Genomic DNA, 115343 nt, shown 5'->3' on the forward strand with positions numbered 1-115343 from the left:
GGGCGGCTTGGCACGCCACCGACGTTGCGCAGAACCAGCGTATCGATCTGCAAGGCGCGAAACAACGCCTCCTCCGCCGCCTGAGTGAAGGGCGGCTGGCCATAGACGGCTTCGGCAAAGGGGGGCAGCTTGGTTCGGGCCTGCGCGTTGGTCTGCCGCAGATAAAGCCGCGCGCCTGCGAAGGGGGCGTAATCCTCCACCGTCCCGCGCCCCGTCGCGGCAAAGACCCGTGCTTGGGGTCGTATCATCCGTGCCGCTGCCGCGACCGACGCGGCCCGTTCAACCGGTGCCGAGATGTCCCACATGGGCCGCAGGACACGCAGATAAGGCAGCCCCAACCGCGCGGTGGCGTCAAAAGCGATCTGCGAAATATCCGCGTCAAACCCGTGTCCTGCGTCCAGCACCGCGGTAAACTCATGGGCGCGCAGGTAAGCTGCCATCTCATCCATGTTGCGCGGCGACCAGATCTCGGATGGTACGGCCAGCGGGCCAAAGCTCCGCTCCGCCCGCCTTAACACCGCCCGTGCACAGACGTCAGACCCCGCCATCGCAGCAGCGATCTCATGCGCTTCGGCGCTGCCAGCGATCAGCAGAATATGGGGGCCCCGGTTCATGGCGCGACCATCGTTGACCCCGCCGCCGGACGCAAGGGCCTTGCAGCCCCCCAAAGCCCGGTCTACGCATTCACCATGACAGTGATTGATGACACCCGCGCCAAGCGCAACGTCGCCGTGCTGGTGACCGCGCAGGCCTTTCTTGGCAGCCAGATGCCGATGTATTTTGTGGTCGGCGGATTGGCAGGGCAACAACTGTCGCCCAACGTCTGCCTCGCGACGCTGCCGATCTCTATGATCGTCTTCGGGTCGATGACCACGGCCCCGTGGCTGTCGACGGTGATGCAACGCTTTGGCCGTCGCGCGGGCTTTGTGGCGGGCGCATTTGGCGGGATGACGGGGGCCGCGCTTTGCGCCTATGCCCTGACGATCCAGAGTTTCATGACCTTCCTGCTGGGCAGCTATCTGATCGGCATCTACATGTGCTCGCAAGGGTTTTTCCGCTTTGCAGCGACGGACACCGCATCTGACGCGTTCCGGCCCAAGGCGATTTCCTATGTCATGGCGGGCGGGCTGATCTCGGCCATCATCGGGCCGCAGCTGGTGGGGTTTCTGACCGGTGCCAACGGTGATGCGACGATGATGCGGTTTTTCCCGGTCTACCTCGCCGCGATTGCGCTGAACGCTGTGGGCATGGTGCTTTTCGCCTTCCTCAACATTCCCAAGCCGCCCGTGCCGGCCGTGGATGCCCCCAAGGGCCGCACCCGGATGGAGCTTTTGAAGACCCCGCGCATCGCCGTCGCTGTGATCTGCGGCATGGTATCCTATGCGCTGATGAACCTTGTCATGACCTCGACGCCGCTGGCGGTTGTGGGCTGCGGCTACGACATCGTCGATGCGTCCCATGTGGTCACAGGCCACGTTCTGGCGATGTATGCGCCATCGTTTTTCACCGGCCACCTGATCGCGAAATTCGGGGTCGAAAAGATCCTCGGCCTTGGCATCGCGATCCTTGCGGGGGCCGGTGTGGTCGCGCTGCAGGGGGTGGAGCTGAACAACTTCTACATCGCATTGATCCTGCTGGGGATCGGCTGGAACTTCGGCTTTATCGGCGCGACATCCATGCTGGCCGGTGCCCATGAACCGCATGAGCGTGGCCGCATGCAAGGTCTGAACGATCTGTTGGTCTTTGGCGGGGTGACCTTTGCGTCCCTGTCAAGCGGCGGGCTGATGAACTGCTCGGGCGGCAACCCTGTCGAAGGCTGGGCCGCCGTCAATATCGCGATGATCCCGTTTCTGGTGCTGGCAGGCGGGTCGCTGATCTGGCTGATGCTGCGGCAACGTAGCGCGCGGGTCTAGCGCTACCAACGTCCCGACAAAGCCCGCCACGACAGGGCGAAATCATTCATCGGCGGCAGTTCTGCGGCGCTGACACGCCCGGGGGCGGCGATGGCCGCGCTCAGCACCTTGTCTGCCGCGCCGACGCTATACATCGCCGGTCGCGCCGCTTTCGAGATTTTGCCACGGTTGGCCCGCGCCTGTCGTAACCGCGCCCGTGCCTTTTGGGCCAGCGCCACAACGCCAGCGTCGGTGCCGTCCAACAAAGGGACGCGCCCCTGCTCTACCAGCTGCGGGATCGCGTGCAGCCAAGCCGCCACCCCCGCCCCATAGGCCGCATCGCGCACCGTGGCCTCTTCCGCTGGTCCCAAAGACCGCGCGGCCACCCACATCAGATGGCCCCCGGTCTGGTCGATATAGGCGTCGAAATGGGCGGCATCTTCAAAGGCGTCGCGGTAGATATCCCACCGCCGCGCGGCGGCCAGCGTGTCCAGCAACACCGCGTCTTCGGGCGAAATTGCCAGTGCAAGGGGCGTCGCAACCTCGTGCCGCCGCACAACGCCACGGTTCGCGATCTCGTCACAGACATCGCGCCACCACTGCAAACGCATCTCCGCGATCATGGTTTCCTGCGTCACCCAGGGCGCGCGCGCCACCTCGATATTAAAGGCATATAGCGGGAACAACACACGGCGTGCGGCCACGGGGGCCGCCATGCTGGCGCGAAAGCGCAGCGGATCGGCACGCTCAATAATTGCCGCGCAGGCGCTTAGATCGGCATCAAATTCCATGGGTTCCTATCCCTTGCGGTCGCGGATCAGCTTCCAGCGGATCGCGTCCAACAGCGCTTCGAAAGACGCATCGACGATGTTGGCCGACACACCTACAGTAGACCAGCGCCGCCCCTGCCCGTCTTCGCTGTCGATGATCACCCGCGTCACCGCCTCTGTGCCACCTTGCGTGATCCGCACCTTGAAATCCACCAGATGCATATCCTCCAGCAGCGCCGAGTACTGCCCCAGATCCTTGACCAGCGCCTTGCTGAGCGCGTTTACCGGCCCGCGGTCGCAGCCTTCGGCATCCATGCTCTCGCTTACCGACAGACGTTTCTCGCCATCCACTTTCACGACGACAACCGCTTCTGACAGGCTGACCATCTGGTCGTATTTGTTTTTGCGCCGCTCGACGGTCACACGATAGCGTTTTACCTCGAAGAGGTCCGGCATCTGCCCCAGAGCTTTACGCGCCAGCAGCTCAAAGCTGGCCTGAGCGGTGTCATAGCTATAGCCTTCGGCCTCGCGCGCCTTCACCTCGTCAAGGATCCGCCCCAAGGCCGGATCCCCCTTGGCGATGGTCAAGCCCGCACTTTCCAGACGCCGGCGCAGGTTTGACTGGCCCGCCTGGTTCGACATGGGGATGATGCGCGTGTTGCCGACCAGCGCGGGGTCGATATGTTCATAGGTGGACGGGTCTTTCAGGATCGCGCTGGCATGCAGCCCCGCCTTATGCGCAAAGGCCGACGACCCGACAAAGGCCGCCTGTTTGGTCGGTACGCGGTTCAAGATCTCGTCCAGCGCACGGCTGATCTGGGTGAGGTTCGCCAGACCATCTAGCGGGATTCCCGTGTCGAACCGGCTGGCATAGGGCTCTTTCAGCAGCAAAATCGGGATCAGCGTGGTCAGGTTGGCATTGCCGCAGCGTTCGCCCAAGCCGTTCAACGTGCCCTGTATCTGCCGCGCGCCCGCATCAATGGCGGCCAGCGAACAGGCGACCGCGTTTTCGGTGTCGTTATGGGTATGGATGCCCAGATGATCGCCGGGGATGCCTGCGGCGATAACCTCGGCCGTGATGCGCCCGACCTCGGCGGGCATGGTGCCGCCATTGGTATCACAAAGCACGATCCACCGCGCGCCCGCCTCATAGGCCGCCTTGATCGCGGTCAGCGCATAATCGGGATTGGCGCGGTAGCCGTCAAAGAAATGCTCCGCATCGAACAGCGCCTCGCGGCCCTGCGCCACCAGATGCGCGATGGATTTCGCGATGTTATCCGTGTTCTCGTCCAACGTAATCCCGAGCGCTGCCGAGACGTGAAAATCATGGGTCTTTCCCACCAAGCAGACCGTCTGCGTGCCCGCATTCATCACCGCCGCCAGCACATCATCGTTCTGCGCCGACATGCCGTTGCGCTTGGTCATACCAAAGGCCGTCATCTTCGCCCGCGTGGTAGGTGCCGCGTCGAAAAAGGCACTATCCGTCGGGTTCGCCCCGGGCCAGCCGCCCTCGATGTAATCCACCCCCAGCGTATCAAGCGCGGTCGCAATCGTGATCTTTTCGGCGGTCGAGAATTGCACCCCTTGGGTCTGCTGCCCGTCGCGCAAAGTCGTGTCATACAGATAAAGGCGTTCGCGGGTCATCGCAGCGATCCCTCCTTCATTTTGCCAGATAAACTCCGGGGAGCGTGAGGGGCTGGCCCCTCACTCCCGCAGGTCACACAAACACCAGCGCTGGACGCGGCGCAGATCACTTTAACACATCCAGTTTGGCAGGGTCGAAGGTGGGACCCGCTATAACTTCGGTTCCCAGCTTGCTTATCCTCACTTCGCACCCCGCTGCCAGCAATGCAGACTTGAGGGCGTCGACATCAGAAAAATCCTTGGTTTTCATAGCCATCTGCCGCAGCTCGTCCAAGCGATTGGCCAGCTCGGTCTCGACCCCAGAGCTACCGCTCCCGAAACTTGTCGTGTAGGCGGCACGTGCTTTCGCATCATCCTCCCGCGATTTATCGCTAAGAAACCCTAGCCATCGCGCATGATCGAGCAGTTTTTGCGGCTGCGCGGTCAGAGCGTTCAAATAGGTCAGCGCGAGATGCGTATTCAGGTCGTCGGCAAGCGCGTCGATCAGTTTCTGATCGGGCTTAAAGGCGGCAGGGTCGCAAGGCTCTAAGTCTCGCGTAAGGTCCATCCACTTCCTCAACGTCTTAGTCGCCTCGTCCCGCTTTTTCTCGGTCCAGTCCATCGGCTTGCGGTAATGCGTGCTGAGCATGACGAAACGGATCACCTCTCCCGGAACGCCTTGATCCAGCAGATCGCGTACGGTGAAGAAGTTACCAAGCGACTTGGACATCTTCTTGCCCTCGACCTGCAGCATCTCGTTATGCAGCCAGTAGCGCGCCATCTCGTCGGTGCCATTGGCGCAGCAGCTTTGGGCGATCTCGTCCTCGTGGTGGGGGAACTGCAGGTCCAGTCCGCCGCCGTGGATGTCAAAGACGTGAGGTGCGCTCTTTGCCTCATCCGACAGACGGTCCTGACGCAGGGGCTCTTTCCACAGCAGCTCGTCCGCCATGGCGGAACATTCGATGTGCCAGCCAGGGCGGCCACGGCCCCAGGGGCTGTCCCAGCCCGGCGTCGCGTCGTCCGACGGCTTCCACAACACGAAGTCCATCGGGTTACGCTTGTAGGGCGCAACCTCGACCCGCGCGCCGGCAATCATATCTTCGATCGACCGGCCCGATAGCGCGCCATAGGCTTTGTAGCTTTCGACAGAGAACAGCACATGCCCCTCGGCGGCATAGGCGTGGCCCTTTGCAATCAGGTCTTCGATCATCGCGACCATCTGCGGAATATAAGCGGTGGCGCGTGGCATGTGGTCGGGCTCAAGCGCGCCGACGGCGGCCATATCGTCCAGAAACCACTGGGTTGTCTCGGCGGTGATCTCGCCAATCGACCGCCCGCTTTGTGCTGCGCGCGCGTTGATCTTGTCATCCACATCCGTGAAGTTGCGCACATAGGTCACATGGGCGTCGCCATAGACATGGCGCAGCAACCGGTTGAGCACGTCAAACACGATCACGGGGCGTGCATTGCCAAGATGGGCGCGGTCGTACACCGTCGGCCCACAGACATACATCCGCACGTTTTTATCATCAATCGGGGTGAAATCCTCGCGTTTGCGGGTTTTCGTGTTGTGCAGCTTGATCGTGGTCATGGCGCGTCCTTACGCAAGGATTGCGCGGGCATGGCACAGAAATCTCGGGAAGAAAACGATGTGAGCAAGCCCGCCGGAAGGTCTTAGCAGGTAATACAGCAAATAATGAGTGGCATCATCTTCATGCCGTCTGCGTAGCCCGACCCGCCACTAGCGGTCAAGCCTGATTGACAAATCAACCATGCTCTGCGCCCCTGCGTCTTCAAGTTACGAGGGAGAAGACGGCATGCAACTATCATCGCGCATCACAGGGCTGCTTGGCGGCGGATCAGACGGCTGGGGCGTTTTCCTGCGCGCCCGCCAGATGATTGAACAGGGTACGCAGGTGACAGAGCTGACGATTGGCGAACATGACATCCGCACCGCCGCACCGATCCTGCAAGATATGCACCGCGCCGCTTTGGCCGGTCACACCGGATATGCGGCCATCCCCGGCACCACGGGTCTGCGCGATGCCGTGGCCGCGCGGTTGCAGGAACGTACCGGCGTGCCGACAACACGCGACAATGTGCTGATCACGCCGGGCGGACAAAGCGCGCTGTTTGCCGCGCATATGGCGACCTGTAACCCCGGCGATACAGCGCTTTATATCGATCCCTATTACGCCACCTACCCCGGCACGATCCGCGGTGTCAGCGCCCTGCCCCATGCGATCGCCGCCCGTGCGGAAGATGCGTTCCAGCCCCGTGCGGACGTGATTGCCGCCGCTGCGAAACAGACCAACGCGGCGTCGCTGTTGGTGAATTCGCCCAACAACCCCACCGGCGTTGTCTATTCCCGCAAGACGCTTGAAGGCATCGCGCAGGTCTGCCGCGATCACGACATGTGGCTGATCTCGGACGAGGTTTACGACACACAAGTCTGGGAGGGCGAGCACCTCTCGCCGCGCGCGTTGGACGGGATGGCGGAGCACACGTTGGTCGTGGGGTCGATGTCGAAAAGCCACGCGATGACCGGGTCGCGCTGCGGCTGGATCGTCGGGCCCGTGGATGCGATCGAGCATCTGACCAATCTGGCGACCCATACGACCTATGGTGTGCCCGGATATATCCAGGACGCGGCGCTGTTCGCGCTGAACCAAGGTACCGGTTTCGAGACAGAGATCGCTGCCCCCTTCCAGCGCCGCCGTCTGCTGGCGCAGGATATTCTTGCGCGACAGAACGCCGTCAGCCTCGTGCCCGCCCAAGGCGCGATGTATCTGATGCTGGATGTGCGCAGCACCGGCATGAGCGGCGAGGATTTCGCCTATGCGCTGCTGGAAAAACACCACATCGCGGTGATGCCCGGCGAAAGCTTCGGGACGGCAGCGGCAGGCCATATCCGCGTCGCGATGACCATCCAGGACACGCGCTTTGCCCAAGCGCTGGCGACAGTATGCGACTTCGCGGAGGGCCTCGCCGCCTGACGAAAGCGTCGCGCGACCACAGCTACCAACAGACGAAAAAGGCCGGAGGATGATCCTCCGGCCTTTTTGACTGGCACATTATTATTTCCTGCCGAGAGCACCGTTATGCGACGCCCTCGGCAGATACACCGCCAGTTTTCAGCGTGTCAGCTTAGAAGCGGTAGGAACCACGGATGTTGAATGTGATTACGTCCGCGTCGTCACCGGAAACACCGTTTACGTCGTCAAACTTGTGCTCAAGCAGTTCTGCGCCAACGCTGTATTGCTCGGTGATTTTGTAATCCATGCCGATACCATAGAAGGCACCGTCTTCGTCACCCAAGGATGTGTCGGCACGAGCGTAACCGCCGGTTGCATAGATCAGAGTGTTGCCCAGATCGTAACCACCTTTGATTTTCGCACGAGCAACGGAGTCGATGGAAGCGTCTGCGCCCAGCCCGTCTTCCAGGTCGATGTCTGTTTTGTCGTAGTCTAGCTCACCGCCCAATACGAAGCGACCGAAGTCGTAGTTGTAACCAGCGTGGAAACCGTAGGACCCGTTGTCACCTTCCAGACCGTTGTCGACCTCAGCGTCGGAATAACCCAGTTGCAGACCGGTGTAGAAGCCTGTCCAGTCGCCACCCAGGTCGGGTGCAGGAACAGGTGCGGTCATCACGGGCTCAACCACTGGCTCTGCCAGGCTGCCGGCGTATGTTGCGCCAGCGAATGCTGTGGATGCCAGAACGGCTGCGGATGCAAGTTTCATAGTGCGTTTCATAATCGTAACTCCTCGATCAGTTTGTACCGGAGCGGGCGCTTCCCGCTTCATCGACACAACACGGCAGCTAAGATCTGGTTTCGGGATTTCCCAATCACGGGTTGGTGATCGGAAAATTGTTGCTCAAATGCACGGCGTCTCGGCGGCCCGTCGCCGCTATTAACCCTTTTTACCAAGGCCAAAACGCAGTTCCGCGGAGATGCGCCAAAATCACCCGAAATTAAATTTTCAAGAAGATGGAACAATCTGCCCGCAGGCTGCAGCAGGAATCCCGCGAAAATGGTGCAAAAAGTGGCGTTTACCCCCCTATGTGCTAGGTAGCGATGCGGCGCGGATGACAGCATGTCCGGCATAATCGAGGCGAAACGAGTATGATCGAATTCTTCATTACCCATATAGAGGTCGTTGGCGTCATCCTTTTGACCCTCGGCGTGGCCTTCATCCTGCTTCAGCAGCGCCGCAGCCCACAATCAACTGCCGCCTGGATCCTGTTTCTGGTGGTGATGCCCTATGTCGCCGCGCCCTTGTTCCTGGCGCTCGGCTTTCGCAAACAGGGTAAACGCTACGAGCCAATCATCTTTACCCAGAAAGAAGACCCGCAAACGCCCGTGCATGCGCTGGACGAGATGTTCCAGAGCTTCAACCTGCCCCCCGCGCTGGAAGCACAGCGACTGAACCTGCATGACACACCCCAAACCGCCTATGCCGCCGCGATGGAGGTGATCGAGAGCGCGACACAGACGATTGATGTGCTGTTCTATATCGTCTCGGACGATGACACCGGCAATCACGTGGTTGACGCCCTGACCGAAAAAGCCCGTAGCGGCGTCAAGGTGCGCCTGCTGATGGACCGGCTTGGCACTCTGCGCGGGCCCTCCAAGGCGGTCAAGGCGCTGCGCAAGGCCGGCGGCGAGGTGCTGTTCTTTTCGCCGATCCTGCAACTGCCCAGCAGTGGCCACCTGAACCTGCGCAACCATCGCAAGATGATCATCGCCGATCATGCCCGTGTCTTTTCAGGCGGGATGAACATTGGCGAACACTATATGTCAGACCACCCGCACAGCGATCATTGGGTTGATCTGGCCTTCACCCTTGAAGGGCAATCGGTACAGACCTTCTGCGATGTCTTCCGCTCGGACTGGGAAGTCGCCTGTGGTGAGGACGTGGACCATATCACAACGCCTGCCCCCACCACCGCGGGCAATGCGACGGTGCAGCTGATCCCCTCGGGCCCTGATATTATCGAAGACCCGCTGCACGACGGGATTATCCGCGCGCTGCATCTGGCGAAAACCCGTATCTGGATCGCCACCCCCTATTTCGTCCCGACCGAGCCGCTGGCCAATGCGTTGCGCATCGCGGCGCTGCGCGGGGTGGATGTGCGTATTCTGGTGCCGCAGAAGTCGAACCAGCATATCGCGGACTTCGCGCGTGGCGGCTATCTGCGCGATGCGCATACCGCGGGGGCCAAGGTCAAATACTTTGAACCTGCGATGATCCACGCGAAAGCCGCGCTGATTGATGATGTGGGGCTTGTGGGCACGGCAAATTTCGACGTGCGCAGTATGCTTTTGAACTTTGAGGCGATGTTGTTCGTTTATGATGCACGCAGCGTGTCAACCCTGTCGGACTGGTTCACGGCCCGCGAGGCCGACTGCCACGAGGATATGCCAAGCCCGCATTTGCCCCGCCGTCTGGCCGAGGGCGTCTTTCGCATAGGAGCACCGATCTTGTGACCCAAGCCCCCCTTCGCATCGCCAGCTATAACATGCGCAAGGCCATGGGCACTGACCGCAAACGCGATCCCGCCCGCATCCTGCGCGTGATCCAGACGCTCGCGGCGGATATCGTCGTGCTGCAAGAGGCCGACATGCGCCTTGGCCCCCGCCCCTCGGCGCTGCCCATAGATCAGGTGACGGCGCAGACCGGTTTGATCGCCGTGCCTGTCCCCAGTGAGGTCAGCATCGGCTGGCATGGCAACGCCGTGTTGCTGCGCCCCGAGGCAGAGCTGATCGAGGTCAAACACCTGAACCTGCCGGGGATGGAGCCGCGCGGTGCGATGGTGGTGGATTTCGACCTGTGCGATGTCCCGCTGCGCATCATCGCCACCCATCTGGGGCTGATGCGCCGGTCGCGGCGCGCTCAACTTTCCGCGCTCATTGCCCATCTGGATGCGCAGTCCAAACGGCCGACGTTGATCGCGGGCGATATGAATGAATGGTCGCTGAACGTCGGGCTTGGGCGTCTGGCGCATCACTTTGACATCTATGCACCGGGTAAAAGCTATCACGCGCGCCTGCCTTTGGCCGCACTGGATCGCATCGCGGTGGATGACGCGCTGCATGTGATTGACGGTGGCGTCTGCGAGACTGACGATGCGCGCCGCGCCTCGGACCACCTGCCCATCTGGCTGGATTTCGCGCGTTCTACCGATCAGTAAAGCGCGCGACGTCAGTTAAATTATCAGATGAGACTGCCAACATAACCCACTGATAATTGTAATACAAACGCCACACTTAAACCAGTTTCTGAAGTGCCGTCAGAGCAATTTCCGCAGCCGCGCCTCCTCTGCGCGCGCCTGTTCGATAGCGGCGTGTTTCACCGGCCCATAGCCCCGAATATCCATCGGCAGCGCCAGCAGATTCTGCACCGTCTCGACCGTTGCCTCGCCGGTCTTGGCGGGCAGCTCTGCCAGCAAGGCTTCGTACCAGCGGATCAAAGCCACTTCTTCGCGACGTTCCTGAGTGTAGGAAAACACATCCAGCGTCGTGCCCCGTAGCGGACGCAGCCTCGACAGTGCGGTCAATACCGGCGTGAACCATGCACCGAACGCGCGCTTGACGGGCCGCCCCCGCGCGTCCTTGCGCAAAGACACGATCGGCGGAGCCATGTGGTAGTTGATCTTGAACCCCGGCTCGAACTCCTGCGCCAACATTTCGGCAAAGGCAGGATCGCGGTGCAGCCGCGCGACCTCGTATTCATCCTTGAACGCCATCAGTTTGAACAGGGCCTTGGCCGCAACCTCCGTCAGCGCGTCGGCATGGGCGGCGGGTAAGGTGGCGCTGAACTGTTCAAGCCGGTCGCGGTAGCGCTGCGCGTAGCTGTCGTTTTGATAGGCCCGCAACCGGTCGGCCCGGTCCGCGATCAACGCGGCGCTGTCCAAGACTGGCTGTTCGCTCGACGGCAGGGCCAGCGCGTCAGGCGTTTCGGCCATCACGCGGCCCAGATCAAAGGCGCGATGATTCTTGTCTATGGCCACGCCATTCAGCACGACCGCCTGCCGCAGCGCGCCGTGGGACACGGGCACCAGCCCTTTCTGCCACGCGAAGCCCAGCATGATCATATTGGCAAAAACCGTATCGCCCAGAAACCGTTCTGCCATCGCATTGGCATCGAAACCGGCAAGGTTTTCACCCCCCACGGTATCACGGATCACACTCTCGCGCTGGTCAGTGTGCAGCTGCGCGTCACGGTGCAATACCAGATCGCCCGTGGGCATTTCGGCGAGGTTCAGCACCACCTTGGTCGCGGGCCCATAGTAGACCGACGCCTGCGCGGCAGAGGAAACAACGATATCGCAGCCAATCACCGCATCAGCCGCCCCGTGATCAATGCGCACCTGATGGATCGCATCAGGACGCGCCCCGATCCGGATAAAGCTAAGCACCGTGCCGAACTTCTGCGCGAAGCCGGTGAAATCCAGCACGCTGGCCCCCTTGCCCTCCAGATGCGCGGCCATGGTGATCAGCGCGCCGACCGTGATCACGCCGGTGCCGCCCACGCCTGTGACCAACAGATCAAAGGGCGCATCAAGGCTGGGCAGTTCGGGACGCGAGATTCCCGCCAGCAGCGCGTCCACGTCGACCTCTGCCCCGGTTTTCTTGCGCCGCACCGCCCCTTCAAGGGTGACGAAGCTGGGGCAGAACCCGTTCAGACACGAGAAATCCTTATTGCAGCTAGACAGGTTGATCTTGCGCTTGCGGCCCAGATCCGTCTCTAGCGGTTCGATGCTCAGACAGTTGCTTTCAAGCGAGCAATCGCCGCAGCCCTCGCATACAGCGGGGTTGATGAAGGCAAAGCGTTTGGGGTCCTCCATCTGCCCGCGCTTGCGGCGGCGGCGTTTCTCGGTGGCGCAGGTCTGTTCGTAGATCAGCACCGACACGCCTTTGACCTCGCGCAGTTCGCGCTGCACGGTGTCCATCTCTTCACGCGGGTGAAAGCTGGTGCCTTGGGGAAAATCGCCGCGGTCGAATTTGTCGATCACATCCGACACCAAGGCGATGCGCTGGACCCCTTCGGCACGACAGGCCTGCGCGATTCCGGTCACGCTGATCGGCCCGTCCACCGGTTGCCCCCCGGTCATCGCCACCGCGTCGTTATAGAGGATCTTATAGGTGATATTCGTCCCCGCCGCGACAGCCTGCCGAATGGCGAGCGACCCTGAATGGTACCACGTGCCCTCGCCCAAATTCTGGAACAGGTGTTTGCCGCCGTTGAACTTGGAAGCCACCACATGCGGCACACCCTCGCCGCCCATCTGCGCATAGCCACCGGTTTCGCGGTCCATCCACCCCGCCATGACGTGGCAACCGATGCCCGATGCGGCTTGCGACCCCTCGGGCAGCTTGGTCGAGGTGTTATGCGGGCAGCCCGAACAGAAATATGGCGTGCGTTTTGCCCCCGGCACATTCAGCAGGACAGGAGGCTTTTCCGTCAGCGCGCGCGCTTTTTGCGGCAGGTTTTCATCAGGGAAGAACGCGTCCAACCGCTCGGCCACCACGGGCACCAGCGCCAGCGGGCTTAACTCGCCGGTCCAGGGCAGCAGCGGATCACCTGCCGCGCGGTGTTTGCCGACCATGCGACCGGGTTTGTGCCCCGGCCAGTCGTAGAAATATTCCTTCAGCTGGCTTTCGATGATGCCGCGCTTTTCCTCGATCACCAGCACTTCTTCCGTGTCGGCAACAAAGGCCAGCGCATCACGCCGCGCCAGGGGCCAGACCATACCGACTTTGTAGATATCGATGCCAAGACGGCGGCAGGCGGCTTCGTCCAGACCCAGCAGACGCAGCGCCTCCATCAGATCCAGATGGCCCTTGCCGGTGGTGACGATGCCAAAGGTGGCATTGTCCAGATTATAGATACGCCTGTCGATCGGGTTGGCCTCGACAAAGGCTTCGACGGCGCTGAGCTTATGCTGCAACCGGGTCTCGATCTCGGGGCTTGGCATGTCCGAGCGGCGCACATGCAGCCCGCCGGGCGGTGGCGTGATCTGGGGCAGCGTAAACGCGCGGTCAGGCTGCAACGCCACCGATTGCCCGCTTTCCACCGTCTCGGAAATCGCTTTGAACCCGACCCATGTGCCGGAAAAGCGGCTTAGCGCGAGCCCATAGGCCCCGAATTCAAGAAACTCTCCGACATTCGCGGGATTCAGCGTCGGCATCATCCAGGTCATAAAGGCGACATCCGATTGATGCGGCATGGACGACGACACACAGCCGTGATCATCCCCCGCCACAACCAGCACGCCCCCCTTGGGCGAAGAGCCATAGGCGTTGCCGTGGCGTAGCGCGTCCCCCGACCGGTCCACCCCCGGCCCCTTACCATACCACATGGAGAATACGCCCTCGACCTCGCAATGGGGATCGAGCACAGCCTGCTGCGCCCCCAGAACCGCTGTGGCCCCAAGGTCTTCGTTCACCGCGGGCATAAAGGTGATGTTGTTGTCCTTGGTCACATCCCGTGCGCGCCACAGCTCAAGATCCACCGCGCCCAAGGGCGACCCGCGATACCCCGAGATAAACCCCGCGGTGTTCAGCCCCTGCTGCTTATCGCGCCGCGCCTGATCCAACATGATCCGCACCAGCGCTTGGGTGCCGGTCAGAAACACCGTTCCTTCTGTGCGCGCGTAGCGGTCGGATAAGGCATAGGGGTAAAAATCGTGGGTTTCTTTGGTCATGATGGCAATCCTTGGCTGTCTTGACCATCAAACCACGTTTCCGTGAAATATCTGCCCCGTCTTGCGCGTACACGCGGAATAAACGAATATTTTATTCAGCAGATAGGGGATCGATGAAATGTCTGACCAAATGCGCTTTGACGACCGCGACCGCAAGATACTGGAGCTGTTGCAGCGTGACTGCCGCATCTCGAACGCCGATCTGGCAGAGCGGGCCGGCATGTCCGCCTCCGCCTGCTGGCGACGGGTGAAAGCGTTCGAGGACGCCGGCGTGATCGAACGCTACCGCGCGGATGTGTCCCCGACCAAGGCGGGCAACAGCTTTCAGGCGCTGGTGCAGGTGCAGCTTGCGCGTCACAATCAGGAAAAGCTGGCCGAGTTCATCAAAGCCATCGCGCACCGCGCCGAGGTGCTGGAATGCTATGCCACCACCGGACAGGCCGACTACCAAATGCGCGTCCTCTGCCGCGACATCGCCGCCTATAATCGCTTTCTCGAAGACTTCCTGTTCCGCCTCCCCGCCGTCGAAAGCGCGCAAACCAACGTGGTCCTGCGCGAGATCAAACGGAATACGAGCATTCCGATGTAGCCCCCAAACGAAGAAAGGGTGCCCGATGGGGCACCCTGAGTTTCGCCTGACCTTGCTCATCGTTCACCGCTCGTTTGTTTTATGCCTGCGGCAAGGCCAGCGTCAGGGGCAAGCGCACCTGCCCCATGTAGAAAGCCCCGACCGCAAGTGAAACGCCAACCAATTGAAGCCCATAGCAAGAAGTTAAGGCCTTATTTTTAATGAATCTTTTTCGACCCACAACCAAAAACGGCGGTTTAAGTGTACTTTTGCAAACCAATTATCGCCCACTGAAAACTGTGTTGAACAAAAAAAACCGCCCCAGAGGGCGGCTAAATCGTTTAAAGTTCGAGGTTTAGATATCTGCGATCCTGTAGAATTCCGCGTTTGCATCCGCAGGATTCCAAACTGGAAAAACCCCTCTCGCTTGTAAGTTGGTTCGTAGTCGATTTGGATCCCCACCCCAGTAGCCTTCAATCGAAGATAACTTTCGATAGCGCTCTTTGAAACGTGTCACACTATCTCGGTCGATAAGATTACGCATGACCCCCATGTGACGGACGCGACCACTGACATTTAATGGCGTCTGGCCTTTACCCTCTTCAGCAATTAACAAAAATTCGACCGTTTCAGCGCTCACACCGAGAGCCTTAGATGTCGCTGAAACGGTCATACCGCCCTCGCCCGTTCTCGCGCCGAGCTTGTAGGCAACTTCCTGAACGCTGACTAATACGGAGTTGAACTTCAGTTTTTCAGAAAGCAACTCGACATGTTCAAGCTGGCCTTGCAGCACCAGCGAAAGCACTTCCATCGATGAAACATTGAGTGCCTTTGCAACGTGGCCGATATCATTCATGCCTTTGCTTGGCACTCGAATTTCGTCCCCAAACCGCCGCATTTCAACAATGAGCTGGTCAAGGTCGTCGACATCGACACCTTTATAGCGCGCTGTACGGTTTTCACCGTCTTCAACGACAGTTCTTAAGAAGCCTTTTTCCAGTAGCAAAGCGACCTGAGGCCGCGTGCAGCCGATGCGCTCTGGAATCTTGGCGACTGGAATTGCGCGCTTCAACTTGGCAATAAGTTCTTCTGCTGGCTCCGCCTCAACAGTTCTCCGACTATCTGCTTGATATACATCTTTGGGCAACATACCCGACTGTGACAAAATATTGGCTACGGTTTTCGGGTGTACCCCCATTGATGTGGCTAGGGAGGCAACGGTATGCCGCCTTCGTTTTTCAACAACCCGTCCAAATAGTACAGCTCCGGGTTTGATCGGATAATGATCTAGGATAAATTCGCTTAGAGTATCCAAAATTGGGCCAACCGGCTTATCCGACTTTCTGAACTGCACCCATTGATAAAGCCTCCCAAATGTCCCTTGTGGTCCACATTTAACCGCGCCCTTTTGAGGCTTCGTGTATAGATACTCTAAGGCTTGCCGAATGCCCGCGTCACCATTTGAAGTAAACTCAAATCCGACCTGACCGGCTCGGTCCCAGTCGTCATCAGTCAGTTCTGGGAGTGACGCATGGGGACCATATTCAACACATACTCCCAACATTTCAGTCGCTTTACACGCAAGGTCGATCTGTTGGGCGTCCAACCATGACGGCCCAGTGGCACCAGCAAAACGCGCAGTGACGTATTCTTGGAGAGCGGATGGTTTACGCTTTATTGAGTTACGCCAAAGCTCTTCCAAAGCTTTATGATCAGGTGTGTGTGCCCATACATTCAGTTCAAGGCCGACCCCACTTTGGCGAGGCTTCCTATATAATGCCACACCGTGGTGTTCGCACGTTCTGATCGCGCTAAAGGCCCATTTGCTACGCCCAATACCAATGGGCATACCTCCCGGGCGTCCTGAAATATCAGACAACAGACACGCTGGGCAGAAGGTAACTTGGCTTCGCAGCAAAAATTCCTTGAAAAAGACCTCACCATTATATCGATAGAGGCGATCCGAAACATGCTGAAAACTTTTGGATGCCAGCTCATCCGCAGGCATACCACAGATAGGCGATAGCCGGTCACAAATCTCGCGGCGACCCAAATTCAAATCTTGCTGCCTTAACCCGATAAATCTGAGGAAGTTGTCGAGTGATAACCCGAAATGTAAATGTCCAAAACGGTGCAACCAGGAAATCAAGCTCTCACCTGGCTCGGGAAGTAAGCATGGCTTCAACAAGTCCATTCAGCGTCTCCCGACCTGACGGGTTTGCCGCTTGGTCCGCTCTGCTTCGAAATTTTCTGCATCCGTATCAAGCTCAATCGCGGCCCAATCAGTAGCGGCAAAGACGTTTTGCTCCCAGTCACATCCCTCCTGCATCCCCCAAGCTGTTGCGAAATGCTCCCATGTCAGAACTCGAGTTCCCTCCTCCAACGCGCTTTCGATAGCATTGATAACCGTTTCAATTGCTCGACCAAAACGGTGTCGGCTTGCGTGGATCAAGCGAAGTGCCAATGTGTCATCGACCTCAGGTTTTAGCCCGACCTCCGCACAATACTCTTCGATCATACTATAGAGCGGCCCCTCATCCACTCCCTGACATAAGGGCTTTGGTACGACCTTGGTTAGCCGCCGGTTCACTTGTTCATCAAAACGCGTGATTTCCGCCAGGCGTTGAGTGCCACTGAGAATGGGGATTACGGCGGAGTCATTCTGCATCAACGATTTCAACATTTTCAGCATATCGTCGATTTCACGCGCAGAACCGGAGAGAAACATGTCGTGTGCTTCATCAAACCAGAGAACAACGATACCTAAAAGAGCGAGCCTGTGTCGGACGACCCCCCAGATTTCCCAGGCAGATGCTCTCGGTGATACGTCTACTAAACCTGTAGCTTTTAGGACCTCCCGACCGAGACTCTTCAGAGTAGCCGGGCTAGGAACTTGGATTCGCAGGAACTTCGGCGGGTCGCCTGCCGAAGTCGGTTTTAATACAGGGTGTGTTGATAGCACTCGATCCACAGCAGTCGTTTTGCCCGAACCCGAGCCTTCGATAAGGGCAATGCCGCGAGTTTCAAGGTTGCCTGTAAACCGCATCGGTTCAGCAATAAGGCTCCCTTCGTCGTCATGTTTTAAGAGCCGGTTTAGCTGCCGCAGAATTTCTTCGTCGCGCTCAGTAGAAATGTGATGACCCCGGAGTGTGGCGAGAGATTTTCTCCAGCTATGTTTTGCTACGCGGCCCATTATTGATCTCCCTTTTCGATTTTCCAGCTTTTCTTCATGGTCGTTTCTGGTTTCGCCGGAGCAGGACGTGTTGATTTCGTAGGTGTAGCCTCAAGCCGGGCTTCTGAAGGTTGCAATGTTCGGCCGAACTGGCTCGAAGCACTTGTGGTAGGAGCTTCTGTTCCAGCAATATTGAAACCGCAGAAAAGAGCTTCTTCAGCAGACGCAATGCGCTCTGAATTCCAAGGCTGTGTAATTAAACCGAACTCCAGAGTGCGTTCGCCATTCATATTTTGAATGGCACTAATAGCGTTGCACACGACATCGTCGCGCCATTTAAGCTTCGCGGGGTCGCTTGTCTTCAAGCTGCGCCGCGCTGTGAGCCATTGCTGCGCATGCACCCCATCGAAAATACCAAGCACAGCCTGTACCTGATGCCACTCATCACCCAAGCGAACTTCGACGGCACCGATATCATTGGCCAGCCATCGTACATTCAAATCCTGCTTACCAAATTTGTTGTACCAATTCGAAAGCATCTCCGAGTGGTATTTGACACCGAGAACTGTCACACCGTATTTATCCAGCTGCCGTTCAACTGTTGTACCAAAAGCGAGCCGGTCATTGCGTACGGATGGGCTTGCTTTCAACGGATAGTTGCCAACTTTCATGTCATCTTCCCATTGTTCGAGCGGTGTTTTACCTCCCAAGCCCGAGTGTGGCGTATTATGGTAAATATCTACAATCCACCGGACAAGGGCGAAACAAAGGTCCTCAGGCTTCAGACAGGCTCGTGCCTCTGCAGGATGACTTCCTTTTTCCAGTACGGACGAGAACGTTCGGCCGTTCAACCGAGGCAAAAGGCCCATCGACGCTGTTCGGAAAAGGCGTTCTACGGTTCCCCTCATACTTGGCAATCCAGCAATTGAACGTTCATGAGTGATGCCCAAGTCGCTACACGCGGCCAAGAAATTCAATGCTTTGAAGGCTGATCCATTATCGGTCACCAGCGTCTCTGGTGTAGCAGCCATATGCCATCCCGAAACAGCGCCGACGGCATCCGCCCAATCGCCTTTGTCGGAGGTCGTCATGCGGAGACAGTCAAGAGCTGCGCAGGAAGTCGGATTAAGGGTCAATTTCATACCCAAAACGCAGCGTGTCCGACAATCGATAGATGCCGTGATCCACCAGCGTCCCGATTTATCGTCGAGACCTAAACGTTGAAGCTCTTCCATCGTAAAGAGCGACTTGAGCCCTGAACCGGCCAGAATGGTGATCAAATCGATATTCCACTCATCCATCTCTACTCGTTCATATGGACGATAGACCTGCAACCCAGAGCTAACCGGTTTAAACATCTTTACTGCCTCTTCGTGCCCTTTCCTCTTCAAAACCACTTGGAACTTATCAATACTGCCGATTGCGTTGCGAACAGCTTGGCGAGAAGGAACTCGATGCGGTGTCAAGCCTTGAGCTTTGCGTTTCAGGTTCTCGTTGTGGAATGCTACTTTGACGTCGTCTGCCGTAGTCTTTTGGGATGGCCGGTTCAGCGATAGATAGCTTTCGTAAACAGTGCGCATCAGTAGCTCCTTCTCCTCGGCACTGAAGTAGCTTGTCCGGTTCCCTCGATTTGCAACGGAGTCGGCCAAACCTGTCATTCCGAAATCGTTGAACAAAGCGAGCCATTTTCGAAGCGTTCGCGGATGCACAGGCGCTACCGACGGTGTGACGCACCCGCCACGAGGTTTTCGACGCAAACCATCGCGAATTTCGTTTTCGCGCAAAATTGTTTCAGGGCTTGGAGCCTCCTCTAACAAGAACGCTTGTGCGCGCCGACAAATTTCGGGCATATTCTCTTCAATCGAAGCATCATTCACTGACACAAGCGCTTCATCCCGCATTTCCACCAAAGCTGAAACCAAAGCGTGCCTTACATGAAGCCGCTTACGTTGTTTGACGGAAAGATGCGACATTTGAGTGCTAACGCCTGTAGGACGATGCGCCGCCACATCAGAGTTATAGAAATCAGGCTCATGCAAAATCTGTTTGCTAGCGTTCAAGCGAGAAAGAAGGCCAAAATCAAATGTTTCTGAGATGCCTGATCCGTCTGCATCCATCAAGACATAGCCATTTCGTGTTTGATGCGCCAAGCGCAAAGCACGCCCTCGGATCGTGATCTTGTCGTGAGGCTTGATGTGAAAACGGCCAAAGTAGGTTTCAGAGTAGCTGGTCATTGTACGACCTCCATTTTGTTTACGAGAGTTTTGGGGTTGATAATTTCATGGTTCACAGGACGGAGATGATGATCCCGAACTAAACGGAGCAGAGCACGGTAGCCCTTCTCGTTTAGACCGGTCCTGACGGTTAGATCCCGAAGCGAAAGAGCTCCCGAAAGTTCAGATACGGTCTTCAAGGCAATGCGATCTGCTTCGGAATCAAGTTCGCGAACAGCCGCTAACTGCCTAGCGTTATTTTCGCTGATTGGATCGATGTCCCTCTCAGTGACCAACCTGACCTCGTCACAGAATCCGGCATCAAGCGCATGACGTGTAACGTCCTGCATTTCTGCAAGAAATTTGCCGGAGAGAAGACGGACCTCAGGTTTGACGGTAAAGGCAATCTTGCGGCCATCGACGAAAACCGCGATAATGTCGAAGTAGTGTTTTTTGTGACTTGCACCCTCGCACCATTCGAAGAGCACCTGCTCTTTGATTTGCGCGACACCTGGCAAGTCATTCACCACAAACAAGGTACGCAGTTCGAGATGGGACTCCGCCTGAAATCGACGGCCGTTGTCACTTCCTAAAATGACATGAGCCGTACAGTGGCCTTTGGAGGCCTTCGCAATAGATCGATCTGCCTGCGAAGCGGCAGGTAGTCGAATACCGGCTGTATTGGTATACATTTTTCTTCCCCACACTTGACCAGGTGACAGCCCAAATCAGGGCAAATACACCAAGTCGATTTCGAATATGACGTGTGAAAGGCGGCTTAACCGCCGTATCAGACGACTATTCGCGTGAGGGAATTGCTACGACGATAACTTTGGGTAATTGAAATTCCAACAAAGCTACAGTGCGCTTCGCTAACTCCAATAAAATAAGGATAGGATTTCATGATGAAGATTCCGATACCAATTGAACACTAAGTTAGGGATTCAAGGTAACGCTCAATCAAGGTAGCAATCGTTAGCCAAACAGATGATCGAGAGCCCTTTAAAGGCCCCATATCTGGGTAAGTGCAATATGATCAGCTACATTCTTCATACGTATATTTAAAAACAACTTTTTTGGAAGCGCAAGACCAAAAATGGAAAAAATTGATTTTGCTAAGATATCATCAAATTTTGGTGGTCGGCAGAGGTGTAGAACCAACCTATTCATTCTTGCAGTCAAGTTGACTCAAAAAATTGATTTTGAAGAAAAATTCCCAAAAATGGTCATAACTCACATCAAACTTAGCGAGAGAATCAGCTGAGAAACCGACATCGATATGAGGTGATTCGGTGGAAATGAAGCAGATATTGGATACGAAATTACCAATTTAGGGCACTAACGGTTTAAGGATAGCGAAATCAGAAAAGGTTTCGCTATCGTTTAATTTCCCCGCATCCAATTCTTTTACAATTCATTGCATGATCCGGACAGAGGATTAGGCGTAGCCTAATCCTCTGAAATTATAATTCTGAATTTCAGCCTATCCATGGATAAGCTATCCTTATCAGATACTTATTGACTCAACCTCTTCCAAATCCCACAATTTACCCATCAGCGGATTGTCAGTTTTGATAGTCTGGAATTTGGGATTGGAAGTGGAGGATACAATGACGTTTGCGAACGAGATGAACGAAAGCTCAGATCAGCGCGTTCTAGAGTGCGGCCCAGGTTACACAAGGAACCCGTGCACTGGTCCGAGAGCCAACTGGGTAATGCCTGCTGAAATCTATCGCGATGGCGTTCTGCGAAATTGGACTTATGCCAGCATCGCATTTTTGTACTTTCTGATGAAGAAATATCTTCAATCCATAAGATAAAATCCGCTATTGAAATAGTTGATAGATGCAAACAATCGAATACATCCAGTTTATAATTGGCTGGAGAAAAACAGCCCCACCATTTTAAATGAATGAAACTATCTTGAACAAATTTTCCAAACGCATTGCGCGATTTCCCTCAGCGAGCTTTTACGCCTAACGTGAAAACACAGCCCAAGAATTCAGTTAGTACGCCCGAAGGAGCCCCCCCATAAACTATTGCTTGTAAATTTCGCTCAATTCCATGTCAGACTATTGGCACTATGTAGTTCGAAAGCCCCCCACTACTCGGGCTCGCCTACCAATACGCCCTCTACCACCTCGTCGAGCACCTCTTGTCTACATTGATCCTGATTATGGCATAGTCGACGGGGAGATCAGGCCTGGATCGTGAAACTGGGATCACCTTAATCTTGGCCACCGAATTTTGCGTGATTACGTTACAAATCAACGAAGTATAAATGATCTCATGCTCACTAGGTACCAGTTGACGGAACAGCTCAACTCACAATTGTCGCGGTAGAAGCTTGACGGCGCAGATTATCTCGATCTATCAGTGAAGGATGACCTATAGATTCCACATAACTCTGAGCGCTCGAATACCGTTTTGATTTTCAAACGGATTTTCGGGAGTGCCATGGTGGGACGCGGGATTTATACACCCTTCAGCAGTAGATGACTGTGTAGTCGACGGTTCAAATCCGTCCATTCCTACCAACCGTTTGGTTGGTAGGGTAACCGAACGAACAAAATTTCGGCCCCATTTAAAACTGATGCGACTGTTCTCGCCCTTATTACAGATCTCATGTCACTGATGACCGCTTCCGGTCACCTGAGACCTTGAGTAAAGTATGTCTGCTACGATAAAGCTGCGTATGGTGTCGAATTCTGATCAGCGTTGACCACGCAATTTGTAGCTCCATCAGCTAGGCTATGGTTACTTCAGCGTTATTTGCACCCATCCACAGTTCTCAGCATTGCACTCAAGGGTGTAATTTCCAGCGGCTTGCGAGCAGATAGAGCACATCGCACGACCTCTTACGGTCGCTTCCAATGCCTTCTACGCCCTACCACTTACCGGACTGTCCGGCAACAAGAGCACGAACAGCGACGCTGGCGAATTGCCCTTGGTCAATCATACCAGTCTCTCGAAACACCGTTTACACACATGCCGCCTCAAGAGCACCGATATCGGGGACAGAACTTCGGACATCACGAATGCTCGCCATGCCCCACCTCCCTTTCCGTAGCTTTGAAATTTCATCATCTAGTCCGGGCTCTAACGGTTAACCAATGTGGGATCGGTTAGGGATTGGCGTTTTTGTGAGCGGGGGTTTCTTAAATCTGATCGCAATTGCGTATGTTAGGTCCATACTGCGACAGCAACTTACGCACATAATGAACTTATCGGCGGATACGGATCCCCGGCAAAAGAGAGTAACTGGCCAAAATGTGAACTCCCCCCATATTATCGTAACGAATGTGCGCTGACAGCATCACCACTAATTTCTTGCGGACTACCACGCAAGGTAGCCGGTTTTTTACCCTATTCTAGTTATTGAAATAGGGTAAAAATTTTTGCTGAATGAGAGGTTCCAGACTTGCTCGTTTAGGACTGAAACTCAGCCTCTAAGTCATCGCAGAAAACTCCAACCATAAAGTAAATCAATCTACGTTCGCGCGAAAGTTTGAGATCCGGAAACCCTACGGCTCAAAGTGATACCTCTGCGTGCCTAACGGCATCAAAGTCACCCCATGTACAGGTAAAATCCAATATTGTGTTCGCGCTCCTCGTCAAGAAGGGCCGGAAGCTGACCTTCGTAGCGCTCTGCATTGCGACCCGTAGGGCGGATTTTGCTGCCTTATGCTGCGGGCGCACATCCTCCATTGCAGTTGAGAAGACCTCTTGGAGGAAGGGCGGAAAGCGGTCGTTCGCTACATCTAGAGCCAAGGTCACCAAAGTGCAGAAACCAGACTTTCCCAAGTTTTGAGCTTGGCCTGACCTGAAACCCCAACCAAGTTGTAAGTTGCCCCGGTCAAACCCCGTACAGATCCTCGGTATCGTAGTAGCGTAAAGGCTGACAACCAGAAATCTGTGCAAGAGGCTTTGGCACACCCATTAAAGGTGATAGAAATTCCCAAACGTAAATGAGTAAAAGAGACTGAAGTGAAATTTTGCAAAAACTTTTTATGTAACTTACTAGGCTTTTTCGATGAAAAAAGAGAGACAAGACCGCAAAGCCGTCGGTTCGTTGACCTCGCGCCAACCAATCAGGCGGACGAAAATGGAATATATGCAGAAGCGCTCAACTTCGCAATAAACAATGCAGATGTATTTAATATCGCCCTGACCGGTCCTTACGGCTCAGGCAAAAGCAGTGTGATCAAGTCTTTCCTCAAACGGTACAACAAGAAACGCAATCGGGCCGCCTTGGAGATATCACTTGCATCATTCGTATCAGACCTTGAAGCGGACAGGGAGGACCCGTCCGCCAAACCAAAAGGTCAGAAAGTCGAGATTAGTAAACAAGAAATCGAAAGAAGCATTCTTCAGCAGATGCTCTATGGTGCCGACGCAAACAGATTACCGCTATCCCGATTTAAACGCATTCAAACGCCAAGTCGGTGGGCATGGGCGTTTTCCTTACTGATCATGTTTGGCGGCGCGTCGATATGGTATCTGCTCCAGCACACGTCCGAGATTGTGCAAGGAGATTTTTTCAAACCTTTTGGAAAGTCGAACTGGCTCAATCTCAGCGCGTTTATTATTGGGACCTTATTCATCTGGCTGATTATTTATCGGCTTTATATTCAAAGCTTCGGGCTGACGTTGAAAGGAATCAGCTTAAAAGACGCCGAAATCGCCCCAAAAGCGGCAGACGAAGAGTCGATCTTGAATCGCCATCTGGACGAAATCATCTATTTTTTTCAATCAACTTCCTACGACATGGTCGTCATTGAAGACTTAGATCGTTTCGAAAATCCAGAAATTTTTGTGACACTTCGCGAAATCAACAGATTGATCAATTCAAACGCGGGTGTAGAGCGGCAAGTCCGATTTTTGTATGCCTTGCGCGACGACATTTTCGGGAACACGGACCGCACAAAGTTCTTTGAATTCATCGTACCCATTGTACCAATCATCAACCATTCAAACTCAATCGATATGGTTCTTGAGCAAGGGCAGCGCTTGTCGATTGTCGAACGCCTCAATCAGCAGTTTTTGCGAGAGGTTTCACGCTACCTGACCGATCTCCGGCTCATCCGCAATATATTCAACGAATATGCCATCTACATTCAAAACCTTGAACGGGAAGGTGAAAACGATCTTGATCCAAACAAGCTTCTTGCGGTCCTGATTTACAAAAACGTGATGCCTAAAGACTTTGAAGCACTTCATCGGCAGAAGGGAGCTTTAGCAAGCTTGCTGGGTCGGTATGATGAACTGGTTGAGCGCTGTGAATCCGACTTGAACGACCAGATCTCCGGAATTGAAGATGAAATTTCTCTGGCCAAAAAACAGCTACCTAAAGACATCCTCGAATTGGAAAGAATTTACGCTATGGCGCTGGTTGAGAATCTACCCACAAACCACTCACAACTTCGCTTTAACAACAAAAGTATCCCCATTAATCAACTTTCAAAGCGCGAAGATCTGGGGCAGATTATCACGGCGGCTAGCCTCGCCACAGCTCCACACCAAAATAGCGGATGGACCCACTTCAATGTTGGCGACATTGAGAAGCTAGTTGACGAACGATTGACTTATGCGGAACGTCGAGAAGAAATCGCGAAGAAATCGACCAAGTTCGTCGGTCAATCGGTCAAGAGAACTCAGGAACTTAAGTCGAAAATTTCAACTTTGCGGGTCCGACCGTTTTCGGAGGCCGTCCGAGCAAACCCCGAGCTTGCGGATGATTGTTTTGTCGACCTCGGCGACAACAAGGAACTTATGAAGTTCTTGGTTTTCGAAGGATATCTTGATGACACATACTACCAGTACATTTCGCTCTTTCACGAAGGCCGCCTGTCTCCCCAAGACAACAAATTCCTCAGAAAAATTCGCAGTTTTAATACGCCTGAACCGGATTTTCAGATCGACACCCCCGCAGAAGTCATCGCCGCAATGCGGTCGGAGGACTTTGGCCAAAGCTATGTGTTAAACCGCCACCTTTTCGATTTTCTGTTTGACGCACCATCGCCTTACCGAATGCAGATCAACGCTGCCTTGCGGTATATCGCAGAAAATTTCGATGATTGCGGTCCTTTCTTCAATAGCTACTATGAAAGAGGCCAAAAAGTACCCCAATTGGTGGAGTCGCTCATGGCACTGTGGAAAGGGTTTCCGGCCATTGCCGCCGAAAGCGACCAGAGCGTCTTACATGTTGCTAGGCTAGCCGCCTATGCGCCAGAAGCAACGCTAAGCGAGACACCGTTTGCAGATGGTCCCGTTGCCGCCTGCCTTTCCATGGAAACCGCTCATGTACTCGGACAGGGAGTCGAATTTGATCCATCAAGATTGGAAATTTTACGTGTTGAAGTCGCCGACTTATCAAGCTTAACCGACTTCCCAGAGGTGCAGAAATTCTTGATGGACGGGGGATTATACGCAATCAACATTTCAAACGTTCGGTTCGCGTTGGAACAATCCAAGAATTCAGCCGAGTTGAAATCACTGGATACACAACACTACACCACGGTCTTGGAATCCAACAACAAGAGCTTGCTACATCGCGTAGAGGCCGATTTCATAAGGTACATGCGTCATGTGTTACTAAAGCTTGAGGACAACACTAAAGAGGGCGGCTCTGCCATCTTGGCGGCGATACGCCATGATGAAGTTGCCGTCGAATTTCGAGAAGACTTCTGGAGTAGACAATCGACAATCTTGCCGCTGCTATCTGAAGTGCCTCATCACTTTCACGCCTTTGGACTCGAGCACAAACGTGTCGCAGCGACGTGGGAAAACTGTCTCACGTTTTTGTCTAGCGAGAGTTTCAATGCAGAGCGCCTCACAGCTTATTTGACAGATCCAAACGTGATGAAGGTCCTCTTGAAAGAAGCCATCCCAGACCACAAAGATGCGCTACCGCTCTCTCGCTTCCTGCTCAACAATGCCAGTTTCAAAAATGGGACATATCGATCTTATACTGCCATTCTCCCTTGGAAATTTAATAACTTCCCCGCAGCTTTTAGCGCGGAAAAACTGAAGATACTCATTGAAGAGAAACGAATTTCGTTCTCGACTGAGAGCTTTGAAAGCTTGAGTGAACAGCCCGAACTACAGGTGTCATTTTCCGCGACGAATATCGACGCCTTCCTAAGCAATTCGAGCAACTACGAGGTTGATGATGGCTTTCGGATGGGACTGCTACGGTCGAAGATCTCTGACGACAAAAAGAAAATAGTCATCCGAGATATTGACCCAGAGTCTATTACAGCAGACCCATCATGCGCGTCAGTAGTTGGACCTATTTTGGAAAGGACGGGTTTTGAACCCATAGAGCTTGGCTTTGATGTAATTCGTTCGTTGGTAGTCAACTCCAAGCCGATTGCGGTGCAGACGTCATTGCTAAACAAAAGCAGGGACTTTCTGTCTGATGACCAAGTTCGAGGTATTCTAGCTGAGTTCGAAGAACCCTACCGCGACATCGTTGCATTCGGGAAATCGCCCAGCATTCCAAATACCTCCGAAAACAGGTCATTGATTGAGTGGCTGGAGCAGCGGCAGATTATTTCATCTTGGAAACTAACGGTCACTGAAAAAGAACTGCGAATCCACACGTTCAGGTCCAAGCCGCAGGAGGGTGCGTCTGAATAGCCCCTAGATTTGTAGACGCTTTCTTCCTTAACTTTGAGGCAAGGAGGCCGTTGTGGGGAAGCCAAATTAAACAGGGCAAGGTCGCGATGGTTCTCCGCCAGTTCGAGCCGTACGCGGATTGCCCAGACGTGCTTAGGCTTCAGCGGGAGTTTTTGACCGACGATGCGCCCTTTGTTCCAAGCGGGCCGAAGCGCGCGAATGGCCGGTAAGTTTGGTGTTTGCATGATGAATTCTCCGATCCACCATTCCCTCTCACAGCGGCAACCAAACGTTGACAGCCCTGTATATCACAAGATGTGCGAAAACAGCGAAAGTCCGGAAAGAGCCCTGAGCCGTCATTGAAGATTGCCAAATTAGATAAGAGCGGCCTTTATCAGGAACTTGATTCAGTTAATAAGTTGAGGTGCGAAGTCAATATGACCAGAGCTATGCAATTTAACTCAGTAGCCAAGATCAACTCGCTTTTCTGGATAACCTCGCTTGGGGGAAATGAGATTGGAGTGACTAATCGCATCCTTGAGGATCTCGAGCCAAGCTGCGCATCGCGCGGCTTAACGTTCGAGAAACTTGCCCCTACGACCGCATCCGAGTTGCTGATCGCGCTCGATGAGATTGCGGCACGTGCCACCTCTGGCATGCTGCCTATTATCCATTTCGATACCCATGGATCAGTCGATGGTGGAATCCACATTGTGCAATCAGGAGAGAATATCAGCTGGCCGGATATCGCGGATAAGTTGCGCATCATCAACGAGATCACTGGCAACAATCTGTGTGTAGTCTCTTGCGCCTGCTTCAGCTTTCACGTTGTTAGTGAAATCGATATCAATAGAAGCGCACCATTCTACATCCTCATCGCTCCCGAGCAGGAAATACCAGCCGGTGACATTGAATCGAATATTGTCAAGTTTTACCAAGACATGCTTGATGAGGAAGATATCATCACTGCACATAAGCGCCGGTTTGACGGGACCTTGCGGGTTTTCCACTGCGAGAAAATGCTGGCTATCGTGTTGGCCAAGTATGTCAATAACGCAGGCCTCGGCAAGCAGCGAGCAAGACGTAAGGAAGATTTGGTGTCAATGGCCATCAATCTCGGACTCCCTAGAAATCGAAAGAACCTTCGGGCGCTGCGCAAACAGGCTAACAAACTCATCTCTGTGAGAGAAGATCTAATCAAACGCTTTTTGCCTACCTTTCTTTGCGGAAAACGCCCGGGCTTCAGTATTGCACAAATCAAGGATTTGGTTATCGAAGCCCGCGCCAATGGGCTAGAGCCTCAGGGTCCTTACGCTAGGCAAATTGGCATAAATCCAGCCAGCCTGTCAGAATTTCCAAAATAGCACACACAAGGAGACGTAGATAAGATCACGTACTTTGTAGATGGCATGCTGCCACTGCTAAAGCCATTTTCGCTTGCCACGTGGCGGCGTCTGTAGGCACGAACCAATTTGTGATACACTGTGAACGGCAGTCTTGTCCGCGATGCAGCCAGCGGACCACCCATTTATTTCGCAGAAGCGGCGAACGTCGGCTATGCGGGTAGCAACCGCAGCATCTTGACCGAGAGGAGAAGGTCCGGTTTGGGCCGTTCGTGTCGACTAACATCTTGGACGGAAAGCAGGCCTTAGCTGCGGGGGCGCAGATTTACTCTCAGTTGCAGCAAATACAAACCTTCATCGCGACTGCGGCATTAGCGCAGCAACGAGGTTCCCAGTCTAGGAGTACTTTTGTCGGATCAGTCCTCCCAGCCCCTGTTTTCGCTTAGCTTGTTTTGCCTCAAGATGAGCACGCAGACAGGAGATCGCACGCTTAACACGCCGGGCAAGAATATTGGCCTCGACCTCAATCAGTTTGGCGTTGTTTGTATGGTGGACTTTGATTTCACCACCAAACTTGCTATCCAACAAAGCTACCACCTTATCTTTTTCCATTTCACGCGCGGAACCTACTTCCTCCAGCTGTTCGGAATATTCGCCATAATATTTCCAATGAGCTTGGCGAAGAAAAAAGTTCGCACCTCCGTCTGTATGTGTATAGAAAATATCGCGCTCAATATCCCCACCATCGTCACGTCTTCGAGAAGAAATGTGCATTCGGGAGAAGAATTTTGACAGAACTCCAGAGGGGTTAGATTCCGGGTCAATTGAAGCAAGTTTTTGATCCAGTTTCATCACATTGGGGAGTAGGAACTCATCCTCAAAGTAGGTCCGGTCCATATCCGCAATCATATCAACCGTATCTTCGGAGCGAAAACTATCGGTCAGCCAGCCAATTTTCTGTTCCAGAGTAAGCCTGCGATCAGCGACAACAAATTTGGCATAGAAATACTCTTGGAAAGACCTGTGGGCAAACTCGTAAAATAGCCCGACCCGCTCCATAATTGAAATAGACTCCCTGAAATCCCTAATCACTTCCATGGTGTTGGCCTCGACTCCACATGCGTCAATGGCCTCATTGACAAAGCGCTCCATCTGCTCGTCATTAAACGAGAAAATGCGTTCAACATAAGAGACGGCACAAAAGAACATGAAAGCACGCTCGATTTGCTCCATTGCTAAGTTAGAAAACAACTCGCGTTTATATCGCCCCTTTGATGCGTCATGCTCTCGAGCAAGTACATCAAAGCACTTTGCATAGAAAATATGGCGTTTCTCGGGAATTTCACCAAATGAATCGTACGTTAGCAGCATCATTGCCGACAGGAGTGGGTTCGAGAGAAAGTCTTTGTTTTTCTCAAATTCTCCTCCTTCTAGGTCAGCAAGGAAATCTTGTTTTTTGTCTTCGTCGAAGCGTAGTTTTGAGATGTATTCAACAGCTTTTTCAAGGTCGAATGGAAGCAGCTTTGCCTCTGTGAAACCTTCCCATGCCACAAACTCGTCGGAAGGGCGGCTAGTTACCAAGAGTGCGCATTTGTTATGATTTCGCGCCAACGCTGTGATCTCATCGGAGACCTGCTCGCGAATTTCTTGGTTTAACTCGTCAAAGCCATCAAGGAGGAAGTAGAAAGCTCCACTTTTTAAGCCATAGTTGAACTGAGCGCGAGTAAAGGACTCGCAGCATTCATGGATCGACTCAAAAATCTCCGCCAGCAACATCCCCTTATTTTTGGAGGCCCTGTTCAAAGACCTAAGTTCAAAGAATATTGGGTAGTAGGAATATCCCTTTTCAATAACACTCCTGAAAGAATACTTAAGAAATACGGATTTTCCGCTTCCAGCCAAGCCGGTGATGACTACTTTTCCGCCGGATTTATTCATCTGCTCAAGGAACTCATCGGATGAGCTGCTCTCGCCTCCAGTTTCGAAATCAGGGGCAACGAAGCAATCCTCAAGTGCAATCGGGTCATTTCGATTCAAAAGTGTTTTAAGCGTTTCGCATTTGGCATAATTAGCTTCGAGATATGAGGGTAACCCCTTGTCCAGAACCAACCTAAGGGCATCGTATTTGTCTTTGGCGAACTTAATAGAGATTCGATCTACAAGACTGGCAGTGGATTTCTCAATGGCTTTTGTAGTGCCAGCGCCGATAGCCACAGCAGTGGCAGTTGAAATGGGTTCAACCAAATTTCACACCCCTTTAGGTTGCATTTTTGTTTGATCATGCATTCAAAGGCTTTCAACAACAAGGTGATTTAAAGCGTTTCGGGCGACTGGGAACTACCTTTGAAGCAAGAGAGCTCTTCGCTTTCTTGTCGACGCCAACGCCAGCTTTGGCGAAGCTGCAGCGCGGCGTCTGATTGACCGATGAATGTCACCTTTGGGCCGTGATCGTTTTAAGACCATCAATGACCAAAGGCAGCCCAATCACTAAGACACGTTCTATAGCTAATGAACTAAACTAAAATCCCTTCACCTCGCGCAGATACCGACCAAAGATTTATCAAGAAAAGAGCTCAGTGTGCGAATATAACTAACTCTTTTTAAACATGCATCGAAAAAAGGGTGCCCGGAAGGCACCCTAAGTTTCGCATAGCCAAGCTCATCGTTTACCGCTCGTTTGTTTTATGCCTGCGGCTTGGCCGTCGTTAGGGGCTAGCGCACCGGCCCCCTGTTCGATGGAATGAGAAAAGAAACTATCTCCTTTCTCATTCCGAAACTGCTAGCAATTTGACACCGGAATGAGATGTAACGTCATGCCTTTTGGTAGCTCACGTCCGATAGTTGCCTCGTTTCCCTCCGTTATTGCCGAACTAGACCATCAAACTCCATAAAGGATCTGCCCCCAGCTCGCGTCAATAAAATCAACAACTTACGCGAACTGGGCGTTAATCACCCTGTAAATGGCCGCCGAAACACTCGAAATGGGCTTCATATGCTTGGCTTTTCAGCAAGGCCGGGGCGTTTGTCTTAGCTGCAGCCCGACGTGCCGCCGCAGGTGTTGCACTTCATGCAGGTGCCGTTGCGGACCAGCGTGTAGTTGCCGCATTCTCCGCAGGCTTCGCCCTCGTAGCCCTGCATCTTTGCCTTGGTACGGGCGTCCATGCTGACCGCGCCGCTGGACACCGCTGTGGTCGACCCCATGCTGGCCGCGACCGAGGCTTGGCCTGCCTGCGGCATCACACGGTCAAGCGTCTGCGTGTCGCCGTGCCCCTGCCCGCCTTGCAGCAGCACCAGGTCCTGCGGCAGACGGTTGCGCAGATACCCGGTCGAGCTGATCTGCTTGAGCACCTCAAGCGAGCGGTTGGCGGCGGTTTCGGAGATTTCCGCCACATTGGCGACGCTTTCCTGATCGCCGCGGCCGAGGCTGTCAAAGCTGGCCCCTTCGGGTTGCACATGCGCCAGATCGGTACGGTCCAGATAGGACACGGCGAGCTCGCGGAACACATAGTCAAGGATCGAGGTCGCGTTCTTGATGCTGTCGTTGCCCTGTACCATGCCAGCGGGTTCGAACTTGGTGAAGGTGAAGGCGTCGACGAATTCCTCAAGCGGGACGCCGTATTGCAGCCCCACGGACACGGCGATGGCAAAATTGTTCATCATCGCACGGAAGCCCGCGCCTTCCTTGTGCATGTCGATAAAGATCTCGCCCAAGGAGCCGTCTTCGTATTCACCAGTGCGCAAATAGACCTTATGCCCGCCTACGTTGGCCTTTTGGGTATAGCCCTTGCGGCGCTGAGGCATCTTTTCGCGGTGCGATTTGATGATTTCTTTGACGATGACCTTCTCGACGATCTTTTCAGCCAGCACGGTGGCTTTCTCGTGGGTGGTGCCGCTTTCCAGCGTTTCGGCGGCCTCGTCATCATCCTCGACCAGCGCGGAAGCCAGAGGCTGCGACAGTTTTGATCCGTCGCGGTACAGCGCGTTGGCTTTGATGCCAAGCGACCACGACAGCTCGTATGCGTTTTGGCAATCCTCGATGGTGGCGTCATTTGGCATGTTGATCGTCTTCGAGATCGCGCCGGAGATGAAGCTTTGCGCCGCCGCCATCATGTAGATGTGGCTGTTGACGGACAGGTAGCGTTTGCCCTTCTTGCCGCAGGGGTTGGCGCAGTCGAAGATGCCGTAGTGTTCGGGCTTGAGGTGCGGCGCGCCTTCCAGCGTCATCGTACCGCAAACATGGTCGTTGGCCGCCTCGATGTCTTTCTTGGAAAAGCCCAGGGATTTCAGCAGGTCAAACGTCGGGTCGTTCAGCTTTTCGGCAGGGATGCCAAGGACTTGAGTGCAGAACTCCTCGCCCAATGTCCATTGATTGAAGACAAAGCGGATGTCGAAAGCCTGCGCCAGCGCCGCGTCGATCTTGGCCAGCTCATTAGGGCCAAAACCGTGGCCGACCAGCGTGGTGTGGTTGATCGCAGGCGCGTTCCCGATAGTGCCGTGACCGACGGCATAGCCGACGATCTCTTCGATCTGGGCGGAGCCGTAGCCAAGCTTTTCAAGCGCTGCGGGTACCGACTGGTTGATGATCTTGAAATAGCCACCGCCCGCGAGCTTCTTGAATTTCACCAGCGCAAAGTCAGGCTCGATCCCGGTGGTGTCGCAATCCATCACCAGACCGATGGTGCCCGTCGGCGCAATCACAGAGGTTTGCGCGTTGCGGTACCCGTGCTTTTCGCCAAGACGCAGGGCTTCGTCCCAGGTCGCGGTGGCGATGTCGATCAGGTTGGCTTGCGGGCAGTTTGCGTGATCCAGTGGCACGGGCTTGACCGATAGCGCCTCGTAGCCGTCGGTGTTGCCGTGGGCCGCATTACGGTGGTTGCGGATGACGCGCAGCATGTGGTCGGCGTTCTTGGCGTGACCGGGGAAGGCCCCCAGCTCGCCCGCCATCTCGGCGGAGGTGGCATAGGAAACGCCAGTCATGATCGCGGTCAGCGCCCCGCAAAGCGCACGGCCCTCGTCGCTGTCGTAGCTAAAGCCCATGTTCATCAGCAGACCGCCGATGTTGGCATAGCCCAGACCCAGCGTGCGGAAATCATAGGACCGCTGCGCGATTTCCTTGGACGGGAACTGCGCCATCATCACCGAGATTTCGAGCGTAACGGTCCACAGACGCGAGGCGTGCATATAGTCTTCGACCATGAACTCCCCGTCTTGCAGGAAGGTCAGCAGGTTCATCGACGCGAGGTTACAGGCCGTGTCGTCGAGGAACATGTATTCGGAGCATGGGTTCGACCCGCGGATCGCGCCGTCTTCGGGGCATGTGTGCCAGTCGTTTACCGTGTCGTGATACTGGATACCGGGATCGGCGCAGGCCCAAGCCGCGTGGCCGACTTGCTCCCACAGGTCACGGGCGCGGATGGTTTTCGACACGCGCCCGGTGGTGCGGTCCAGCAGCTCCCAATCGGCGTCTTTTTCGACGGAGTGCAGGAAAGCGTTGGTCACCCGGATCGAGTTGTTGGAGTTCTGGCCCGAGACCGAGGAATAGGCTTCGGAATCCCAGTCTGTGTCATAGGTCGGGAATTCGATCGAGGTATGACCCTGCTTGGCATAATCCAGCACGCGCTTGACGTATGTCTCTGGGATCGCGCATTTTTTCGCGCTGCGGATCGCGGCCTTCAGCTGGTCGTTCTTGGCAGGGTCATAGGCGTCGGCCTCTGCGCCGTCCCATGCTTTGATCGCGGCAAACAGCTTGTTCAGCTCGCGTTCATGCATCTTCGACCCAGCGACGATGCTCGCCACCTTTTGCTCTTCGATGACCTTCCAGTTGATGAAATCCTCGATATCGGGGTGGTCCGCATCAACGATCACCATCTTGGCCGCGCGCCGTGTGGTGCCACCCGATTTGATCGCGCCTGCCGCACGGTCACCGATTTTCAGAAAACCCATCAAGCCAGAGGATTTCCCCCCGCCCGACAGTTTCTCGCCCGCCGCCCGCAGGCTCGAGAAGTTGGTGCCGGTGCCGGAACCGTATTTGAACAGACGCGCCTCGCGGACCCACAGGTCCATAATGCTGCCGTCCCCTACCAGATCGTCAGCGACAGACTGGATGAAACAAGCGTGGGGCTGAGGATGCTCGTAAGAGGATGTCGACCGCGTCAGCTTGCCGGATTTATAATCGACATAGTAATGCCCCTGCGCGGGACCATCGATGCCGTAGGCCCAATGCAAACCGGTGTTGAACCATTGCGGGCTGTTGGGTGCGCCGCGCTGGCTGGCCAGGATGTGACGCATCTCGTCATAATAGGCTTGGGCGTCTTCTTCGGTGGTGAAATAGCCACCTTTCCAACCCCAATAGGCCCAAGCGCCCGCCAGACGGTCGAACACTTGCTTCGACGACGTCTCGCCGCCCATGGTCGCGTCATCGGTCGGCACCGAGCGCCAGAGGAATTCTGGCACGCCCTTTTCCTTGACCTTCTTGGTCTCGGACGGGACGCCTGCCTTGCGGAAATATTTCTGGGCGATCACATCAGAGGCGACCTGGCTCCAGCTGGAGGGCACTTCGACGTTATCGAGGCGAAAGACCACCGACCCGTCAGGATTGCGGATTTCGGAGGCTGTGCTCACAAAGTCCAGTTCTGCGTAGGCATCCTGACCGGATCGCGTGAATTTTCTCTCGATTTTCATAAGTGCTGCCCCAAATTTTCAAACTCTCAACCAGCGGCATGATCGGGCCGCCAAACCTATCGCCGGTGTGCATCGTCCCCCGCACCCGCATCAGGTTGGTCTTGGATCAAGCCGATTAACCGGCGCAAATGTGCGAAACCCAATTTCACCCGATCAGCACGCCACCCCGATCAATCACCAGATGTAGTGGCCCGCCCGTCGATTTACACAAACTGGCGTATGCAGCCCTATTGGGTCAACGGCTTTATTATCGAAATAAGGGAAGTTGCGTCTTGACCGGATCGGCATTTTTTGAAGCTTCGGTCGGCGCGGTGATTCAGCGAAATGATATGCACAGACAGCGGATCTCGAGGGTGATTTTCCACACCGCGGATAAAGTTAATAAACGCTAAGGTTTAGCGCGGCTGGCTCATGTATCGCTTGAGTTATCCACAAAATCCCCGACAGCGGGCTGGGGATAAACATGGCGGAACTGTGGATGATAAAAATTTATGCAGCCACCAGATATAGGTTCGAAAACCCGGCCATCTCACCAGATTTAGAGCGTGCTTCTGTGGCAAAAAAGAACGACTGCACACAAATACAGCGTTCTGATCTGCATGAAGCAGATCAGGAACACTATATGTGGTGGTTCTTAAAGTGGTCGGGGCGAGAAGATTCGAACTTCCGACCCCCTGTACCCAAAACAGGTGCGCTACCAGGCTGCGCCACGCCCCGACTGCGGCCTACTTAGCCCCAAGCAATCGGATTGAAAAGCCCTAAGTTCACAGAAAATGATAGTTTCTGACGAACTAACAGGGCCATGCCGGATTGCGCCCTGCAAACGCGGGATGGCGCAGCTCTGTCCCCGGTGTAATGCCCATCCGCGCGCTTAACCCGCCGTTAATTTCCAACACCGCCAGCAGCGCATCACTGCCCCCCTCAAGCGGAGATTCGTCGAGCGGAATCGCATTATGGTGGATGTGCTGCACCACACCGTGGGAATCGATGAACAATAGGTCGAGGGGAATCAATGTGTTACGCATCCAAAAGCTGAGAGGCTGCGGTTCTTCATAGATAAAGAGCATACCCGCGCTGCCCGCCAGTGAGGTGCGATGCATCAGTCCTTGGGCACGTTCACCGGCATCATCGGCAATCTCGACGCTAAAGCGCGCCTGCCCCCAGTCGCCGCGCAACGTCACGCTGGTGTCGCTGCATTTGGCAGCGGCCGCCCCCGCCATCGCCAGAGTGGCAAAGGCCAAAAGACCCGCGCGGATCAGCTTTGCGCGGTGCCAGATGAATCGAGTCGTACCGTTTCCCATGCATGTACCTCTGCCGCCATCTGGCCGCGTTCCCCGTTAATGACCCGCAGCGCCAATGCCTCGCCCGGTTGCAAATCCGACAGGCCCGACTGGCGCAACACTTCTATATGTAGAAAGATGTCATCGCTTTTGCCAAACACATTCGCGAAACCAAAGCCTTTGGATTTATCGAACCATTTAACCCGCGCGGGCTCCAGCGGTGCGGCGGCCACCAGTGCGGGATCAATGCCCACAATATCCGACAACGCCATCGCCTGAGCAGCAGCGGGCGGGTGTACCGCATGGACCTGCGTGGCCTGCACCCCGCGTTCGGTCTTTTGCACCGTCAGATCAATACGCGCACCGTCCGCGACAGAGCTTTGTCCGTAATTACGTAACACATTGACGTGCAACAGGATATCAGGCCCGCCAGCGTCTGAGACAACGAAACCGAACCCCTTCGCGGGGTCAAACCATTTCACCACGCCGGAAATGGCAGAGCTATTGCTGGATACTTCTGACACAAATGTCCTTTGGTCTTCTCTAGGTCAGGCAACAGCGTGCCCGCGTACAAAATATCAGCGACAAAAGCCGCCTTATGGGTTCAATCTCGTTACGCTCCAATCACCGTTTTGTTCGGCACGTCGCCAGACAAAACGGTCATGCAATCTATACTCTCCGTCGGCCCAGAACTCGATTTCAACCGGGGTGATCCGGTAGCCCCCCCAAAAAGGTGGACGGTCTGGGTTTGGCCCCTTTTTGGCGGTGACTTTTGCCACTTCGGCGACCAATGACGCACGGCTGGCTAAAGGGGACGATTGGTCAGAGGCCCAAGCCCCCAACCGGCTTTTGAGCGAGCGCGACTTGTAATATGCGTCCGCCTGCGGGCCTTCTTCTTTGGAAACCACGCCGCGCACCCGTATCTGGCGGCGCAGGGATTTCCAATGCATCACGAAAGCAGCCTTGCCCGCGTGATCCAGTTCTTGCGCCTTGGCGCTGGTGTAGTTTGTGTAAAAGACGAATGCCGCGTCTTCGATTTCTTTTAGCAACAGCATGCGCGCATTGGGCAAACCGTCGGCATCCACGGTCGATAGCGCGATGGCATTTGGGTCGTTAACCTCTGTCTGCGTTGCCTCATCCAGCCAGCGGCGCGCAATCACAAAGGGATCGTCACCGGCAAAAATGCCTTTGCGCACTTCCATGATCATGATCCCCTTCCTTGCGCATCGACGCAAACTTGCGACAATGCCTTACATCAAATGACATACTAGAACAACTAAACACACTGTCGCGCCTAAAAACCGCCAGGGCGGTCTATCACGGCGTCCTCTCAAGTGCCGCGATCACCGTGCAGCCTTGATGCCAAACTATCAATAGCATAAACCGGATAAAAGTTCAGTGACATAGTCGAAGGAAGTACAATGGCAAATGACCTGATGGCAGGCAAACGTGGGCTTATCATGGGCCTCGCCAATGACAAGTCGATTGCCTGGGGCATCGCACGCACCCTCGCGGATGCTGGTGCAGAGCTGGCATTCTCGTATCAAGGCGACGCGCTGAAAAAGCGGGTCGATCCACTGGCGGCGCAACTGGGCAGCGATCTGGTCCTGCCCTGCGATGTGGGGTCGGAAGAGTCGATTGACGCGCTGTTTACCGCTTTGGGCGAACGTTGGGACGGGATCGACTTTATCGTCCACGCGATCGGGTTCTCTGACAAGAACGAATTGCGCGGGCGTTATGTCGACACCAGCCGCGCCAATTTCGCGATGTCGATGGATATCTCTGTCTACTCCTTCACCGCTGTGATGCAGCGCGCGGAAAAGATGATGAAGTCCGGCGGCAGCGCGGTCACGCTCACCTATTACGGTGCCGAAAAAGTGATGCCGCATTATAATGTGATGGGCGTCGCCAAGGCCGCTCTGGAAGCATCGGTCAAATATCTGGCCGAGGATCTGGGCAAGGACGGCATCCGCGTTAACGCGATCAGCGCCGGCCCGATCAAGACATTGGCCGCATCCGGCATCGGCGACTTCCGCTATATCATGAAGTGGAACGAGTATAACTCGCCGCTGCGTCGCAACGTGACCATCGACGATGTGGGTAAATCCGCGCTGTTCCTGCTGAGCGATCTTGGCTCGGGCACGACGGGCGAGAATCTGCATGTGGATGCGGGTTACCACGTGGTGGGCATGAAAGCCGTCGACGCCCCAGACATGGCAAAGGAATAACGACATGAGCAAGGATGCCTCGCGCCTGCCCCATGAAAAAGGGTTTCACATCAGCTGGGACCAGATCCACCGTGACAGCCGTGCGCTGGCGTGGCGTCTGGACGGCATGGGCCCCGATGACGGCGGCTGGCGTGCTGTAGTTGCGATCACCCGTGGCGGTATGGCCCCCGCGATGATCGCCGCCCGCGAGCTGGATATCCGCACCGTCGACACGATTTCGATCAAGTCCTATGACCATCAGGATCAATCGGACGCGGTCGTGCTCAAGGCCCCCGATGCAGAGCTGATGGGCGACGGCACCGGTATCCTGATCATCGACGATCTGGTGGATTCCGGTAAAACCCTTGAAGTCGTGCGCCAGCTTTATCCCAATGCGCATCTGGCCACCGTCTATGCCAAGCCCAAGGGCCGCCCGCAGGTGGATACCTTCATTACCGAAGTCAGCCAGGATACGTGGATTTTCTTCCCCTGGGATATGGCGCTGCAATATGTAGAGCCCTACCGCGGCAAAGACTAAACGGCACCCCCGCAGATACCTGCCTTCGGCGAGGATTTAGGACCATTTGGAAGCAGCGGCCCCGCGCCGTGTCAGACTTTGCGCTGGTCCGCTTGCCGAAGCGCCCCCTCCCTCGCCCAGTCAGGAGCATTTACCATGACCCCGCGTACCGCCGCGACTTTCTCTCCTCCGGTGATGGAGGCGCGCCGCTGGTTGACGGGCGTCCATTTTGACGCCGACCGCCCCCTGATCAACGTGAGCCAAGCCGCCCCTGTCGATCCGCCCCCGCAGGCCATGCGTCAGGCCATGGCTGATGTCGCGCTGAACAACGATGATGCGCATCTTTACGGGCCGGTGCTGGGTCTGCCCGAATTGCGCGACGAGCTGGCCGCGCAGGTCAGCGCCCATTACGCTGGCGCGGTAGAGCCCGCGCAAGCGGCGATTACATCGGGCTGCAATCAGGCCTTTGCCGCTGCGATTGCTACGCTCTGTGCCGAGGGGGACGAGGTGATCCTGCCGGTGCCGTGGTACTTTAACCACAAGATGTGGCTGGATATGTCGGGTGTCGCCGCCGTGCCGCTGCCGGTGGGGGATGCGCTCTTGCCCGACCCGGAACAGGCTGCCGCCCTGATCACCGACCGCACCCGTGCCATCGCCTTGGTCACGCCCAACAACCCCGGCGGCGTTGAATACCCCGAAGAGCTGGTGCAGGCGTTTTTCGATCTGGCCCGTGCGCGCGGTATCGCCCTGATCCTGGACGAGACCTATCGCGACTTTGACAGTCGTTCCGGCCCGCCGCACCGTCTGTTTCAGGACCCCGACTGGCACGATACTTTGATCCATTTATATTCTTTTTCAAAGGCCTACCGTCTGACTGGTCACCGAGTGGGCGCGATTGTCGCCTCCCAGACGCGTCTTGCCGAGGTTGAGAAGTTCCTGGATACCGTTGCCATTTGTCCCGGCCAGATCGGTCAACATGCCGCCCTTTGGGGGATGCAGAACCTTGACACATGGCTGGCCGGCGAGCGGCGCGAGATCCTGGCGCGGCGACAGGCGATTGCCGACAGTATGCACCGTTTAGACGCGAAAGGCTGGAAGCTTTTGGGGCTTGGCGGCTATTTCGCCTATCTCTCGCACCCCTTTGACGAAAGCTCTGCCACATTGGCCCCGCGGCTGGTGCGCGAGGCGGCCGTGCTGACCCTGCCCGGCACCATGTTCCATCCGGCAGAGGATATCACCGGCGGGCGGCATCTGCGCCTCGCTTTTGCCAATCTGGATGTCGCAGGCATCGAGGTGCTGTTTGACCGTCTGACACAGGTCTAACGCGGCTCTTGCCCCCCTGCCGCGCACCGCATAGACAGGGCAAAACGTGCGTTTAAGGGATGACACCATGAAAGCCAAAGGCAACAGCTTTACGAAAACCGCAGTATGGGGGCTGATGGGTCTTTTGATCCTGGGTCTGGGCGGTTTTGGCGCGGTCAATCTGAACGGCAGCGCACGCACCGTCGGCGAAGTGGGCGACAAGTCAATCTCGGTTGACGATTACGCCCGCGAGCTGCAGCAGCAGATCCGAGCCATCGAAAGCCAGTCCGGCGAACAGCTTAGCTTTCAGGAAGCCCAAGCCATCGGGCTGGACCGTGCCGTGCTGCAACGTCTGGTTCGTTTGCGCGCGCTCGACAATGAGGCCGACGAGATGGGCCTGTCCATCGGCGACGCGAACCTACGCGAACGCGTTGTGGAAATCCCGTCGTTCCAAGGCGTTGACGGGAATTTCGACCGCGAGGGCTACCGCTTTGCCTTACAGCAGGCCGGTCTGAACGAGAATGAATTCGAACAATCGCTGCGCGAGGAAGCGGGCCGCACACTGTTGCAGGAAGCGATCACCGGCGGGGTTGCGATGCCCGACGCCTATGCCGACACGCTTGTCTCCTATGTGGGCGAGCAGCGCAGCTTTACCTGGGCCAAACTGACGCAAGATGATCTGGATGCGCCCCTGCCCGACGCCACCGATGCGCAGTTGCAGGCCTATTACGACGAGAACGCCGATCAGTTCATTCTGCCCGCCAGCAAGACCATCAGCTATATCACCATGGGCCCGCAGGATCTGCTGGACGAGGTAGAGCTGACCGACGAAGAGCTGCAGGCCGCCTATGACGACCGCGCGGATGAATACATCCAGCCCGAACGCCGCTTGGTCGAACGTCTGGTCTTCCGCGATCAGGAGGCCGCCGATCAGGCCGCCGCCGCGCTCGAGGTTGATGGCAACACATTTGAGGGGCTGGTCGCGGACCGCGGGCTTTCCCTGTCGGATGTGGATCTTGGCGATCTGAGCCAGCAACAGCTTGGTGCCGCAGGGGACGCCGTGTTTGCTGCCGAAGTGGGGGATATTGTCGGCCCGCTGCCCAGCAACCTCGGGCCTGCATTGTTCCGCGTGAACGGTGTGCTGCCGTCGCTGAACACCACCTTCGAAGAAGCCCGTCCGACGCTGGTGCAAGACCTTGCCGCGGACCGCGCGGCCCGTCTGGTAGAGGTTCGCGCCCAGGATCTGGATGACCAATTGGCCGGTGGTGCCACGCTGGAACAGATCGCCGAGGAAAGCAAAATGACCCTCAGCACCATCGAATGGACGCAGGACAGCAGCGAAAGCATCGCCGCCTATGCCGGTTTCCGCGAGGCCGCGACACGTCTGACCGAAGGCGACTTCCCCCAGATCCAACAGCTGGATGACGGTAGCGTTTTTGCCATGCGTCTTGATGGCACCAAAGAGGAACGCCCCAACCCGTTTGACGCCGCACGTGCAGACGTGGCCGAGGCGTGGCAGAACGAACAATTGATCACCGCCCTGCGTGCCAAGGCCGAGACCCTGCAGGCCGAGCTTGCCGATGGCGCTGATTTTGCCGAGCTGGGGCTGGAGCCCAAGACCGGGACCGACCAGACCCGCGACGCCGTGGTCAGCGCCGCACCGCAGGGGTTCATCGCCGCTGTGTTTGACGCAGCCCCCGGCGAGGTAGAACTGCTGGAAGGTGCCGATGAGGTCGCGCTAGTCCGTCTTGATAGCATCAAGGACGCGGGCGAGAATGACCGGATGACGCAGGTCAAAACCCAGATCGCCACCCAGCTGGATGACCAGCTGTCGCAAGCGCTTTTCGCCGCTTTCTCTGACGACGTGATCCGCCGGACGGCACCGCGTGTCGATCAGCAGGCGATCAACGCCGTCCACGTGAACTTCCCCTAAGTTAGGTCTCCCATGTCGTTGACACCCGATTATGACAGCTTTGCCGCAGGCTATGCGGCGGGCAAGAACCAGATCGTTTACACCCGTCTGGCTGCCGATCTGGACACGCCTGTTTCGCTGATGCTCAAGCTCACCGGTGCGGCACAGAACGCCTTTGTGCTGGAATCTGTGACCGGCGGCGAGGTCCGCGGACGCTATTCGATTATCGGGATGAAGCCCGATCTGATCTGGCGCTGTCAGGGCACCACGTCGGCCATCAACCGTTCGGCACGCTATGACGTAGATGCCTTCGACGATGTTGCTGGGGATCCGCTGGATACATTGCGTGCGGTGATCGCGGAGTCGAAGATCGACCTGCCTGATGACCTGCCGCAAGCCGCCGCCGGGCTGTTCGGCTATCTGGGGTATGACATGATCCGGCTGGTGGAGCATCTGCCGAATGTGAACCCCGATCCCATGGGGCTGCCCGATGCGATGATGGTGCGCCCCTCGGTGATTGCCGTGCTTGACGGGGTCAAGGGCGAGGTCACGATCGTGTCGCCAGCTTGGGTGTCTGACGGGCAATCGGCCAAGGCCGCTTATGCCCAAGCCGCCGAACGCGTGATGGATGCGGTGCGTGATCTGGAACGGTCGATGCCCGGCACCAGCCGTGATCTGGGCGACGCCCACGAAGAATCCGCCCCCGTCAGCAATTTCACCCGCGAAGGCTATAAATCCGCCGTTGAAAAAGCGCGGGAATACATCGTGGCGGGCGACATCTTTCAGGTGGTGCCGTCGCAACGGTGGGCGCAGGGCTTCTCGCAGCCGCCGTTCGCGCTGTATCGCAGTTTGCGCCGGACCAACCCGTCGCCCTTCATGTTCTATTTCAACTTCGGTGATTTCCACGTTGTCGGCGCCTCGCCCGAGATCCTGGTGCGCGTCTTCGGCAACGAGATCACGATCCGCCCCGTTGCAGGCACCCGTCGTCGCGGGGCCACGCCGGAAGAAGACCGCGCGCTGGAGGCTGATCTGCTGGCCGACCAGAAAGAGCTGGCTGAGCATCTGATGCTGCTTGATCTGGGTCGCAATGACGTGGGCCGGGTCGCCAAGATCGGCACCGTACGCCCGACCGAGGAATTCATCGTCGAACGCTACAGCCACGTGATGCACATCGTGTCCAACGTCGTGGGCGAGCTGCGCGAAGACCGCGATGCGCTGGATGCCTTCTTTGCAGGGATGCCCGCGGGCACCGTATCAGGCGCGCCCAAAGTCCGCGCGATGGAGATTATCGACGAGCTGGAGCCCGAAAAACGCGGGCTGTACGGCGGCGGTGTAGGCTACTTTAGCGCGGGCGGCGACATGGACATGTGCATCGCGTTGCGCACGGCCGTCATCAAGGATAAAACCCTGTATATTCAGGCCGGCGGCGGTGTCGTCTATGACAGCGACGCAGAGGCGGAATATATGGAAACGGTGCATAAATCCGACGCGATCCGCCGTGCGGCGGCCGATGCAGCACGCTTCGCAGGTCAAGGGAACAGCTGAGGATGCCGGCCCAAGCCCCGTTCGAGATTGCGGGTCAACACGTGGCACCCGGCTCTCGGGCACAGATCGACTTGCCGATCTCGATCCTGCCGGACCACACGCCTGTCGGGCTCTCGCTTGAAGTGATCCACGGCAAGCGCCCCGGGCCCACCATGTTTGTCAGCGCCGCTGTTCACGGGGACGAGCTGATCGGGGTCGAGATCGTGCGCCGTCTGCTGCGCGCACCGCAATTGAAATCCCTGCGGGGGACGCTGCTGGTGATCCCGGTGGTGAACTCTTTCGGTTTCCTGAACCGGTCACGCTATCTGCCGGACCGGCGCGATCTGAACCGTTGTTTTCCGGGGCACCCGTCGGGGTCTTTGGGGTCACGGCTGGCGCATATCTTTCTGAACGACGTGGTGCTGCGCTGTGATTTCGGTATCGATCTGCACTCGGCCGCGATCCACCGGACCAACCTGCCACAGGTGCGTATCTCTCCTTCAGATGCGGTGACGCGGCGCATGGCCGCCAGCTTTGCCGCACCGGTGGTGCTGACCTCGCCCCTGCGTGACGGATCGCTGCGCGCGGTCGCCGCCGCCAAGGGCACGCCGGTGCTGCTGTATGAGGCGGGCGAAGGGCTGCGCTTTGACGAAATGGCGGTGCGCGCGGGCGTTGCGGGTATCTTGCGGGTCATGCGTGCCGAAGACATGCTGCCGGCCAAGGGCATCGCCCCCTCGCGCAGGCAATCCCATGTCTGCTCAAGCTCGACCTGGTTGCGCGCGCCCGTGGGTGGGCTGCTGCGCACCTTCAGGGCCGAGGGGGAGACCGTGAAACAGGGCGACGCGCTGGCGACAGTCTCTGACCCGTTCGGCAAGACCGAAGAGGATATTATCGCCCCCCATGACGGTATCCTGATCGGCCGCGCGATCCTGCCCGTGGTGAACGAGGGCGACGCTGTCTTCCACTTGGCAAAGCTGCTGCCCAAGGCCGTGGCAGACACGGTCGAGGATATGATCACGCAGCTCGAAAGCGACCCGCTGTTCGACGAAGACGAGATTATCTAGGCAGATCACACTCAGGCACGTCGAGGCCCGCGCAGCGCGCAGGTTTTGACGGCTTTACCGGTGGATCATTCAGGCGTCGCGTTTTTCAGCACGGCTGAGACAGGGGCAAGTGCGACTTGGCTGGCACGGTCCTGTAACCCCCAGACCAACAGCGCCGAGATCGTCTCGGGCCGCATCCGCCCCATCATGATCACCGACCCTTCGATCCCCGCCTTGAACGCGGCCTGATCAAGGAACCGTCGGATCACGGTGGGCGTCTGCCCCTTGCTGTCAAAGTCGCGGAACACGGGTGCAGCGGGCACGCCCTCTTTCACTGCAAGCTTGGGCATCGTGTTCAGCCCCTTGTCCTGGGTCACAAGGCCATAGCCCCCCTGCCCAAGGATCGCAGTCACCTGATCTGCTGTCGCGCGGTCGGGTTGCAGCCCGGCACCCTGCCCTTCAAGCACGCCGATCACTTCGGGCATGCGCGAGAAGGCGACCGCCAGCGTGGTCTCTGCATCGCTTGGCTGCGCGCCTTGAGGCAGGTCGACCATTGCCAGAACCTCGAACCCTTCGTTGCGGTAGGTCTGCATGCGCTCTGCCGCGTCGGGCAGGCTGACGTCGACGGCAAAGCTCAGCGGATAGGGAAAGCTGCGCAGCGCGGCGATACCGACCTCGCCCCCTTGCAAATCACTGCCCACGTCCATCAACAGGACGCTCATCAGCGGTTTGTCATCAGGATTCGCGAAAGGCTGGCCATAACGGGTGATGGCGGGGCTTTGTGCGGTGGCTTGCGCCTCGGGGGCGGTCTGTTCGCCCGATTGGGCGGTCGGCAGGCGGTTGATCGTCACGCCCGTATCCCGTTCAGAGGTGATCGCCGCAGGGGTACCGATTGTGGGCCGCCCGTCTGTGCGTTGCTCGGGCGCGCCAAAAACAACATCGGCAGGGGCGTCTTCGGGTTGCGCGTCGGGCGCGCTTGGCGCGGTGGCGACATCGGTGTCCGGCGTGGGCGACACGGGGGTGGTGTCCGGCGTGGGCGACACGGGGGTGTCGACGCTTTCGTCGGCGGTGACGGGCGGTGCTGTCCGGGTCTCGATGCCAAGCGCATCCGGCTCGGTCGGTTCCATCGGCGCAAGCGCCATCGGATTGGGCAAAACAGGATCATCAAGCGTGATCTTCGGTGCAGCCGCATCGGGCACGGCCACGGGGGCTGTCGCGTCGATATCCTGTGCGATCTGCGGCGCGGGCTGCGGCGTTGGGGCGACCTCTGGCTCGGGCTCTGGTTCAGGCTGTGGTTCAGGCTCTACCGTCTCAGGCGCTGCCGCGACGTCCGGCGCGTCCTCTGAAGGTGCATCTTGCACAGCCTCTTGCGCGACCGGTGCTTCTACTTCTGGTGTGACCTCGGCTTTAGGTACAGTCTCGGGCTCTGGTTCAACGATGGGCTCCTCGACGACAGGCTCTTCGACAACTGGCTCTGGCGTGATCACATCCTCGTTAGTGTCCTCAGCCGCCGTCAGGGGCGTTTCATCAGCCGCTACCACCGGGGGTTCCGCCATTTCGGGCGCGTTGGTCGCGCGTTCGTCGTCAGGCGCGTCACTTGGCACAGGCGTGTCTTGCAAGGGCGCGGGCCCCATAGGTACCATGAAGGACGCGACACCGGCGACGCCGACACTGAATACCGCACCAATAAGGATGCCGCCAATAAACCCGCGTGACATAGATGATCGCTCCTGTTTTTGTTCCGGTTCGTGCGGCTCTCCGGCCTGCTGCCCTTGACGATAGGTCTTAACCCTGAACATGTATCAGCGGACATTATACCGTGGTTTTGCGCGGTTCCTCTAGCCCTAAACCCTGCCCCAATACAAAGAATTGCCGCATGCTGCTCTTGATAGATAACTACGATAGCTTCACCTACAACCTCGTACACTATCTGGGTGACCTCGGGGCCGAAGTCGAAATCCGCCGCAATGACCAGATCGACGTGCAGGCCGCGATGGCGATGAACCCGGCGGGGATCATCCTGTCGCCCGGCCCCTGCGACCCGGATCAAGCGGGCATCTGCCTTGCGCTGACGGCAGCCGCCGCCGAAACAAGCACGCCGCTTTTGGGTGTGTGCCTTGGCCATCAGACGCTGGGTCAGGCGTTCGGCGGCAAGGTCGTGCGCGCGGGCGAGATCGTGCACGGCAAGATGGGCATGATGCACCACAAGGGTCAGGGCGTCTTTGCGGGGCTGCCATCGCCCTTTGCCGCGACACGCTATCATTCGCTGATCGTTGACCGCGCCACCCTGCCCGACTGCCTTGAGATCACGGCAGAGCTTGAGGACGGCACGATCATGGGCCTGCAGCACCGCGACCTGCCGCTGCATGGCGTGCAGTTCCACCCGGAATCGATCCGCTCGGATCACGGTCACCAGATGCTGCAAAACTTCCTGAACAACGTAAAGGTGCCGGCATGAGCGATGCTCTGAAACCTCTGATCGATGCGGCCGCCAATGGCCCGCTGACCCGGGATCAGGCCGAAACCGCGTTCCAGATCCTATTCGAGGGCGAAGCGACCCCCAGCCAGATCGGTGGTTTCCTGATGGCCCTGCGCACCCGTGGCGAGACGGTGGATGAATATGCCGCCGCCGCCCATGTCATGCGCGCCAAATGCAATCCTGTCACAGCCCCCGAGGGCGCGATGGACATCGTGGGCACCGGCGGCGATGGCAAGGGCACGCTGAATATTTCTACCGCGACGGCCTTTGTCGTTGCCGGCGCGGGCGTCGTGGTGGCGAAACATGGCAACCGCAACCTGTCGTCCAAATCCGGTGCGGCGGATGCGCTGACGCAGATGGGGCTCAAGGTGATGGTCGGACCAAAGGTGGTCGAGGCCGCCCTGCGCGATGCGGGCATCGGCTTTATGATGGCCCCGATGCACCATCCCGCGATTGCCCATGTCATGCCCACACGGTCCGAACTGGGCACACGCACGATCTTCAACATCCTCGGCCCGCTGACAAACCCTGCGGGCGTCAAACGGCAGTTGACCGGGGCTTATCGCCGCGATCTGATCCGCCCGATGGCCGCAACACTTGGCGCGCTTGGCTCTGAAAAAGCGTGGCTTGTGCATGGCTCCGACGGGACGGACGAGCTGACGATCACCGGCACCAGCTGGATCGCCGCGCTGAACCCTGATGGCACCATTTCCGAATTCGAGATCACGCCCGAAGACGCGGGCCTGCCAGTCCATCCGTTCGAGGATATCATCGGCGGCACACCCGAAGAAAACGCGCGTGATTTCAACGCGCTGCTGGACGGAACCCCATCGGCCTACCGCGATGCGGTCTTGCTCAATTCGGCGGCGGCGCTGGTCGTGGCCGATGCCGCGCCCGATCTGAAAGCGGGGGTAGAGATGGCACGTCACAGCATCGACAGCGGTGCGGCCCGTGACAAGATCACCCAAGTCGCGCGGATCACCCAGACCGCATGAGCCGTTTTGACCTGTCGCGCCTCGGGGCCTGGCGCGACCTTGCGTTCTTTGACGACACCCTGCCCGGCATCGCCGCCGCGCTGGCCGCGGACCCGCGCGAGACGCTGCCGCCCCGACCGCAGGTTTTCGCCGCGCTGGAACATACCCAGCCCGACGCGGTGCGCGTGGTGATCCTGGGGCAAGATCCCTATCCCACCCCCGGCCATGCCCACGGCTTTGCCTTTTCCGCGCGCGCCGATACCAAACCGCTGCCCCGTTCGCTGTCCAATATCTATAAGGAAATGGTGGATGACATCGGCGCGTGCCCACCGGATGCCGATCTGCGGTTCTGGGCGGATCAGGGCGTGCTGTTGTTGAACACCACATTGACCGTGCCCGCGAGGGACGCAGGCGGCCATGGGAAACTGGGCTGGCAGCAGCTGACCACGCAAATTCTTGGCCGTTTGGCCGACCGTCCCCGCGCGTATTTGCTGTGGGGCGCGCATGCCCAAAAAGTCGCGCGGGATGTGGACGGGGGACCGAACTTCAAACTCGAAACCCCGCACCCGTCGCCCCTGTCCGCGCGGCGTGGGTTTTTCGGGTCACGCCCCTTCTCGCGCTGCAATGACTGGTTGCACGCCCAAGGCCAAGCGGCCATAAACTGGGCAACACCGGAGACATCATGACCGATACCAACACTGGCACCATCCTAGACAAGATCAAAGCCTACAAGCTGGAAGAGATCGCCGCCGACAAGGCCGCCAAACCGCTTGAGGCCGTAGAGGCAGAGGCGCGCGCCGCCTCGCCCGTGCGCCCCTTTGCCGACGCGTTGTTCGACGCCTCGCGCGAGGGGTACGGGCTGATTGCCGAGGTCAAGAAGGCAAGCCCGTCAAAAGGGTTGATCCGCGCCGATTTTGACCCCGCCACACTGGCCGCTGTCTATGCCGCGGGTGGTGCGACCTGTCTGTCGGTGCTGACAGACACGCCCAGCTTTCAGGGGGCCAAGGAATATCTTGTCGCCGCCCGCGAGGCCTGCACCCTGCCCGTGCTGCGCAAGGATTTCATGTACGACCCCTATCAGGTCGCCGAAGCCCGCGCGCTTGGGGCCGATTGTATCCTGATCATCATGGCCTCTGTCAGCGATGCCCAAGCGATCGAGCTTGAGGACGCCGCCGCCCAATGGGGCATGGACGCGCTGATCGAGGTGCATGACAAGGAAGAGCTGGACCGCGCCGCCGTGCTGAAAAGCCGCATGATGGGGATCAACAACCGCAACCTCAAAACCTTCGAGACGACGCTAGATACCACGCGCCGCCTGTCGAAACATGTGGATGTGGAAAAGATGATCGTATCGGAAAGCGGGCTGAACACGCCCGAAGATCTGGCCGATATGGCGAAATACGGATCGCGCGTGTTCCTGATCGGGGAAAGCCTGATGCGTCAGGACGATGTAGAGGTCGCAACCCGCAACCTGCTGGCCACACCGCTGCGGCCGGGGGGTATGTAATGGCGCTCACGCATTTTGACGGTAAGGGTGACGCGCATATGGTCGACGTGTCGGACAAACCCGTGACGTCGCGGGTGGCCGTTGCTGAAACCCACATCAAGATGTTGCGCGAAACCTTTGATATCATTACCGAGGGCCGCGCCAAAAAGGGTGATGTCATGGGTGTGGCCCGTCTGGCGGGGATCATGGCTGCAAAACGCACCGCCGATCTGATTCCGCTGTGCCACCCTCTGCCGATCACCAAAGTGTCGGTTGAACTGACACCCGATGCCGACCTGCCCGGTCTGCGCATCGCCGCGACCGTCAAGACCACCGGACAGACCGGCGTCGAGATGGAGGCGCTGACCGCCGCCTCTGTCACCGCGCTGACAGTGTATGACATGGCCAAGGCCGTGGACAAAGGCATGGAGATCGGCGGCCTGCGGGTCGTGCTGAAAGACGGCGGCAAATCGGGCCGATACGAGGCAGAATGATCTCTGTCAGCGACGCCCTGTCGCATCTCTTTGATCTCGTCACCGCCACCGAAGTGGAAGCGGTCCCGCTGCGTCAGGCCGCGGGCCGTGTGCTGGCGCGCGATGTTGTTGCCACCCGCACCCAGCCGCCTTTCGCGGCCTCCTCTATGGATGGCTATGCCCTACGCCAGACAGAGGTCGAGCCCGACGCGATGTTTAAGGTCATTGGCGAAGCGGCGGCGGGTCATCGGTTTGACGGAGTGGTCAAGGCCGGTCAGGCCGTGCGCATCTTTACCGGTGCCCCTGTCCCCGAAGGCGCTGATTTCGTTGTGATCCAAGAGGATACGACCCGTCGTGGCGATCTGATCATGCTGGGCCATGACATCGGCCCCAAGACCAATATCCGCCCCGCCGGTGGGGATTTCCATGCAGGTGACACGATGGATGCGCCGCGTCTGCTGCGCCCTGCCGATATCGCGCTGCTGGCGTCGATGAATGTGGCGACGGTGCCGGTCTATGCCAAACCACGCGTCGCAATCATCGCCACCGGGGACGAGCTGGTGCAACCCGGCGAGGTGCCGAACCCCGACCAGATCATCGCCTCCAATACCTATGGTCTGGCCGCCCTGCTCGAACAGCATGGCGCGCAGTGCCGCATGATCCCGATTGCCCGCGACACGGTGCCCTCGCTGACCCAAGCCTTCACCATGGCGCAAGATGCCGATCTGATCATCACCATCGGCGGCGCCTCTGTCGGAGACCACGATCTGGTCGCCCCCGTCGCCGCCCAAATGGGGATGGCGCAGGCTTTCTACAAAGTCGCGATGCGCCCCGGGAAACCTCTTATGGCGGGGCGGCTGCGTGATGTCCCGATGATCGGCCTGCCCGGCAATCCGGTGTCGGCCATGGTCTGCGGGACGGTCTTTGTCGTGCCGGTACTGCGCAAGATGCTAGGCCTGCCCGCCGCGCCCGCCGCACGGATCGATCTGCCGCTTGGCGTCGATCTGCCCGCCAATGGGCCACGCGAACATTATATGCGTGCGATGGTCCGTAATGGTGCCGTCCTGCCCGAAGATAATCAGGACAGTTCGCTGCTGGGTATCCTGTCGCGCGCCGATGTCCTGATGGTCCGCCCGCCCCACGATGAGGCCCGCACTGCCGGAGAGATCATAGGCTGTATTCCCCTCTGACGGTTGACACAAAACAGGAACATCCCTAGAACAAACCCCAAATAGAAACGGGGAATGTCCGGATGCTGACCAAGAAACAACTCGATCTGCTGGCCTTTATTCACAAACGTGTGCAGCGCGACGGCGTGCCGCCCAGCTTTGACGAGATGAAAGAAGCGCTTGATCTGCGGTCCAAATCCGGCATCCACCGTCTGATCACAGCGCTTGAGGAACGCGGATTCATCCGCCGGCTTGCGCATCGCGCCCGCGCGATAGAGGTGGTGAAACTGCCCGATAGCTTGGGCAGCCTGTCCGGTGCGGGCTTTACCCCGCGCGTGATTGACGGCGACCGCCCCGATGGGCCGCCCCCTTCTGCCGCGCAGCCGGTCAGCGCGTCGTCCTTTGATGTGCCGATGATGGGCCGGATCGCCGCCGGTGTCCCGATCGAGGCGATCAGCACCATGACCCAATCTGTCGCCGTCCCCGGCGGGATGATCAGCGGCAGCGGCGAACATTACGCTTTGGAGGTGCAGGGTGATTCCATGATCGACGCAGGGATCAATGATGGCGACGTGGTGATCATCCGCGAAACCTCTGTCGCGGATGATGGGGATATCGTGGTGGCGCTGGTCGAAGACCACGAGGCGACGCTCAAGAAATTCCGCCGTCACGGCAGCTCTGTCGCACTCGAAGCCGCTAACCCCGCCTATGAAACGCGGGTGCTGCCGTCGGATAAGGTCAAGGTACAGGGACGTCTGGTCGGGTTGATCCGCACCTACTGACGCTTGCTACCGCGCAGGACTGTCCTTGGGCCATGCTGTCCACAACCGCGTGCCCGCCTTTTGGCGGGCCGTTTGCATTGTGACCCGCCCCTTATCGAGGGTGAGTGCGACTGCCCCTGAGGATCGCAACCGGTCGGGGTCAAACACATCGCAACCGCCCGTCAGCGGCGGATCGGGCACAACAGACAGCACGATGATCTGATCCGCACGGCACGCCCCGAACGCCGCCAGCGCGCGCCTGCCGGACAGGTGGATCACCTCTCGTTCCCCGATCTTTGACCTTGTGGGCCAACGCGCTGCGGCTTGGGCCTGATCGGCGCCGTCGCCGTCATTCTCCAGCCAGTTGAGCGCGACAAAGCCTGCGCCTTTTGCCTTGCTCAGCGCACGGCTCGTGGGGGTCATCACCCCCACCAGACTGCCGGTGTCCGAGATCAGCACCGTCGGACGCTCTGCACCGTGCCACACTACCCCCGCCGCAATCACGGCCCCCAGACCGGCAAACCGTAACCAGCCCTGCCACAGCAACAGCCACAAAAACCCGAGCGCCAGCAGCGGCAGCACCCAAGGGCCGGGGGCGGCCACATGCCCCTGCGCCCCGTCGATCCCCGCAACGCCCTGCGCGACCAGCAAGATCCAGCGCAACCCTGCGCCCATGACCTGCAGGGGAATCCACTCTAGTCCCAGCGGTGCCATGACCAAGGCCGCGACGGCGGCCGGCATCACCAAGATCCCCATCAGCGGGACCGACAGCAGGTTCGCGACCAAGCCATATTGCGCGATCGTATTGAAATGGGCCGCCCCGATGGGCGCGGTAAAGCCCCCCGCCACAGCCGAGGAAATCACCGTCGCCACAGCCGGTGCCAGCCACTTCGGCCCAAGCGAGACCTCGGCGTTGCGCAACCAGCCAAAGATCGCAACCAACCCCGTGGTGGCGGCAAAGGACATCTGGAACCCCGGCCCCGTCAATGCCTCCGGCCGCAAGACCAATACGATCGTCGCCGCAATCGCCACGGCCCGCAGGGTCAGCGCCCGTCGCCCGATCATCAACGCGCCAAGGGCCACGGCGACCATGATGAACGCGCGTTCGGTTGCGACATTGCCGCCCGACAACAGCAGATAGCCGCTGGCCGCCACCAGCGCCCCTGCCGCTGCGATGCTGCGCGTGGGCCAGCGCAGCGCGATCCACGGCACCAACGTCAGCACGATCCGCAACGCGCCAAAGACCACCGCGCTCAGCAACCCCATGTGCAAGCCCGAGATCGCCAATAGATGCGCAAGGTTGCTGGCACGCAGATCCTGCAGCGCGTCCTGGCTGATGGCGCTGCGGTCGCCGGTGGTGATCGCCGTGGCAAACCCGCCGATATCACCCGGCAAGATCCGCTGAATCCGGGCCGAGGCCGCCATGCGCGCCCGAAAGACCGTCAGCCCGCTATGCCCCGCCTCGGCCGGTGTCGCCGCCAGTAAAGGGGTGCGACTGTACCCCACAGCGCCCAGGCCTGCGAACCATGCATGCCGCTGGAAATCAAACCCCTCAGGCTCGACCGGGCCGCTTGGCGGCGACAGATGCCCCGTGGTCATCACCCCCAACCCCGGCGTGATATCCGCGTCAAAGCGTCTGTCGCCGTGCAAGGACACGCGCACATGCAACGGCGTACGCGCCGCAGACACCCGTTCCAGCACAACCCGATCCAGCGTCAGCCGCAAGGCGTCGGACTGGCTGCGATCCACCGCCACGACGCGCCCCGCGATCGGGCCGTAATAGCGCCACCCCAGCACCGGCCCGCCGACAGCATGGGCCCGCCACGCCGCCAGATCAAAACCGACCAACGCCAAGGCCGCGCCCAACAACACAGGCCCCGCGACCTCGCCCGCCAGAAAGGCCGCAGCCCCCAGCAGCGCCGCCCCGCCCGCGACCCAAAGCAGGACGGTCAGCGAAGGCTCAACCCGCAGCGCAAAATAGCTGCCGATCCCCGCGGCCAGACACACCGGCACCCAGCCGATCAGATGCCCCCGCTGTGCGCGCATGCTCTGCGCCATATAGGACAACAGCCCCATACTTGCCCCCGTTCTCTGCACTGGGTAGATAGTCGGGGACGCTATCTCCAAAGGAGTTAGCAAATGATAAACGGCACCCCGAACGGGCGTTTTCCGTGAACTTCTGCTGCAAAGGATCCTCCGCCCATGACAACGCCTGTCGTTACCCGTTTCGCCCCGTCTCCTACCGGTTATCTGCACATCGGCGGCGCGCGGACGGCGCTGTTCAGCTGGCTTTATGCACGCGGTCGGGGCGGTAAATTCCTGCTGCGTATCGAAGACACCGACCGCCAGCGCCACACCCCCGAGGCAACCGAAGCGATTCTGCAGGGCATGGCGTGGCTGGGACTGGATCACGACGGTGACGTGGTCAGCCAGTTCGAAAACGCCCCCCGCCACGCCGAGGTGGCGCTGCAACTTCTTGCCGAAGGAAAGGCCTATAAGTGCTTTGCCTCGCAAGAAGAAATCGCCGCGTTCCGGGATCAGGCCAAGGCCGAGGGCCGCAGCACCCTGTACCAATCACCTTGGCGTGACGCCGCGCCTGAAACGCACCCCGACGCCCCCTATGTCGTGCGGATCAAGGCCCCGCTGACGGGCGAAACCGTCATCCGCGACGCGGTGCAAGGCGACGTGGTGATCGGGAACGACCAGCTCGATGACATGGTGCTGTTACGTTCCGATGGTACGCCCGTCTATATGCTGGCCGTTGTTGTTGATGACCATGACATGGGCGTGACCCATGTGATCCGCGGGGATGATCACCTCAACAACGCCGCGCGCCAGATGATGATATATAACGCCATGGGCTGGGACGTACCGGTCTGGGCGCATATCCCGCTGATCCACGGCGCGGATGGCAAGAAACTGTCGAAACGTCACGGCGCTTTGGGCGCGCAGGAGTATCAGGCCATGGGCTTTCCCGCGGCCGGTATGCGCAACTACCTCGCCCGTCTGGGGTGGAGCCATGGGGACGACGAATTCTTCACCGACGCCCAAGCGCAAGAATGGTTCGATCTGGACGGTATCCGCAAAAGCCCCGCGCAATTCGACCTCAAGAAGCTGGAAAACATCTGCGGGCAGCACATCGCCGCCGCGGATGATGCTGCATTGCGGCACGAGATCGAGGCCTATTTGACCGCTGCCGGTCTGCCCGCGCTCACAAATGCGCAAGCTGACGGGTTGGAGCGGGCGATGTATTGCTTAAAGGATCGCGCGAAGAAATTCCCTGATCTTCTTGAAAAAGCTGAATTTATCCTCGCCGAACGCCCCATCCAACCGGACGAGAAGGCAGACAAGCACTTGGACAATGTATCCCGTGGTATGCTGACTGAATTGACGCCGCAGTTGCAGAATGTTACTTGGGACAGAGAAACGCTGGAGGAGGCGCTGAACGGCTTTGCCGCCGCTCGGGACACCAAATTCGGCAAACTGGCGGGGCCGCTGCGCGCAGCACTCGCCGGGCGGGCAGCAACCCCATCAGTTTTCGATATGATGCTGGTACTTGGGCGTGACGAAAGCCTTGCCCGTTTAAACGATGCGGCTATCTAAGATATGCAAAAGCATATTCCTGATATGCACAACAATAACTGAGGGGCGGACCGTTTCGGTATCTCCCCAGTCGACGGCATAACGCACGTCGATAAAACGATAGGAAGGGACTTCATGGCCGAAAGTACAAAATCCGCAACGTTGACCATCGACGGGAACAGCTTTGAACTGCCGATCTATTCCCCGTCGGCGGGCCCGGATGTCATGGACATCCGCAAGCTGTTCTCTCAGGCGAATGTGTTCACATATGACCCTGGCTTCACCTCGACAGCGGCCTGTGACAGCACGATCACCTTCATTGACGGTGACGAAGGCGTGTTGCTGCACCGTGGGTATCCGATCGACCAACTGGCCAGCGAATCCCACTACCTCGAAGTGTGCTACCTGCTGCTGTATGGCGAACTGCCCTCTGCCGCGCAGCTGGAAGAGTTCGAAAATCTGGTGACCAACCACACCATGATCCACGAACAGATGATCAACTTCTTCCGTGGTTTCCGCCGTGATGCACACCCGATGGCGATCATGGTCGGCGTTGTGGGCGCGATGTCTGCCTTCTACCACGACAGCACCGACATCAACGACGCGCACCAGCGCGAAGTGGCAACGATCCGTCTGATCGCCAAGATGCCGACGATTGCCGCGATGGCCTATAAGTACACCATCGGTCAGCCGTTCATCTATCCGCGCAACGACGTAGACTATGCCGGTAACTTCCTGCGCATGTGTTTCGCCGTCCCTGCCGAGGATTATGTCGTCGACCCCATCCTTGCCCGTGCGATGGACCGCATCTTTACGCTGCACGCGGACCACGAACAGAACGCATCGACATCGACCGTGCGTCTGGCGTCCTCTTCGGGGGCGAACCCCTTTGCCTGTATCGCTGCTGGCATCGCCTGCCTTTGGGGGCCGGCGCATGGTGGGGCGAACCAGGCATGTCTTGAAATGCTGAAAGAGATCGGCACACCGGACCGCATCCCTGAATTCATCGCCCGCGCCAAGGACAAGAACGACCCGTTCCGCCTGATGGGCTTTGGTCACCGCGTCTACAAGAACCACGACCCACGCGCGACCGTGATGAAAGAAAGCGCGGACGAAGTGCTTGAGCTGCTGGGTGTCGAAAACAACCCGATCCTGCAGGTCGCGAAAGAGCTTGAAAAACAGGCGCTGGAAGATCCGTATTTCGCAGAGAAGAAGCTGTTCCCGAACGTCGATTTCTACTCGGGCATCATCCTCGAAGCGATGGGTTTCCCCACGTCGATGTTCACGCCGATCTTTGCGCTGGCACGGACCGTTGGCTGGATCTCGCAGTGGAAAGAGCAGATCAGCGATCCTCAGCTGAAAATCGGGCGTCCCCGTCAGCTGTATCTTGGCGAAACACCACGCGACTATGTGGATATCGAAAAGCGCTGAATTTCAGTACATTAGTCAAAACGCCCCGCCCTCACGGCGGGGCGTTTTGCGTTTCACGGTGTGCTACCGCTGCCTGAAACCCAGGACAAAGAGAATCACCTGAAACCTCGCCCAAAAGCCCCCCGTGATCAAAGCGCCTCTTTCCAGCCCATTGTTTCAACTCACTTTTCCCCATTTCGAAACCATAGGGTCCGAAATATGGCAGTTTTGTGTTGTTGTTTCCAAGCTGGGCATAATGGTCAAAATTGATTGACCAACTGCCCCGATCATCCCAGATTCATCGTCAATTCAGCGCAGCTTTACCCTGTGCGATGCACAGCAGACCCCAATACGCCCGCTGCCCCCCGCGGAAAGGATGACCGGATGAACGACCCTCGGCCTCGCCTGCAATGGGATAACGCGACCAGCCTAAGCTGCAAGACCGCACGGCATCACCCCGCGCCGCAGGGATCGTTCGTGCATGATATCGAACAGAAATGTGACCAGATCGCGGTGGTCTATGACAAGGGCCAGACGCCGCCGCGCATCACGGTCAAGCAAGTGTCCGGCAGCGTGCACACGGTGCTCGCCGACGGGATAGCGGTGGCTGTGGTTGCCAGCGCCTCGCGTCCGACCCTCAACCCCGATGACGTGTTGCTGGTCGAACGCTCGGTCTAGCGGGATTAGCGGCCCTCGAAGCTCGCGGGGCGTTTCTGCATAAAGGCCATCACGCCCTCTTTGAAATCACGAGATTGCCCGCATTTCCCTTGTTCCTGCGCCTCTAGCGACAGCTGATCCTCCAGCGTATTGTCCCAGCTGGCGCGAATGGCGTTCTTGGCCGCGGCATAGGCTGCGGTCGGACCTTGCGCCAGATGCGCCGCCTTGGCACGCCAATGGGCGTCAAACGCGGCATCGGCCACGGCTTCCCAGATCATCCCCCAGTCATCCGCCTGACGGGCAGAGATTTTATCCGCGAACAAGGCCGCGCCCATAGCCTTGGCCGTGCCCATCTGGCGGGGCAACGTATAGGTGCCGCCCGCATCGGGCATCAGACCAATGCGCGTAAATGCTTGCAGGAAATAAGAAGATTCCGTCGCAAAGACCACATCCGCAGCCAGTGCAAGGTTCGCCCCTGCCCCTGCCGCAGGACCATTGACCGCGGCGATCGTTGGCACAGGGCAGTTGGTGATCGCCCGCAGCATGGGGCCATATTCCTCGCGCAGGGTGCGTTCCAGATCCAGCGAGCCCTTGCTGCTGCTGTCGCTCAAATCCTGACCGGTGCAAAACGCACGACCGGCACCGGTGATGACCACACAACGCGCGTCTTTGCCCGCTTGGGTAAACGCGTGCTCGATCTCTGCCCGCATTTGCGTGGTCAGCGCGTTCATCTTGTCGGGGCGGTTCATGGTGACCACGGCCAGCCCGTCGGTCAGTTCATAGGTCAGGGTTTGATAGTCCATGGCACGGGTTCCTCATCTTGATTTCCCCCGCACCTTACCCATACGACAGGCCACCGCCAGTGAAACCCCGCGTTATCGCTTCAGAATGTCGTCCAGCCGCGCCTGTTCTTGCGCGCTAAGCGGGGCCTGTTCCGCGGACGGTGCCTTCGCACGACCGCGCAGGTAGCCAAGCCCGACCCCAGCCGCGATCAATAGCATGAGGGGCCCCGCCGCCCATAACACCCAAGTCGATCCCCGCGCAGGCGGGTTCAGCAGGACATATTCACCATAGCGGTCGACGATATAAGCGACCGCCTCTTCGTCGCTATCGCCAGCCACCAGACGTTCGCGCAGCAGGATACGCAGGTCGCGCGCAAGGCTGGCATTGCTTTCGTCGATGCTTTCGTTGCGGCACACAAGGCAACGCAACCCTTTCGACAAGCTCCGCGCGCGTTGCTCAAGCGCAGGATCCGAGAGCACCTCGTCCGGCTGCACGGCCCAGGTCGGCGCAACCGATAGCACAGGTGCTACAAGCAACATCAGGGCGAGGATCAGCGCCCTCATTCTGCAGGCACCGGTTTTGTTTTCGCCGCCCCTGCCGCAACGCGGTAGCGCCGGTCTGAAAGGCTTAGCACGCCACCAAGGGCCATCAGCGCGCAGCCGATCCAAATCCAGTTGGTCAGCGGTTTGACATAAGTGCGCACCACCCAGCCGCCATTTGCCTGTTCATCCCCGATCACGACATAGACATCGCGCAGCAGATTATAGTCGATCGCCGCTTCGGTCGTGGGCATCTGCGCCACGGGATAGAAGCGTTTCTCCGGTCGCAACTGCGCAATCTCTTCCCCGTCGTGGAACAATGTCACGCTGCCGGTCGTCGCCGTATAGTTCGGACCCTGGCCCTGAGTGACATCGTCCAGCTGCACGGTGTAGCGCCCCACATCGTAGGAGTCCCCCAGCGGAACGGCGCGGATGTCATCAATCGACCACGCCGTCAGGCCAGCCACCCCCGCCATGGTCACCCCAAGGCCGGCGTGGGCCACCATCTTGCCCCAATCCGCACGCGGCAACCGCCCAAGCCGGCGCAGCCGGTTACTACCGCGCCCCGTACGCCCCCACAGATCAACAACGGTGCCCATCACGATCCACGCCCCCAAGAACAACCCGAGCGGCCCCAGCAAGCTGCGCCCCGACTGCATCGCGTAGGCCAGCCCCCCAATCGCAATCGCCAATACGAAGGCGTAGCGTAGCGGCTTTAGCGCCCGCGAAATCACCGCACGCTTCCAAGGCATCGCCGACCCGATCGGTAGGATCAGCCCCAGCATAATCATGAAAGGTGTAAAGGCGGCGTTAAAAAACGGGGGGCCAACGCTCAATTTTCTGTCGAAGAACATTTCGGCCAGCAGCGGCCACATCGTGCCAATGAACACGACGAAACAGGCAACGGCGAGCAATACGTTGTTTACCAACAAAGCCGACTCTCGGCTGACCATGCTGAACACGCCTTTCGCCTCTAACGCGCTAGCGCGCGCCGCGAACAGAACCAGCGCACCGCCCATGAAAAACGCCATGATCATCAGGATAAACACGCCGCGTTCGGGGTCATTCGCAAAGGCGTGGACCGAGGTTAGCAACCCGGACCTGACGATAAACGTCCCGATCAGCGAGAAGCCAAAAGCCAGGATCGCAAGCAGGATCGTCCAGCTTTTCAGGCTTTCTCGTTTCTCCACAACGATGGCGGAGTGAAGCAGCGCCGCCGCCAGAAGCCAGGGCATAAAGCTAGCGTTTTCAACGGGATCCCAGAACCAGAACCCGCCCCAGCCAAGTTCGTAATAGGCCCACCAGGACCCGAGCGCGATGCCGATCGTCAAAAACACCCACGCCGCCAAGGTCCAAGGGCGCACCCACCGGCCCCAAGCGGCATCAATCCGCCCTTCGATCAAAGCGGCAACGGCAAAGCTGAAGGTCATCGAAAGGCCGACATACCCCAAATACAAAAACGGCGGGTGGAAGGCGAGCCCGGGGTCCTGCAGAAGCGGGTTCAGATCCTGCCCGTCAAAAGGGGGCGTCGCCAGCCGCAAGAACGGGTTGGATGTGAACAGGATGAAGGCAAAAAACGCCACACCGATTGCGGCTTGCACAGAAAGAACCCGCGCCCGCAAAGTCGGCGGCAGATTGCCCCCGAACCACGCAGCCATCGCCCCGAATAGCGAGACAATGAGCACCCACAGCAGCATTGAGCCTTCGTGATTGCCCCAAGTACCGCTGATTTTATACAAAAGCGGCTTCATCGAGTGGCTGTTCAACACCACCAATCGCAGCGAGAAATCAGAGGTGACAAAGGCCCACATCAACGCCCCAAACGCCAGCAATGTCAGGGCGAATTGCGCGCCGGCGGCGGGCTCTGCCACGGCCATCCAACCGGGCCAGCGTTTATGGGCACCAATCAGGGGCACGACCATCTGAACGATGGCAACGCCGAAGGCGAGGATAAGGGCGAAATGTCCGAGCTCTGTAATCATACCCCGATCATAGAGCGGAGCACCGCCCCATACCATGCCGATTCACCGCGAAATCACACGACTGTGCGCAGCAAAGCGTCGCAGCCCCCCCTTACCCTGCAACCCTGCGCCAGTCCGCAAGCGCCGCGTTGTCCGATCTGTCGCGCACTGCGTCAGATGCGCTTTCCAGATCCCGCGGGGGCCCTTCTTCAACACCATCAACACGTAGCGTTTCCAGCTCTTCGATATGCCGCATCACCGTTGGTGTCTGCGCGATAGTGCGCGCGATAGAGCGTTGGAACTCTTGTGTTTTTACCTGATGCCGCGCGCCAAAGTAGAAAGACACGATAACCCCCAGAAGCCACCATAACGGCTCTGGCACCAGCGACACGCCCTGCATCCGGCTGGCAAACCAGACCGGGTCAACCATCGCCGTGATGAACAAGCCCAAGGTACCAAGCGCCAGCGCTGGACGCGGAAGCCGGTTCAGCCCGTCCATGAAACGGTCAAACCGTCCCTTGCGGGGCACAGCGAATTCCGCCCCAAATTGCACCATAGCCTGTTCCCGCGCGGTCGCATCACGGCCGGCCGTCTTTTCCGCATTGGCGCGAAACACCTCGACCGTGTCGCGCACCACATTGCGGCCGTCACCAAAGACCAACGCGAGCGCAGTATCAATCATCCCCATGCCGCGACCCTTTCGTTAAAGTCACGGATGCTCAGATGGTACCGCGGCGACATGAATTCCTCTGCCCGTTTGATCCATCCTCCTTTCTTTCCGGCCCTTGTGCGGGCGTATTTGCGACTTGCGGGGCGCTGATCCGCCAGCCCAAAGTAATAGTTGCGCCGCGCCACGGCGTAGGCGTCCACCATCTGCGCAGGTGCAGCGGCATAGGCGCGCCCCGTAGCGCCAAGCGTTTGCGGTCCAAGCACCCCGTCCACGGCCACATCAAACCCCATATCTCTTAACAATCGCTGAAGAATCTTCACCGCATTCGCCCCCGCATTCACGTACATATCGAAAACGGAGGGCTGGAGCGGACTGGGCAGCTGCGCGATCTTGGGTTTGTGGAAGTAATGGGTGATGAATATCTCGGTGGCTTGATCTTGAGTAAGCTCTTGAACATCGGAGAGATTTACTGCGCCGTCACGGTTCACATCCAGCCCCAGCCGACGCAGCGTGTGGATTGTGACGCCGTGGTTCGTTGCCCCGCCCGGATCATCGGGGTCATTCACAAAGCCCCCCTCACGCGCGACGATGGACTTTGCAATTTCCTCAACAGTTTGCATCAAATTGGCCCTTCTTGCAGGTTGCACTGCTGCAAGAATGACGTCTCAGATGTTAACGAAACCCGGCAGGCCCGTACGCATCACCCCTCGGGGGCAACATAAACGCCTTGCTCTTTCAGGGCGTCGACGACCTCTTTCGGCATGTAGGTCTCGTCATGTTTGGCAAGGATTTCAGTCGCTTCGAAGGTGCCGTTGATGTAACGCCCTGTCCCAACCATGCCTTGATTTTCCTCGAACAGATCGGGCAATACCCCGCTGTAGGTCACAGGCACAACCGCGCCGCCATCGGTCACGGAAAAGCGGATCGTCAGACCATCCCCGCGCACAAGGCTGCCCTCTTCAACCAGGCCACCGATGCGGAAAACCTCTGTCGGGCCGGGGGGTTCGGCGATCACCTGACTGGGCGCGCGGAAAAAATTGATCCCGTCGCGCATGGCATATCCAATCAGCGCCGTGGACAGCACAAGCGCCACGACCGCGACGCCGATAATCTGGATACGCCGTTGCTTTTTAAGACTTTTCATGCGCCCTCAGGGAAATAGCGGAGCCATCATCAGCCCCTCGACCTCGTCAATACCTAACATCAGGTTGGCGTTTTGCAACGCCTGCCCGCTGGAGCCCTTGGTCAAATTATCGAGCGCGGCAACCACAATGGCGCGGCCGTCGATCCGGTCTGCCACCACGCCGATGTGACAGAAGTTCGACCCGCGAATATGGCGCGTGCTCGGGGCCTCCCCCATGGGCAGCACCTCGATAAAGGGCTCGGCATCATAGGCCGCGGCAAGTGTTTTGTGGATCACCTCGGCGTCGCCTTTGACATAGACGGTCGCCAAAATCCCGCGGTTGGCGGGCACCAGATGCGGGGTGAACTGCACCTTGACCGGACGGCCGGCGATGGCGGAAAACTCCTGATCAAACTCACCCAGATGGCGGTGCGTCCCACCAAGGGAATAGGCGTGATACCCCTCGGACAGCTCTGCATGCAGCAGGTTTTCCTTCAACGACCGCCCCGCACCGGACACGGCGCATTTGAGGTCAAGGATGATGTCGTCCAGATCAATCACGCCTTTTTCGATCAAGGGGCGCAGGGCGAACTGGCCGGTGGCGGCGTTACAGCCCGTACCGGCCACAAGACGCGCAGATTTGATCTCTTCACGGTAGAATTCGGTGAGGCCATAGACCGCCTCTTTCTGTTGCTCCAGCGCGGCATGGGGGTTGCCGTACCACTTGGCGTAAGCATCGGGGTCACGCAGCCGGAAATCTGCCGAAAGATCGACGATTTTCAGGTCTTTAGGCAGGTTCGCGATGACCTCTTGACTGGTTTTATGCGGCAAGGCGCAAAAGCACAGGTCAATCTCCGAGAAATCGATCTCTTCAATGGTGACCAATGTGGGCAGGTCGAGATGGCGCAGATGTGGAAACACCTCTGCGATGGTTTGCCCCGCCTTGGAGTTTGCCCCCAAAGCTTTGATCTGCATAGAGGAATGGCCAGCGATCAGCCGGATCAGCTCGGCTCCGGTATAGCCGGAGGCACCAAGAATGGCGATATTATGGGTCATGTCGGGTTCCGTTCGGAAAGTGTTAGCAAATACGTGTTAGGCCGCTTGAAAGGTCAACGGTCGTCGCAAGAATTGCGTGGCACGGCTGCTGACCTTTTTGGGGTCGCCCGTGGTCAGGAAAGCCGCCTCGCCCGTGCCCAGCATATTGGGGTGACGCTTTAGATAGTCGCTCAGACTATGGGCGACCAGATTGGCCTGGCTGAACACTTTGACATCGGGGCCAAGCGCGTCCTGAAAGGTTTCCTGCATCAGCGGGTAATGGGTGCAGCCCAGAATGGCCGCTTCGGGCGCGGGCATCTTGCGTTTCAGCGCGTCCACATGGCTGCGCACCAGCGCTTCGGCGAGGATGAAATCACCGTCCTCGATCGCATCCACGACACCCCCACAGGCCTGCGCTTCGACATCGACGCCGATCGCCCGAAAGGCCAGCTCACGCTGGAACGCACGGCTTGCCACCGTTGCGGGCGTCGCAAACAGCGCCACGTGCTTGAGATCCACCTCGCGCGGGGGGGAATTGTCGCCCCATTGGCGTTCTGTCATCGCCTCGATCAGCGGCACAAAGACGCCCAACACGCGCTTGTCCGACGGGATCCACCCTTCCTGCATCCGGCGTAGCGCCGCGGCAGAGGCCGTGTTGCACGCCAGGATCACCAGATCGCAGCCTGCATCGAACAGACGCTGGGTTGCAGCAGTGGTCAGGTTATAAATGTCATCCGCATTACGCACACCGTAGGGCGCATGGGCGCTATCGGCCAAATACACGAAATCCACATCCGGTAGCTGTGCCTGCACGGCATCCCAAACGGTCAGCCCGCCTAGCCCAGAATCGAAAATACCAACTGCCATAACACCTTGCCGTCACCTGTCGGCACGATGCCGATCTTCAAATTCAAACCCCAGATCAAAGGATTTTGCCGGGTCTGGTGACAACTCATACGTCGCTTTGCGCAGGAAATCCATCATAGCTTTTGCGTCTTTTGCCATGGGGTCCAGCACGTTTCTGCCGATGGGGTCGCCGATGACCACGCGCACGGGCGTGTCGACGCGTTTGCGGAATTCCTTGATCAGCAGTCCCATGCGCAGGGTGTGATGCAGATGGCTGGCAATCTGGAACAGGCGGCTGGTGTGGCCGTCAAAGTAGATCGGCACGACGGTGGCATCCGATTTCGCGATCATGCGAGCGGTAAAGCTGCGCCAGCCCGGGTCCATAGGGCGCGAAAACGGCCGTGCGCTGGTGCTGACGGTGCCCCCCGGAAAGATACCAACCGCGCCCCCCTGCCCCAGATACTCCAGCGCGGTCTTGCGCGTGCGCAAGTTCAGCGCCAGCGCGGCCTTGTCCTCGTCAAAACTGATCGGCAGCAAATGGCGGTTCAGGTCGGGCGCGCGGTTAAAGACCGAATGGGCCATGATCTTGAACCCGTCCCGGCGGCGCGCCAACATATGCCCCAGCATCAACCCGTCCAGAATACCGTAAGGATGGTTCGCCAGCGCGATGACAGGCCCTGTTTCAGGGATGTTCGCCAGACTGCCGCCCACGACGTCAAGCGTCAGCCCATAGCGCTGCGCCATCACGTCAAAGAACCCCATCCCGCGCGCCATGTCGTCTTCATAGCCGGTTGCGCGTTTCATCAGCCCCAACCGCCCTGTGCTATTCTCCATCAGGCGGATGAAGGCACGCGCGGGCCGCGATTTGGCGGAATAGGCATAGCTGATGTCACGCGCTGTCAGAGGCCGAAGATCGGGCTGCAAGAGGGTCAAGGTCGGTTCCTTTTCACGGGCTTTGCCTTGCCCTCTAGCAGTGGATCATGACAGTCGCGTGACAGACAGCCTATTCAGCCTATTCTGCCTATTCAGCCGCGCGCGAGGTTTGCGTGCCCCCTGACCGGATGACGGCCAGCAGCTCTTCGCGCCGCTTTGCGGCCTTGGCTTCATTCGACTGTTTCACCGGACCAAAGCCGCGGATCTGCAAGGGAAGCTCTGCCAAGGCGACAATCGCGTCATGGGTTGCGTCGGTCAGCTTGGGCAGAACATCCTTCATGTCGGCCTCGTATCGCGTGATCAAGGACCGTTCCATCCGGCGTTCTTCGGTGCGGCCAAAGGGATCGAACGGCGTGCCGCGAAGGAACTTCATCCGCGCCAGCATGTTGAACGGCCCCTCCATCCACGCGCCAAAGGTCCGTTTCATCGGACGGCCATCCGCGCCGGTTTTCGACAGGATCGGTGGCGCAAGGTTGAAGGTGAGCTTGGGATCCCCCTCAAATGCCTCTGCCACTTTGGCGCGGGTGGATTTCAACAGGCGCGCGACCTCGTATTCATCCTTATAGGACAAGAGCTTGTGGTAGCCCAAGGCCACGGCCTCTTTCAGGCGCGCGTCGGTAATGCTGTCCACCATGGTGCCATAACGCTTCGCCAGCCGCTTGCCCTGATAGGCGATCAGGTGGTCCTTGCGGAAGGCGATCCGTTCATCCAGCGTTTTCGGCAGGGCGACAACATTGGGCGTCATCACGCGCTTGGCATCTTCGGGGTGCAGCACGGCCCAACGGCCCAGTTCAAACGCACGCAGGTTCCGCTCGACCGCGGCACCGTTCAACGTGATCGCCTGTTGCAAGCTGTCCAGCGACAGCGGGATCAACCCCTGCTGCCACGCCGCGCCGAAGATCATCATGTTCGAATAGATCGAATCCCCCAGCGTCGCCTTCGCCAGATCAGAGGCATCAAACAGCGCGACGTCATCCTTCAGCCGCGCCTCAAGCGCGAGGGTGAGCCGGTCGTAGGGCATCTGGAACTCGGTATCACGGGTAAACTCGCCCGTGATGATCTGGTGCGAGTTCACGACCGCCCCCGTCCGCCCAGCGCGCGTCAGGCCAAGCGTCTTGGTCCCGGCAGAGACAACAAGATCGCCCCCGATCAACGCATCCGCTTCACCCGTTGCCACGCGAATGGCGCTGATGTCTTCGGGACGGTTCGCAATACGGCAATGGATATGTACGGCACCGCCCTTTTGGGCAAGGCCGGCCATTTCCATCATCCCAGCGCCCTTGCCGTCAATCTGCGCGGCTTGCGCCAGCACGGCACCGATGGTCACAACGCCGGTCCCGCCGACACCGGTGATCACCACGTTATGCGTGCCATTGATCACAGGCAGGGTCGGCATGGGCAGGTCGGGGATCTTGACCTCTGTCGTGGGATCCTTGCGGATCTTGGCCCCTTCCAGCGTCACGAAGGATGGACAGAACCCTTTGACGCACGAGAAATCCTTGTTGCACGAGGATTGATCAATCGCCCGTTTGCGCCCCAGTTCTGTTTCTTCGGGCACGATCGAGACGCAGTTGGACTGCACACCACAATCCCCGCAGCCTTCGCAGACATCGGTATTGATGAACACGCGCTTGTCGGGATCGGGGAACAGCCCCCGTTTGCGACGGCGACGTTTCTCGGCGGCACAGGTCTGGATATAGACGATGACGCTGACGCCTTTGTGTTTGGCGAAATTCTCTTGCACGGTCTGCAGGTCTGCACGCTCGTACATCGGCACGCCACCAAAGGCTTTTTCGTCTACGTCTTCTTTCTCGTCATAGACCACGGCGATATTCTTGACGCCCATGGCCTTCACCTCTGCCACGATACGCGGGGCGTCCAGATCGCCTTCGTTGTGTTGGCCACCCGTCATGGCAACGGCATCGTTATAAAGGATCTTGTAGGTGATGTTCGTCTTGGCCGCGATGGCCGCACGGATCGCCAGATTGCCCGAATGGTTGTATGTCCCGTCCCCGAGGTTCTGGAACACATGGTCGCGTGTCGAGAATTTGGATTCACCGATCCAGTTCGCGCCTTCCCCTCCCATATGGGTAAAGCCGGTTGTCTCGCGATCCATCCATTGCACCATATAGTGGCAACCGATCCCGGCGTAGGCGCGGCTCCCCTCTGGGAGCTTGGTTGACGAGTTATGCGGACAGCCCGAACAGAAGTAGGGCACACGCGCAGCGATGTCTTCGGCGTTATCGGCACGTCGCGCGGTATCCAGCGCTTCCATACCCGCCTTGATGCCATCGGTGGTCCGGCCTTCCTCGATAAAGATACCGCCCAGCTTTTCGGCAATCCAGATCGGGTCCAGCGCACCACGGGTGGGGAACAGCTCTTCGCCATGCTCCATCCCGGCACCACCGCCTTTGTGCCAGCCATAGACGCGACGATGCGTATCCGAGAACAGCGCCTCTTTGATCTGCACCTCGATCAGTTTGCGCTTCTCTTCCACGACGATCACCAGATCGAGCCCTTCGGCCCACTCATGGAACCCCTTCATGTCCAGCGGGAAGGTCTGCCCGATCTTATAGAGCGTGATCCCCAGACGTTCGGCTTCGTTCTCGTCGATGTTAAGCAAACTCATGGCGTGGATCACATCCAGCCAGTTCTTGCCGGCTGCCGCGATGCCGATCTTGGCCCCGCGCTTGCCCCACATGCGTTTGTCCATCTTGTTGGCGTGGCTAAACGCCTCTGCGGCAAAGCGCTTATAGTCGATCATCCGTGCTTCTTGCAGATGCGGCGTGTCTTGCAGACGAATGTTCAGCCCACCGTCGGGCATATCGAACTGCGGGGTGACCAGCTTCATTCGGTTCGGGTCACCATTCACGACCGATGTCGCCTCTACGGTGTCTTTCATCGTCTTGAGCCCGACCCACAGCCCGCTGAAACGGCTTAGCGCCCAGCCGTAGATACCGTAGTCCAGGATCTCCTGCACACCGGCGGGGCTGACGACGGGCATATAGGCATCCACCATCGCCCATTCGGACTGGTGCAACACGGTAGAGGATTCACCCGTGTGGTCATCCCCCATGGCCATCAGAACACCACCGTTCGCGGACGAGCCCGCCATATTCGCGTGGCGCATCACATCGCCAGAGCGGTCCACACCCGGGCCCTTACCGTACCACAGGCCAAACACACCGTCGTACTTCCCCTCACCGCGCAATTCTGCCTGCTGGCTGCCCCATAGGGCCGTAGCGGCAAGATCTTCGTTCAGGCCCGGTTCGAACACGACGTTATGCGCGGCCAGTGTCTTGGCGGCGCGGTCCATCTGAAGGTCAACGGCCCCCAGTGGCGATCCACGATATCCGGTCACATATCCGGCGGTATTCAACCCTGCCGCCTTGTCCCGTGCCGCCTGCATCATCGTCAGGCGCACCAACGCCTGTGTGCCGTTCAGCAACACGGGCGATTTCTCGAGGTCATACCGGTCAGTTAGTGAAATTTTTTGCGTACCCATAGCGCGTCCTCCCCTACGTGCAATCAATAGCTATGGCATCACACTAGGTCACAAAAGCTGACCTGTCTAGCGTTGTGTCTGACCCTAGGTCATAAAGCGCCAAGGCGCGGGGCTTGATCTTTTGCACCTCCGCCCGATCTATCCGTGATAAGATAACCGCACATATACCGATGCGCCGCGTCGGAGGGTTGTTTTTAAACTGTAAAACGCGCAAAGATGACCGTTCTTGCGAACACTGCGCTCATTATAAAGGTAGTCCTCATGGATTGGGACAAGCTCAGAATATTTCACGCCGTGGCGGACGCGGGCAGCTTGACCCATGCGGGCGACAAGCTGAATTTGTCGCAATCTGCCGTCAGCCGCCAGATCCGCGGACTGGAAGAGCAGCTGAACACCAACCTGTTCCACCGCCATGCACGCGGCCTGATCCTGACCGAACAAGGCGAGCTGCTGTTCGACGCCACCGTCGCCATGTCCAAACGGCTTGATACTGCCGCTGCGCGCATCCGCGACAGCGAGGAAGAAGTCTTTGGCGAATTGCGTGTCACCACGACCACGGGCTTTGGCACCCTATGGCTGGCCCCGCGTCTGCCGAAGCTCTACGAAAAATACCCCGACCTCAAGGTCGACCTGATGCTCGAAGAACGCGTCCTTGACCTTCCCATGCGCGAAGCCGATGTCGCCATCCGCATGAAAGAGCCGTCGCAAGCCGATCTGGTGCGCAAGAAGCTGATGATGATCAAGATGTGCATGTACGCCTCGCCCGCCTATCTTGCGGCGAACGGCACGCCCCGGCGGCTTGAGGATATGTCGGACCACCGTCTGATCTGCCAGAACACCGACAGCAACCAGGTGCATGCGGGCCTGAACCTGATCCAGCAACTTATGATGCATGACGTGCGGTCGATGCTGACGGTGAACAACTACTTTGGCGTATTGCAAGCGGTGATCAACAACCTCGGGATCGGCGTACTGCCCGACTACCTCATCCAAGACTTCCCCGATCTGGTGCAAGTTCTGCCAGAGACCGAGTCGGCGGATGTGCCCGTATTCCTTGCCTACCCCGAAGAATTGCGCGCCTCCAAGCGGGTCGCGGCCTTTAAAGACTTCGTGCAGGACGAGATCATTACCCACCGCAAACTGCTGCGCGAGAAAGAGTCCCACTAGCTATGCGAAAACCGCATATCGGACATGTCATAGATTAACGATTCCATCCTTGAACCGTGCACGAACGCCACTTAATTGGGCGGTATGAAGACGGGCGGCTCCGCGCCGCTACTTCATACCTCCCTGTTGGACTCGGCCGAGCTTCGTGCTCGGCCTTTTTTTTGGCTATGGCCCTTCACGAGCCTTAGGTCTTTTCCCCGCGCTGCGCTTGATCTAAGAGGTGTGGCATATTGCTAGGGGAAAACGCGCACCATGACCGAACCAGCCATCACCCAAGACCTGATTTCCAGCCACGGCATCAATGCCGAAGAATATCAGCGTATTCTGGATATCATCGGGCGCGAACCCACCTTTACCGAACTGGGCATCTTTTCGGCCATGTGGAACGAACACTGTTCCTACAAGTCGTCAAAGAAATGGCTGCGTACCCTGCCGACCGAAGGCCCTCAGGTGATCTGCGGCCCGGGCGAGAATGCGGGCATCGTTGATATTGGCGACGGCCAAGCGTTGGTCTTCAAGATGGAAAGCCACAACCACCCGTCCTACATCGAACCCTATCAGGGTGCGGCGACTGGCGTGGGCGGCATCCTGCGGGACGTCTTCACGATGGGCGCGCGTCCGATCGCGGCGATGAACTCTCTTAGCTTCGGGTCGCCCGACCACCGCAAGACCCGTCAGCTGGTGCATGGCGTGGTCGCGGGTGTGGGCGGCTACGGTAACTGCTTTGGCGTTCCAACTGTGGGCGGCGAAGTGCGCTTTGACACCGCCTATGATGGCAACTGCCTTGTGAACGCCTTTGCCGCGGGTTTGGCTGACACCGACAAGATCTTCTATTCCGCCGCTTCCGGCGTTGGCATGCCAGTCGTTTACCTTGGCGCGAAAACCGGCCGCGACGGCGTGGGCGGCGCGACGATGGCATCGGCCGAGTTCGACGACACCATCGAAGACAAACGTCCCACCGTTCAGGTTGGCGACCCCTTCACCGAAAAACGCCTGATGGAAGCCACGCTCGAACTGATGGCGACCGGTGCCGTGATTTCGATCCAGGATATGGGTGCGGCAGGCCTGACCTGTTCGGCCGTAGAGATGGGCGACAAGGGCAACCTTGGTGTACGTCTGGACCTCGAAAAGGTCCCGACCCGCGAACACGCGATGACCGCCTACGAGATGATGCTGTCGGAATCCCAGGAACGGATGCTGATGGTCCTGCGTCCCGAACTTGAGGCAGAGGCGAAAGCCGTCTTCGACAAATGGGACCTCGATTTCGCCATCGTAGGCGAAACAATCGCCGAGGACCGTTTCCTGATCGTGCACAATGGTGAGGTCAAAGCCGACCTGCCGCTTAAAGCGCTCTCGGGCAACGCGCCCGAATACGACCGCCCCTATGTCGAGACACCCGCAGCCGAACCGCTGTCGGATGTTCCCGGCATCGACCCCATCGACGGGCTGAGCGCGCTGATCTCCAGCCCGAACTACGCGTCCAAAGCGTGGGTGTTTGAACAATACGACACAATGGTCATGGGCGACAGCGCCCGCACCCCCGGTCTGGGATCAGGCATCGTACGCGTGCATGGCACCGACAAGGCGATCGCCTTTACCTCGGATGTGACCCCCCGCTACGTCAAGGCGAACCCTGTCGAAGGCGGCAAACAGGCCGTGGCCGAAGCCTACCGCAACCTCTGCGCCGTGGGGGCACTGCCGCTGGCGACCACCGACAACCTCAACTTCGGCAACCCCGAAAAGCCCGAGATCATGGGCCAGTTCGTTGGCGCGCTGAAAGGCATCGGTGAAGCGGTTGCCGCGTTGGACATGCCGATCGTATCGGGCAACGTGTCGCTGTATAACGAAACCGACGGCAAAGGCATTCTGCCCACCCCCACCATCGGCGCGGTCGGCCTGCTGAAGCACACGGACGAGATCATCGGCAAAGAGGTCCGCGAGGGCCATGTCGCTTTGGTTCTTGGGGCCACCGAAGGGCACATCGGACAATCCGCCCTGCTGCTTGAAGTGTTCAACCGCCGCGATGGCGACGCCCCCCATGTCGATCTGGCGCTGGAGAAGGCCCACGGTGAATTCATCCGTGCCAACCGCGCGTTGATCAAAGCCTGCACCGACCTGTCGGATGGCGGTCTGGCACTGGCAGCCTTTGAACTGGCGGACGAGGCCGGCGTCGGCGTGACCCTGGATTCTGCCGATACGCAGGTTCTGTTTGGCGAGGATCAAGCCCGCTATCTGATCGCCTGTAACTTCGATCAGGCCGAAGCCCTGATGATCGCCGCGCAAAACGCCGGCCTGCATCTGGAAAGCGTCGGCAAGTTCGGCGGGGATCAAGTGAACTTTGGCGGCGTCAAAGCGCCTTTGGCTGACCTGTCGGCGACCTATCGCGGGGCTTTTGCTGAAACCTTCGCCTAAGGGGTCGCCCCCATCATCTGCATCAATCGCGTTTTCTCGCCCCGGTCATCGGGGCGGGAGATCACCTCTGCCAGTTCTTGCAACGACGCAATCGAGTGACCGGCCCGAAAACTGTCGGTGAAGGGCAGCATCGCACGGATACCCGCCGCTTTGGGCGCGAACCCGTCCCACCGCAGCAGCGGATTTAGCCAGATCAGCCGACGTGCGGACAGATGCAACCGCTGCATCTGTCGCGCCAGATCATCGGGCGCATCGCGGTCCAGCCCATCAGTGATCAACAGCACAACCGCACCCTGCCCCATGACCCGCCGCGACCAATCGCGGTTGAACGCCTCGATACAGGCCCCGATGCGCGTGCCGCCCTCCCAATCCTGCGCCTCTGCCCCCGCCGCCTTGAGCGCTGCATCCACGTCGCGCGTCGCCAGATGGCGGGTGATATTGGTCAGCCGCGTGCCAAAGGTAAACGCATGCACCTGCGCCCACCCCGCGCCCTTGGCATTGCTCACCGCATGCAGGAAATGCAGCACCATGCGGGAATATTGGCTCATGGAACCGGAGATATCACAAAGCACCACCAGATTGGGATAGCGTGGGCGCGGGGTTTTCAGCACCAGCCTGTCCATCTCTCCGCCCCGGCGCAGCGCGGCCCGTAGGCTGCGCGCCGCGTCGATCCGCCCCCTTGGGGACGTCATGGCACGGCGTGACGGCATGGGTTTGACCGGCAGGCGCAACCGCGCCAGCATCTTCTTGGCCTCCGCCACCTCTGCGAGGCTCATCAGTTCGAAATCAAGACTGCGCAGCCGTTCTTGCGAGGACATGGTCAGGCTGGCATCGACCTCGATCTCTGTCTCGCGCTCGTCTTGCGGTTCTTCGCGGTCGCGTTCCGGCGCTTCGGCACCGTCCAGCAACGCCTCTGCCGCGCGTTTCTCGGCGGCTTGGGCGGGGCGATTTTCTTGCACGCCACGGATCGCGGGCAGCATCGCGGCCATCATATGTTCCAGATACCGCGGGTCGCGCCAATAAAGCCGGAAGAGCTGCGCAAAGATGGTCCGGTGTTCAGGACGATTCACAAAGCAGGCGTGCAGGGTCCAGTAGAAGTCGGTTTTATCGGTGAACCCCGCCACCTCTACCGCGCGGATTGCGTCAATCACGCGACCGGGGCCAATAGGCAAACCGGCGCGACGCAGGGCACGGGCGAAATGGGTGATATTGCCGGCAAGTTTGGGGTTATCGGGCAGCTCCAGGGGCAGATGTTCCATCAGGTCGCCTGCCGCCGGGGGCTGTCGGCCCCCGGACCCCCGAGGATTTTAGACCATTTGGAAGCGGCAGTATCCGTCAAGGGGTCGCGTCCAGCGTGGCTTTGGCTTGATCGAGGATGCGTTTCGCCTCTGATCCTTGCAGTTTGGCGATATCATCCTGGTATTTCAGGATCGCCCCAAGCGTATCCGCAATGGTTTCGGGGCTAAGGTTGATCACATCCAGCGCCAGCAGACATTTTGCCCAATCAATGGTTTCGGCCACGCCGGGCTTCTTGAACAGGTCCTCGGTCCGAAGGTGCTGGACAAAGGCCACGACCTCGCGGCTGAGCGCGGCTGAGGCTTCGGGGGCGCGGGCGGCCAGAATCTCCATCTCGCGGGGGAAATCGGGATAATCGACCCAGTGATAAAGACAGCGGCGTTTGAGCGCGTCATGCACCTCGCGCGTGCGGTTCGAGGTCAGGATCACAATGGGGGGCTCGGGAGCCTTGATCGTGCCGAGTTCGGGGATCGTGACCTGAAAATCGCTGAGCGCCTCAAGCAGGAAGGCTTCGAACGGGGCGTCCGTGCGGTCAAGCTCGTCGATCAACAGGATGGGGGCGCCGCGTCCGTCAGGGCGCATCGCTTCAAGCAAGGGGCGTTCGATCAGAAAGTCGTCGCTAAAGAGTTCTGTTGTGAGCTGCTGTCGCGAGCGATCGCCGGTGGCCTCAGCCGTGCGGATTGCCACCATTTGGGCAGGGAAGTTCCATTCGTAGACCGCCGTGGCGGCATCCAGCCCTTCATAGCATTGCAACCGGATCAACTTCCGGTCCAAGGCCAGCGCCAATGCTTTGGCGATCTCCGTCTTGCCGACGCCTGCCTCTCCCTCGAGGAACAGCGGCCGGCCCAAGGTCAGGCTCAGGAACACCACCGTGGCCAAAGGCCGCCCGCAGACATATCCCTGCCCCGCAAGCAGCTCTTGCACGGCGTCGATCGAAGGGGGCAGTTGCATGGCATTCTCCGGTTGTGATTGGGACGAGTGGTGCATTCTGATCCCGCGCGGTCAAGGGGTCTGCACGGGGTTCAACAGACTCTATGCCTTGGAGCGACCACAGAATGTGCTATAAATGTGCTTCAAATCTCCGCATTTTCGCCTTAATGCGCCGATACCTCAGACCAAAAGCCAGGGGGTTTCCTGTGCCCAGATACGATTGAGGAAGTTTACCATGATCGATACCGCCGTAACGCTCGACACGTCTTTTGAGGACTATTCCAAAAGCGAGTGGATGGATGCTGTGAAGCAGGTCGCGCAGAATGGCGGGTTCTATGAAGCGCTCGGGTCACGACACCACGCGATGTTTCTGGAAAAATCCTCTACCCTGCTGGTCAGCTTTGAAACCATCAACGGGATGCGCGCCTTGTCATCGATGGCGCAGCCTTTGGGGTGGGAAATGGTGCGCAGCGAAGGCTGGTCGCATCTTTGTCTGGCGTCAGAAGGGGATACATGGTTCCGCGACGCGCCCGTTTATGCGTTTTTCGACCGGCTGATCGACGATGGCTTTTTCGACAGCTTTGACCGCGTGGTCTTTTATGGCGCGGGTCCGGGCGGCTATGCGGCTGCGGCATTCTCTGTCGCGGCACCGGGCGCAATGGTCGTTGCCATCCAGCCGCAAGCGACGCTGGACCCCAGCGTGACCGAATGGGACGATCGCTTTGTCGAGATGCGGCGCACGGATTTCACCTCCCGGTTCGGATATGCCCCCGATATGCTGGACGCGGCCGAGGCCGCTTTTGTGATCTATGACCCGACTGTGCCGCTGGACGCGATGCATGCCAGCCTCTTTACCCGCCCCAATGTGACCAAACTTCGGATGCGGCGCATGGGCACGGCGCTGCAATCGAAACTGCTGGAGCTTGACCAGTTCGAAAACCTGCTGACCCTTGCAGCCGATGGCGAGCTGACAATCGCGAGCTTTGCACGCATCGCCCGGGCGCGCCGCGATCACCGCCCCTATCTGAAGGGCCTGCTTGCCGCGCTGGAACGCGAGCAGCGCGATCCGTTGACGCTCACGCTTTGCAATTTCGTGACAGGGCATATGTCGGCCCCTCGGTTTGTCCGGCGCAAAAAGCAGTTAGAGGCCGAACTGGCCCTGCGCGTCGCACAGGAAAACGGGGCCGCAGAGGAACAGGATACGCCATCGCAGGATGCAGCCAAAACCACCGGCTGACGGTTGCTGCGGTTCCTTTGACCAACCCGAGACTAGCGCGCCCGCACGCCCTGTGCTAGCGGGGAGCCCATGACACAGACCCTCACGCTTCGACGCCCCGATGATTGGCACCTGCACCTGCGCGACGGCGCGATGCTGGACGCCGTGTTGCCCCATACCGCCGCGCATTTTGCCCGCGCCATCATCATGCCCAATCTGGTGCCCCCGGTGGTGCGCGGCGCCGATGCGGCCGCCTACCGCGATCGTATCCTGGCGGCACTGCCCGAGGGCGCGGATTTCAAGCCGCTGATGACCCTGTATCTGACCGAGGATACCGATCCCGACGATGTGGCCGCCGCCCATGCCAGCGGGTTGATCACCGCGGTCAAGCTCTACCCCGCCGGTGCGACGACAAATTCAGCCAGCGGCGTGTCGAACTTTGACAATGTTGCACCCGTGCTGGAACGCATGGCCGAGATCGGCCTACCCCTGTGCACCCACGGCGAGGTCACCGACCCCGAGATCGACATTTTCGACCGCGAGGCCGTGTTCATCGACCGCGTGCTTGACCCGATCCGCACCCGTCATGCGGGGCTGAAAGTCGTGATGGAGCATATTACCACCGCCGACGCCGCCCAATATGTCACGGAAAGCACCGGTAATATGGGCGCGACCATCACCACGCACCATCTGGTGATCAACCGCAACCATATCCTCGCCGGTGGGATCAAACCGCATTACTACTGCCTGCCCGTCGCCAAACGCGAAAGCCACCGTCTGGCCCTGCGTGCTGCCGCGACTTCGGGCGACGCGCGCTTCTTTCTGGGCACGGATTCCGCGCCTCACACGGACGCGAACAAGCTGCTGCCCTGCGGCTGTGCCGGCTGCTTTACCGCGCCCAATACGATGTCGATCCTGGCCGAGGTCTTTGAACAGGAAGACGCGCTGGACCAATTGGAACGGTTTACCTCGCTGAACGGGCCGGATTTCTACGGGCTGGCCCCGAACGAGGCGACGATAACGCTGACCCGCACACCGGCGACCTACCCCGATCACATCGACACGCCCGACGGGCCGGTCACCGTGTTCGATCCGATGATGCCGCTGAACTGGTCCGTCACCGACTGACGCCCCCCCATACCAAAGACAGTTTGCCGGTCGCAGCAGGATGAGACCGGCCACCACCGCCCTCAACGCCAAGGCCCCAAAAGGAACGCATGACATGATCCCCACCAGCTACCCCGACTCTACCGAAATGGCGCGCTTGACCGCGCGGATGTTGCTGGAGATCAAGGCCGTTCATTTCAACGCGGCAGAGCCCTTTACCCTCGCCTCCGGCCTGCCGAGCCCGACCTATATCGATTGCCGCAAGCTGATCAGCTATCCGCGCATCCGCGCCACCTTGATGGACTTCCTGACCGTCACAGTGATGCGCGAAGCGGGGTTCGAGGCGTTTGACAATATCGCGGGCGGTGAAACCGCGGGCATCCCCTTTGCGGCGATGGTGGCCGAGCGCATGGCGCTGCCCATGACCTATGTGCGCAAGAAGCCCAAAGGCTATGGCCGCAACGCCCGCATTGAAGGTGAAATGACCGAAGGCCAACGGGTTTTGCTGGTCGAGGATCTAACAACCGATGGCGGCTCGAAGATCAGCTTTGTCGACGCGATTCGCGATACTGGTGCAACCTGCGCGCATACGGCGGTGATCTTTTACTACGGTATTTTTCCGCAGACAGAAAAGACCTTGGGCGATCACGGGGTTACGTTGCACAGCCTGTGCACCTGGTGGGATGTGCTGGCCGAGGCCAAAGCCCAGAACGCGTTTGACACAGAAACCCTGACCGAAGTCGAAGCCTTCCTGAACGCGCCAGAAGCGTGGCAGGATGCGCGGAAAAAAACCTAAGCAATCCACATGATATTGTGTCGCGTGGTGTAAAATCACGCGACATATACTACGCTAGCGCAGAGATAAGGTTATCCACAGCTTATAAAGATTGCGGGATGACGGGCGGCTCGGGTAGATAAGCCTCGGGTCATTAATCAGTGGGGCAACACGTAGCATGAACGAGATTTCAAGCATCGACGGTAACCAGCTAACGGTTCAAGCGGCCGAGACAATGCCGCATTCCATCGAAGCGGAACAGCAGTTGTTGGGCGCGATCCTGACCAACAACGATATCTACGACCGCGTGGCGTCTGTCATCGGTCCCAAGCATTTCTACGACCCCGTTCACGCCCGTATTTTCGAGATCGCCGCCGCGCGGATCGCCAAGAACAACCTTGCCTCCCCCGTGACGCTCAAAGCGTTTATGGAGGATGACGAAGGGCTGAAAGAACTGGGCGGCCCCGCCTATCTGGTGCGCCTTGCCGGTGCCGCGATCAGCGCCTTTGCCGTGCGCGACTATGCGCAGATGATCTATGATCTGGCGGTGCGCCGCGACCTGATCCAGCTGGGCCGTGACATCGCGGCCAAAGCCGCACAGGTCGATGTCGCGTCAGAGCCGCGCGAACAGATCGTCGAGGCCGAACAGAAACTCTATAAGCTCGCCGAGCAGGGTCAGACCGAAAGCGGTTTCCAGAGCTTTCTGAAAGCCGTGACCGATGCGGTCAACGTGGCCAATGCGGCCTACCAACGCGACGGTGGCCTATCAGGTGTCTCTACCGGTCTGATTGATATGGATAAAAAGCTGGGCGGTTTGCACCCCTCTGACCTTTTGATCCTTGCCGGTCGTCCGTCGATGGGGAAAACCTCGCTTGCGACGAACATTGCCTTCAACGTCGCCAAAGCCTACCGCCGGGGCACCTTGCATGACGGCACCGAAGGCGCTGTAGACGGTGGCGTTGTCGGGTTCTACAGCCTCGAGATGAGCGCGGAGCAGTTGGCCGCGCGTATCCTGTCCGAAGCGGCCGAAATCCCGTCCCACCAGATCCGGTCGGGTGATATGACAGAGACCGAATTCCGCCGTTTCGTCGATGCCGCCAAAGCGCTGGAAGCCTGCCCGCTTTATATCGACGACACGCCCGCCCTGCCGATCAGCCAGCTGGCCGCCCGTGCGCGGCGGCTCAAGCGGACCCACGGGCTGGACGTGTTGATTATCGACTACCTCCAGCTGGTACGCGGGACGGGCAAAGGCGAAAACCGGGTGAATGAGATCTCGGAAATCACCATGGGCCTCAAGGCCATCGCGAAAGAGCTCAACATCCCCGTGATCGCCCTGTCGCAGCTGTCGCGTCAGGTGGAAAACCGCGAAGATAAACGCCCGCAGCTGTCGGACTTGCGTGAATCCGGGTCGATCGAACAGGATGCCGACGTCGTGATGTTCGTGTTCCGCGAGGAATACTATAAGGAACGCGAAAAGCCCGGCGATCACGAGCTGGATAAAATGGCGATCTGGCAAGAAGAGATGGAGCGTCTGCACGGTCGCGCCGAAGTGGTCATCGGCAAGCAGCGTCACGGCCCTATTGGTACTGTCGATCTCAGCTTCGAAGGGCGCTACACCCGCTTTGGTAACCTTGTGAAACCGTGGCAGAGTGAAAATGGCGGCGGCGATCAGGAGTTCTGATCGCCACACCCCGTTAATTCGATGAATACACGCCCTGTGCGGAGGTCAGACAACCGCCGCGCGGGCGATCTCTGCCTCTGACAGGTTGTATTTCGCGGCAAAGCGCTCCCGCGCTGCGATCAGCCTTGGGTCATTGGGTCGCATCCCCAAAGTGCGAATGAATTCAATTCGTTGCTGGTGCTTTAGCGCCTCGCGGTCAATCGCCGTCCCCATAGCGCGGTCAATCACGGCCCCGCCGGGGCTGACGTGGAACCATTTGCTGAAATCACGGAAGTGATGCTGGTTGTGCAGCGTGGTCACGTAACGTTCTACCCGCGTTTTTGACACGTTCACATGGGCGGTCATGTGGAACCATTCATAGACCAGAAAGGTCAGCACCCCGCCCACTGGCACGATGGCCACGGCGATCCAGCCCGCCTGCGGCACAGCAAACAGGGCAAGAACGCCCCACAGCACCCCTCCGTTCACCAGTAGCATCGGCAAAGCGACCCAGATCGGCACAAAAAACAGTTTGGTGTTGGTCGGGAAATCATGATGACCGTAGTGCGCCATATACAGCAGGTTGAATGCCCATTGCGCCCGCGGGGGCGATAGGTGGAACACATAGCGGTGCAGGTTGTATTCATTCAGCATCTGCGCGGCGACCCCCAAGGGGATCAGCGCCCAGACCCATAGCGGCGCGAACAGCGCCAAGCCAACCAGCCCCGCCCCACAGGCGACCGCCATCACCACGACGGCCGCATGCGAGAACATGATACGCAAGCGCATCATCAGCGGTGCTCCTTACTCGGGCGACAGGGTTTCATAGCGCAACCCTTTGGCGGTGTCCTTGTCGAACCCCTTCCAATAGCTGTGATCCTCCTTCGGGGTGCCATCCTCGTTCATCGACCAGACCCCGTCGTTGGAGTTTTCGACCAGATCAAGATAGGCCCCCATCTCGGCATCGCCCTTGAGGTGCTGTGCCATCCAGACGGTGGCGAAGTGCTGCGCGATGTTGTTCATGCGCACCGTGTCCCAGACCGGATCGGTATAGTGGCCCGACACGTTGAACCCCAGATCAGCGTCATCGCGAAAGGATTCCGCAGGCGCAGGCATCGGGGCCGCCGCATTATGGCCGCCGTTTTCAAAGGTCAGCAAGGCGCGGTCGACGCTGCTGGCGTTTTCCCAAATGGCGCGCACGCCTTTTTCGTAAAGCGATACCATATCCTCGGACCCGGCCATGAACAGCATCGGGATCTGAACGCCCTTCAGACCTTCGGCATCCCAGAAGCCCGTGTTCATGCCCCAGGGGCCGATCGCGATGGCGGTTTTGATCCTTGGGTCGGGCAGGTTGTTATGCGTCTCGGACCCCGCCTGATGGATGCCCAAGGTGCCATGCGGCCCGCCCCAGCCATAGCCGACCGAGGCTTCGGTCACGCCACCACCTGCGGTGATCACCGCGCCGTAGCCGCCCATGGAATAGCCGATCAAACCGGTGTTATCCGCATCCACCAACCCATTGAGAAAAGAGCTTTCGTCTTGCGACAGACGCGCCATTTCATCCAGCACGAAAAGCTGGTCCAGCGACCGGTTCACCAGCGTAGAGCCAAAGGCCGCCTGCGTGCGATAGGTCGAATCCAGGTGATCGATGGACGCAACGACATAGCCCTTTGACGCGATATTCTCGGCCAGATGGGACATCAGGAAGCGGTTGCCGGGATACCCGTGGGAGACGATGACCAGCGGATAGGCCGCGTCGGGCTGTGCGGGGTCCGCGTCGCGCATGGCTTTGCCTTGCAAGGTGACCTCGGTCTTGCCATCGCGGATGAACGCCTTGATCGCGGTGTCGCCGGTGGCCCCGTCCGCGGCGGGGTACCAGACCTCGACCGTCAGCGGGCGATCATAGCGCGGCAGGGTTTCAGGTTTGTCCGCTGCGGGATCGATGGACAGGATATCGATCTGGTCCTTATGCACCAGGTCAAGCTGGCGCACGCCAATTGCTTCGTCGCCATAGGCCGCCATATCAGGGGCTGTGGGCATCTGGGTATCGATCCGGTTCTCGGCCAGCGCCATCGGCGCGGCCATCGCCGTGACCACCGCCAGCACGGGCCCCGTTGTCATTGTTGAAACTCGCATTAAACTCTCTCCCGTTTTATATGCGGCTACTGCGCGCAGCCTGTCTTTTGTCAGGAACCAAGCTATCGCGTTCGCGCCACCATGCAAGCATCATGCGAAGGTTTCGTTACGTTAGGGAAATGGGCCAAACATTCCGCCCGCGTCCCCGCAAGGCGAGGGATTATTGGCCGGTGGCCCTGCTCGTGGCTTGACCTTGGCGGGCATACGGTCAAAACAAATCCCATGACAACAGCCACCCTCTCTATCGACCTCAATGCGATTGCCGCCAATTGGCAGGCGCTGAACAAAATGACCGGCTGCGACACCGGTGCCGTGATCAAGGCGAATGCCTATGGTCTGGGCATTGACCGCGTGGCCCCGGTTCTCGCCGCCCAAGGCGCGCGCAAGTTCTTTGTCGCTGTCGCGGAAGAGGGCGTGGCCCTGCGTCGCGTCTTGGGGCCCGGCCCTGCGATCAACGTCTTTGCGGGGCATATGCCCGGTGACGCCGATATGATCCGGAGCGCGGCCCTGACGCCGATGATCAATTCGGTCGACCAGATGATCGCCCATGTCGAAGCCCTGCCCGGCCATCGTTTCGGGGTGCAGCTGAACAGCGGCATGAACCGCCTTGGCATGGACCCGGCTGAATGGGCTGCGCTGCGCGACATCGCCCTGGCGCAGAACCCGACCTTGATCATGTCGCATCTGGCCTGCGCGGACGAACCGAACCACCCGATGAATGCCCGCCAGCTCAAGACCTTCCGCGAGATGACGGATGGGTTGAACGTGCCACGATCCTTGGCCGCGACGGGGGGGATCATGCTTGGCCGTGACTACCACTTTGACCTGACCCGCCCGGGCATCGGGGTCTACGGCGGATTGCCCTTCGCCGATGCGATGCCGGTGGTGACGCTGGATGTGCCTGTCATTCAGGTGCGCGAAGTCGCCACGGGCCAGACCGTCGGCTATGGCTGCGCCTGGACGGCCCCCCGCCCGACATTGGTCGCCACGGTTGCTGCGGGTTATGCCGACGGGTTGATCCGCGCCTTGGGCAACGGGGCCACTTTCACCCACGAGGGGCGCAAACTGCCCGTTGTTGGCCGTGTCTCTATGGATCTGATCACCGTCGATGTGACCAGCCTGACAGAGGTGCCAGAGCATTTGCAGCTGATCGGGAACTATCAGTCTGTTGATACGGTCGCCGGGTTTGCGGGCACCATCGGCTACGAGGTGCTGACCGCGCTTGGCGCGCGCTATGACCGGGTCTATGTGGAGTGATGGGGCACGCCCCCGCGCAGATCGCTTTGATATGCTGCTGCGCGTCGCAAACCTGTCTTTGCTGATCCTCTACCCCGTTGCATGGGCCGCGCCCTTATTGCGGGCGGGCGTGCTGCCACTGTTCGGGCTCACCGAAATCTCTGTCCTGAGGGGGCTGAAATCCCTATGGGACACCGACCTGTTTCTGGCGCTGATCGTCGCGTTTTTTGCCCTTGTCGCGCCTTATGTAAAGACCGTCGGTCTGACGCTGGTTCAGTTCCGCCTGATCGGCCCACGCGCCCTGCCCATCTTGCAGGCAATCGGCAAATTGGCGATGGCGGATGTGTTTCTGATCGCGCTTTATGTGACCCTATCAAAGGGGATCGGGATCGGGCGGATCGAGACGGCTTGGGGGCTATACCTGTTTACAGGCTGCATCCTCGCATCCCTGTTTATCGGGCACCGCGCGCAGAAAATCGCCTAAGCAAGCTGGCGTTTTCACCCGACCAATCCACCCGCCTGGGTAGAATTGCTCGGAATTTCCCGAGTAAAATCGATTCATTTACGGAAATTTCAAGATTTTCTTCGCCTTTTGCCAACATCGGCATATTCTTGCTTACAACAGCAACTCAAGCACAAGGTGAGACAGATGAACGCGTTGACGGCACTTATTCAGTATCTTTTTCAAAGACTCGCATTCGCGGTTTTCGCTGTTGCCGCCGTGGCGATCACCGTCTGTACCGTTATGGCCGCGCTTGGCCAATGGGCCTGGATTGAACTGCCACTCAACTATGACGGGCAACCCGTTGAGAATGCAGGGATGTATGCGCAGATCGGCCTGACCATTCTGGCCGTGGGCATCTGCTTTTTTATCCCCACCAACCGCCGCATCATGCAGCTTGAAACATCGCACCGTAAATTTGCGCTCAACATGGACGACATCACCCGCGCCTACGGGGCGGTGCATGCGGCGGATCGGGGTGACGTTTTTCACATGTCTTCCGAATTCGACTCGGTCCGCGAACGGCTGGCCTATCTGCGCGATCACCCTGATCTCAGCACGCTTGAACCCGCCCTTCTGGAAGTCGCCGCGCAGATGAGCCACATCTCGAAAGAGCTGGCAACCGTCTATGCCGACGAGAAAATCGAACGTGCGCGCAATTTCCTCAAGCAGCGTCAGGAAGAAGTGAACCTGTTCAACAGCCGTCTGGATCAGGCCAAAGGCATCACATCCGAGATGAAGCACTGGCTGCACGAGGTCGAGCTGGAAGAAAGCGTGGCCGCGGCACAGCTGGACCGCCTGCGCGCCGAAATGCGCGAGATCATGCCCGAACTGGGAATCGAACGTACCGTATCGGCGGATGAAATGGCCCGCGATTCACGCGTGGTAGAGCTGCCCCCCAAAGCAGCGGAGTAACCCTGCGCGGGCACCAAGGTTTTGCTTTGACGTTTCCCCTTTGTTCGGCCAGAAAGACGCATGGCTAAATCTCCCGTTACATTTTCATGCACGGCTTGCGGTGCGACCTATAACAAATGGTCCGGGCGCTGTGATGCCTGCGGCGAATGGAACACGATCCAGCAAGACAAGGGCATTTCATCCGGCCCGCCCAGCAAATCGCTTGGCACCCGTCGCGGTGCGGCGATGGTGCTGACCGACCTCACCACCAAGGACACGCCCCCGCCTCGCAGCCAATCCGGCATTGCCGAGCTGGACCGCGTTTTGGGCGGCGGGCTGGTGCCGTCCTCTGCCATTTTGGTGGGTGGTGATCCGGGCATCGGGAAATCCACCCTTTTGCTGCAAGCAGCGGCCCATTTCGCCCGCAGTGGTTTGAAAACAATCTACGTCAGCGGAGAGGAAGCCTCGGCGCAGGTCCGTATGCGGGCGCAGCGTTTGGGGCTGTCCGACGCCTCGGTGCAGTTGGCCGCCGAAACCAATCTGCGCGATATCCTGACCACGCTTGAAGAGGTGAAACCCGATCTGGTCATCATCGATTCGATACAGACCATGTGGGCCGATAACGTCGATTCCGCCCCCGGGTCCGTCAGTCAGGTCCGCGCCGCCGCGCACGAGCTGACAAGTTTTGCCAAACGGCGCGGCGTTTCCGTGATTCTTGTGGGGCATGTCACCAAGGACGGGCAGATCGCGGGGCCGCGCGTGGTCGAGCATATGGTCGATACCGTGCTGTATTTCGAGGGCGAGCGCGGCCACCAGTTCCGCATCTTGCGCGCGGTCAAGAACCGCTTTGGCCCCGCGGACGAGATCGGCGTATTCGAGATGACCGGCGAAGGGCTGGCAGAGGTCACCAACCCCTCTGCCCTGTTTCTGTCCGAACGCGGCACGCCCGCCGCGGGCTCAGTGGTTTTCGCAGGTATCGAAGGCACCCGCCCTGTTTTATGCGAGCTTCAGGCGCTTGTGGCCCCGTCGCCTCATTCGCAGGCGCGGCGTACGGTTGTGGGCTGGGACGGGGGACGGCTTGCGATGATCCTCGCCGTGCTAGAGGCCCGTTGCGGCATCCCCTTTGCAGGGCTTGATGTTTACCTCAACGTGGCAGGCGGCATGAAAATCTCGGAGCCTGCGGCGGATTTGGCGGTCGCCGCCGCCTTGCTCAGCGCGCGCGAAGACGTGGCCTTGCCCGCGGAAACCGTTGTTTTCGGCGAAATCAGCCTGTCCGGTGCGCTACGCCCCGCCAGTCAAACCGAAAATAGGTTGAAAGAAGCGCAAAAACTTGGTTTTACCAGCGCCATCGCGCCCGCGGGCGGAAAACCGGTGGGCAAGAACGGCATAACGCTTAACACCATGAGCGATCTCACCGGATTTGTAGGCGAAATATTCGGGGCTGGCTAACCGCCCCTTCAAGGAAGGCAAGACGACCATGGAAGGTTTTACCATCATTGACGGGGTTGTGGCGCTTGTCATCGTTCTGTCGGCTTTGCTGGCTTATGGCCGCGGGCTTGTACGCGAATTTATGGCGATCGTGGGCTGGATTGCCGCCGCGATCCTTGCGTTTCTCTTCGCGCCGCAGGTTGAACCGCTGGTGTCAGAGATCCCTGTTGTGGGGGAATTCCTTGCCGACAGCTGCGAGCTTTCGATTATCGGGGCCTTTGCCATCGTCTTTGCCATCGCGCTGATTGTGGTCTCGCTGTTCACCCCGCTGTTTTCGTCGCTGGTGCAGCGCTCTGTTCTGGGTGGTCTGGATCAGGGGCTCGGGTTTCTTTTCGGCGTGGCGCGCGGCATCCTCTTGGTCGCCATCGCCTTCTTTGTCTATGACACCGTGATCACCGGCCAGACTTTCACCATGGTGGACGAAAGCCGGTCGGCACAGGTCTTCGGGCGCTTTACCGGCCAGATCGAAGAGCAGAACCCAGAAGCCGCATTGGGCTGGATCACCACCCGCTACGAGGCTCTGGTTGGTGCTTGCGGTGCCTAATCGCCGCTGACGCTGCCAAAAGTTAAACACGCGCCCCCGTTTTCGGGGGCGTTTGCGTTTCTGCCATATGTTGCATCGCAGCATATGCGGGGGCAAAATGTAACGGCGGGGTGACAAGGCCCGCCCAAAGTCCTACATAGCCCCTATCCCTTCATCGGATTCGGAGTTGCCCCGTTGTCCAAGATCATGCCCCCCGCGCACCCGTTTGATTCCTCCTATCTGCGTGATGCAGATGACGGGGATAAACTCAAAGAAGAATGCGGGGTGTTCGGCGTGATCGGCGTTGCAGACGCCTCGAACTTTGTGGCCCTCGGCCTGCACGCGTTGCAGCACCGTGGTCAGGAAGCCGGCGGGATCGTCAGCTATGATCCCGCTGCCGGTTTCCAGTCCGCCCGCCGCTTCGGCTATGTGCGCGACAACTTCACCTCGCAAAAGGTGATGGAGACGCTGCCCGGCGAACTGTCTATCGGGCATGTGCGTTATTCGACCTCTGGTCACAAAGGCCCGACAGCGATCCGCGATGTGCAGCCCTTCTTTGGCGAATTCGCCATGGGCGGTGCCGCGATTGCCCATAATGGCAATATCACCAACGCCAACGCCCTGCGCCGCGAGCTGATTGAACGCGGGTCGATCTTCCAGTCCTCGTCGGACAGCGAATGTATCATCCACCTGATGGCGCGGTCCCTGCAACGCAACATTCCCGAACGCATGGAAGACGCGCTGCGCCGTGTCGAAGGCGCGTTTTCGGTCGTGGCGATGACCCGCACCAAGCTGATCGGCGTGCGCGATCCTTTGGGCGTGCGCCCGCTGGTTCTGGGCAAGCTTGGCGACGGATGGGCGCTCAGCTCCGAGACCTGCGCGCTGGATATCATCGGTGCCGAATTCGTCCGCGAGATCGAGCCCGGCGAGATGGTCGTGATCACGCCTTCGGGCGTCGAAAGCCATTTCCCCTTCCGCCGTGTCGCATCGCGGTTCTGTATCTTTGAACACGTCTATTTCAGCCGCCCCGACAGCATCCTTGGCGGTCGTTCGGTCTATGAAACCCGCGAAGCCATCGGGCGCGAGCTGGCAAAGGAATCGCCGGTAGAGGCGGATCTTGTCTGCCCCGTCCCCGACAGCGGCACGCCTGCGGCCATCGGTTTCAGCCTCGAATCGGGTATTCCCTATGCGATGGGGATTATCCGCAACCAATACATGGGCCGGACCTTCATCGAACCGACCGAGCAGATCCGCAACATGGGCGTGCGGCTAAAGCTCAACGTGAACCGCGCGCTGATCAAGGGCAAGCGGGTCATTCTGGTCGACGATTCGGTTGTGCGTGGCACCACCAGCCGCAAGATCAAAGAGATGATCCTTGATGCCGGCGCGAAAGAGGTCCACTTCCGCATTGCTTCGCCCCCCACCGCGTGGCCCTGTTTCTACGGTGTGGACACGCCGCAACGTGAAAAGCTGCTGGCGGCCACCATGTCCGAAGAGGAAATGCGCGAGCATTTGCAAGTGGATAGCCTCAAGTTCATTTCGCTCGACGGGCTTTATCGCGCCGTGGGCGAGGCAGAGGGTCGCAACAACAAGTGCCCTCAATATTGCGATGCCTGCTTCTCGGGTGATTACCCCGTCACCCCTGCCGACCAGATCAATCAAGGGTTCGAGATGAAGCCAGCCGCCGAATAAGGCCGCCGCTTTCCGACAAGTTCCGCAAGGGCGGGCGCAGGGTTCAACCCCTCGCCCGCCCTTTTGCTGTGTTGTGCCCCCGTGCCGCTGGCAAAGCTTTGCCGACGTGCAAGCCAGTCTTTGCCAGCTTCCCCCGCGCCCTCTTTCGGCTGTCAGGCAGCTTTGTTAGCCCCTCGGTCTAACCATTCTTTGCCCCCCTAAGCGCAGCAAGAGGCACCCATGTCGACAGACGAAAAAGGCACTCCGACCCCGCAGAAAACACTTAATCTGGCAACGCAGCAGGCGTCCCTGCCCAAGCTCGCCCTGATTGGGACCTTCGGCAGCCTGACCGACCCCGGCGCGTTGATCCGCGATGGCCGCGGACGCATCCACCGCGTGACATTGAACGACAAGATCAGCGACGGCATCGTCGCCGCCATTGGCGACGACAGCGTAGTTCTGGCGCAGCGCGGGCGCACGGTGACGCTCAAACTTCCCAAAGGGTGAAACGCCCCGCGACATGACCCCGGGTGCCGCGCCCCTCTTGACGGGGGGCGGTGGCTCAGGCAAAGCCACCCCATGACAAAAACAGCTCTTATCACTGGCGCGTCCCGCGGTCTTGGTGCCGCCCTGGCCGAAGCACTTTGCGACACGCATCACATCATTGCAGTCGCCAAAACCACCGGTGCCCTGGAAGAGCTGGACGACCGCATCCAGTCCCGCGGCGGCAGCGCGACATTGGCCCCGATGGACATCACCAATGCCGATGCGATGGCGACCCTGTGCCGTGGCATCTATGACCGCTGGGGCAGCCTTGATCTTTGGCTGCACACCGCTGTCCATGCCGCCCCCTTGGCCCCGACCGATCACATCGACGCCAAAGACATGGCCAAATCTGTCGCCTGTAACGTCACCGCCACGTCTACCCTGATCACCTATGTGGCACCGCTGCTGGGGCAATCGGGTCAGGCCGTGTTCTTTGACGATCCGGTTGTAGCGACCAAGTTCTTCGGTAGCTACGGGGCCACCAAGGCCGCACAGATCGCGCTGGCCAAAAGCTGGCAGTCCGAAGCCGTGGCAATCGGCCCGCGCGTCCACATCATGACGCCCGCCCCCATGCCAACCGCGACACGCGCGCGTTTCCACCCCGGTGAAGACCGCGAGGCGCTGAACACGCCACAGTCGCAAGCCGCTGAAATTCTGGCGCAACTGGCTGTTTCCCAGCCTTAAAACATGATGCGGTGAAGGCTCCTGCCTTGCCGCGCCGCGCCCCGTCGCCTATCAAGGCGCAAAGGGGAATTTATGCGCATTCTGATCACCAACGACGACGGTATTCACGCTCCGGGTCTGAAGACCCTGCAGGGCATTGCCACCGACCTGGCCGGACCCGATGGCGAGGTCTGGACCGTGGCCCCCGCCTATGAACAATCCGGCGTCGGGCATTGCATCAGCTACACCAAGCCGATGATGGTCGAAAAGGTCAGCGACCGGCGCTTTTCGGTCGAGGGCAGCCCGGCCGATTGTGTGATGGCCGCACTGCACGACTGTATGTTGGATGCCCGCCCTGATCTGGTGCTGTCGGGTGTGAACCGCGGCAACAACGCGGCTGAAAACACGCTTTATTCCGGCACGATCGGTGGCGCGATGGAGGCGGCGCTGCAAGGCATCCCCGCCGTGGCGCTGTCGCAATATTACGGCCCTGCCAACCGTGATCTGGATGACCCGTTCGAGGCAGCCGCCGGCCACGGGGCCGATGTGATCCGCCGTATTCTGGATGCGACACCGGCGCATGGGGATGGCTACCGTCTGTTCTATAACGTGAATTTCCCGCCCGTCGCAGCGGCAGAGGTTCAGGGCATCCGTTTGGCCCCCCAGGGGATGCGCCGCGATACCAGCTTTTCCACGATCCCGCAGTTGTCGCCGTCAGGGCGGCGGTTCTTGTGGATCAAGGGCGCGGACCAGCAGATCCCGACGGACGACGGCACCGACGCCGCGCTGAACCTTGACGGCTATATCTCGGTCACGCCCATGCGCGCCGACCTCACCGCTCATGATACATTTGACGCGCTAAAAGCCATCAATACATGAACGACGAAGAAGACATCACAGACGCGACACGCAAGATGCAGTTTCTTTACGCACTCCGTTCCAAGGGCGTCACCGATGCCCGTGTCCTGAACGCGATGGAGCAGATCGACCGTGGTCCCTTCATCCGCGGCCTTTTCGCGTCCCGCGCCTACGAGGACATGCCCCTGCCGATCGCCTGCGGTCAGACCATCAGCCAGCCTTCGGTTGTGGCGCTGATGACGCAGGCGCTGGATGTGTCGTCGCGCGACAAGGTGCTCGAGGTGGGGACCGGATCAGGCTATCAGGCCGCGATCCTCAGCAAACTGGCGCGGCGCGTCTATACCATCGACCGCCACCGCAGGCTGGTGGTAGAGGCCCGCCAGATTTTCGAGGATCTGGCCCTGTCCAACATCACCGCGATCATAGGCGACGGCAGCTTTGGCCTGCCCGAACAGGCCCCCTTTGACCGGATCATCGTGACCGCCGCCGCCGAAGACCCCCCCGGCCCGCTTCTGGCTCAGCTCAAGGTGGGCGGCATCATGGTCGTGCCAGTTGGCCAGTCGGACACGGTTCAACACCTCATACGTGTACGCAAAACCGAGACCGGGCTGGAATATGACGAGCTGCGCAAGGTCCGCTTTGTTCCCTTGCTTGAAGGGCTGGGAAAAGACGGCTAAATGCAGTATAGCAAGGGGAACTCCGCCCGAACGGGGACCCCAAGGCGCTGACGGCACCGAAGACGAGGACGAGCAGATGACCCAACCAAACGTGACCCGTACCCTCAGGCTGACGGTACTGGCGGGCAGCTCTGCGCTTTTGCTCGCCGCTTGTGAACAGCCCCTTGATATGGATTTGCGCGGCGGCTTTGGCGACGGTTTCACCACCGCCCACGCAGCCACCGGCCCGCTGGATGAACGCCCCGCACCGGACAACCGCGGCGTGATTTCCTACCCCAACTATCAGGTCGCCGTGGCGCGGCGTGGCGATACGCTGTCTGACGTGGCCACCCGCGTGGGTGCCGATGTGGGCAGCCTGTCGCGCTACAACGGCATCGACCCCACTGTCCCCCTCCGCAAGGGAGAGATCATCGCCCTACCGACCCGCGTCGCCGAACCCTCGCCCGCGACTGGCGCGTCGGGCACCGGTCCGATCACCACCGCAGCGGTCGATATCCAGACCATCGCAGGCGGCGCGATCAACCGGGCGCCCGCCACCCCCGGCGTGCAGACCACCACCCTGCCCTCGGCGCAGACCACGACCCGCGAGAACCCCGCGAAACAGACCGGGATCGAGCCTGTGCGCCACAAGGTGGAACGTGGGGAAACCGCCTATACCATCGCGCGTCTCTATGCCGTGCCGGTTGAAACGCTGGCCGAATGGAACGGGCTTGGCGCTGATTTCTCTGTCCGCGAAGGGCAGTTCCTGCTGATCCCCGTGGCGCAGCAGGCCGCCCCGAAACGCAGCGCTGCAGTGCCAGCCGCCGCGACGGCCACTACACCGACAACGACCAGCTTGCCCGGCACCGGATCGCCAACGCCGACCCCGCCAAGCGCCGCGAAACCGCTACCGCCCGTGGACGAGAAGCCCGCCGCGCCAAAGCCCGAACCCGCCGCAGCCAAGCCTGTCGCCGATGTGGGCAAGACGACGCAACCCGCCTCTTCCGGCCGCATGTCGCCCCCGGTACAGGGCAGCATCATCCGCGCCTACTCCAAGGGCAAGAACGAGGGCATCAACATCAAGGGCACACCGGGTGCTGCGGTCAAAGCCGCCGATAGCGGCACAGTCGCCGCGATCACCAAAAGCGCCGAGGGCGTGCCGATTGTCGTGATCCGCCACCCTGACAACCTGCTGACCGTTTATGCCAATGTTGCAAATGTGTCGGTCGCCAAAGGGGATAGCGTCTCTAAAGGGGCAAGCATCGCCAAACTGCGCCCGGGCGATGATTCATTCGTACATTTCGAGGTGCGCAAAGGCTTTGATAGCGTCGATCCCACGCCCTACCTGAACTAAGCCAACTGGAAAACTGAACAGCTTCAAAACGCGGCCCCTTTTCGGGGCCGCTTGCTTTTGTGCAGGCCGCTTATCGCTTACAGCGCGACGCCGCGCCGCCCTGCCAGATCAACGAAGTACTGCCACGCCACACGGCCCGACCGCGCGCCACGGGTCGCTTGCCATTCGATCGCCTCGGCGTGCAGAGTCTTGGCGTCAATCTCGACCCCGTAGGCCTCGCAATAGCCGCGGATCATATCCAGATACTGTTTCTGGTCGCAGGGATGGAAGCCCAGCCACAGCCCGAACCGATCCGACAGCGATACTTTCTCTTCCACCGCCTCGGCAGGGTTGATGGCAGAGCCACGTTCGTTCTCGATCATGTCACGGGGCATCAGATGCCGCCGGTTCGACGTGGCATAAAGCACGACATTCTCTGGCCGTCCCTCGATCCCGCCATCCAGCACCGCCTTCAGCGATTTGTAATGCGCGTCATCATGACCAAAGCTCAGATCATCACAATAAAGAATAAACCGTTGCCGTGCACCGCGCAGCAGGCTCAGCAGACGGCCCACCGATGGCAGGTCCTCGCGTTGCAGTTCCACGATGCGCAAACGGTCGTGCGTCTCGCGGACATGGGCGTGCACGGCTTTCACAAGGCTCGACTTGCCCATCCCGCGCGCGCCCCACAGCAGGGCATTGTTGGCGGGCAGACCGGCGGCGAATTGCATCGTGTTGGCCAGCAACGTGTCGCGCGCACGATCCACCCCGACCAGCAGCGGCAGATCAACCTTGCTGACCGTTTCGACCGGTGCCAGATGGTCCGGCCCTGTCTGCCAGACAAAGGCCCCCGCTACATCAAAATCCGGGGTTTTCAGCGGCGGAGGAGACATCCTCTCCAACGCCGCTGCAATACGGTCCATCGGGTCACGGTTCACTTCAGGTCGTCCTCATCCTCTTCGAACTCTGCGAGGATCGGGTCATCATATTCGTCGTCATAATACCCGTCTGCGCGCAGCTGTTCTTCTCGTTTGCGTTCAACCCGCCCTACAAGAAAGATAGAGATTTCGTAAAGCCCGTAGACCACAACAAACAGGATCCCTTGGGTGATCACATCCGGCGGCGTGACAAGTGCGGCCAGCACCAGAATACCAACCACCGCATATTTGCGCACGTTGCCAAGCCCTTCGGCGCTGACCAGACCGGCCTTGCCCATCAGGGTCAGCAATACGGGCAGCTGAAAGCACAGGCCAAAGGCCACGATGAACTTGATCGTCAGGCTCAGATATTCCTGAGCCGACCCCTGGAACGCGATGGCCGCGATCCCGCCTGCGTTATCCGTCCCCTCGCCGACAAGCGTGCCCGCCTGCTGGAACCCGAGGAAGAAATCGAAAGCCAGCGGCGTCACGACATAAAAGGCAAAGGACGCGCCCAAAAAGAACATCAGCGGGCTCGAGATCAGGAAGGGCAGAAACGCGCCCTTCTCGTTCTTGTAAAGCCCCGGTGCCACGAAGCGCCACAGTTGGTAGCTGATATAGGGAAAGCCCAAAACCAGCCCGCCCAGCAAAGAGATAGAGATGGCGACGAAAAAGCCCTCTTGCAGCTTGATCAGGATCAACCCGCAGTCTTCCTGCCCACGCTCGGCCATAGCCGAACACAAAGGGTTCGTCAGGAAGTTAAAGATCGGATTCCAGACGGTAAAACAGATCACCATGCCGATGATAAAGGCGATCACCGAATGGATCAGCCGCGTGCGCAGCTCGGCCAGATGCTCGATCAGCGGGGCGGCGCTGTCGTCAATATCGTCTGATGCACTCATGTGTCACTCTTTTTGGCCGCTGGCGCTTTGGGCGCGGCTTTCTTGGCCGCAGGTTTCGCTGCGGCAGGTTTCTTGGCGGCAGGCTTCTTCGCGGGCGTGGCTTTGGCTGGCGCTTTGGCGGCAGCTGCCTTCTTGGCTGGCGCTTTCTTGGCAGGAGCTTTCGCCGCCGGCTTCTCGATCTGCGGCGCGGCGGCGGGTGTCGCCAGTTTGGCCTCTGCGGCGTCGGCCTGTGCCAGCGCTTCGGCAGCTTCACGCTGCTTGCGCTCGGCACCGGCACGGGCGGTGGCGGCCTGGATCTTCTTGACATCCTCGGCCCGCTGCGAGGCCAGTTTGCCCGTCTCGCTTTCGGGGTCGAATTTGGACAGGGATTTGGTCGCTGACTTCACTTCGTCCATCGCCGATCCCAGCGGGTTCGTCGCGGTTTTCAACGTCTTGTTCAAACTGGACGACATTTCGCGCATGCCCGTGTCATCGGCGGCATCATTCATCGCATTGCTGAACTCGCGCGCCATCCCCTTGGCCTTGCCCACAAACTGGCCGACCTTGCGAAACAGCACGGGCAGGTCCTTGGGACCCACCACAATCAGCGCGACAACGCCAACGACCAACAGCTCTGACCACCCCATATCAAACATGAGAGATTACACCCGGTCCTTGTCGGTCTTCGTGTCGGTGACAACAACGGTGTCATCGCTCAGCTCGGCAGTGTCCTTGTCGCCGTTTTTCACGTCATCTTCGCCTTCGCTGATGCCTTTCTTAAAGCTGGTGATACCCTTGCCGACTTCGCCCATCAGGCTGGAAATCTTGCCGCGCCCGAACAGGACCAGCACCACAACGGCAATCAGCAAAAGACCCGGAAGGCCGATATTGTTCAACATAGTCTCAACTCCATAATCCGAATGTGAGGCAGGGGGACTGCCCCCGCCGGTAAACTCTGTCTCTTTTTAGGCCCCTGCTCTGGCAGCTTGAAGGGCCAAAGCGTTTCCCTCGCCGCGCGGCCCCGCAAAATTTACACCCTCCGACGACCGCCCCAACACTCCTGACAGTTTTTTGGCAGTTGTCTTGCACCCTGCCCGCCTGCGTGGCACATAGAAACCATGCGCCGCAGCGATCGATTGTTTTCCCTGCTCTCCCTCTTGGGCGACCACCAGCTTCACCGGGCCGAGGATATGGCGCAGGCGGCGGGCGTGTCCTTGCGCACGCTCTACCGCGACATTGCGCGGCTGCAGGCGTCGGGCGTTGCGATCACCGGCACCCGTGGCGCAGGCTACCGGCTGACACCGGCGACGGTGCTGCCGCCGCTATCCCTCTCCCCCGAAGAGATAGAGGCGTTGCAACTTGCCCTCGCCGTTGTGCTTGAAACAACCGACCCCGACCTACAGGCCGCCGCGACCTCTCTGGCGCAAAAAATCGATGCGGCCTTGCCCGAGACCGCACAGCCCGCAACGCAGGACTGGCAGCGCATCGAACACCCTTTCGCCAATGCCGCGCGGGGGATGGGGCATCTGCCCGTGCTGCGCGCCGCAATCCGCGCGCGCCAGAAACTCAGGATCGTCTACAACGCCGACGATGGCACGCTCGATACGCTGGTGCTCCACCCCCACAGGCTCAGCCATGCCGCCCGCAGTTGGACCCTGTCAGGTTGGGATGAAACCAAAGGGCAAAACACCACCCTGCGGCTTGACCTGATCGAGGCGACACACCCGCTGCCCGCGCTATTCACCGCGCCGCCCGCCTTCCAAATGGATTAAATCCTCGCCGAAGGCATCCCGCGGTGCCACAGGGGCAGCCGCCAGCGGTCTACCCTGCCGCATGCACCGGAAAGACAAAACAACGATCGCGGCGCACGGTCAGCCACATGATGGCCCCGGGCTGCGGCAAAAAGACATTGGGCACGGTGGCGCGCAGGGTGCTGCCGTCATGGTCCATGACAAACTCCACGAGACTCTCATTCCCCATGAAACGCGCACGCGCAACAACGGCGCGGGCTGCGGTGCCATCGGTCGAGGTTGGCAACGGGCCCTTGCCCGCACGGTCAAAGTCGATGCGCAAATGCTGGGGGCGGAATACGATATCCACCTGCGTCCCGTCCGGCACGCCGGGGGCCAGAAACCGGCCAAAGACCGTATGCGCAAGCGCCCCAGACACCTCGGCCCGCAGCACATTCGCGTCCGAGAAAAACGCCACCGACGCGCGGTCGACGGGACGCGTATACACGTTATAGGGGGCCCCCTGCTGCACGATCTTGCCATCGCGCATCAAGGCGATCTCGTCTGCCATGCGCATGGCTTCCTCGGGCTCGTGGGTGACCAGCAAGACGGCGGTACCTTCCTCTTTCAGGATGCCCAAAGTCTCGTCCCGGATGTCATCGCGCAGCCGGTTATCAAGACCCGAGAAGGGCTCGTCCATCAGCATGATCTTGGGCCGCGGGGCCAAGGCACGCGCCAGCGCCACGCGCTGTTGTTCGCCCCCTGACAGTTGATGCGGATAGCCGTCGATGAACCGCAGCAGGTCCACACGCTCAAGCAGTTCCTCGATACGGGCGCGGCGTTCGGCCTTGGTGCCGGTTTTTAGGCCAAAGCCCACGTTGTCGGCCACGCTAAGATGCGGAAAAAGCGCGAAATCCTGAAACATCAACCCGATCTCGCGCCGTTCGGGGGGCACGCGGAAAACCGTGTCACAGATCAGCTTGCCATCAACGTGGATCGTCCCGCTGTCCTGCATCTCGACGCCGGCGATCATCCGCAGGGTGGTCGACTTGCCGCAGCCCGATGGCCCCAGCAGACAGGTCACCTGCCCCGGCATGATTTTCAGGCTGACATCATCCACGACGGCCCGCCCGCCATAGGCGCGCTGCAGATTCTTGATTTCCAGTCGGGGATGCTCGTCAGTCAAGTCAGTCATGGGCGCGGTCTAATCCGATCAATTCGCTCGGGATCGACCGCTATCAGCCCCGCCGCGCGCCCGCAAGCACCGCCGCGAAGCCTGCGACCAGAACGACCACACAAATCACCAAAAGCTGTTCGTATTTATGCCCCTCTGGCAGCACCGCGGCAAAGGCGGGCCACGCACGGGCAAAATAGGCAAAGGCCCCAATCATCGCCGCCCCGAAGGCCGCCAGATAGGCCCATAGGGCGATCTGCCGCTGCATCACCAGCCCGACCACCAGCACCGGCGTCAGGAACATCGACGCAGTACCCGACACAGCCACCGCATCAAACAGCGTCGCATTGCCCCAGAGGGTCAGCACCGTGCCCGCGGCCATAAAGCCCAGCATCACGATCCGCCCGCCGTTCAGGCTACGCGGTGCGAGCTTCAGCTCTTCAACCACCAGACGCGCGGCAGACGAGAGCGCGGAATCCAGCGTGCTCAGCGCCGAGACCAGCAAAGAGATCATCAGCGCGACAAACACCCACGCAGGAAACATCGTGGCCCAGGTGCCGATCAGCTCGCCCTCGTAGGCCGCACCGACAAGGCTCGCCTGAATGCCGAAGAACCCGAAGCCGATGATACACAGGGTCGAGATCCAGAAGGCATGCAGAAAGGACCGGCGCGTCACCTCCGGGTCGGCGATAAAGCCGCGGTCCATCATCACCGGATCATGCGCGGGGTAGGAAAACACTTGCAACAACGCCACGGCCAGCAAGACCCAGCCGTTATAGGCCCCTGCGGTCCCCGGTGCCGTGACAACCGCCCCCAGATCGAAGCCGGGCGACACGACCAGCGCCACAAAGGCGACCCCGAAAACCACAAGGAACACGACCATCTGCACCACATCGGTGCGCAGCGCGGCACTTAGCCCGCCCCAAGCGGAATAGCCCAGCCCCACGAGCGCCACGATCAGGATCGCAGGCGTGCCGCTGCCCGCCAACACGGCGTTAAAGATCAGCCCCACCACCAGCAGATTGGCAAACACCTCGGACAAGAGCCGCAGCGCGATGACCAGATTATAACAGGCATTGCCCGCCCCGCCAAAGCGCGCGCCCAGCCAATCCTGCACCGACATGGCTCCGTTCTGGCGCAGACGTCCGACGATAAAGCCCCCGGTCAGGAAAGACCCATAGTAGGCCGCATAGGCCAGCGTGCCCGCGATGCCGTAGTAATATCCCAGGATCGCCGCGTTCATCAGGCTGCGCGCGAAAATCCATGTGGTGACCTGGCTGAGCACCAGCGTCCAAAGCCCCGGCGCACCGCCTTGGGCCGTCATCCCGCCAAAGAACCCCTCGACCGAGGCGCGGCGCGGTGCGGCCAGCAGACTTGCGGCGATGATGGCACCGAAGAGGACAAACAGAACAATGGGGGACATCCGGGAATACCTTTGAAAGGGACAGTAACGTCCATGGGTAGCCTAGCAAAAACCGCCGCGCTATCTGTTGCGCGGCGGTCTGTCGTAAACGTGATGAAATATGTCAGACGGGCGCGCGTGCCGCGCGGACATCACAGCGCCCGCCCCTCGCCCTTACATCGTGATATTGGTCGCCCCGCCGTCAAGCAGCAAGTTCTGCCCGACGATAAAGCCCGCGTGTTGCGAGCACAGAAAAGCACAGGCCGCGCCGAATTCATGCCGCGTGCCATAGCGCCCTGCGGGAATCGTCGATGCGCGCTCGGTGCGGGCCTCTTCCAGCGTGATGCCCTTTTGTTTGACGACGCCGCCATCCAGTGCATCGGCGCGGTCGGTTGCGTGGATGCCGGGCAGAAGGTTGTTGATCGTGACACCCTTGCCCGCGACCTGACGCGAGGTGCCCGCGACATAGCCGGTCAGACCGGTACGGGCCGAGTTGCTGAGCCCCAGAACGCCGATTGGCGCGCGTACGGATTGCGAGGTGATGTTGACGACGCGGCCCCAGCCACGGTCCATCATCGCAGGCACCAGTGCCTTGATCATCGCAATGGGGGCCAGCATGTTCGCGTCCAGCGCTTTGATGAAATCCTCGCGGTCCCAATCACTCCACATGCCGGGGGGTGGGCCGCCTGCGTTATTGACCAGAATGTCGATCTGGCCCGCGGCCTCCAGCACCAGATTCTGGCCTTCATCCGTGGCGATATCGGCGGCGATGGTGGTGACCTCGACGCCATAGTCCTGACGGATGCGTTCGGCGGCTGTTTCCAGATCAGCGGCACCGCGTGCGTTCATCACCAGATCCACACCCGCTTCGGCCAGCGCCTCTGCGCAGCCCAGGCCGAGGCCCTTTGACGATGCGCAAACCAATGCGCGTTTTCCCTTGATTCCCAGATCCATAGCGATCTCTCCCGGTTAGTGTTCGCGCAAGTCGTAGCACTGTCTTCGCGGACAATGCCAGCAAAAGGCCAAAGGCTTGACCCGAATGGGACACAATCCTATGGCAAAGAGATACGAACCACCGGCAGTTGTGTGACTGCCGGCCCCGATATCATTCATCTTTCGCGCGCAAAGGCCCGCCCCATGACCTCGCCCCGTCCTTCCCCTCCGCAAAGCGTCCCTGTCTTTCGTGCGACGCAATTCACGGCGACGGATGGTGCGAATATGGGCGACACGCTGTCTTTTGCCTCGGAACTGTTGCTGGATGATGTGTACGAGCTGTCCTACGGGGCGGAACCAGTGCGCCTGTCGATCCAGACGGCACCGGATGGCAGCCTGTCGATCGCGCCCGATACGCAAACCGGCACCAGCGGGGCCGCCCTGCATCTGGATTGCGCACTGACCTTCATGTCGCCTGACGGGCAGATCAACGATGCGATCCTGCTGGTCGAAGTGGCCGATGACGGCCATGCCGAAGCAATCTATCTCATCCCGCTCAGCGCGCTGTCGTCCAAAGTGGAATACCGGCTGGTTGGCATCGACACCGAGACGATGCGCCAGAAGTTCGCGCAGGTGGCCTGTGTGTCCTTCACACGCGGCACGCATATCACCATGGCCACCGGTGAGCAGCGCCCGATCGAAGAACTCTGCGTCGGGGACAAGGTCCTGACCCGCGATGACGGTGTGCAGGCGATCCGCTGGATCGGACAAAGCACCGTGCGCGCGGTTGGCGAATTTGCCCCGATCTGCATTAACGCGGGCACATTGAACAACGACAATGACCTGATCGTCAGCCCCGATCACCGCCTGTTCATCTACCAACGCGAAGACCGTCTGGGCGCCGGCCGGTCAGAGCTGCTGGTCAAGGTCCGCCATCTGGTCAACGGCGATACGGTACGGGTGCAGGACGGCGGCTTTGTCGACTATTTCCAACTGCTGTTTGACGGGCACCAGATCATCTATGCCGAAGGCATCGCGGCGGAATCCATGCTGATCGACAGCCGCACCAAAGGCGTGCTGCCGCAAGAGCTGTCGGACGCTATGGGCGATGTCATCCCCGGCCATTCTGACCTGCCCCATGCGGGGCTGGATGTGTCGGAACCCCTGCTGGACCGCCCCGACGCGGCAGAACTGCTGCGTCGCGCCAGCATGCGCTGATCAGCCAAAGAATTCCTCGCGCACGATCTTGCCATTGGCCACGTGGTAGATGGCGACCTCTTTCATCTCCATCTCGGTGCCGCTTTCCTTTTCGCGCGCCGCAACATCAAAGAGGACAGCAAAACGGTCATCGCCATGGAGCATCGGGTCGCTGACATTCTGACGCGTCACCTCCATCGCGCTGTCCCACCACGCATGCTTGCCCTTGATGCCCTCAAGGCCCTGCGTCTCGCGCCCGTTTCCGTGGTCCATCCCTTCAACCGACACGGCGTCCTGCGCGTAAAGCCGATCAAGGTTCGCCACCTCATGGCCCTCGCGGCAGCCTTTTACCAACGCATCTGCGATCTCTTTCAATTCCATTGTCACACCCCCTCTGGTTTCATCTGCCCCCATCATACCGCATTTTCGCGCCGACCCCCAAGAAAATGCCACCACCCGCCTGATCCAAGCAGACTTGCGCGTGTGTACGGGCGTGGATATATGCCAATCCATGTTGGATACCCCCTCAAACCGCCCCGCTTTGCCTGCCGAAATCGCTCGGCGTCGCACCTTTGCGATCATTTCCCACCCCGATGCGGGGAAAACCACGCTGACAGAGAAATTCCTGCTGTTCGGCGGGGCGATCCAGATGGCCGGACAGGTCCGGGCCAAGGGCGAGGCGCGACGCACCCGCTCTGACTTTATGGCGATGGAAAAGGATCGCGGTATCTCTGTCTCGGCCTCGGCCATGTCGTTCGATTTCATGAACAAGGGCACGAATTTCCGCTTTAACCTTGTGGATACGCCCGGCCACTCTGACTTTTCCGAAGATACCTACCGCACGCTGACCGCCGTTGACGCGGCCGTGATGGTGATTGACGGCGCGAAAGGCGTGGAAAGCCAGACGCAAAAGCTGTTCGAGGTCTGCCGCATGCGCGACCTGCCGATCCTGACATTCTGTAACAAGATGGACCGCGAAAGCCGCGATGTCTTCGAGATCATCGACGAGATTCAGGAAAACCTTGCCATTGATGTGACCCCTGCAAGCTGGCCCATCGGCGTCGGCCGCGACTTTATCGGCTGCTACGACATCCTGCGCGACAGGCTTGAGCTGATGGACCGTGCGGACCGGAACAAGGTCGCTGAAAGCATCGCAATCGAAGGGTTGGATGACCCGAAGCTGGCCGAACACGTACCCGCCGCCCTGCTTGAGAAGCTGCGCGAAGACCTTGAAATGGTGCGCGAGCTGATGCCGCCGCTGGATGCGGCGCTGATGGCCGAAGGGTCGCTGACACCGATCTGGTTCGGCTCTGCGATCAACAGCTTTGGCGTCAAGGAACTGATGGACGGGATCGCCACCTACGGCCCCGAACCGCAGATTCAATCGGCAGAGCCAAGACAGATTTTACCTGAAGAACCAAAGGTTTCCGGCTTTGTCTTCAAGGTTCAGGCGAACATGGACCCCAAGCACCGCGACCGCGTGGCCTTTGTCCGTCTGGCGTCGGGCCATTTTACCCGTGGCATGAAACTGACCCATGTGCGGTCCAAGAAAACCATGTCTGTCACCAACCCCGTGATGTTCCTTGCCGCCGACCGCGAGCTGGCCGAGGAAGCATGGGCCGGTGACATCATCGGCATTCCCAACCACGGGCAGCTGCGCATCGGTGACACCCTGACCGAGGGCGAGGCGATCCGCGTCAGTGGCATCCCGTCCTTCGCGCCAGAGCTGTTGCAGGGCGTGCGCGCGGGCGATCCGATGAAATCGAAACACCTTGAAAAAGCGCTGATGCAATTCGCCGAAGAAGGTGCGGCGAAGGTCTTTAAACCCGCCATCGGCTCGGGCTTTGTTGTGGGCGTCGTCGGGCAGCTACAGTTCGAAGTGCTCGCCAGCCGGATCGAGCTGGAATACGGGCTGCCGGTGCGGTTCGAACAATCGCAGTTCACCTCGGCGCGATGGGTGAACGGTGACCGACAAGCCGTTGATAAATTTACAGAAGCCAATAAACAGCATATCGCCCATGACCACGATGGCGACATCGTTTACCTGACGCGGCTGCAATGGGATATCGACCGTGTGGACCGCGATTACCCCGACGTGCGCCTGACCGCGACCAAGGAAATGATGGTCTGACTTGGGCTTGCCAGCCCGACCGACGCACCGCAAACTGGCCCCATGACTGATGTGACATGGGGCATCGCCTCTACCATTCTGGCACCGACGCGCGACATATTGCAGTTCGCCGCCTATCATCTGGCGGCGGGCGCGCAGCGGCTTTACATCTATCTGGATGCGCCCAATGACGAGGCCTTTGCCCATCTGGACGCCCATCCCAAGATCCGTGTCATCACCTGCGACGCGCGCTATTGGAAGCAGCGCAAACGCGATCGGCCAGACGCCCACCAGCAACGCCAGACGGCAAACGCGACCCATGCCTACAACCGCCGCCGCGAGGTGGACTGGCTGATCCACATGGACGCGGACGAGTATCTGGTCGCAGACCGCCCGATCGCTGACATTCTGGCCGATATCCCGCAAGCTGCGCCCGCCACCCGCATCCGCCCGATGGAGCAGCTTTCAGGCGATCCGACGGCGTTCAAGGGCTTCATCCCCGCGGGCCCCGACCGCGCGCGCATTGTGGCAGAGCTTTATCCGACCTATGGCGCTTATTTGAAGGGCGGGTTTCTCAGCCATCTTGCGGGCAAGGTATTTGTCCGCACGGGGCTGCCGAATATGCATCTGCGCATCCACAACGTCTTTCAAAAAGGCGAGATGCTGGACTGTCACGACGCCCCGCCCGACATCACGCTGGCCCATGCCCATGCGAAAACATGGGACGACTGGATCGCCGCCTACCGCTACCGCGTCACCAAGGGCAGCTACCGCCCCGAACTGCGCCCCAACCGCCCCTATGACCAAGGCGGTCTGTCGCTCAACGACCTTTTCTCCATGATAGAGAGTGAAAGCGGCGAGGACGGGTTACGCGCGTTTTTCGACGAAGTCTGCGCAGATACACCGGAATTGCGCAGCCGCCTGCGCGACCACGGGCTGCTACGCGAGGTTGATCTGGCGCTGCCCAACCAACTGGCAACACATTTCCCCCGTTTCACAGGGCTTTAGCGCATCCATTTGACGCGACGGGGAGTCTTTGTTAATGGGTGCAGAACATGTCGCGGAGAGCCTCCGCCCCTTGGGCCATGCGGGCCGACATGAATGCTGCCGCGGGCCAAGTGTATGTCCGCTATCATCGGACACACATGACAAAATTTTCTGATCTAAACCTTAATCCTAAAGTCCTGAAAGCCATTGATGAGGCCGGGTATGAAACCCCCACGCCGATTCAGGCCGGCGCGATCCCCCCTGCCCTTGAAGGCAAGGATGTCTTGGGAATCGCCCAAACAGGCACCGGCAAAACTGCCAGCTTTACCCTGCCCATGATTACCCTGCTTGCCCGTGGCCGCGCCCGCGCCCGGATGCCGCGCAGTCTGGTGCTGTGCCCCACGCGGGAACTGGCGGCACAGGTGGCCGAGAACTTCGACACCTATACCAAGCACCTGAAACTGACCAAAGCGCTGCTGATTGGCGGTGTGTCGTTCGGAGAGCAGGACAAGCTGATCGACAAGGGCGTCGACGTTTTGATCGCCACGCCCGGCCGTCTGATCGACCACTTTGAGCGCGGCAAGCTGATCTTGTCCGATGTGAAGATCATGGTCGTAGACGAGGCCGACCGGATGCTGGATATGGGGTTCATCCCCGATATCGAACGCATCTTCCAGATGACGCCCTTTACCCGTCAGACGCTGTTCTTCTCGGCCACTATGGCCCCCGAGATCGAGCGGATTACGAACACCTTCCTCTCTGCGCCCGAGCGTATCGAAGTGGCCCGTCAGGCCACCACGAGCGAGAATATCGAGCAAGGCGTGCTGATGTTCAAAGCCTCGCGCAAGGACCGCGAAGCGACGGAAAAACGTAAAGTGCTGCGCGCGTTGATCGACGCCGAAGGCGACAAATGCACCAACGCGATCATCTTCTGCAACCGCAAGATGGATGTGGATACGGTCGCTAAGTCGTTGAAAAAATACGGCTATGACGCGGCTCCGATCCATGGGGATCTTGATCAAAGCCAGCGGACCAAAACACTGGAAGGGTTCCGCAACGGCGATCTGCGCTTCCTTGTTGCCTCTGACGTGGCGGCGCGCGGCCTTGATGTGCCGTCGGTGAGCCACGTGTATAACTACGACGTGCCCTCCCATGCCGAGGATTACGTGCACCGGATCGGCCGCACGGGTCGCGCGGGACGTGATGGCAAGGCGATCATGATCTGCGTCCCGCGGGACGAAAAGAACCTCGAAGACGTTGAACGTCTGGTACAGCGCGAGATCCCGCGCCTCGACAACCCCTTGGGCGGTTCGGAGGCAAAAGTGGCCCCAGCGGCAGAGGCCAAGACAGCCGATGCCCCCGCTGCGAAATCCGATGAGGCGGCCAAATCTGAGAAGCCCAAACGCACCCGCACCCGTAGCCGTAAAAAGCCTGATGCGGCTAAGGTCGACGCTGAACAGACAGAGACGGCGCAGACAGACAGCCCCAAGGCGGACAAATCCGATGCCAAAGCGGACGCCAAATCTGATGCAAAGCCGCAAGACAAAAAGTCGGACAAACCAGCCAAGGAGTCCGCAGATAAAGCCCCTGCCCAAAAGGCAGACGCCGCTCAGGACGACAAACCCAACAACCGTCGCGGTGGCCGTGGCGGGCGCGGTGATAACAACCGCAATGACAACAACCGTCAGCAGAACAACCGCAACGACAACCGTGTCGTCGGTCTGGGCGATCACACGCCCGAGTTCATCGGCCTAAGCTTTGCCGAGCGTCGCGAATAACCCCACGCACCACTGACAGAAACGATTAAAGGCGCAGGGCATCCTCTGCGCCTTTTTCTTTGTGGCTAGCGCTTTGCCTTGCAGCAGCTCCGACGCGCCACACCCTGCCCTACAAACGCAAAACGCCGCGCAGGGGGCTGCGCGGCGTTTCTATTTAGCGTGAGAACGTTTTAGCTCAGGCGGCTGACCACGATGGTAACCTCGGGCTTTTTGCCGATCTCATCGTTGGCCGACTGACGCACAGTGCGCTTCAACCCATCGTGAAGCTTGTCGTCGTCGCGCAGGGTCTTGGCGTTTGCACGGCCAAGGAACTGGGCCAGATCGGCTTCCAGCACGTCAACCAGCGACGTCTTGGATCGTCCTTGCTCTGGCAGACCCATGGCATCGACCCAAGGATCGCCCAAGGCTTCGTCATTCTCGTCCATGATGACGGTCACGGTGACGTGGCCGTTCAGCGCCATGCGGATACGGTCGCGCACGACGCCATCCATCGCGCCAATCTGGGTAGAGCCGTCAAGATACGTCCGCCCGCTGTCGACATATTCAACGACCTTGGGCTCGTTGCCCGACAGGTCGATCATCATGCCGTTAACGGCCAGAACACCCTTCATCCCCTTGGCGTTGGCGATTTTGGTGTGCTCACGCAGGTGGCGGTGCTCACCATGCATCGGGATCAGAATCTGCGGCTTGACCACGTCATGTAGCGTTTCCAGATCGGGACGGTTGGCGTGGCCCGATACGTGATACAGACCCGAGCTGTCGTCGACGATATCAACGCCCATCTCGGAGAACGCGTTGATCACCTTGATCACCCCACGCTCGTTGCCCGGAATGGTTTTGGAGGAGAACAGGAACATGTCCCCTTCCTTCATTTCCAGCCCCATGTATTTGCCGCGTGCCAGCTGTGCCGACGCCGCACGACGCTCCCCTTGCGAGCCTGTCACCAACAGCATCAGGTTCTCGCGCGGGATGCCGCGGGCTTCTTCCGGGCTCACGACCGGGGGGAAGTCCTTCATCACGCCGGTTTCAAGCGAGGCTTCGACCATGCGTTTCATCGCACGTCCCAGCAGCACAACCGACCGCCCTGCCCGTTCGCCCGCATCCGCGAGCGTCTTCACACGCGCGACGTTAGAGGCAAAGGTCGTCGCGACGACCATACCCTGCGCCGTGCCGAGCAGCTTTTCAATCTCTGGCCCGACGGTCGCTTCGGACCGGCCTGCATGCTGCGAGAAGACGTTGGTACTGTCACAGATCAGCGCCTTGACGCCGTCTTTGGACACGTCGGCCCAAAGGTCGGGGTCGTAGGGTTCACCAACGCCGGGTGTCATGTCGATCTTGAAGTCGCCCGAGTGGATCAGCCGATCACCGGCCACGTCGATCACCAGCGACGACGATTCAGGGATGGAGTGGGACATGGGCAGGAAGCCCACTTTGAACGGCCCTACGGTCGTTTGCTGCGGCCAAGGGGCCACGGTGGTCACCGCATCGTCGGGGTGGCCGTATTCGTCCATCTTGCGCTTGGCGATATTGGCGGTGAATTTCCGCGTATAGATCGGCGCGCGCAGGCGGTCATAGGTATGGGCCACGGCACCGATATGGTCTTCGTGGGCGTGGGTGATGAAAATCGCCTCGATCTGGTCGCGGCGTTCTTCAAGCCAGGCGATATCGGGGATGATCAGATCCACGCCGGGGCTTGTGTCCATGTCGGGGAAGGCGACGCCAAGGTCGACAACAATCAGCCGCTCCTTACCGGGTTTCCCGTATCCATAAACATAGGCATTCATGCCAATTTCACCTGCCCCACCGAGGGGCAGATAGATCAATCTTTCGCTGCTCATATGACTAAGCGGTATCCTTGTTATAGTTATAAATCACGGTCAGGCCGTGCATCGTCAAATCATCTTGGTATGCATCAAACAGATCGACTGTCTGTTGAAAGAGCGGGGCCAGCCCGCCTGTGGCAATCACGCGCATTTCGCGGCCGCGCTCAGCCTTTATTCGGGCACATATCTCACGGACGAGGCCAACATAACCCCAAAAAATGCCCGATTGTATGCAAGAGACGGTATTTGTACCAATCACCGCCTGTGGTTTCGAGATGTCTACATGAGGTAAGGCCGCCGCGGCGTTATGCAATGCCTCAAGGCTCAGGTTTACACCGGGGGCAATCACCCCGCCGATATAGGCCCCGTCCGTATCGACCACGTCAAAGGTCGTCGCCGTGCCGAAATCGACAATGATCAGATCACCGCCATAAAGATCATGCCCCGCCACCGTGTTGACCAGACGGTCAGGCCCCACGGCGGTGCCTTCGTCAACGCGGACATCCACGGGCAGCAGGCAATCGGCTTTGCCCACCACAATGGGCCGCGTGTCAAAATAGCGGTCCGCCAGAACGCGCAGGTTGAACACCACCCGCGGCACGGTCGAGCTGATGATGACATCGGTGATATCTGCCTCGACGCCCTGAAACTTCATCAAGGTGCTGAGCCAGACGTAATATTGGTCAGAGGTACGCTGCCATTCGGTAGAGGTCCGCCACGTCCCGAGGAACCGCGCCCCGTCCCAGATCGAAAAGACTGTATTGGTGTTTCCGCAGTCAATCGCCAACAGCATGGCACATCCCTCCGCTCGCGCTTAGAAAAATACATCCGCCGCAGTGATGGGCACACGGCCTTTAGGGGTGCGCAGGATCAGGTTGCCTTGCGCGTCCACGTCTTCGAACACACCACGGGTTTCGTCCTTCATGGTGCGCGCGACGATCTCTTCGCCCAAACGCGCGGCATGGGACAACCACGCGGTACGGATGGGGGCAAAACCATAGGTCTGGAACTGGGTTTCCAACTGCGCGTATTCCGCCGCCAGCGCATCTAGAAAGACCTCGGGCGGGACCACCTTGCCGGTCTCTGCCACGACGGAAACGGGGCGCAGGGCCCCTGCTTCGACCTGATCGGCACCGGGCGCATGGGCAAGGTTCACCCCGATTCCGATGGCCAGAAAATCACCGATGCTTTCCAGCAGGATGCCCGCGACCTTACCGCCGTTCAGCAGCACGTCGTTCGGCCACTTCAGGGTAAAGGCCCCCTCGTCCCGCGTGGTGGCGACAAAGGCGCGGCGCAGGGCAAGCGAGGCGACAAAGCTGCGCAACGCCGCGGTCGAGGGGCTTTCGGACCGGCGCATCATCAGAGTCGCTGCAAAATTGCCCCGTGGCGTGGCCCAGGACCGACCGCGCCGACCGCGTGCGGCGGTCTGCTCCTGCGCGAGGATCCATGTGGACCCTGTCAGCTCGCTCGCTTGGCGTGCCGCCTCGCTCAGCGTGGAATCGACGCTATCGAAAACCTGCCGCCCATAGCCATCGGGCCAAGACGCGTTTTGCGCCTTGGCCCCCGTTGCTCCCGCGGTGGAAGCGCCATTGTTCACCGATGTCACCGGCAGATCAGTTGATCAGCGTCGCCGCTGCAGAGATCGCAGCAGTTTCGACGCCAAACATGTTCAGGATACCCACGACCATGATCACGGCAGAGGCAACAACGAACCCCGACAGCAGGCTGCTTTTACCCTCGTCCAGGCGGTCATCGCCTTCGGCACCGAAATACATCAGGAAAACGATACGCAGGTAATAATAGGCACCGATGGCCGAGGCCACAGCGCTTGCAACAACCAGCCAGACCAGCCCCGCATCCACACCCGCCTGCCAGACACCCAGCTTGGCGAAGAAGCCCAGCATTGGCGGCACACCAGCAAGCGAGAACAGCAGCACCAGCATCGCCAGCGCCTTACCCGGCGCGCGTTTGGAATACATATTCAACGCCGAGATATCGGTGACCGGCTGGCCGTCTTTCTCCATCCCGAGGATGAAGGCAAAGGTGCCGATGTTCATGGTCACGTAGATCGCCAGATAGACCAGCATGGATTTGACACCCAGCTCGGTCCCGGCGGCAAGGCCGATCAGCGCATAGCCCATGTGGGCGATCGAGGAATAGGCCATCAGGCGTTTGATGTTGGTCTGACCAATCGCGGCGACGGCACCAAGGAACATGGACAGGACCGACAGCAGCGCGACGATCTGGCTCCAGTCGGCGACAGCATTGCCGAAGGCGTCATGCAGCACGCGGGCAAACAGCGCCATCGCGGCAACCTTGGGGGCTGTGGCGAAGAAAGCTGTAACCGGCGTCGGTGCGCCCTCGTAGACATCAGGCGTCCACATGTGGAACGGCACGGCCGAAACCTTGAACGCCAGACCAGAGACAACAAAGACGATCCCGAACAACAGGCCAATCGATGTCTGCCCTGCGCTCGCGAGGCTCATGACGCCCGCGAATTGCGTGGTGCCGGCGTAGCCATAGACCAGCGACACACCGTACAGCAGCAAACCAGAGGACAAAGCGCCCAGAACGAAATACTTCAGACCCGCTTCGGTCGATTTCACGCTGTCACGACGCAGAGAGGCGACGACATAAAGCGCCAGCGATTGCAGCTCGAGGCCCATGTAAAGGGTCATCAGGTCGCCCGCGCTGACCATCATCATCATGCCGACGACGCTCAGCGCGATCAGCACCGGATATTCAAACCGCAGCAGCCCGCGCTTTTTCATATATGCTTCGGACATCGCCAGCACCGCCGCCGCGCTGAGCAGCATGGTGACCTTGGCAAACCGGGCAAAGCTGTCTTCGACGAACAGACCGTTGAAGGCGATGCGCGTGGTGCCACCGCTGGTCATACCGATCCAGATCGCCAGCAGCGTCATCACGATTGCTGTGGCCCAGACGATCACCCCCGCGGCGGCGTCCTTGTTGGTGTAAACCGCCCCAAGCAGTGCCAGGATCGCGAAAAGCGCCAGCAGGATTTCGGGCAGGATGACATTCAGATCAGCGGAAATCATCGCGCGGTCCTTTATTCTGAGGCCGTCTGGACAGCGGCACCTGCCGCCTCCAGGGCCGTATCATAGCTATCAACAAGGGCGGCAACCGATGGCCCGATCATGTCGAGCACCAGCGCCGGGTAGACACCCAACAGCAACGTCATTGCCACCAGCGGGGCAAAGATCCAGCGTTCGCGGCGCGACATGTCGGTGATGGTGCGCAGGCTTTCCTTGATCAGATCGCCCATCACCACGCGGCGATAGAGCCACAGCGCATAGGCCGCCGAGAAGATCACCCCGGAGGTAGCTACCGCCGCGACCCAGGTGTTCACCTGGAAGGTCCCCATCAGCGTCAGGAATTCCCCGACAAAGCCCGATGTCCCCGGCAGTCCGACGTTGGCCATGGTGAAGAACATGAACACCAGCGCATAGGCAGGCATCCGGTTCACCAGACCACCATAGGCGTCAATCTCGCGGGTGTGCATCCGGTCATAGATCACGCCCACACACAGGAACAACGCAGCCGAGATGAAGCCGTGGCTGATCATCTGGAAGATCGCGCCATCCAGGCCCTGCTGGTTAAAGGTAAAGATACCCATGGTCACGAAACCCATATGCGCAACTGAGGAATAGGCGATCAGCTTTTTCATGTCTTCCTGCACCAGCGCCACCAGCGAGGTATAGACAATCGCGATCGCCGACATCCACAGCACCAGCGGGGCCATCACATCTGCCCCCACGGGGAACATCGGCACCGAGAAGCGCAAGAAGCCGTAGCCGCCCATTTTCAACAGGATCGCCGCCAGCACCACGGAACCGGCTGTCGGTGCCTGAACGTGTGCGTCAGGCAACCATGTGTGCACCGGCCACATCGGCATTTTCACCGCGAAGCTGGCAAAGAACGCCAGGAACATCATGGTCTGCAAACCGCCGACCACGGTGATCCCCGCAATAGAGAAGCTATCGGAGGCAAAGGTATGGGTCAGCAAGCTGACCTCGCATCCGCCAATACAGGTTGTGCCGGCATCCGCGTACATCATCACCATCGCCACCAGCATCAGGACGGACCCGAGGAAGGTGTAGAGGAAGAACTTGAACGAAGCGTAAATGCGGTTCGCCCCGCCCCAGATGCCGATGATCAGGAACATCGGGATCAGACCTGCTTCGAAGAAGAGGTAGAAGAGCACCAGATCCAGCGCCATGAACACGCCAAGCATCAGCGTTTCCAGCAGCAGGAAGGCGATCATATATTCCTTGACCCGCGTCTCTACGTTCCAGCTGGCGGCAATGACCAGTGGCATCATAAAGGTGGTCAGCATCACGAAAAGGATCGAAATCCCGTCAACGCCCAGGCGATATTTCAGGCCCATCAGCCACTGCGCCTCGTCGACGAACTGGAACCCGGTGTTGGACGGGTCGAAGTCGAACAGGATGAACAGCGAGATCAGGAAGGTGACCGTCGTCGTGATCAGTGCGAGCCACTTTGCATTGCGCCCCGCTGCGGCGTCATCGCCCCGCAGGAACACAGCCAGAATAAGCGCCGCAAAGCTGGGCATGAAGGTAATGATGGAAAGCAAGTGATGATCCATTAGTGTGCCCCCCCGCTCATCGTCATCCAGGTCACAAGGACCGCGATGCCGATCACCATGGCAAAGGCGTAGGTAAAGATATAGCCGGACTGCGCGCGCCCTGCCAGTCGGGTGAGGAACGGGATGATCCCCATAGCGACACCGTTCAGCGTGCCGTCGATCACATTGCCGTCCCCGCGCTTCCAGAAGAAGCGACCGATGGCCATCGCGGGTTTGACGAAGATCACGTTATACAGCTCGTCGAAATACCACTTGTTCAGCAAGAACAGATAAAGCGGCCGTTGGTTCGCCGCCAGACGCGACGGCAGGGTCGGGTTCCAGATGTAGAACCACAAGGCCATCACAAGGCCAAAGACCATCGCGATGAACGGGCTGACCTTGACCCATGCTGGTGCGGCGTGGGCGTCGTCCAGAACGTGGTTGTCGGGTGCGATATACAATGCCCCCTCGCCCGGTGCACCGGCGAAGGCGGGACCGTGGTGACCAGCATCGGCACCGTGGCCGTCTTCAGCGTGGTCACCTGCGTCGGCGTGGCTGTCTTCCGCCCCTTCAACATGGGTTTCACCACCGGCGGCCATCTCGGCCATGGGGATGCCATAGAACTCGCCCACATCCTCGGCATGGCCAAAGAAGCTGTTGTACCAGATCATACCCGCAAAGATCGCGCCAAGGCTCAACACGCCAAGTGGCACCAGCATGACCATCGGGCTTTCATGTGCGTGGTCATGGGTATGCTTGTCGCCGCGCGCCTTGCCAAAGAAGGTCAGGAACATCAGGCGCCAGCTGTAGAAGCTTGTCATCGCAGCCGCGATCACCAGCATCCAGAAACCATACATGGACCCGCCACCCCAGGCGCTTTCGATGATCGCATCCTTGGACAGGAATCCCGCGAAGCCAAAATGCGTCAACGGAATACCGACACCGGTAATAGCCAGCGTACCGATCATCATCGCCCAGAACGTATAGGGGATTTTCTTACGCAGCGCGCCATAGTTACGCATATCCTGCTCGTGGTGCATGGCGTGGATCACCGACCCCGCCCCCAAGAACAACATCGCCTTGAAGAACGCGTGGGTGAACAGGTGGAACATCGCGGCAGAATACATGCCAACGCCAGCGGCCACGAACATATACCCAAGCTGCGACATGGTCGAATAGGCGATGACGCGTTTGATGTCGTTTTGCACCAGACCGATGGTCGCGGCGACAAAGGCGGTGGTGGCCCCAAGGAAGGTGACGAAAGTCATTGCCTCGGGGGCGACCTCCATCAACGGAGACATACGGCAGACAAGGAAAACACCGGCCGTCACCATCGTCGCGGCGTGGATCAGCGCCGACACAGGCGTCGGGCCTTCCATCGCGTCGGGCAACCATGTGTGCAGGAAGAGCTGCGCCGATTTACCCATCGCACCGATGAACAGCAGGATCGCGATCAGGTTCGCGGCGTTCCAGTCGGCCCAAAGGAAACCAACGGTTGTTTCCGCCAGCTCGGGTGTTGCGGCGAAGACATCGTCGAACTTGATCGAGTCGGTCAGATAGAACAGGCCAAAGATACCAAGGGAAAAGCCGAAGTCACCGACACGGTTGACCACAAACGCCTTGATCGCCGCCGCATTCGCCGAGGGCTTCTTATAGTAGAAGCCGATCAGCAGATAGGATGCGACGCCCACGCCTTCCCAGCCAAAGAACATTTGAACAAGGTTGTCAGATGTCACGAGCATCAGCATCGCGAAGGTGAAGAACGACAGATAGGCGAAGAAACGGGCGCGATAGGGTTCGGCGTCCGAGAAATTCTCGTCATGGGCCATGTAGCCGAAGGAATACAGGTGCACGAGGCTGGAGACCGTGGTGATCACGATCAGCATTATCGCGGTCAGACGGTCGAGACGGATCGCCCAATCGGTCGACAGGCTGCCGCTTTCGATCCAGCGCAGGATCTGGATGTGCTGTGTTTCACCGTCAAACGAAAGGAAGACGATCCAGCTGAGCAGCGCCGCGAGGAACAGTAGACCCGTTGCCACATATTGGCCGGTCTTCTCCCCGATCAGCTTCCAGCCGAAACCACAGATCAATGCACCGACAAGTGGTGCGAAAAGAATGATCGTTTCCATGATCTTAGCCCTTCATCACGTTGACATCTTCAACCGCGATCGTACCCCGATTGCGGAAGAAGCAGACCAGAATGGCCAGCCCGATTGCGGCCTCGGCCGCAGCGACGGTCAGGACGAACAGCGTGAACACCTGCCCCACCAAATCACCCAGATAATAGGAGAAGGCGACAAAGTTGATGTTCACCGCCAAGAGCATAAGCTCGATCGACATCAACATGATGATGATGTTCTTGCGGTTCAGGAATAGCCCGAAAATGCCAATGACAAACAGCGTCGCCGCTACTGTCAGGTAATGTTCAATTCCGATCATGTCGTCCCTCGGTTCTTTTGCCCGTTTCAGGCGTTCTTTAGTTCTTGTCGCTGGATGTTTCCATCCCGATCCCGTCGCATCTAGAAAATGCTGTAGCCGCCCACGACCACGATCAAAACCACGACAAGCACCACAATTGTATTACGTGACATGGATCACATCCTTGATTGAGCAGGCCGCTTAAAGGCCCTGCCCGGGTTTCACATCATTCAGTTTCATCGCCAGCTTCGGATCACGCATCATCTGGTCGACCACGTTCTGGCGTTTCACATCCGCACGGTGGCGCAGCGTCAACACAATCGCCCCGATCATCGCGACCAGCAGGATCAGCCCCGACAGCTGGAACAGCAGGAAGTATTGATCATAAAGGATCAGGCCCAATGCAGCGGTATTATGCACCTCGTCGGTGATCACCTGCGTGCGCAGCCCTTCGGCGGCAGAGTTCGCATCCCACGCGCCGAACGCCATCACAAATTGCATCAGGATCACCAGACCGATCAGCAGGGCCAGCGGCATATAGCGCGCCATTTCG

General features: G+C 59.1%; 92 protein-coding genes, 1 tRNA gene and 1 pseudogene (2 of these 94 only partly in view). 45 read left to right on the forward strand and 49 right to left on the reverse strand.

What is annotated here, in order from left to right; genetic code table 11:
• Window positions 1-614, reverse strand: partial view of a precorrin-6A/cobalt-precorrin-6A reductase gene (locus AADW22_RS10815; RefSeq protein ID WP_407473702.1) — the 5' portion only. 145 nt of this gene lie to the left of the window's left edge; only the first 614 of its 759 coding nucleotides appear in the window; its start codon is at window positions 612-614; its stop codon lies beyond the left edge, outside the window.
• Window positions 615-689: 75 nt separating this feature from the next.
• On the opposite strand from AADW22_RS10815, the gene AADW22_RS10820 reads away from it, so the two are divergent.
• Window positions 690-1913: an MFS transporter gene (locus tag AADW22_RS10820; protein ID WP_009824766.1), complete on the forward strand. Its 1224-nt coding sequence runs from the start codon at window positions 690-692 to the stop codon at window positions 1911-1913.
• Between the two features lie 2 nt (window positions 1914-1915).
• On the opposite strand, the gene AADW22_RS10825 is transcribed toward AADW22_RS10820, so the two are convergent.
• From AADW22_RS10825 to cysS, 3 genes are all read right to left on the reverse strand, one after another.
• Entirely contained in the window at window positions 1916-2683 is a 768-nt protein-coding gene (locus AADW22_RS10825; RefSeq protein WP_407473703.1) for a squalene/phytoene synthase family protein, read from the reverse strand.
• 6 nt (window positions 2684-2689) lie between these two features.
• On the reverse strand, window positions 2690-4306 hold the full coding sequence (cimA, locus tag AADW22_RS10830; protein ID WP_407473704.1) for a citramalate synthase: 1617 nt from the start codon (window positions 4304-4306) through the stop codon (window positions 2690-2692).
• Window positions 4307-4412: 106 nt separating this feature from the next.
• Window positions 4413-5876: a cysteine--tRNA ligase gene (cysS, locus tag AADW22_RS10835; RefSeq protein ID WP_407473705.1), complete on the reverse strand. Its 1464-nt coding sequence runs from the start codon at window positions 5874-5876 to the stop codon at window positions 4413-4415.
• Window positions 5877-6102: 226 nt separating this feature from the next.
• Here cysS and AADW22_RS10840 point away from each other — a divergent pair, with 226 nt between their 5' ends.
• Window positions 6103-7281: a pyridoxal phosphate-dependent aminotransferase gene (locus tag AADW22_RS10840; protein WP_407473706.1), complete on the forward strand. Its 1179-nt coding sequence runs from the start codon at window positions 6103-6105 to the stop codon at window positions 7279-7281.
• Window positions 7282-7432: 151 nt separating this feature from the next.
• Here the strand turns inward: AADW22_RS10840 and AADW22_RS10845 are convergent, their stop codons facing one another.
• Complete coding sequence (locus AADW22_RS10845) at window positions 7433-8038, reverse strand: outer membrane protein (protein ID WP_407473707.1); 606 nt, start codon at window positions 8036-8038, stop codon at window positions 7433-7435.
• A 371-nt stretch (window positions 8039-8409) separates the two neighbouring features.
• Here AADW22_RS10845 and AADW22_RS10850 point away from each other — a divergent pair, with 371 nt between their 5' ends.
• Together AADW22_RS10850 and AADW22_RS10855 are read left to right on the forward strand one after the other, a co-directional pair.
• Entirely contained in the window at window positions 8410-9774 is a 1365-nt protein-coding gene (locus tag AADW22_RS10850; protein ID WP_407473708.1) for a phospholipase D-like domain-containing protein, read from the forward strand.
• The gene (locus AADW22_RS10855) at window positions 9771-10478 is read left to right on the forward strand and encodes an endonuclease/exonuclease/phosphatase family protein (protein ID WP_407473709.1); all 708 of its coding nucleotides are present in this window, start codon (window positions 9771-9773) and stop codon (window positions 10476-10478) included. The genes AADW22_RS10850 and AADW22_RS10855 overlap by 4 nt, the downstream gene beginning before the upstream one ends.
• 99 nt (window positions 10479-10577) lie before the next feature.
• On the opposite strand, the gene AADW22_RS10860 is transcribed toward AADW22_RS10855, so the two are convergent.
• Window positions 10578-13994, reverse strand: a complete 3417-nt coding sequence (locus AADW22_RS10860; RefSeq protein ID WP_407473710.1) for an indolepyruvate ferredoxin oxidoreductase family protein — start codon at window positions 13992-13994, stop codon at window positions 10578-10580.
• A gap of 118 nt (window positions 13995-14112) precedes the next feature.
• On the opposite strand from AADW22_RS10860, the gene AADW22_RS10865 reads away from it, so the two are divergent.
• Window positions 14113-14583: an Lrp/AsnC family transcriptional regulator gene (locus AADW22_RS10865; protein ID WP_005853822.1), complete on the forward strand. Its 471-nt coding sequence runs from the start codon at window positions 14113-14115 to the stop codon at window positions 14581-14583.
• Between the two features lie 334 nt (window positions 14584-14917).
• Here the strand turns inward: AADW22_RS10865 and AADW22_RS10870 are convergent, their stop codons facing one another.
• The 4 genes from AADW22_RS10870 to AADW22_RS10885 are packed head-to-tail and all read right to left on the reverse strand — an operon-like array spanning window position 14918 to window position 20639.
• The gene (locus AADW22_RS10870; protein ID WP_407473711.1) at window positions 14918-16756 is read right to left on the reverse strand and encodes a TniQ family protein; all 1839 of its coding nucleotides are present in this window, start codon (window positions 16754-16756) and stop codon (window positions 14918-14920) included.
• Window positions 16757-17755, reverse strand: a complete 999-nt coding sequence (locus AADW22_RS10875) for a TniB family NTP-binding protein (RefSeq protein WP_074634803.1) — start codon at window positions 17753-17755, stop codon at window positions 16757-16759.
• Window positions 17755-19968, reverse strand: a complete 2214-nt coding sequence (locus tag AADW22_RS10880) for an integrase (RefSeq protein ID WP_407473712.1) — start codon at window positions 19966-19968, stop codon at window positions 17755-17757. The genes AADW22_RS10875 and AADW22_RS10880 overlap by 1 nt, the downstream gene beginning before the upstream one ends.
• Window positions 19965-20639: a hypothetical protein gene (locus AADW22_RS10885; RefSeq protein WP_074637682.1), complete on the reverse strand. Its 675-nt coding sequence runs from the start codon at window positions 20637-20639 to the stop codon at window positions 19965-19967. The genes AADW22_RS10880 and AADW22_RS10885 overlap by 4 nt, the downstream gene beginning before the upstream one ends.
• A 3295-nt stretch (window positions 20640-23934) precedes the next feature.
• Between AADW22_RS10885 and AADW22_RS10890 the strand changes: the two genes are divergently transcribed.
• Window positions 23935-27588: a P-loop NTPase fold protein gene (locus AADW22_RS10890; protein ID WP_407473713.1), complete on the forward strand. Its 3654-nt coding sequence runs from the start codon at window positions 23935-23937 to the stop codon at window positions 27586-27588.
• Between the two features lie 59 nt (window positions 27589-27647).
• Here AADW22_RS10890 and AADW22_RS10895 read toward each other — a convergent pair.
• A pseudogene (locus AADW22_RS10895) lies at window positions 27648-27812 on the reverse strand (integrase); the annotation flags it as partial.
• A gap of 204 nt (window positions 27813-28016) precedes the next feature.
• On the opposite strand from AADW22_RS10895, the gene AADW22_RS10900 reads away from it, so the two are divergent.
• Window positions 28017-28931 (forward strand): hypothetical protein, encoded by a 915-nt coding sequence (locus AADW22_RS10900; RefSeq protein WP_317938294.1) that lies wholly within the window; start codon window positions 28017-28019, stop codon window positions 28929-28931.
• A 375-nt stretch (window positions 28932-29306) separates the two neighbouring features.
• Here AADW22_RS10900 and AADW22_RS10905 read toward each other — a convergent pair whose 3' ends face one another.
• The 6 genes from AADW22_RS10905 to pdxH form a co-directional block, all read right to left on the reverse strand.
• A complete protein-coding gene (locus AADW22_RS10905) occupies window positions 29307-31154 on the reverse strand; it encodes an NACHT domain-containing protein (RefSeq protein ID WP_407473714.1) in 1848 nt (615 codons plus the stop codon).
• A 783-nt stretch (window positions 31155-31937) separates the two neighbouring features.
• On the reverse strand, window positions 31938-35591 hold the full coding sequence (locus AADW22_RS10910) for a vitamin B12-dependent ribonucleotide reductase (RefSeq protein ID WP_407473715.1): 3654 nt from the start codon (window positions 35589-35591) through the stop codon (window positions 31938-31940).
• A gap of 640 nt (window positions 35592-36231) precedes the next feature.
• Window positions 36232-36308: transfer RNA gene (locus tag AADW22_RS10915), tRNA-Pro, on the reverse strand.
• Window positions 36309-36382: 74 nt separating this feature from the next.
• On the reverse strand, window positions 36383-36811 hold the full coding sequence (locus tag AADW22_RS10920) for a DUF192 domain-containing protein (protein WP_304950834.1): 429 nt from the start codon (window positions 36809-36811) through the stop codon (window positions 36383-36385).
• A gap of 35 nt (window positions 36812-36846) precedes the next feature.
• Entirely contained in the window at window positions 36847-37395 is a 549-nt protein-coding gene (locus AADW22_RS10925; protein WP_174226609.1) for a cold-shock protein, read from the reverse strand.
• Window positions 37396-37467: 72 nt separating this feature from the next.
• Complete coding sequence (gene pdxH, locus AADW22_RS10930) at window positions 37468-38073, reverse strand: pyridoxamine 5'-phosphate oxidase (RefSeq protein WP_407474593.1); 606 nt, start codon at window positions 38071-38073, stop codon at window positions 37468-37470.
• Between the two features lie 219 nt (window positions 38074-38292).
• On the opposite strand from pdxH, the gene fabI reads away from it, so the two are divergent.
• The 6 genes from fabI (at window position 38293) to AADW22_RS10960 (ending at window position 45397) form a co-directional block, all read left to right on the forward strand.
• Window positions 38293-39099, forward strand: coding sequence for an enoyl-ACP reductase FabI (gene fabI, locus AADW22_RS10935; protein WP_005853827.1), 807 nt, complete (start codon window positions 38293-38295; stop codon window positions 39097-39099).
• Window positions 39100-39103: 4 nt separating this feature from the next.
• Window positions 39104-39616 carry a xanthine phosphoribosyltransferase gene (gene gpt / locus AADW22_RS10940; protein WP_005853828.1) on the forward strand — a complete coding sequence of 171 codons (513 nt, stop codon included), beginning with the start codon at window positions 39104-39106 and terminating at the stop codon, window positions 39614-39616.
• A 135-nt stretch (window positions 39617-39751) separates the two neighbouring features.
• The gene (locus AADW22_RS10945) at window positions 39752-40918 is read left to right on the forward strand and encodes an aminotransferase (RefSeq protein WP_341205143.1); all 1167 of its coding nucleotides are present in this window, start codon (window positions 39752-39754) and stop codon (window positions 40916-40918) included.
• A 67-nt stretch (window positions 40919-40985) separates the two neighbouring features.
• On the forward strand, window positions 40986-42830 hold the full coding sequence (locus tag AADW22_RS10950; protein WP_074634369.1) for a peptidyl-prolyl cis-trans isomerase: 1845 nt from the start codon (window positions 40986-40988) through the stop codon (window positions 42828-42830).
• A gap of 12 nt (window positions 42831-42842) precedes the next feature.
• Window positions 42843-44354, forward strand: a complete 1512-nt coding sequence (trpE, locus tag AADW22_RS10955; RefSeq protein WP_005853832.1) for an anthranilate synthase component I — start codon at window positions 42843-42845, stop codon at window positions 44352-44354.
• A 2-nt stretch (window positions 44355-44356) separates the two neighbouring features.
• Window positions 44357-45397 carry a succinylglutamate desuccinylase/aspartoacylase family protein gene (locus AADW22_RS10960; protein ID WP_407473716.1) on the forward strand — a complete coding sequence of 347 codons (1041 nt, stop codon included), beginning with the start codon at window positions 44357-44359 and terminating at the stop codon, window positions 45395-45397.
• Between the two features lie 65 nt (window positions 45398-45462).
• Here the strand turns inward: AADW22_RS10960 and AADW22_RS10965 are convergent, their stop codons facing one another.
• Window positions 45463-47094, reverse strand: coding sequence for a divergent polysaccharide deacetylase family protein (locus AADW22_RS10965; protein WP_407473717.1), 1632 nt, complete (start codon window positions 47092-47094; stop codon window positions 45463-45465).
• Window positions 47095-47252: 158 nt separating this feature from the next.
• Here AADW22_RS10965 and AADW22_RS10970 point away from each other — a divergent pair, with 158 nt between their 5' ends.
• The 7 genes from AADW22_RS10970 (at window position 47253) to lexA (ending at window position 52739) form a co-directional block, all read left to right on the forward strand.
• On the forward strand, window positions 47253-47834 hold the full coding sequence (locus AADW22_RS10970; RefSeq protein ID WP_005853838.1) for an aminodeoxychorismate/anthranilate synthase component II: 582 nt from the start codon (window positions 47253-47255) through the stop codon (window positions 47832-47834).
• Window positions 47831-48850 carry an anthranilate phosphoribosyltransferase gene (gene trpD, locus AADW22_RS10975; protein ID WP_407473718.1) on the forward strand — a complete coding sequence of 340 codons (1020 nt, stop codon included), beginning with the start codon at window positions 47831-47833 and terminating at the stop codon, window positions 48848-48850. The genes AADW22_RS10970 and trpD overlap by 4 nt, the downstream gene beginning before the upstream one ends.
• Window positions 48847-49515 (forward strand): uracil-DNA glycosylase, encoded by a 669-nt coding sequence (locus tag AADW22_RS10980; protein ID WP_243250353.1) that lies wholly within the window; start codon window positions 48847-48849, stop codon window positions 49513-49515. Before trpD ends, AADW22_RS10980 begins: the two co-directional genes overlap by 4 nt.
• A complete protein-coding gene (gene trpC / locus AADW22_RS10985) occupies window positions 49512-50336 on the forward strand; it encodes an indole-3-glycerol phosphate synthase TrpC (RefSeq protein ID WP_407473719.1) in 825 nt (274 codons plus the stop codon). Before AADW22_RS10980 ends, trpC begins: the two co-directional genes overlap by 4 nt.
• Complete coding sequence (gene moaC / locus AADW22_RS10990) at window positions 50336-50809, forward strand: cyclic pyranopterin monophosphate synthase MoaC (protein WP_037944424.1); 474 nt, start codon at window positions 50336-50338, stop codon at window positions 50807-50809. The genes trpC and moaC overlap by 1 nt, the downstream gene beginning before the upstream one ends.
• A complete protein-coding gene (gene glp, locus AADW22_RS10995; protein ID WP_407473720.1) occupies window positions 50806-51978 on the forward strand; it encodes a gephyrin-like molybdotransferase Glp in 1173 nt (390 codons plus the stop codon). The genes moaC and glp overlap by 4 nt, the downstream gene beginning before the upstream one ends.
• Window positions 51979-52040: 62 nt before the next feature.
• A complete protein-coding gene (gene lexA, locus AADW22_RS11000; RefSeq protein ID WP_005853849.1) occupies window positions 52041-52739 on the forward strand; it encodes a transcriptional repressor LexA in 699 nt (232 codons plus the stop codon).
• 6 nt (window positions 52740-52745) lie between these two features.
• Here lexA and AADW22_RS11005 read toward each other — a convergent pair whose 3' ends face one another.
• A complete protein-coding gene (locus AADW22_RS11005; RefSeq protein ID WP_407473721.1) occupies window positions 52746-54794 on the reverse strand; it encodes a ComEC/Rec2 family competence protein in 2049 nt (682 codons plus the stop codon).
• A 126-nt stretch (window positions 54795-54920) separates the two neighbouring features.
• On the opposite strand from AADW22_RS11005, the gene gltX reads away from it, so the two are divergent.
• From gltX to AADW22_RS11020, 3 genes are all read left to right on the forward strand, one after another.
• Window positions 54921-56321, forward strand: a complete 1401-nt coding sequence (gene gltX / locus AADW22_RS11010; protein ID WP_009824811.1) for a glutamate--tRNA ligase — start codon at window positions 54921-54923, stop codon at window positions 56319-56321.
• Between the two features lie 114 nt (window positions 56322-56435).
• Window positions 56436-57731, forward strand: a complete 1296-nt coding sequence (gltA, locus tag AADW22_RS11015; RefSeq protein WP_037944428.1) for a citrate synthase — start codon at window positions 56436-56438, stop codon at window positions 57729-57731.
• A gap of 363 nt (window positions 57732-58094) precedes the next feature.
• Window positions 58095-58388 carry a hypothetical protein gene (locus tag AADW22_RS11020; protein WP_005853859.1) on the forward strand — a complete coding sequence of 98 codons (294 nt, stop codon included), beginning with the start codon at window positions 58095-58097 and terminating at the stop codon, window positions 58386-58388.
• 5 nt (window positions 58389-58393) lie between these two features.
• Here the strand turns inward: AADW22_RS11020 and AADW22_RS11025 are convergent, their stop codons facing one another.
• The 10 genes from AADW22_RS11025 to AADW22_RS11070 all read right to left on the reverse strand — a co-directional run bounded on the left by AADW22_RS11025 (window position 58394) and on the right by AADW22_RS11070 (window position 69762).
• Window positions 58394-59170 carry an enoyl-CoA hydratase-related protein gene (locus AADW22_RS11025; RefSeq protein WP_005853861.1) on the reverse strand — a complete coding sequence of 259 codons (777 nt, stop codon included), beginning with the start codon at window positions 59168-59170 and terminating at the stop codon, window positions 58394-58396.
• Between the two features lie 72 nt (window positions 59171-59242).
• Window positions 59243-59713 (reverse strand): cytochrome c-type biogenesis protein, encoded by a 471-nt coding sequence (locus tag AADW22_RS11030; RefSeq protein WP_037944429.1) that lies wholly within the window; start codon window positions 59711-59713, stop codon window positions 59243-59245.
• Window positions 59710-61671: a heme lyase CcmF/NrfE family subunit gene (locus tag AADW22_RS11035; RefSeq protein WP_180827818.1), complete on the reverse strand. Its 1962-nt coding sequence runs from the start codon at window positions 61669-61671 to the stop codon at window positions 59710-59712. Before AADW22_RS11035 ends, AADW22_RS11030 begins: the two co-directional genes overlap by 4 nt.
• 91 nt (window positions 61672-61762) lie before the next feature.
• The gene (locus tag AADW22_RS11040) at window positions 61763-62338 is read right to left on the reverse strand and encodes a holin family protein (protein ID WP_407473722.1); all 576 of its coding nucleotides are present in this window, start codon (window positions 62336-62338) and stop codon (window positions 61763-61765) included.
• A complete protein-coding gene (locus tag AADW22_RS11045) occupies window positions 62329-62940 on the reverse strand; it encodes a holin-associated N-acetylmuramidase (protein WP_407473723.1) in 612 nt (203 codons plus the stop codon). Before AADW22_RS11045 ends, AADW22_RS11040 begins: the two co-directional genes overlap by 10 nt.
• An 80-nt stretch (window positions 62941-63020) precedes the next feature.
• On the reverse strand, window positions 63021-63464 hold the full coding sequence (gene ccmE, locus AADW22_RS11050) for a cytochrome c maturation protein CcmE (RefSeq protein ID WP_237279425.1): 444 nt from the start codon (window positions 63462-63464) through the stop codon (window positions 63021-63023).
• A gap of 6 nt (window positions 63465-63470) precedes the next feature.
• Window positions 63471-64499 (reverse strand): N-acetyl-gamma-glutamyl-phosphate reductase, encoded by a 1029-nt coding sequence (gene argC / locus AADW22_RS11055; protein ID WP_407473724.1) that lies wholly within the window; start codon window positions 64497-64499, stop codon window positions 63471-63473.
• Window positions 64500-64535: 36 nt separating this feature from the next.
• Window positions 64536-65345, reverse strand: a complete 810-nt coding sequence (locus AADW22_RS11060; protein ID WP_005853874.1) for a glutamate racemase — start codon at window positions 65343-65345, stop codon at window positions 64536-64538.
• Window positions 65346-65357: 12 nt separating this feature from the next.
• Window positions 65358-66257 (reverse strand): lysophospholipid acyltransferase family protein, encoded by a 900-nt coding sequence (locus AADW22_RS11065; RefSeq protein ID WP_306284958.1) that lies wholly within the window; start codon window positions 66255-66257, stop codon window positions 65358-65360.
• A gap of 88 nt (window positions 66258-66345) precedes the next feature.
• Window positions 66346-69762, reverse strand: a complete 3417-nt coding sequence (locus AADW22_RS11070; protein WP_407473725.1) for an indolepyruvate ferredoxin oxidoreductase family protein — start codon at window positions 69760-69762, stop codon at window positions 66346-66348.
• 261 nt (window positions 69763-70023) lie between these two features.
• Here AADW22_RS11070 and AADW22_RS11075 point away from each other — a divergent pair, with 261 nt between their 5' ends.
• Both AADW22_RS11075 and purL read left to right on the forward strand, forming a co-directional pair.
• Entirely contained in the window at window positions 70024-70929 is a 906-nt protein-coding gene (locus AADW22_RS11075) for a LysR family transcriptional regulator (protein WP_407473726.1), read from the forward strand.
• Window positions 70930-71181: 252 nt separating this feature from the next.
• Window positions 71182-73341, forward strand: coding sequence for a phosphoribosylformylglycinamidine synthase subunit PurL (purL, locus tag AADW22_RS11080; protein ID WP_005853882.1), 2160 nt, complete (start codon window positions 71182-71184; stop codon window positions 73339-73341).
• On the opposite strand, the gene AADW22_RS11085 is transcribed toward purL, so the two are convergent.
• Window positions 73338-74600 carry a vWA domain-containing protein gene (locus tag AADW22_RS11085; protein ID WP_407473727.1) on the reverse strand — a complete coding sequence of 421 codons (1263 nt, stop codon included), beginning with the start codon at window positions 74598-74600 and terminating at the stop codon, window positions 73338-73340. The two genes, purL and AADW22_RS11085, sit on opposite strands and share 4 nt — an antisense overlap.
• A 76-nt stretch (window positions 74601-74676) precedes the next feature.
• Window positions 74677-75588 carry a MoxR family ATPase gene (locus AADW22_RS11090; RefSeq protein WP_037944437.1) on the reverse strand — a complete coding sequence of 304 codons (912 nt, stop codon included), beginning with the start codon at window positions 75586-75588 and terminating at the stop codon, window positions 74677-74679.
• A 214-nt stretch (window positions 75589-75802) separates the two neighbouring features.
• Between AADW22_RS11090 and AADW22_RS11095 the strand changes: the two genes are divergently transcribed.
• The 4 genes from AADW22_RS11095 (at window position 75803) to AADW22_RS11110 (ending at window position 80346) form a co-directional block, all read left to right on the forward strand.
• Window positions 75803-76804, forward strand: a complete 1002-nt coding sequence (locus tag AADW22_RS11095) for a phosphoadenosine phosphosulfate reductase (protein ID WP_407473728.1) — start codon at window positions 75803-75805, stop codon at window positions 76802-76804.
• Between the two features lie 69 nt (window positions 76805-76873).
• Window positions 76874-77911 (forward strand): dihydroorotase, encoded by a 1038-nt coding sequence (gene pyrC, locus AADW22_RS11100; protein ID WP_407473729.1) that lies wholly within the window; start codon window positions 76874-76876, stop codon window positions 77909-77911.
• A 94-nt stretch (window positions 77912-78005) separates the two neighbouring features.
• The gene (locus tag AADW22_RS11105; protein WP_005853893.1) at window positions 78006-78686 is read left to right on the forward strand and encodes an orotate phosphoribosyltransferase; all 681 of its coding nucleotides are present in this window, start codon (window positions 78006-78008) and stop codon (window positions 78684-78686) included.
• A 157-nt stretch (window positions 78687-78843) separates the two neighbouring features.
• A complete protein-coding gene (locus AADW22_RS11110; RefSeq protein WP_005853895.1) occupies window positions 78844-80346 on the forward strand; it encodes a replicative DNA helicase in 1503 nt (500 codons plus the stop codon).
• Window positions 80347-80391: 45 nt separating this feature from the next.
• Here AADW22_RS11110 and AADW22_RS11115 read toward each other — a convergent pair whose 3' ends face one another.
• Complete coding sequence (locus AADW22_RS11115) at window positions 80392-81117, reverse strand: sterol desaturase family protein (RefSeq protein WP_407473730.1); 726 nt, start codon at window positions 81115-81117, stop codon at window positions 80392-80394.
• A gap of 12 nt (window positions 81118-81129) precedes the next feature.
• Window positions 81130-82446, reverse strand: coding sequence for a dienelactone hydrolase family protein (locus AADW22_RS11120; RefSeq protein ID WP_037944441.1), 1317 nt, complete (start codon window positions 82444-82446; stop codon window positions 81130-81132).
• Window positions 82447-82683: 237 nt separating this feature from the next.
• Here AADW22_RS11120 and alr point away from each other — a divergent pair, with 237 nt between their 5' ends.
• From alr to AADW22_RS11175, 11 genes are all read left to right on the forward strand, one after another.
• A complete protein-coding gene (gene alr / locus AADW22_RS11125) occupies window positions 82684-83718 on the forward strand; it encodes an alanine racemase (RefSeq protein ID WP_278374630.1) in 1035 nt (344 codons plus the stop codon).
• Window positions 83708-84181 carry a paraquat-inducible protein A gene (locus tag AADW22_RS11130; RefSeq protein WP_407474594.1) on the forward strand — a complete coding sequence of 158 codons (474 nt, stop codon included), beginning with the start codon at window positions 83708-83710 and terminating at the stop codon, window positions 84179-84181. The genes alr and AADW22_RS11130 overlap by 11 nt, the downstream gene beginning before the upstream one ends.
• A gap of 165 nt (window positions 84182-84346) precedes the next feature.
• The gene (locus AADW22_RS11135; RefSeq protein WP_037944444.1) at window positions 84347-85114 is read left to right on the forward strand and encodes a hypothetical protein; all 768 of its coding nucleotides are present in this window, start codon (window positions 84347-84349) and stop codon (window positions 85112-85114) included.
• A gap of 60 nt (window positions 85115-85174) precedes the next feature.
• A complete protein-coding gene (gene radA / locus AADW22_RS11140; protein WP_005853906.1) occupies window positions 85175-86542 on the forward strand; it encodes a DNA repair protein RadA in 1368 nt (455 codons plus the stop codon).
• A 28-nt stretch (window positions 86543-86570) separates the two neighbouring features.
• A complete protein-coding gene (locus AADW22_RS11145; RefSeq protein ID WP_005853908.1) occupies window positions 86571-87125 on the forward strand; it encodes a CvpA family protein in 555 nt (184 codons plus the stop codon).
• A gap of 186 nt (window positions 87126-87311) precedes the next feature.
• Window positions 87312-88796 carry an amidophosphoribosyltransferase gene (gene purF, locus AADW22_RS11150; protein ID WP_037944446.1) on the forward strand — a complete coding sequence of 495 codons (1485 nt, stop codon included), beginning with the start codon at window positions 87312-87314 and terminating at the stop codon, window positions 88794-88796.
• A 219-nt stretch (window positions 88797-89015) separates the two neighbouring features.
• On the forward strand, window positions 89016-89282 hold the full coding sequence (locus AADW22_RS11155) for a hypothetical protein (protein WP_005853915.1): 267 nt from the start codon (window positions 89016-89018) through the stop codon (window positions 89280-89282).
• A 72-nt stretch (window positions 89283-89354) separates the two neighbouring features.
• Entirely contained in the window at window positions 89355-90005 is a 651-nt protein-coding gene (locus AADW22_RS11160; RefSeq protein ID WP_009824837.1) for an SDR family oxidoreductase, read from the forward strand.
• A 72-nt stretch (window positions 90006-90077) separates the two neighbouring features.
• A complete protein-coding gene (gene surE / locus AADW22_RS11165) occupies window positions 90078-90863 on the forward strand; it encodes a 5'/3'-nucleotidase SurE (protein WP_037944447.1) in 786 nt (261 codons plus the stop codon).
• Window positions 90860-91519 (forward strand): protein-L-isoaspartate(D-aspartate) O-methyltransferase, encoded by a 660-nt coding sequence (locus AADW22_RS11170; RefSeq protein WP_005853921.1) that lies wholly within the window; start codon window positions 90860-90862, stop codon window positions 91517-91519. Before surE ends, AADW22_RS11170 begins: the two co-directional genes overlap by 4 nt.
• 76 nt (window positions 91520-91595) lie before the next feature.
• Window positions 91596-92852, forward strand: coding sequence for a LysM peptidoglycan-binding domain-containing M23 family metallopeptidase (locus AADW22_RS11175; RefSeq protein ID WP_317938322.1), 1257 nt, complete (start codon window positions 91596-91598; stop codon window positions 92850-92852).
• A 77-nt stretch (window positions 92853-92929) separates the two neighbouring features.
• Here the strand turns inward: AADW22_RS11175 and AADW22_RS11180 are convergent, their stop codons facing one another.
• Genes AADW22_RS11180 through AADW22_RS11195 form a run of 4 tightly spaced genes read right to left on the reverse strand, consistent with a single transcriptional unit; the run spans window position 92930 to window position 95528 of the window.
• The gene (locus AADW22_RS11180) at window positions 92930-93769 is read right to left on the reverse strand and encodes an ATP-binding protein (RefSeq protein WP_407473731.1); all 840 of its coding nucleotides are present in this window, start codon (window positions 93767-93769) and stop codon (window positions 92930-92932) included.
• The gene (gene tatC / locus AADW22_RS11185) at window positions 93766-94650 is read right to left on the reverse strand and encodes a twin-arginine translocase subunit TatC (protein ID WP_005853927.1); all 885 of its coding nucleotides are present in this window, start codon (window positions 94648-94650) and stop codon (window positions 93766-93768) included. The genes AADW22_RS11180 and tatC overlap by 4 nt, the downstream gene beginning before the upstream one ends.
• Entirely contained in the window at window positions 94647-95285 is a 639-nt protein-coding gene (gene tatB, locus AADW22_RS11190) for a Sec-independent protein translocase protein TatB (protein WP_180827831.1), read from the reverse strand. The genes tatC and tatB overlap by 4 nt, the downstream gene beginning before the upstream one ends.
• 6 nt (window positions 95286-95291) lie before the next feature.
• On the reverse strand, window positions 95292-95528 hold the full coding sequence (locus tag AADW22_RS11195) for a twin-arginine translocase TatA/TatE family subunit (protein ID WP_005853930.1): 237 nt from the start codon (window positions 95526-95528) through the stop codon (window positions 95292-95294).
• A gap of 219 nt (window positions 95529-95747) precedes the next feature.
• On the opposite strand from AADW22_RS11195, the gene AADW22_RS11200 reads away from it, so the two are divergent.
• A complete protein-coding gene (locus AADW22_RS11200) occupies window positions 95748-96401 on the forward strand; it encodes a YafY family protein (RefSeq protein ID WP_289080014.1) in 654 nt (217 codons plus the stop codon).
• A 49-nt stretch (window positions 96402-96450) separates the two neighbouring features.
• On the opposite strand, the gene AADW22_RS11205 is transcribed toward AADW22_RS11200, so the two are convergent.
• The 3 genes from AADW22_RS11205 to AADW22_RS11215 all read right to left on the reverse strand — a co-directional run bounded on the left by AADW22_RS11205 (window position 96451) and on the right by AADW22_RS11215 (window position 99889).
• The gene (locus tag AADW22_RS11205) at window positions 96451-97554 is read right to left on the reverse strand and encodes an ABC transporter ATP-binding protein (RefSeq protein ID WP_407473732.1); all 1104 of its coding nucleotides are present in this window, start codon (window positions 97552-97554) and stop codon (window positions 96451-96453) included.
• Window positions 97555-97597: 43 nt separating this feature from the next.
• Window positions 97598-98956, reverse strand: a complete 1359-nt coding sequence (locus AADW22_RS11210; RefSeq protein ID WP_037964191.1) for a sodium:proline symporter — start codon at window positions 98954-98956, stop codon at window positions 97598-97600.
• A gap of 153 nt (window positions 98957-99109) precedes the next feature.
• Window positions 99110-99889 carry an SDR family oxidoreductase gene (locus AADW22_RS11215; protein WP_407473733.1) on the reverse strand — a complete coding sequence of 260 codons (780 nt, stop codon included), beginning with the start codon at window positions 99887-99889 and terminating at the stop codon, window positions 99110-99112.
• A 183-nt stretch (window positions 99890-100072) separates the two neighbouring features.
• Between AADW22_RS11215 and AADW22_RS11220 the strand changes: the two genes are divergently transcribed.
• Entirely contained in the window at window positions 100073-101086 is a 1014-nt protein-coding gene (locus AADW22_RS11220; protein WP_005853939.1) for a Hint domain-containing protein, read from the forward strand.
• Here the strand turns inward: AADW22_RS11220 and AADW22_RS11225 are convergent, their stop codons facing one another.
• Window positions 101087-101446 (reverse strand): nuclear transport factor 2 family protein, encoded by a 360-nt coding sequence (locus AADW22_RS11225; RefSeq protein WP_132997264.1) that lies wholly within the window; start codon window positions 101444-101446, stop codon window positions 101087-101089.
• Window positions 101447-101576: 130 nt separating this feature from the next.
• Here AADW22_RS11225 and AADW22_RS11230 point away from each other — a divergent pair, with 130 nt between their 5' ends.
• The 3 genes from AADW22_RS11230 to AADW22_RS11240 all read left to right on the forward strand — a co-directional run bounded on the left by AADW22_RS11230 (window position 101577) and on the right by AADW22_RS11240 (window position 105940).
• Window positions 101577-103196, forward strand: coding sequence for a peptide chain release factor 3 (locus tag AADW22_RS11230; RefSeq protein ID WP_005853943.1), 1620 nt, complete (start codon window positions 101577-101579; stop codon window positions 103194-103196).
• Window positions 103197-103238: 42 nt separating this feature from the next.
• Entirely contained in the window at window positions 103239-104183 is a 945-nt protein-coding gene (locus AADW22_RS11235; protein ID WP_168591957.1) for a glycosyltransferase family 2 protein, read from the forward strand.
• A 137-nt stretch (window positions 104184-104320) separates the two neighbouring features.
• Window positions 104321-105940 carry a DEAD/DEAH box helicase gene (locus AADW22_RS11240; RefSeq protein ID WP_304950870.1) on the forward strand — a complete coding sequence of 540 codons (1620 nt, stop codon included), beginning with the start codon at window positions 104321-104323 and terminating at the stop codon, window positions 105938-105940.
• Window positions 105941-106110: 170 nt separating this feature from the next.
• Here AADW22_RS11240 and AADW22_RS11245 read toward each other — a convergent pair whose 3' ends face one another.
• From AADW22_RS11245 to AADW22_RS11280, 8 genes are all read right to left on the reverse strand, one after another.
• The gene (locus tag AADW22_RS11245) at window positions 106111-107778 is read right to left on the reverse strand and encodes a ribonuclease J (protein WP_407473734.1); all 1668 of its coding nucleotides are present in this window, start codon (window positions 107776-107778) and stop codon (window positions 106111-106113) included.
• Between the two features lie 4 nt (window positions 107779-107782).
• Entirely contained in the window at window positions 107783-108556 is a 774-nt protein-coding gene (locus AADW22_RS11250; RefSeq protein WP_407473735.1) for a type III pantothenate kinase, read from the reverse strand.
• 21 nt (window positions 108557-108577) lie between these two features.
• Window positions 108578-109369 carry a biotin--[acetyl-CoA-carboxylase] ligase gene (locus AADW22_RS11255; RefSeq protein WP_081781252.1) on the reverse strand — a complete coding sequence of 264 codons (792 nt, stop codon included), beginning with the start codon at window positions 109367-109369 and terminating at the stop codon, window positions 108578-108580.
• A 7-nt stretch (window positions 109370-109376) separates the two neighbouring features.
• Window positions 109377-110822 (reverse strand): NADH-quinone oxidoreductase subunit NuoN, encoded by a 1446-nt coding sequence (nuoN, locus tag AADW22_RS11260; RefSeq protein WP_005853955.1) that lies wholly within the window; start codon window positions 110820-110822, stop codon window positions 109377-109379.
• Between the two features lie 11 nt (window positions 110823-110833).
• Complete coding sequence (locus AADW22_RS11265) at window positions 110834-112390, reverse strand: NADH-quinone oxidoreductase subunit M (RefSeq protein ID WP_009824853.1); 1557 nt, start codon at window positions 112388-112390, stop codon at window positions 110834-110836.
• Entirely contained in the window at window positions 112390-114501 is a 2112-nt protein-coding gene (gene nuoL, locus AADW22_RS11270; RefSeq protein ID WP_243250379.1) for an NADH-quinone oxidoreductase subunit L, read from the reverse strand. The genes AADW22_RS11265 and nuoL overlap by 1 nt, the downstream gene beginning before the upstream one ends.
• Window positions 114502-114505: 4 nt before the next feature.
• The gene (nuoK, locus tag AADW22_RS11275; protein WP_005853964.1) at window positions 114506-114811 is read right to left on the reverse strand and encodes an NADH-quinone oxidoreductase subunit NuoK; all 306 of its coding nucleotides are present in this window, start codon (window positions 114809-114811) and stop codon (window positions 114506-114508) included.
• A gap of 180 nt (window positions 114812-114991) precedes the next feature.
• Window positions 114992-115343: the 3' portion of an NADH-quinone oxidoreductase subunit J gene (locus tag AADW22_RS11280; protein ID WP_005853967.1), read on the reverse strand. 251 nt of this gene lie beyond the right edge of the window; the window shows 352 of its 603 coding nt (coding positions 252-603); its start codon lies off the right edge, out of view; the stop codon is at window positions 114992-114994.

It is taken from the genome of Sulfitobacter sp. PM12 (genome assembly GCF_045586035.1).
In the GTDB taxonomy this organism is placed as follows: Bacteria; Pseudomonadota; Alphaproteobacteria; order Rhodobacterales; family Rhodobacteraceae; genus Sulfitobacter; species Sulfitobacter pontiacus.

Excerpts from the sequence above, each read along its gene's own strand:
- AADW22_RS10820 (WP_009824766.1), top strand. The coding sequence starts at position 690 with ATGACAGTGATTGATGACACCCGCGCCAAGCGCAACGTCGCCGTGCTG.
- AADW22_RS10825 (WP_407473703.1), bottom strand. The coding sequence starts at position 2,683 with ATGGAATTTGATGCCGATCTAAGCGCCTGCGCGGCAATTATTGAGCGT.
- cimA (WP_407473704.1), bottom strand. The coding sequence starts at position 4,306 with ATGACCCGCGAACGCCTTTATCTGTATGACACGACTTTGCGCGACGGG.
- cysS (WP_407473705.1), bottom strand. The coding sequence starts at position 5,876 with ATGACCACGATCAAGCTGCACAACACGAAAACCCGCAAACGCGAGGAT.
- AADW22_RS10840 (WP_407473706.1), top strand. The coding sequence starts at position 6,103 with ATGCAACTATCATCGCGCATCACAGGGCTGCTTGGCGGCGGATCAGAC.
- AADW22_RS10845 (WP_407473707.1), bottom strand. The coding sequence starts at position 8,038 with ATGAAACGCACTATGAAACTTGCATCCGCAGCCGTTCTGGCATCCACA.
- AADW22_RS10850 (WP_407473708.1), top strand. The coding sequence starts at position 8,410 with ATGATCGAATTCTTCATTACCCATATAGAGGTCGTTGGCGTCATCCTT.
- AADW22_RS10860 (WP_407473710.1), bottom strand. The coding sequence starts at position 13,994 with ATGACCAAAGAAACCCACGATTTTTACCCCTATGCCTTATCCGACCGC.
- AADW22_RS10865 (WP_005853822.1), top strand. The coding sequence starts at position 14,113 with ATGTCTGACCAAATGCGCTTTGACGACCGCGACCGCAAGATACTGGAG.
- AADW22_RS10870 (WP_407473711.1), bottom strand. The coding sequence starts at position 16,756 with ATGGACTTGTTGAAGCCATGCTTACTTCCCGAGCCAGGTGAGAGCTTG.
- AADW22_RS10875 (WP_074634803.1), bottom strand. The coding sequence starts at position 17,755 with ATGGGCCGCGTAGCAAAACATAGCTGGAGAAAATCTCTCGCCACACTC.
- AADW22_RS10880 (WP_407473712.1), bottom strand. The coding sequence starts at position 19,968 with ATGACCAGCTACTCTGAAACCTACTTTGGCCGTTTTCACATCAAGCCT.
- AADW22_RS10885 (WP_074637682.1), bottom strand. The coding sequence starts at position 20,639 with ATGTATACCAATACAGCCGGTATTCGACTACCTGCCGCTTCGCAGGCA.
- AADW22_RS10900 (WP_317938294.1), top strand. The coding sequence starts at position 28,017 with ATGCAATTTAACTCAGTAGCCAAGATCAACTCGCTTTTCTGGATAACC.
- AADW22_RS10910 (WP_407473715.1), bottom strand. The coding sequence starts at position 35,591 with ATGAAAATCGAGAGAAAATTCACGCGATCCGGTCAGGATGCCTACGCA.
- AADW22_RS10920 (WP_304950834.1), bottom strand. The coding sequence starts at position 36,811 with ATGGCGGGGGCGGCCGCTGCCAAATGCAGCGACACCAGCGTGACGTTG.
- pdxH (WP_407474593.1), bottom strand. The coding sequence starts at position 38,073 with ATGGAAGTGCGCAAAGGCATTTTTGCCGGTGACGATCCCTTTGTGATT.
- fabI (WP_005853827.1), top strand. The coding sequence starts at position 38,293 with ATGGCAAATGACCTGATGGCAGGCAAACGTGGGCTTATCATGGGCCTC.
- gpt (WP_005853828.1), top strand. The coding sequence starts at position 39,104 with ATGAGCAAGGATGCCTCGCGCCTGCCCCATGAAAAAGGGTTTCACATC.
- AADW22_RS10945 (WP_341205143.1), top strand. The coding sequence starts at position 39,752 with ATGACCCCGCGTACCGCCGCGACTTTCTCTCCTCCGGTGATGGAGGCG.
- AADW22_RS10950 (WP_074634369.1), top strand. The coding sequence starts at position 40,986 with ATGAAAGCCAAAGGCAACAGCTTTACGAAAACCGCAGTATGGGGGCTG.
- trpE (WP_005853832.1), top strand. The coding sequence starts at position 42,843 with ATGTCGTTGACACCCGATTATGACAGCTTTGCCGCAGGCTATGCGGCG.
- AADW22_RS10960 (WP_407473716.1), top strand. The coding sequence starts at position 44,357 with ATGCCGGCCCAAGCCCCGTTCGAGATTGCGGGTCAACACGTGGCACCC.
- AADW22_RS10965 (WP_407473717.1), bottom strand. The coding sequence starts at position 47,094 with ATGTCACGCGGGTTTATTGGCGGCATCCTTATTGGTGCGGTATTCAGT.
- AADW22_RS10970 (WP_005853838.1), top strand. The coding sequence starts at position 47,253 with ATGCTGCTCTTGATAGATAACTACGATAGCTTCACCTACAACCTCGTA.
- trpD (WP_407473718.1), top strand. The coding sequence starts at position 47,831 with ATGAGCGATGCTCTGAAACCTCTGATCGATGCGGCCGCCAATGGCCCG.
- AADW22_RS10980 (WP_243250353.1), top strand. The coding sequence starts at position 48,847 with ATGAGCCGTTTTGACCTGTCGCGCCTCGGGGCCTGGCGCGACCTTGCG.
- trpC (WP_407473719.1), top strand. The coding sequence starts at position 49,512 with ATGACCGATACCAACACTGGCACCATCCTAGACAAGATCAAAGCCTAC.
- moaC (WP_037944424.1), top strand. The coding sequence starts at position 50,336 with ATGGCGCTCACGCATTTTGACGGTAAGGGTGACGCGCATATGGTCGAC.
- glp (WP_407473720.1), top strand. The coding sequence starts at position 50,806 with ATGATCTCTGTCAGCGACGCCCTGTCGCATCTCTTTGATCTCGTCACC.
- lexA (WP_005853849.1), top strand. The coding sequence starts at position 52,041 with ATGCTGACCAAGAAACAACTCGATCTGCTGGCCTTTATTCACAAACGT.
- AADW22_RS11005 (WP_407473721.1), bottom strand. The coding sequence starts at position 54,794 with ATGGGGCTGTTGTCCTATATGGCGCAGAGCATGCGCGCACAGCGGGGG.
- gltX (WP_009824811.1), top strand. The coding sequence starts at position 54,921 with ATGACAACGCCTGTCGTTACCCGTTTCGCCCCGTCTCCTACCGGTTAT.
- gltA (WP_037944428.1), top strand. The coding sequence starts at position 56,436 with ATGGCCGAAAGTACAAAATCCGCAACGTTGACCATCGACGGGAACAGC.
- AADW22_RS11020 (WP_005853859.1), top strand. The coding sequence starts at position 58,095 with ATGAACGACCCTCGGCCTCGCCTGCAATGGGATAACGCGACCAGCCTA.
- AADW22_RS11025 (WP_005853861.1), bottom strand. The coding sequence starts at position 59,170 with ATGGACTATCAAACCCTGACCTATGAACTGACCGACGGGCTGGCCGTG.
- AADW22_RS11030 (WP_037944429.1), bottom strand. The coding sequence starts at position 59,713 with ATGAGGGCGCTGATCCTCGCCCTGATGTTGCTTGTAGCACCTGTGCTA.
- AADW22_RS11035 (WP_180827818.1), bottom strand. The coding sequence starts at position 61,671 with ATGATTACAGAGCTCGGACATTTCGCCCTTATCCTCGCCTTCGGCGTT.
- AADW22_RS11040 (WP_407473722.1), bottom strand. The coding sequence starts at position 62,338 with ATGGGGATGATTGATACTGCGCTCGCGTTGGTCTTTGGTGACGGCCGC.
- AADW22_RS11045 (WP_407473723.1), bottom strand. The coding sequence starts at position 62,940 with ATGCAAACTGTTGAGGAAATTGCAAAGTCCATCGTCGCGCGTGAGGGG.
- ccmE (WP_237279425.1), bottom strand. The coding sequence starts at position 63,464 with ATGAAAAGTCTTAAAAAGCAACGGCGTATCCAGATTATCGGCGTCGCG.
- argC (WP_407473724.1), bottom strand. The coding sequence starts at position 64,499 with ATGACCCATAATATCGCCATTCTTGGTGCCTCCGGCTATACCGGAGCC.
- AADW22_RS11060 (WP_005853874.1), bottom strand. The coding sequence starts at position 65,345 with ATGGCAGTTGGTATTTTCGATTCTGGGCTAGGCGGGCTGACCGTTTGG.
- AADW22_RS11070 (WP_407473725.1), bottom strand. The coding sequence starts at position 69,762 with ATGGGTACGCAAAAAATTTCACTAACTGACCGGTATGACCTCGAGAAA.
- AADW22_RS11075 (WP_407473726.1), top strand. The coding sequence starts at position 70,024 with ATGGATTGGGACAAGCTCAGAATATTTCACGCCGTGGCGGACGCGGGC.
- purL (WP_005853882.1), top strand. The coding sequence starts at position 71,182 with ATGACCGAACCAGCCATCACCCAAGACCTGATTTCCAGCCACGGCATC.
- AADW22_RS11085 (WP_407473727.1), bottom strand. The coding sequence starts at position 74,600 with ATGGAACATCTGCCCCTGGAGCTGCCCGATAACCCCAAACTTGCCGGC.
- AADW22_RS11090 (WP_037944437.1), bottom strand. The coding sequence starts at position 75,588 with ATGCAACTGCCCCCTTCGATCGACGCCGTGCAAGAGCTGCTTGCGGGG.
- AADW22_RS11095 (WP_407473728.1), top strand. The coding sequence starts at position 75,803 with ATGATCGATACCGCCGTAACGCTCGACACGTCTTTTGAGGACTATTCC.
- pyrC (WP_407473729.1), top strand. The coding sequence starts at position 76,874 with ATGACACAGACCCTCACGCTTCGACGCCCCGATGATTGGCACCTGCAC.
- AADW22_RS11105 (WP_005853893.1), top strand. The coding sequence starts at position 78,006 with ATGATCCCCACCAGCTACCCCGACTCTACCGAAATGGCGCGCTTGACC.
- AADW22_RS11110 (WP_005853895.1), top strand. The coding sequence starts at position 78,844 with ATGAACGAGATTTCAAGCATCGACGGTAACCAGCTAACGGTTCAAGCG.
- AADW22_RS11115 (WP_407473730.1), bottom strand. The coding sequence starts at position 81,117 with ATGATGCGCTTGCGTATCATGTTCTCGCATGCGGCCGTCGTGGTGATG.
- AADW22_RS11120 (WP_037944441.1), bottom strand. The coding sequence starts at position 82,446 with ATGACAACGGGGCCCGTGCTGGCGGTGGTCACGGCGATGGCCGCGCCG.
- alr (WP_278374630.1), top strand. The coding sequence starts at position 82,684 with ATGACAACAGCCACCCTCTCTATCGACCTCAATGCGATTGCCGCCAAT.
- AADW22_RS11130 (WP_407474594.1), top strand. The coding sequence starts at position 83,708 with ATGTGGAGTGATGGGGCACGCCCCCGCGCAGATCGCTTTGATATGCTG.
- AADW22_RS11135 (WP_037944444.1), top strand. The coding sequence starts at position 84,347 with ATGAACGCGTTGACGGCACTTATTCAGTATCTTTTTCAAAGACTCGCA.
- radA (WP_005853906.1), top strand. The coding sequence starts at position 85,175 with ATGGCTAAATCTCCCGTTACATTTTCATGCACGGCTTGCGGTGCGACC.
- AADW22_RS11145 (WP_005853908.1), top strand. The coding sequence starts at position 86,571 with ATGGAAGGTTTTACCATCATTGACGGGGTTGTGGCGCTTGTCATCGTT.
- purF (WP_037944446.1), top strand. The coding sequence starts at position 87,312 with ATGCCCCCCGCGCACCCGTTTGATTCCTCCTATCTGCGTGATGCAGAT.
- AADW22_RS11155 (WP_005853915.1), top strand. The coding sequence starts at position 89,016 with ATGTCGACAGACGAAAAAGGCACTCCGACCCCGCAGAAAACACTTAAT.
- AADW22_RS11160 (WP_009824837.1), top strand. The coding sequence starts at position 89,355 with ATGACAAAAACAGCTCTTATCACTGGCGCGTCCCGCGGTCTTGGTGCC.
- surE (WP_037944447.1), top strand. The coding sequence starts at position 90,078 with ATGCGCATTCTGATCACCAACGACGACGGTATTCACGCTCCGGGTCTG.
- AADW22_RS11170 (WP_005853921.1), top strand. The coding sequence starts at position 90,860 with ATGAACGACGAAGAAGACATCACAGACGCGACACGCAAGATGCAGTTT.
- AADW22_RS11175 (WP_317938322.1), top strand. The coding sequence starts at position 91,596 with ATGACCCAACCAAACGTGACCCGTACCCTCAGGCTGACGGTACTGGCG.
- tatC (WP_005853927.1), bottom strand. The coding sequence starts at position 94,650 with ATGAGTGCATCAGACGATATTGACGACAGCGCCGCCCCGCTGATCGAG.
- tatB (WP_180827831.1), bottom strand. The coding sequence starts at position 95,285 with ATGTTTGATATGGGGTGGTCAGAGCTGTTGGTCGTTGGCGTTGTCGCG.
- AADW22_RS11195 (WP_005853930.1), bottom strand. The coding sequence starts at position 95,528 with ATGTTGAACAATATCGGCCTTCCGGGTCTTTTGCTGATTGCCGTTGTG.
- AADW22_RS11200 (WP_289080014.1), top strand. The coding sequence starts at position 95,748 with ATGCGCCGCAGCGATCGATTGTTTTCCCTGCTCTCCCTCTTGGGCGAC.
- AADW22_RS11205 (WP_407473732.1), bottom strand. The coding sequence starts at position 97,554 with ATGACTGACTTGACTGACGAGCATCCCCGACTGGAAATCAAGAATCTG.
- AADW22_RS11210 (WP_037964191.1), bottom strand. The coding sequence starts at position 98,956 with ATGTCCCCCATTGTTCTGTTTGTCCTCTTCGGTGCCATCATCGCCGCA.
- AADW22_RS11215 (WP_407473733.1), bottom strand. The coding sequence starts at position 99,889 with ATGGATCTGGGAATCAAGGGAAAACGCGCATTGGTTTGCGCATCGTCA.
- AADW22_RS11220 (WP_005853939.1), top strand. The coding sequence starts at position 100,073 with ATGACCTCGCCCCGTCCTTCCCCTCCGCAAAGCGTCCCTGTCTTTCGT.
- AADW22_RS11225 (WP_132997264.1), bottom strand. The coding sequence starts at position 101,446 with ATGGAATTGAAAGAGATCGCAGATGCGTTGGTAAAAGGCTGCCGCGAG.
- AADW22_RS11230 (WP_005853943.1), top strand. The coding sequence starts at position 101,577 with ATGTTGGATACCCCCTCAAACCGCCCCGCTTTGCCTGCCGAAATCGCT.
- AADW22_RS11235 (WP_168591957.1), top strand. The coding sequence starts at position 103,239 with ATGACTGATGTGACATGGGGCATCGCCTCTACCATTCTGGCACCGACG.
- AADW22_RS11240 (WP_304950870.1), top strand. The coding sequence starts at position 104,321 with ATGACAAAATTTTCTGATCTAAACCTTAATCCTAAAGTCCTGAAAGCC.
- AADW22_RS11245 (WP_407473734.1), bottom strand. The coding sequence starts at position 107,778 with ATGAGCAGCGAAAGATTGATCTATCTGCCCCTCGGTGGGGCAGGTGAA.
- AADW22_RS11250 (WP_407473735.1), bottom strand. The coding sequence starts at position 108,556 with ATGCTGTTGGCGATTGACTGCGGAAACACCAATACAGTCTTTTCGATC.
- nuoN (WP_005853955.1), bottom strand. The coding sequence starts at position 110,822 with ATGATTTCCGCTGATCTGAATGTCATCCTGCCCGAAATCCTGCTGGCG.
- AADW22_RS11265 (WP_009824853.1), bottom strand. The coding sequence starts at position 112,390 with ATGGATCATCACTTGCTTTCCATCATTACCTTCATGCCCAGCTTTGCG.
- nuoL (WP_243250379.1), bottom strand. The coding sequence starts at position 114,501 with ATGGAAACGATCATTCTTTTCGCACCACTTGTCGGTGCATTGATCTGT.
- nuoK (WP_005853964.1), bottom strand. The coding sequence starts at position 114,811 with ATGATCGGAATTGAACATTACCTGACAGTAGCGGCGACGCTGTTTGTC.